Below are 91616 nucleotides of genomic sequence, written 5' to 3' on the forward strand. Positions count from 1 at the left end.
GGCGCGCCTTGGGCGATATCGACCTGTCAACCGCAAGCCTGTTTGGCTCCAGCCACAAGCATGAGCTGGTCGTGCGTGTGCCGATTTCCACGGCCAGCTTGTTCCTTGCCGGCAGATTGCCTGAGTTTTCACGCGCACACCCGGGTGTATCGATCAGGTTGGTTTCAAATATCTGGGCAGAATCCGCAGGCAGGGAAAACGTCGATGTCGAGCTGCGTTTGGGAAACGGGGAATGGAACGACGGGCCGTTCAGCAAGATCTCGGACGAACGTATCGTTCCGGTTGCAGCCGGATCACGAGATCGGAAATGGCCTTCGACGGAACAACTGCTGGTCAAACCCCAGATACAGATTTTGGGATTTCAGGACATGTGGCACCGGTATTTTTCCGCTTTCGGCACAGAGTATTCTCCTGCGGCGTCTTGCTTCACCGTGGACACGACAATTGCCGCCGTGGACATCGTGGCGGAAGGTGGAGGATACGCGGTAATCCTTGAGCGCTTTGCCAGAACCGCAATCAAGGCCGGAAGGTCCATCGCGATAGTCGGGGACGCCATTCCAATCGAACAGAGCCATTTCCTTGTCGATGGTCAGAGATCAAACGCGAACTCTGCTGCCAAACAGATGTTTGAAACCTGGCTCAAACAGATTTTCGCTTGAGATGTGCCTGCGGGCAGTGAGTTCGATCTTGTGTTTTTGCCAGTTACGCGCGTGCCCGCGTCTGCTTGCTGATCCAGTTTGCAAAAACTTGAACGGCGTCGTTCTTCTGACCTGTTGGCGTTGCGATATAATAGGCGCTGTTCGACGTGTTGGCGATCTGGCCGATTTCGGTCAGAACGCCGGACGCCAGCTCTTCTTCAATCAAATACGAGGGCAGAATGGCGGCACCCAAACCGACGACGGCGGCCTCGATCAGCATCGAGAACTGGTCAAACCGCATCCCCGGAAAAACCGCCCCCGGATCCAGCCCGAGTTGAGAGTGATAGGTAGACCACAGCTCGGGGCGCGAGGTCAGATGCAAAAGCGGCAGTTCAAAGGTTTGCGCACGGGTGTCCAGCCTGTGACGTCTCAGCAGCGCAGGTGCTGCCGTGACCACCAGATGCTCGGGGAACAACCTGCGCAATTGCGCGCCCGGCCAATCCTCCTGCCCGAAATGGATGGCCAGATCCATACGTCGTTCTTCAAGGCTGAAAGGCGTCGTGTAAGAGTGCAGATCCAGTTCGATTCCGGGATGGCGCGTTTTGAAATCCGGCAGGCGCGGCACCAGCCACCGTGTCGCAAAGGTGGGCAGGACGGCCAGGGTCAAAAGCGACGCACCGTCTCCGGCTGCAATCGCACGGTTGATCGTGCCGCTGAGACGTTCAAGATCACCTGCCAGCTCGTCCCGCAAGGCCCGCCCCGCATTGGAAAGGCGCACTGCGCGTCCAACCCGCCGAAACAACGTAACGCCAATCGCGGCCTCAAGCTCTCGGACCTGACGGCTGATCGCGCTTTGCGTCACGCCAAGCTCTTCGGCCGCCATGGTATAGCTTTCATGGCGCGCGGCGGCTTCGAAACTGCGCATTAGGGCCAGAGATGGCAGTGAGTTGATCCGGGGCATGGAACTCATGAGTTTTAGTCACTGAAAAGATACTCATTGGCGTATTTTTCTCAAGTAACTTTGTGGCTAAAACCGAACTTGATTGCAGAGGAAGGTTCATGGTGTTCCAGCGCGCTGACCGGTTGAACGGTATCGAATTGTCGGAAATCGTCCAGATCTCAGAGGCCGCCGCCCGCCTGCGCGCCCAAGGGCGTAATATTCTGGCGCTGTCAACCGGCGAACCGGACCTGCCGACGCCGCCCCGTGTGGTCGAAGCTGCGCATTCAGCGGCACTGGAGGGCAAAACCAAGTACCCGCCCACTGCCGGTGTGCCTGAACTACGCGCGGAAATTGCCCGACAAGCAGGTGCCGAGATGACCCAGGTCATCGTATCAACAGGCGCGAAACAGGTGATCGCAAATGCGATGCTGGCCAGCCTGAACCCCGGCGACGAGGTCATCATGCCCGCCCCCTATTGGACCAGCTATTCCGATATTGTCCGGATGGCAGGTGGGGTGCCGGTTGTTCTGCCCTGCCCGATGGAACAGGGCTTCAAACTGCTGCCTGAACAATTGCAGGCCGCCATCACACCGCGCACGCGCTGGCTGATGCTGAATTCACCCTCGAACCCGTCGGGCGCGATTTACGCTAAGGCAGAACTTGCGGGGCTGGCAGAAGTGCTGGAGCGCCACCCGCAGGTCTGGGTTCTGGCCGATGAGATTTATCGCCATCTCAGCTTTGCACCTTTCACGTCCGCGGCCGAGGCCGCCCCGGCATTGACCAACCGCATGCTGATCGTCAACGGTGTGGCCAAGGCTTGGTCGATGACCGGATGGCGCATCGGCTGGGGGATCGGGCCGTCCGATCTGATAAGCGCCATGGTCGCTGTTCAGGGTCAGGTCACATCGGGGGCATGCTCGATCTCGCAATGGGCGTCGCTGGCCGCGATCACTTGCGACCCCGAGTTGCTGGAGGAGCGTCGCGCCCTCTTTGCCGCGCGCCGCGATCTGGTCGTCCACGGGTTGAACGCGGTACTCGGGCTGCACTGTTCCACCCCGGACGGGGCGTTTTATGCCTTTCCGTCCTGCACTGGCCTGCTGAAAGAACAAGGCGGGCCATTTGACAGTGACGCGGAATTCTGCACGTGGTTGCTGGAAGATGCCGGCGTTGCCCTGGTGCCCGGCCGTGCCTTTGGGATGCCGGGCCATCTTCGCCTGTCGTTCGCTTATGCTGAAGATACAATTGCAGCGGGCCTTGCGCGTCTCAAAACCGCTGTGGAAAGGAAACTTGCATGAAACCTCAATCCGCCCCGCACCTTGGCCCCTTCACCTGGGACGATCCGTTCCTGCTGGAAGACCAGCTGGCCGAAGACGAACGCATGGTTCGTGATGCCGCACATGCCTACGCGCAGGACAAACTGCTGTCTCGGGTAACTGCCGCGTTTGCCAATGAAGAAACCGACCCGGCCATCTTTCGCGAGATGGGTGAGATGGGTTTGCTGGGAACAACCATTCCCGAGGAATACGGCGGTATTGGGTCCAGCTATGTGACCTATGGTCTGGTCGCGCGCGAGGTCGAGCGTGTGGACAGCGGCTATCGTTCGATGATGTCGGTGCAGTCCAGCCTGGTGATGTATCCGATCTACGCATACGGCACCGAAGAGCAGCGCCAGAAATACCTGCCCAAACTGGCAACCGGCGAATTTATCGGCTGCTTCGGGCTGACGGAACCCGATGCCGGTTCGGACCCCGGCTCGATGAAGACTGTCGCGAAGAAAACCGAGGGCGGCTATGTGCTGAACGGGTCGAAAATGTGGATCTCGAACGCCCCGATCGCCGATGTGTTCGTCGTTTGGGCCAAATCCGAAGCGCATGGCGGCAAGATCAAGGGCTTTGTCCTGGACAAGGGAACGGCTGGACTGTCGGCCCCCAAGATCGAAGGCAAGCTGTCTCTGCGCGCCTCGATCACCGGTGAGATCGTGATGAACAATGTCGAGGTCGGCGAGGACGCCCTGCTGCCCAATGTCGAAGGTTTGAAAGGCCCGTTCGGCTGTCTGAACCGTGCGCGTTACGGCATTGCCTGGGGATCGATGGGCGCCGCCGAGGCGTGCTGGCACGCGGCCCGGCAATATGGGCTGGACCGCAAACAGTTTGGTCGTCCGCTGGCGCAGACACAACTGTTCCAGCTGAAGCTTGCCAACATGCAGACCGAAATCACGCTGGGCCTGCAAGCCGCGCTGCGCGTGGGTCGCCTGATGGACGAAGCCCGCGCCGCGCCCGAGATGGTCAGCCTGATCAAACGGAACAATTGCGGCAAGGCGCTTGAGATCGCCCGCCATGCCCGCGACATGCATGGTGGCAACGGGATCAGTCAGGACTTCCACGTGATCCGGCACATGGTGAACCTTGAAACCGTCAACACCTATGAAGGCACCCATGATGTGCATGCCCTGATCCTGGGCCGTGCGCAGACAGGCCTGCAAGCCTTCGCCTAAGGACATCTGACATGGATCGCGCCGCAATCGTGCATGACAATTTCCTGCGCCGTGTTGCGGCGCGGGACTTTCCCGAAGGGCCCGCACCGGCCGGACCGCTGAGCGGTCATGAAGCCGTCGCACTTTACAGGGCGCAATGCCTGAGCCGGGCGCTGGACCGGCAAAGCCGCGCGATGCAGAAGGCGGGTCAGGGGTTCTATACGATCGGGTCATCCGGGCATGAGGGCATGGCGGCCGTTGCCGCGGCCCTGCGCCCGACCGATCCGGCGTTTCTGCACTACCGCGATGCGGCCTTTCAGATTGCCCGCGCGGATCAGGTGCCGGGCCAAAGCCCGACATGGGATATTCTGCTGTCCTTTGCCTCGTCTTCCGAGGACCCGATCAGTGGCGGGCGTCACAAGGTTCTGGGATCGAAAGCGCTGTGCATTCCGCCGCAGACCTCGACCATCGCCAGCCATCTGCCGAAGGCGGTCGGCGCGGCATATGCCGTCGCCGCTGCACGGCGTCATCGCCCTGAACATGCAGACATGCCCGAGGATGCCATCGTCTATTGCTCGTTCGGGGATGCCTCGGCCAACCATTCCACCGCACAGGGCGCGTTCAACACGGCGCAGTGGACGTCCTTTCAATCTGTGCCTCTGCCCCTTCTGTTCTGCTGCGAAGACAACGGGATCGGTATCTCGACCAAAACGCCGAAAGGCTGGATCGCGGCCACTTTCGCCAACCGTCCGGGCCTGAAGTATTTCTCGTGCGACGGGTTGGATCTGTTCGACACCTATCGCGTTGCGCAACAGGCGGCCGACTATGTGCGCAGCCGCAGGAAACCTGCTTTCCTACATGTTCGGACTGTTCGCCTGTACGGTCACGCCGGGGCCGATATGCCAACCACCTATATGCCAAAAGCCGAGGTTGAGGCCGAAGAAGCCAACGACCCGCTGCTGCATTCCGTGCGCCTGTTGGATCAGTGCGGCGCGATGAGCCCGGAACAGGCGCTGAGCGTCTACAATGATACCTGCGCCCGGGTCGCCCGCGTGGCCGATCAGGCCATCACACGCCCTCGCCTGCAAAACGCAACAGAGGTGATGGCCAGCCTGATCCCGCCGACACGCCCCTGCGCGCCGACCAATGGCCCAACACCCGAGCGTCGGGCCGAGATTTTCGACGGCGATCTCAAGGCCCATTCCGAACCGCAGATCATGTCGCGATTGATCAACTGGGCACTGACCGATCTGATGCTGGAACATGGCGAGATCGTCATGATGGGCGAAGATGTCGGGCGCAAGGGCGGCGTTTACGGCGTGACCCAAAAGCTGCAAACACGGTTTGGCCCTGACCGGATGATCGACACGTTGCTGGACGAACAGTCGATCCTTGGCCTGGCGATCGGCATGGCCCAGAACGGGTTCACGCCAATGCCGGAAATCCAGTTTCTGGCCTATCTTCACAATGCCGAGGACCAGCTGCGAGGTGAGGCCGCCACCCTGCCCTTTTTTTCGAACGGTCAATACACCAACCCGATGGTCGTGCGCATTGCCGGACTGGGGTATCAAAAAGGGTTTGGCGGACACTTCCACAATGACAACTCGGTTGCTGTATTGCGCGACATTCCGGGCCTAATCCTGGCCTGCCCGTCGAACGGTGCCGACGCCGCGCGGATGCTGCGTGAATGCGTGCGCCTCGCGCGTGAAGAACAGCGGCTGGTCGTTTTCCTCGAACCCATCGCCCTCTACCCGATGCGGGACCTGCACAAGGCCGGAGACGGCGGCTGGATGCAAACCTATCCCGACCCTTCTGAAAAGATCGGCTTCGGCGAGGTGGGCGTGGACGGTGACGGCGACGATCTGGCCATCGTCACCTTTGGAAATGGCGTCTATCTCAGCCATCAGGCGCGCACGGCCTTGCAGGCCGACGGGATCAAGACACGGATCATCGATATGCGCTGGTTGTCCCCTTTGCCCAAAGCGGCACTGACACAGGCCGTGACCGGGGCCAAACGCATCCTGATCGTCGACGAAACCCGCCACCATGGCGGCGTGGCCGAAGCTCTGATGGCGCATTTTCATGAAACATGCGATGTGCCGCTGGCCCGTATCACCGCAGAAGACAGCTTTATCGCCACGGGCCCGGCCTATGCTGCGACCATGCCATCGAAGGACAGTATCGAAGCCGCCGCGCGATCCTTGATGGAGGCCGGCACATGAGTTCCGCCAAACAGACTGCCGTCGTCATCTGCCCTGGCCGCGGTACTTACAACAAACCCGAACTGGGTGTCCTGGGCCGGCAATTCAGCGACAAGGCCGTGTTGCGACGCTTTGATGACATGCGGCGCGCGCAGGGGCAAGAAACGCTCAGCGAACTGGACGGTGCGGCCCGATATTCCATTGCCAAGCACACCCGCGGCGACAATGCATCTGCTTTGATCTATGCAGCGACTTTGGGTGATTTCCGCGCCATCAATCCTGACAAAATCGAAGTGGTTGCGGTGACGGGAAATTCGATGGGCTGGTATTCGGCGCTGGCCTGCGGCGGTGCGCTGTCCGCCGAAGGAGGGTTCGAGGTGGTCAACACCATGGGCACTCTGATGCAGGAAAACATGATCGGTGGACAACTGATCTATCCTTTCATGGATTCCGACTGGCATCCTGACCAGACCCGCAAGGCAGAGCTGCTTGCCTTGGTGGATGACATTGACCGAACCGATGCAACGTTGACCCTGTCGATTGATCTGGGTGGCATGTTGGTGCTTGCAGGCGACGACGCCGGTTTGGCCGCGTTCGAAAAGGCAGTACCGGTGGTTCAGGAACGTTTTCCCATGCGATTGGCCAACCATGCCGGGTTCCATTCGCATCTTCAGGCTCCGGTCTCGGCGCAGGGCCGCACGAAACTGAGCGCTGGCCTGTTTCGACAACCGGACCTGCCCCTGATCGACGGGCGTGGCCGGATATGGTGGCCCGGAGCTTGCGACCCGAATGCACTTTGGGATTACACTCTGGGCCATCAAGTGACCGAAACTTATGATTTCACCCATGCCATCGCACAGGCCGCGCATGAGTTCGCACCGGATCTTTTCATTGTTACGGGTCCTGGCACCACGCTGGGCGGTGCCGTCGCGCAAAGCCTGATTCTGACCAATTGGTCCGGGCTGTCGGACAAGTCGACATTTCAGTCTCGCCAAGGAAACAGCCCGATTCTGTGTTCGATGGGAATGGTTGATCAAAGGAAACAGGTGACATGAACCTGTGGGCCCACCGGTCAGCCTCAGAGCCGGCGCGCCGAGGTTGCCAAGCCGTTTCAGAAAACCGGTGCAGGTAGTCCGGTTTGTCGTGTCCGGCGCTATTCAATGCGATAGAAACGTTCTGACGTGCCGCGAAAGACGTCGTCCAGCATCGACCCCGGGATGAGCGACGCATGCCGGGAAACGGTTTCCTTGTAGGTCGAGGTAAGGCTGTCGACCGGGAAATTCGATCCGAACATGCAGCGATCGGCACCAAATTGGGACAGGCAGGTTGAAACGATCGGCGAGACGCTTTCAGCATTCCAATCGTGGTCGAACATTCCCAGGCCGGAGAGTTTGCAAAAGACATGTGGCAGGTTTGACAAGGCCGTCAATTCATCTGCCCACCGTCGCAACCCTTGCGGGGTCCGGTCGTATGGCGAACCTGCGTGGCAAAGAGCGATCCGGGTCTCCGGCGCCTGTGCAAGGACATTCGCTGCTTGCCCCATCAGCTCTGGCAGCAGCTGAAGATCAAAGGAAAGACCACGCGCGCCCAGTTGCTTCAGACCAGCCAAGAACTTTGGGTCTTCAAGTAACGCGTTCGTGCCAGTTGAGGCGTCTTCACCCGGAGCGCGGCCAATAATCTGACGAACGCCGCGAACCGAAGGCAGGGTTTGAAGACGGTCGAGCTGTGCATCCAGATCATCCGAGGTCAGATCGCAGAATGCCACCTGCACCAACGGCCAGTCAGGGAACTGGTCGGCAACGGAGTGTACCCACCGCGCCTCGGCCCAGGGGTCAGCGGCGCCGACCTGAATGTGAACCGAAGCGCCGAACCCCATGGCTTCGGCGTCCGCGCGAAACTCCGGGAGCAAATAGTCCCGCTGGATGGAAGACGGATCGCCGAAAAACCGAACGATACCTTTCTCTGTAAGCCAGGGGTAGTGCACGGCCGAAAGGTCCCACAGGTGGTGATGCGCATCTATCCTCATGATGCTTCAATCCCGGTGGTGCGCGCCAGAATATCCACACCCTGTCCTTTCCAGAAATGCAGCAAGTCGATGAAGATCCAGTTTTCGGCCAGCTTGTCTTCGACGCGGCGATAGATATCGATCACCCTGAATTCGCCGGGTTTTCCGGTGGCTGGCATCCCCATGAAACCCCCTGTGGGCGTGGCAGTAAAGTTGGGCCATCCAAAGAAGCCACCGTAATGCCCCTCGGCCAGACGGCAGACATGATTGGTCTTTGACCGGTCCGTGAAGGCAGCGCGAAACGGTCCGGAGTGTTGCCTGGCATACCGTTCGATCGTGTAGGTCGCGCCAATTCCTTCGGGGCCCCACCAGATCATGTCCTGGTGCCACGTGCGCGCCAATTCTTCTTCCAGCGACAGCCCGCTGTCCCAACGGCCCAGATCCGCGATCATCGCGTTGATGACCGCCAGCGTTTTTTCGCCTTCGTGTGCGGGCTGCTCATCATGCAGCAATCCATCATGAGACCTTGGTCCGGGCTGCACCAGATGTGCCGCAGTCTGCGGGGGGAACGGATTCTGGCCAGCCTGAACCATCAGGTGCGGGATGTCGAAATACATCGCCGTTTCGACAATTCTGTCACCGGCCACCTTGTAGAACGCGCAATATCGCAGGAACGCCATCTTGCCGGTCGGGCGAATACCCAACCACGGTCGGTCGAACAGCCCCATAAGATGACCCATGGCAACAACCCAAACGTCGGTTTCTTTCCGCAACGCGTTTTGCCCCGCAAACAGAATATCCACTCGGTTCTGCAAATGCGCAAGGCTGCCCTTCAGCGGCTGCCAGAATTGCCGGGCAACCTGTTCGACGCCGTTGATTTCGTTGAACGGGTGAAAGCCGCGCCACCTCGAATCCGAAGCGCAGAATTGGCTCATCACCTTCGGAGTTTCCGTCACTGCGGCGGAGTCCAATGCGGTGTGAAACGCATAGACCAGTTTTTTTTCTGTCTGAAAGTTCACGGTATTTACCATTGTAGTCAAAGTTTTGCGAGCGGCGCGAAGCCAGGTTGAGTCGGACTTCTACGCTATTTTTGCATACGTATGCAAAAAAGTCTTGCCTGATTTGATACATGCGAATTACAGTTTTGCAAACGTATGCAAAACGATTCCTTGCAGGGGGCACCATGGCGGAAATTCAATTGCGGAACGTCGGCAAGCGATGGGGCTCATTCGTTGGGGTTCACAATTTTGACCTGACGATTGCAGATCGTGAGTTTCTGGTGCTGCTCGGCCCATCAGGCTGCGGCAAGACAACCACCATGCGCATGATCGCCGGCCTCGAAGACGTGACGGAAGGCGAAATCCTTGTCGACGGCAAAGTGGTCAATGATCTGGAACCCAAGGACCGCGACGTGGCGATGGTGTTCCAGAGCTACGCTCTGTATCCCAACATGAACGTTTACGAGAACATCCGCTTTCCGCTGAAAGTGCGTGGTATCGACCCGGCGACGCACGACGAAAAGGTGCGCCGCGCCAGCGCCATGGTGGAACTGGACGATTTCCTGCATCGCAAGCCAGCCGAGTTGTCGGGTGGTCAGAGACAGCGTGTGGCACTGGCACGTGCCATCGTGCGCGAACCCAACGTGTTCCTGATGGACGAGCCGTTGTCCAATCTTGACGCCAAGCTGCGGGTTTCCACCCGGGCCCAGATCAAGAACCTAAGCCATGAGCTGGCCGTCACCACCATTTACGTCACACACGACCAGATCGAGGCCATGACCCTTGCCGACCGCGTTGTCGTGATGAAACAGGGCGTGGTTCAGCAGGTCGGAAGCCCGACCGAAATTTATGACCGTCCCGCGAATACTTTTGTCGCCAGTTTCATCGGTTCACCTGCCATGAATTTGATGGACGGCGACGTGGCGAGCGGAATATTCCGCGCCGAACATGTCGAAATTGCGGTGGATGCACCGGATGGCCCAATGACACTGGGTTTCAGGGCCGAAGATGCCAGCCTTGCCGATGGCAAAGGTCAGATCACCGCTCCGATCTATACGCTGGAACTACTGGGCGACGCGACCATGATCTCGGTTCGGGTCGGCGGAGCTCTGGTGTCGGTGAAAGCAGACAAAGCATTCCGCGCCGAGATTGGCGAAATGGTCTCGTTCTCGGTGCCGACGGAAATCTGTCACCTCTTCGAAGCTGGAAGCGGTGCGCGGATCGGGGGCTAACCCCACAAACGGCCCGCAAGGGCATAACACCGGTCCGGACGTCGACGACGGACCGATCCTGACAGGGAGAAACCTATGAAACTCAAGACGATCCTCATGGCCGGTGCCATGTCCATCGCCGCCACCGGCGCGTGGGCAGATTGCGCCTTTGAAAACGAAGTGCCGCTAAAATCGCTGTCCGCCGGTTTTGAAGCCTGGAAGGCGGTCACCGATGCGATGGCAGAATGCGGCAATTTCAGCGCATCGCTGGATCAGGAATTCCGCGAAAAGCAGCCCGAAGCATTTGCTGCGGATCCCGCGCTTTATCAGATCGGCGGTGTTTCAAACGCGACCCTGGTGCCGTTGCTGAACGCAGGCACGATCCGTCCGCTGGATGATCTGGTCGAAAAATACGGCCAGGACCTGCTGCCCAACCAGTTGATCAAGGTTGATGGCAAGACCATGGCCATTGCGATGATGGTGAATGCGCAGCACCTGATGTATCGCGATGATGTTCTGGCTGAACTGGGCATCGAAGAACCAAAAACCTATGATGACGTCCTGGCCGCAGCTGCCAAGATCAAAGAAGCCGGTGTCATGGATTATCCGATCGGGGGAACGTTCAAGACCGGTTGGAACCTCGGCCAGGAATTCGTCAACATGTACCTTGGCGAAGGCGGCTCGTTCTTTGGCGACGGCAACGTTCCAACGATCAACAACGAGCAGGGCGTCGCTGCGCTGGAAACACTGAAAGCCATGACCGATTACATGGATCCGGAATATCTGGTTTCCGACTCGACATACGTTCAGCAACAATTCCAGCAGGGCAAGATCGCCATGGCAAACCTTTGGGCCAGCCGTGCCGCCGCGATGAATGATGAGGCCGAAAGCCAGGTCGTAGGCAAAGTCACCATGGCAGCCGCTCCTATGGGTTCGGCAGCGCCGGCAACCACCATCTGGTGGGATGGCATCGTTCTCGCTTCGAACATGAGCGACGAAGAGGCCGACGCCGCATTCCGCGTCGCGCTTGAGGGCATGGACGGCGAAATGGTCAGCGCAAACAACGACGTCGCTGTTTGGCTGAGCCCTGCCTATTCAGCGGGTGCTTTGGCGGCAGGAGCAGCCGCTTCGGCTGAAGCGGGCGCAAAGGCGTACCCGGCATCTGGTCCGATGGGCATCATGCACACCGCCCTGGGCAACGGTCTGGCCGACTACCTGACCGGCGCCAAGGATGCTCAGACGACGCTGGCGGATATCGAGGCAGATTACATCACTGCCGCGAAAGAAGCCGGTCTGATCAGCAACTGATCCTCCCGTGGGAGGGCTACGGCCCTCCCGCCCCTTCCCTTCGAGAGTCATGAGAAAGGCAGAGCCATGAATTTCCGGACATTTGCCGCATTTGTCGGCCCCTCTGTCTTTATGATGCTTCTCTTTATCGCGTTTCCTCTGGTCAGCGTGTTTAAGCAGAGTTTTTACGTGACACAGCCGATCTATGAGACGGTCGAAAAGGAAACCTGCACGCCCGGTTTCCTGACGCAGACCTGCGTGACCGAGATGGTTTCGCAGCCAAAGCTCGACGAACATGGCGAGGTCATTACCCAAACCCAATATGTCGGCTTGCAAAGCTATCGCAACGTATTGGAGCCTGAACGCGCATGGCGCGCCATAAGCGACGGCAGTTGGCATGTGCTGTCTACGATCAACTTCTGGAAGGCGCTTCGGTTCACCCTGACCTTCACATTGATCACTCTGCCGCTTGTGGTCGGGTGCGGGCTTGGGATCGCAATACTGATCAACAACGCGGCGCGGTCCATCCGCGGCCCGGTGATCTTTGTGTCCCTGCTGCCCTTCATCATCACGCCGGTGATCGGAGTACTGTCGATCAACTGGCTGTTCCGGGGCGACGGCATCCTGACCGCAATGATGGAATGGTGGCTGAACCGGGACATCGCCCTGTTCGCCCAAGCCTGGACCATCGAAATACTGATGATGCTCTACCGCGTCTGGCACGTGGCACCCTTTGCCGCAATCGTCTTCTACGCCGGGCTGCAAACGGTCAATCAGGACAGTCTTGAAAGTGCCGTGATTGACGGTGCGACCCGTTGGCAGCGCCTGAAATACATCGTCATTCCACACCTGATGCCGCTGATCATTTTCGTGTCGATGATCCACCTGATGGACAGCTACCGCGTGTTCGAAGAGATCGTCGGTTTTTCGAGCCAGGGCTACGTCATCTCGCTACAGTGGCTGACCTTCGATTATCTGACGCCTGATCAGGCCGGCAACCGGTCGATCAGCCGGGCGTCCGCCAACTCGATGCTGACCATGATCGGTGTCGTCATCCTGCTTATCCTGCCGCTGCGCCGTACGTGGCGCGACCATAAAGGAGGTCACTGACATGTCCTCGCGTGCGCTTCGCCAGCCCTTCAGCCTGCGGTTGACCTCGAACATCTTCCTTGCGCTCTGGTGCCTGATCGCGGCCTTTCCGATCTTCTGGATCGTGGTCATGAGCTTCAAGTCACCCGTCGATGCGTTCGACAGCAACGCGCTGAACGTGATCTTCGGGCCGGCCACGCTGAGCGTCGGAAAGGGCTTGTCGCTGCTGGATATCATTCTGGGCATCGCGGTTATCTGGGGCACGATCTTCGCTGCCACCAAAACACTGCCTTCGATGATAAAGTCCTACACCAAGCCCGGTCAGGAATGGTTCGGCTGGCTGATCGGTGTTCTGGTCTTGCTGGTGGGTTTCCTGCTGGTGTTCTTCGTGGTCCTGCCTGCAATCCTGAACGTGTTGAACCCGCTGTTTGGCCCACTGGGACGGGATGTGCTTGGTCTGACGACCGAGCATTACAAAACCGTCTGGATCGACCGGGGCTTTTCAAACAACTTCAAGAACTCGCTGATCGTAACGACGGGCGTGGTGACGGTGTCGCTGACCGTGGGCACATTGGCGGGCTACGGTCTGGCGCGGTCAGGATCAACTTTGGCCTTCTGGATCCTGATCGTCGCACTGGTGTTCCGGGCATTGCCCCATTCGGTTCTGGTAGCAGGCTATCTGCCGGTGTTCATCAACTCGGCCGAATGGCTCAGCCCGATCTTGGGTGAAAACGCACCAACCTTGTACGGCAAGCCTTTTGCGGTGATCGCTGTTCTGGTTGCGATCAATCAACCCTTCACGATCTGGATGTTGCGCTCGTTCTTCCAGAACATCCCGGCCGAGCTGGATGAGGCCGCCCGCGTGGATGGGTGTAGCCACTTTCAGGCCTTCCGCCGTGTCATCATGCCGGTGATGTGGCCAGGTGTGATCACTACGGGGCTGTTCAGCTTCTTGCTGGCGTACAACGATTTTCTGGTCACCGCGCTGCTGCTTGATGCGCAGAACCAGACCATGGTTCCCGCCATCGTCGGCATGTTCAATCGCGAGACGACGACAACCGATCAGGTCGTTGCGGTTGCCGCTGCCGTGTCGATCACCGCGCCTCTGATCTTCCTTGTGCTGATTTTCCAGCGCCAGATTGTCAGCGGTCTGACAGCCGGGGCAGTGAAAGGCTGATGAGCAAGAACGCCCGACATAACGCCATGTCGCGCCACCCGGCGCTGAACAGGATGCCGAGGGACTTTCTGAGCATTGGGGCCGCACGTCCCAATCCCTCCCTTCGGCAACCTCAAAGGATAGAAAAATGAAAGGTTCCCGTCCCGAACAAGCGGTTCTGACCCGCGAAACGGACATGAGCAAGACGGAAGACACGCGCCGCGTGATCGAAACGATGGTTGATGGTCTGAATGATCACCGCATTGATGACATCGGTGAATTCTTCGCCGAAGGTTTTCGCTGGATGGGCAATCAGGGCTGCGGCACCAAGACCGGCCTGCAGGAATTTCAGGATAACTGGCAGCGCCCGTTTCAAGCCGCGTTTTCGGATAAGGTCTGCGTTGACGAAGCGCGCCTTTACATGGGTGAATGGGCCGCCGCCTTCGGCCGCCAGGAAGCCACGCATTCCGGCGAATTTCTGGGCATTGCCCCCACAGGCAAGCGTGTCGAAATCAGGTACATGGACTTCTGGAAAGTGGTCGACGGCAAAATTGTCGACAACTGGGTGAATGTCGACTTTGCCCACGTTGCGGCTCAGCTGGGCGTGGACCTGTTCAACGGCGAAGGCTGGGAAGCATTTGACCGCGGCGAGAAGACTCCGCCACGGCCGGAAAACTGAGGATTGGAAAGATGGCAATCGAGTATCTTAAACGCGGCAAATCCGATGCGGATCGGGCGGAAGATGATGCCAAGACCCGCGCCGTGGTTGAAGCGACGCTGAAAGACATCGAAACCCGTGGGGATGCCGCGGTGCGAGAGTTGAGTGAGAAGTTCGACAACTACTCACCTGCCTCGTTCCGCCTGAGCCAGCAGGAAATTGATGACCTGATCGGGCAATTGTCCGATCGTGAGCTGGCCGATATCAAATTCGCGCAGGAACAGGTGCGCAACTTTGCGCAGGCGCAGCGGGATTCAATGCTGGACATCGAGGTCGAAACCCTGCCCGGTGTCATCCTGGGGCATAAGAACATCCCGGTGCAATCCGTGGGTTGCTATGTTCCGGGCGGCAAATTCCCGATGGTCGCCTCGGCGCATATGTCGGTGGCGACCGCTTCGGTCGCCGGTGTTCCGCGCATCATCGCCTGCACGCCCCCGTTTCAGGGCAAACCCAATGCAGCGGTAATTGCCGCCATGCACTTGGGTGGCGCGCATGAGATCTATGTCATGGGCGGCATTCAGGCCATCGGGGCCATGGCATTGGGCACCGAAACAATCGATCCGGTTCACATGCTTGTTGGCCCCGGAAACGCCTTTGTCGCGGAAGCCAAACGTCAGTTGTTCGGTCGTGTCGGGATCGATCTTTTTGCAGGGCCGACCGAAACGATGGTCATTGCCGACGAGACCGCCGCAGATGCGGAGCTGTGCGCAACCGATCTGCTGGGGCAGGCCGAGCATGGATACAACAGCCCCTGCGTTCTGCTGACCAACTCACGCAATCTGGCCAATGACACCTTGGCCGAGGTCGACCGGCTGCTGGGCATCCTTCCAACCGCGGATACCGCGAAGGTGTCGTGGGACGAATATGGTGAGGTGATCGTTTGCGACACCTATGACGAGATGTTGCAGGTTGCCGATAACATTGCCTCGGAACATGTGCAGGTGATGACTGACCGCGACGACTGGTTCCTTGAGAACATGACCTGCTATGGGGCGTTGTTCCTTGGGCCGCGCACCAATGTTTCGAACGGGGACAAGGTGATTGGCACAAACCACACGCTGCCCACCAAGAAGGCCGGGCGTTACACGGGTGGTCTTTGGGTTGGTAAATACCTGAAGACGCACAGCTATCAAAAAGTTCTGACGGATGAGGCCGCGACGCTGATCGGCGAGTATGGCTCGCGCCTGTGCATGCTCGAAGGGTTCGTTGGCCACGCGGAACAGTGCAACGTTCGCGTGCGCCGATATGGCGGAATCAATGTGCCCTACGGTGCGCCCGCCCCTTACCGGGACGCTGCTGAATGAGTGACAAACACACACATCACAAGGCCCTGATCGAACCGCTCAGGGCTGCGATGTACGATTTCGATGAGACCGGCGTACGCCGGGCTTTGGCGGAGGTCACGTCACCGGATGCCGTGTTCCGTCTGTGTCATCCCTTTGGGGACAGCGTCGGCAGTGATGATTTCTATGACACTGGCTACAAAGACTTGCTGGCGGCCTGGCCCGATCTTGAACGGCGGGACTATATCGTCATGGCCGGCCCGGACGAGTTTGGCGCAGATTGGGTCGGGTGTGGCGGCTATTACACCGGTGTTTTCACCGGCCCCTGGCTGGACATCCCGCCGACGGGTCATCAGGTCACGATGCGGTTTCATGAATTCTACCGCTTCGAATACGGCAAGATCGTCGAGATGCAGGCCCTGTGGGACATCCCCGAAGTCATGATGCAGGCGAATGCCTGGCCGATGGCGCCAAGTCTGGGCCGAGAATGGCACGTCCCCGGCCCTGCCACCCAGGACGGGTTTGTCCCCGGCCCTTATGATGAAGCCAAAGGCAAACAGACCTGCCAGCATATCATCGACATGCTTGATCATCTCAAGAAACACCCGTCTCAAGGCGGCCCCGAAGTGATGGAGATGGAACGGTTCTGGCACCAGCGCATGAACTGGTACGGTCCTTCGGGCATCGGCACCGGGCGCGGGTTTGCGGGGTTCCGCAACTGGCATCAGATCCCGTTCCTGAACGGTATGCCGGATCGCGGGCAGTTCGTGGACGACATCACCTATCACTTCTTCGGTGACGGGGAATATGCAGCTGTGACGGGCTGGCCCAACATGATCCAGACCGTCACAGACGATGGTTGGATGGGCATCGCTCCGTCAGGCAAGAAGATCACCATGCGCAGCCTCGATTTCTGGCGTTTGGAAAACGGCAGGATCCGGGAAAACTGGGTGCTCGTTGATTTGCTGGATGCGTACCGGCAGCTTGGCGTTGACGTCTTTGCCCGTCTGCGTGAATTCAATAAAGCCCGAAATATGGGTCGTATTGAAATACCGGATGGAATGAGCTGATGACTAAACTGCCGCGCACCCCTTCATTTTCTCTGAATGGAAAAACCGCCCTTGTGACCGGAGCCTCCTCTGGTATCGGGCAAGGATGCGCGGTAGCGCTGGCCGAGGCGGGTGCACATGTAGTTTGCGCGGCCAGAGGAGCGGATCGGTTGAATGAGACAGTTTCCGCTCTGAAAGAGAAGGGATGGTCAGCCGAAGCGCTTGTGATGGATCAGGGTGATTTGGACGCCCTGAAACAGCTTTTCGATCACCGCGCCTTCGATATCGTGGTGAATTCGGCGGGCGTGGCGCGCCACAGCCCGGCTATCGAGACAACACCCGATGACTTTGATGTTGTCACCAACGTCAATTTGCGTTCGGCCTACTTCTTGTCGGCCTACGCCGCCCGCGCTTTGATCAAGGCAGGAAAGCCGGGTTCGATCATCCATATATCCAGCCAGATGGGGCATGTTGGCGGGGTTGATCGGGCGCTTTATTGCGCGACCAAGCATGGGTTGGAAGGCATGGTCAAATCCATGGCCATCGAATGGGGCAAACAGGGCATTCGGATCAATACGGTCTGTCCGACTTTCATCCGAACGCCGTTGACCCAGTCCACATTCGACAATCCTGAACGTGCCGCGTGGATCATGGAGAAGATCAAACTGGATCGCGTGGGCGAAGTCGAAGACATCATGGGCGCGGTACGCTATCTCGCCTCGGACGCCTCGGCACTGGTTACCGGCACCTCAATGTTGATTGACGGAGGTTGGACGGCAGACTGATGGCTGAGAAAGTAACATCCCTCCAGGTTGCCCAATTGGCCGGCGTTAGCCAGTCTGCCGTTAGCCGCGTCTTCACGCCCGGTGCCTCGGTCAGCAAAAAGACCGAAGAAAAAGTGCGCAAGGCTGCGTCTGAACTGGGCTATCGCCCCAACGTGCTGGCACGCGCGATGGTGTCCGGCAAAAGCAGGATCATCGGTTTGGTGGTCGCCTATCTGGACAATTACTTCTACCCCGAGGCGCTCGAGAAACTGTCCAATGCCTTGCAGGAACAGGGCTATCACGTTCTGATTTTCATGGCCTCCAGAACCGCTGGAAACATAGACGACGTGATGGAGGAAATCCTTGATTATCAAGTCGATGGCGTCGTTCTGGCATCCGTTGCGATGTCTTCAGACATTGCCACCCGGTGCCAGCAGGCGGGTGTGCCGGTGGTTTTGTTCAACCGCAGCCAGGACCTCGACGGGATCACATCTGTTACTTCTGACAACTATGCCGGTGGTCGCAAAGTTGCGGAATTTCTGATCACCGCCGGGCACAGTCGTATCGCCTACATTGCCGGTTGGCCGGGTGCCTCAACCCAGCGGGACCGCGAGGCCGGATTCCGCGCCGCGCTCAACGATGCGGGCCAGGAATTGTATGCGCACGACATCGGAGATTTTCACACCGAGAAAGCGCGTTTAGCTGCCCGCCGGATGTTTGATGTCGAACCGCAGAAACGACCTGACGCCGTGTTTGTCGCCAATGATCACATGGCGCTTGCGGTCATGGACGTCATTCGGTTCGAGTTGGGATTGCGCGTGCCCGAAGACGTGTCTGTCGTTGGTTACGATGACGTCCCTCAGGCCGGATGGCTTGCCTACAACCTTACGACCATTCGCCAGCGGGCAAATTTGATGGTTGCTGAGACCGTTGATGCCCTGCTGGATCATATCGAAAACCCGACAGCTGCTTCGGCACGCAAAGTCGCCATTGATGGGCCGCTGATCGTGCGCACATCGGCACGTCTGCCCAAAGGCTGGACACCTCAAAGGATGAATTCATGAAAGGTTTCGATCCCAAGTTCCGGGATTTCCCCGACTATATCATCGGCATCACCAAAGAGATCTGGGAAGATCGGGGTATCGCCACGCTGCATGAGTATTACAGCGAAGACATTGTGGTACGCTCACCCGGTTCGGTGGTGTTGGGCAATCAGAATGTGATCGGCGCTACCATGGCAACGCTGGCCGAGTTTCCGGACCGGCAGCTGCTAGGCGAAGACGTGATCTGGTCCGGCACACCGGAAGAGGGCATGTTGAGCTCTCATCGGATCATTTCAACGGCCACGCATTTGGCCGAGGGTGTCTATGGCAAGCCCACCGGCACCAAGCTGCGTTACCGGATTCTTGCGGATTGTCACGCCATCGACAATCAGATCAACGATGAATGGCTGATCCGCGATCAGGGCGCGATTGTGCGCCAGATGGGCTGGGACCCTAAGGAATACGCCGCTGATCTGATTGCCCGGGAAGGCGGCAAAGAGAACTGCGTCAAACCTCTGACACCCGAAATTGATCAGCCTGGACCATACAAAGGCCATGGGAATGACAATGAATGGGGGCAGCGCTACGCCGACATTCTGACGCGGATCATGAACGCAGATATGGGCGTGATCGGTTCAGAATATGACCGCGCTGTTCAGTCAGAATATGTGGGTGGTGTAACCGGGCATGGCTGGCAGGCCATCGACCGCTTCTGGATGGGACTGCGGGCGAGTTTTCCGAATGCGGAATTCAAGATCGAGCATCAGATCGGGCGAGATGACCCTGATATGCCTCCGCGTGCGGCAATTCGCTGGAGCCTTTGGGGCAAGCATGACGGCTGGGGCGTGTTTGGCGCGCCGACTGGTGCGCAGGTTTATGTCCTCGGGATCAGCCACGCTGAATTCGGCGCACTTGTTGCGGGGCAGCCGCAGTTGCGCCGTGAATACACCCTGTTCGATGAAACCTCGGTCTGGAAGCAGATCCTGTTGCAGAACGGCGAGGTCTGAGTGGGCCGCCCGGTCTCATATCGCATCCTGTCGGGCGGTCTGACCGAGCCCCGGACCGTTCGGCTTTTCCATATGTACCGTCAAAGCCTGAGGGCGCGGCGACTGAACCTGCGCCCGCCCGGAAAGTAAGGGCCTGTCCTACTTGGGCACACGAGCTTTCTTTCCAAAAACGCTGAATCGGATCGTACGTCATGACAAAATCATCCATCCCTTCCCGCATCGTCCGCTATGGCGAGCTTCAACCCTGTAAAACCGCTTTTATCGATGCCCATACTCCCGGCAGCGATCAGAAAGAGAACTTCACGATAATCGGCGGCGGCGTCTCGGAATCTCCGGACCAGCATGTCCACATCACGGACAAGATCGGCTTCAACATCGGAGCGGCAGGGCAGCCGCCGAAATGCCGCAACTCACTGCACAGCCACACCACCGCCGAGGTCTTTTTCGTTGCCAAGGGTCGTTGGCGGTTTTTCTGGGGCCGCTATGGTACGGCCGGGGAATTCATCGCCGAGGAAGGAGACATCTTCAACATTCCAACGGGTATTTTCCGGGGCTTTGAGAATGTCGGCCAGGATTACGGAATGATCATGTCGATCCTGGGCGGAGACGATGCGGGTGGCGGCGTCACCTGGGCGCCTCAAGTGATCGAAGATGCGCAGGCACACGGTCTGATGCTGGGCGACAATGGCGTTCTGTACGACTCCAAACTGGGCCAGGAACTGCCCCACAATGTCCGCCCGATGCCTGTGCTGACCGAAGAACAGCTGAAAAGCTATCCCGAAGTTCCAATCGAGGATGTGGTGGGCAGATACGTTGCGCGGTATTGGGATCTGATGGCGTTGTCGGCCAATAAGCCCGCAAAGGTGATTGGCGAAAACGCGTTGATCAAGGACAAACCCGGATTCGAGGTCGATTTTCTGGGGCGCGGATCCGCAGTGACCCAACCGATCGCTGCCGAGAAACCAGTGGTTCTGATGCCGGCCAGCGGTCACTGGCGTGTTTCGATTGACGGGTACGAGACCACGATCTCGGTAGGCGACACGGCCTTGGTTCTTCCCCGCGAAACCTATGGTATTCAGCCATCCATGACCGGACAGGCGGGCCTGTACCGCATCACCGCAACCGATGACCCGGCAGGAGCGACCTGGACAGGATGAACGCGGACCCGAATGACACCCACGCCGTTTATGAACGGCAGGCAACCGAGTATGACAGGCGCCGTTCCAAGGCCCTGTTCGAAGCGCGCTGGTTGGCGCGCTTCACGGCCAGCCTGAAGCCGGGTGACCGCGTATTGGACCTGGGCTGTGGCTCGGGCGACCCCATCGCACGTTGGTTCATGGCCGAAGGGTTTGACGTCACGGGTATCGATTTTTCCGACGCCATGCTTGCCATAGCCCGCGACCGTTGGCCCGATGGCGACTGGCGCAACGCGGATATGCGGAATTTTGAACTGGATCAGCAGTTCGACGGCATCATTGCCTGGAACAGCTTTTTCCACCTGACGGCGGACGAGCAGAAAGACTGTATCGCCCGGATGGCGCGCCATTTGCGACCCAAGGGAATGCTCATGCTGACCGTCGGACCTCGTGCCGGAGAGGTCAGCGGCACAGTGGGATCAGAGCTTGTCTACCACGCGTCGCTGTCCCCGGCCGGTTACGCCGGGTGTCTTGAGAAAAACGGGCTGCAAATGACCGGATACCTGGCCGAAGACCCAGAAGCCCAAAGCCACACGATCCTGATGGCACGAAAAATTTAAGGAGGTCCCCATGACCGTAAAAACAACACATGTTGGCTCTCTGCCCCGAACGCAGGACGTCGTGGATTTTATTTTTGCCCGCGAAAACGGCGAACCTTATGACACAGGCGCCTTTGATACCTGCATGGCCAACGCCGTGGCCGAAACGGTGCGCAAACAGGTCGAAGCCGGTGTTGATATCGTCAGCGACGGCGAAACTTCGAAAATCTCCTATGCGACCTATGTCAAAGATCGCTACACTGGGTTTTCGGGCGACAGCCCTCGTAACGCGCCGGCAGACTTGAAGATGTTCCCCGGCTTTCTGCAAAGACTGGCCGATGACGGCGGTACGCCACAATACGCAAGGCCGATGTGCACGGGTGAGGTGCGATCAAAAGGGCAAGGCGAGTTGCAAAAGGACATCACCAATCTCAAGGCGGCCATGGCTCGACACGGGGCCGAGCGCGGCTTCATGAATGCCGCGTCTCCCGGAGTGATCTCGTTGTTTTTGCAGAATGATTTCTACCCTACGCGTGAGGCTTATCTGGCAGCGTTGGCCGACGCGATGAAGGACGAATACGAAACCATCGTCGCCGCCGGGTTGGACCTGCAGCTGGATTGCCCCGATCTTGCCTTGTCGCGCCACATGCTGTTCACCGACCTGTCGGATGAGGCGTTCATCAAGATTGCCGACATGCATGTCGAGGCCCTGAACCACGCGCTTCAGAACGTCCCGCAGGATCGGGTACGGGTACATATTTGCTGGGGCAACTACGAAGGCCCTCATTGCTGCGACATCGCCATGGACAAGGTCTTCAGCACCCTGATGGCGACCAAGTCGCGCTATGTCCTGTTCGAAACGTCCAATCCGCGGCATGCCCATGAATGGACTGTCTTCCGGGACCGCAAGGCCGAGATTCCCGATGACAAGGTTCTGGTGCCCGGCGTGGTCGATACCACGACCAATTTCGTCGAACATCCCGAACTTGTGGCCCAACGGATTGACCGGTTCACGGAAATCGTGGGACCGGACCGGGTGATCGCGGGCAGCGATTGCGGCTTTGGCACTTTTGCGGGTTTCGGCGCCGTCGATCCCCAGATCGCCTATGCCAAGCTGGCGGCGTTGTCCGAAGGGGCAAAGCTGGCTTCGGCATGAAACCTCTGATTTTGTTGCCGGGCATGATGTGTGATGCCCGGCTTTTTGGCCCCCAGATCAATGCTCTGTCGGGCAGAATGCCCGTGATGACCTTTCCGTTGTCTCATCACGACAGCATAGAGGCCATGGCCCAGGATATCCTTGGAAATGCGCCGCCGGTTTTCGCGCTGGCCGGGCTGTCCATGGGGGGTATCGTGGCGATGGAGGTCACGCGCCAAGCCCCCGAACGTGTTTCGCGTCTGGCCTTGCTTGACACCAATCCACTGGCGGAAAAGCCAGAGGTAAAAGCGCGTCGTACGCCGCAGATGTCCGCCGTTCGCAAGGGTCAGCTGAGGACCGTGATGCGTGACGAGATGAAGCCCGGGTATCTGGCTGACGGACCGAACCGGGGGGCGATCCTGGATCTGTGCATGGCAATGGCCACCGACCTGGGCCCAGACGTTTTCATACGTCAGTCCAAGGCACTTATGAACCGACCGGACCAAAGCGAGACACTGACGGCCTATGCCGGACGGGCTCTGGTTTTGTGCGGGCATGAAGACCGGCTTTGCCCAGTTGAACGCCACCGTCTTATGCATGACCTGTTGCCACGAAGCGCGCTTGAGATCATCGGCGACGCGGGCCATCTCCCGACATTGGAACAACCTGAAAAAACAACAGCGGCGCTGTCCCGCTGGCTGGAGGACACATGACACCGTCCCTTTTGTCTTTGCTTCGCAAAGTCGATACGCCAACTGTCTGCAATGCCATCGAGGTGGCACAGGGCAGGCGCGGGTTCGACAGGTTCACACGTGGCACCATGCTAAGCTCGGCCCCCGAAGGGCGTGCCATCGTCGGCTATGCGCGCACCGCCAAAATTGCTGCGGTCAATCCCCCGACCGAGCCGCCCGAAGTCATCAAAGCCCGACGTATGGCCTATTACAGGTACATGGCCGAGGCACCCGGCCCTTCAATCGCCGTGATCGAGGATCTGGATTATCCCGATTGCATCGGCGCATATTGGGGTGAGATCAATACGACGGTTCACAAGGGTTTCGGCATGTCTGGCGCTCTGACCAACGGTGTCATGCGGGATCTCGGGGATTTGCCTTCAGGGTTCCCGGTTGTCGCTGGTTCCATCGGCCCGAGCCATGGTTTCGTCCACGTCCGCGAGATTGACACTCAGGTTTCGATTTTTGGTCTGACAGTTGACCCCGGTGATCTGGTTCACGCCGATCGTCATGGTGCATTGCTCATACCGAATGATGTCGTTGATCAATTGGAAGGTGCCATCCAAAAACTTTTGGCGACAGAACGTATTGTTCTGGACGCAGCCCGCGAGCCCGCGTTTGATTTCGAAGCATTCGAAACCGCCTGGGCCGCCTTTGAAAAAGCAAGGGTCTGATCGCAGGGGTCGGAAACAATGAAAGCCGGCTGGGTGAAAAGCACTTACAAGTCCCTTGCTCGTCAACCCAGAGCAAGACGGCCTCTGCCAACGCAATGCCCGTGACGAAGTGTTACCCACATCCGTCTGTCCGGTGGCCGCGTCGCGCCGCTGCTGGTGACGCCCGAACGCAAACCGGACCGTTTCAGACAGAAGTCCATTACACCGGAGTGTAAGGGGGTTCAGATCCGTTCAGCCCCGTGTACAATCCGCGTTTCCAGACAGGTTCCGGAAAGAACAATCAAACCTTGTGAAAAGCGGCGCCCTGCGCATCCCTTCGCTGTTCTCCGATCACGTTCAGCATGGCATCTACATCTGCACGTACGGTTTGTGTTGCCGCTTCGCGCACCGGGCCAAAACCGCGGATATCCAGCGGGGCTGACAGGATTTTCAGGCAGGTTTCCGCCTCCAGCTCGGGGCTGACTTCTTCGATGCGAATTAAGACAGCCAGAAACCAGGCCAGGGTTTCGTTTTCAAGCTTGCGGTCCCTTGAAAACCGGAATGGATCAAGCCAGCCGCCGCGAAGCCTGCGTGCACGCGAAAGGAGCCTTAGAACGGGGGTCATCCAACCACCATAGCTTCGCTTGCGCGGTCGCCCGCGTGCATCCTTGCGACCGCTCAGAACCGGTGGCGCGAGGTGGTATTTGATCCGAAAATCCCCTTCGAACTCGGACCGCAGTTGTTTCTCGAATTGTTGCGATGTCAGCAACCGAGCAACCTCGTATTCGTCCTTGATTGCCATGAGGCGAAACAGGGATTTTGCCGCAAGCGAAAGCGCTTCCTCGCGTATCTGGTCAGGCAGTGCTGCGGACAGACGGGCCAGGCGATCCCGGTACTTTTGCGCATAACCGTCATCGTGATAGGTCGCCAATTCATCGGACCGGTAATCGATTATCTGCTGCGATGTTTCTTGCGAAAAGCTCTTTTCCCTCGCATTCAGCATCTGCGGGTTTGCAGCGATCACCCGCCCCAGATCAAAGGCCATTATGTTGGCCTCGATCGCGGTTCCATTGAGCTTGATCGCCTGTTTGATTGCAACCTCACTGATTGGAATGTTCCCCAACTGCCACGCGACACCAAACAGCAAGGTATTGGCAAAGACCGAATCCCCCAGCAAATCCACAGCCAACTGGTTTGCATCCAACGCGAAGACATTTTCTGCGCCGACGGTCCGGCGTATCAACGCTTCTCTTTCGTCGACCTTGAGCTGGGCATCGCGGTGCAAAACAAGGTCGCCTGTTGGTATTTCCGCACGGTTCAGTACGACCTTTGTGCCCTTGCGATAGTGAACCGAGGCTTTGGGCGCCGAAGACACGACCACGTCACACCCGATGACGGCGTCGGCGCTATTGGCCTCAATTCGGACCTGATTGATTTCTTCGGGCGTGCGGGCAATGCGAACATAGCCGACAACCGTACCGAATTTCTGGGCGAACCCGGTGAAATCCAGCACGCTGGCGCCTTTGCCTTCCAAATGCGCCGCCATCGTCAGAACGGCGCCCACCGTTACGACACCGGTGCCGCCGACCCCGCCGACCAAAAGATCGTACGGCGCGTGCAGGTCAGGAAGCTGCGGGTCGGGAACCTTGGCAAGAAGCGACGGGATATCCAGTTTCTGCCTGGGTTCCTTTCGCCGCACCGCCCCTTCCACCGTAATGAAACTGGGGCAAAACCCGTTCAGGCAGGAAAAGTCCTTGTTGCACGAGTTCAGGTTGACCTTTCGCTTGCGGCCCAATGGGGTTTCCAATGGTTCAATACTCAGACAGTTGCTTTCGACCGAGCAATCGCCGCAGCCTTCGCACACCGCGGGGTTGATGAAAGCAAACCGCTTGGGGTCTTCTGTTTTGCCACGCTTGCGGCGACGACGTTTCTCGGTGGCGCAGGTCTGCTCGTAGATTAAAACCGTCACACCTTGGATGTCACGCAACTCACGCTGCACCGCATCCATCTCTTCCCGGGGGTGAAAGCTCGTTCGTGCCGGAAAATCGCTGGAATCGAATTTCGTAATGTCGTCTGAAACCAACGCGATCCGGTCCACACCTTCTGCGCGACAGGTCTGGGCGATCCCGGAAACGCTGATAGGGCCATCAACAGGCTGCCCCCCCGTCATTGCCACTGCGTCATTGTAAAGGATCTTGTAGGTGATGTTCGTACCCGCCGCCACGGCCTGGCGAATGGCAAGCGACCCGGAATGATACCAAGTGCCCTCGCCAAGGTTTTGAAAGATATGTTTGTTGCCATTGAATTTCGAGGCAACAACATGCGGCACACCTTCCCCACCCATCTGCGCATAACCGACCGTGTTGCGGTTCATCCAACTTGCCATCACGTGACAGCCGATGCCTGACGCAGCCATGCTTCCATCGGGGACTTTGGTGGATGTGTTGTGGGGACAACCCGAGCAAAAATACGGAGCCCTGACCGCACCCGGAACATTCAGAACGGATGGCGGTTCGTCCGTCAGCGCCTTCGCCTTTTCCAAGAAACCCTCTTCCGGGAAAAAACGGTCGAGTCGCTCTGCAACGACTGGGATCAGGTTCAACGGGCTCAACTCTCCGGTCCAGGGAATCAACGGATCACCCGCTGCGCGGTGTTTTCCGACCATCTTTTCGGGTTTGTCCCCCGGCCAGTCATAGAAATATTCCTTGAACTGGCTTTCGATGATCCCGCGTTTTTCCTCGACGACCAGCACCTCTTTTTTACCACGGACGAAAGACAGCGCATCGCGCCGCGCCAAAGGCCAAACCATCCCGACCTTGTAGATGTCGATGCCCAAACGGCGGCATCCGCTTTCGTCGAGCCCCAGAAGGCGCAGCACTTCCATCAGGTCCAGATGGCTTTTGCCCGTTGTGACAATCCCGAATGGGGCATCCTTGATGTCATAGATGCGCCGGTCGATCGGGTTCGCCTCGACAAAAGCCTCGACTGCCAGCAACTTGTGTTCGATCCGCGTCTCGATGGCCGGGCTTGGCAAATCGGCGCTGCGCACGTGCAAGCCGCCCGGCGGCAGATCTATTTCCGGCAAGGTAAACGTACGGTCCGGCTTCAACCGCACGGATTGCCCGCTTTCCACGGTTTCCGAAATCGCCTTGAACCCGACCCAGGTGCCCGAGTATCGGCTCAGCGCGATCCCGTATTCACCGAACTCCAGGTATTCAGCCACGTTGGCCGGGTTCAGCGTTGGCATGAACCAGGTCATGAAGGCGACGTCGGACTGATGCGTCATTGAAGAAGACACGCAGCCATGATCGTCACCCGCGACAACCAGTACCCCGCCCTTCGGCGACGAGCCATATGCATTGCCATGGCGCAACGCGTCCCCTGAACGGTCAACTCCGGGGCCCTTCCCGTACCACATCGAAAACACGCCCTCGACCTCACAATCGGGATCAAGCGAGGCCTGCTGGGCACCAAGAACCGCTGTTGCGCCGAGGTCTTCGTTTACGGCCGGCATGAATGTGATCCTGGCCGCCTCGGTTTCCTCTTTCGCTCGCCACAGCTCCAGATCCAACCCACCAAGAGGAGACCCCCGATATCCGGAAATGAACCCGGCCGTGTTGTTTCCTGCTGCTGCGTCCCTGCGGGCCTGGTCTAACATGATGCGCACCAGAGCTTGCGTTCCCGTCAGGAAAACACGACCCTTTGAGGCTTTGTATCGGTCCGACAGGGCGTAAGTATCGAATTTCAGGGACTGGTCAGTCATGGACACCTCGCCTTTTCTGGATATTTTACCGGAAATTTTTGAAGGATCTGTTCTATCTTCCCGACGTTTCCTAGCATTCTTGAAAAATCATCTCTTCTTTTGTCGCAATTTGGGGTATTTTTCTCGGATGCTTCTCGACTCACGTGACTGCCAACTTCTCGCGCTGCTTCAAAAGGACTGTCGCATCTCAAATGCTGACCTTGCACAACGGGTGGGCATGTCATCCTCTGCTTGCTGGCGTCGTGTCCGTGTGTTTGAAGAGGCCGGCCTGATTTCGCAGTACCGTGCCGAATTGTCGCCTGAACACGCCGGGCTTTCGTTTCAGGCCCTGGTGCATGTTCATCTGACCCGGCACAATCCGGAACATCTTGAACGCTTCATTGCCGCGATCGAGAAGCGCCCTGAAGTCATGGAATGCTACGCAACGACCGGGCAGGCAGATTACCACATGCGGGTGATCTGCAAGGATATCGGGGCTTACAACGTTTTTCTTGAAGAATTCCTGTTTCGCCTGCCGGCGGTGGAAAGCGCGCAAACAAATGTCGTTCTGCGCGAAATCAAACGCAGCAACGCCCTGCCCATTCCTTCCTGTTGAGATCGGTTCCCGGGTGGGGCTTTCCGGCTGGTATCGGCTTTGTTGCAAAGCTTTGAACGCACCAAGCGAAAGATCCACTCGAACCCGTTCCCAAGCTACGATTTGGCCCGCCAAACTCCACGGAATTGATGTTCATAGAATTTTTCACGCATCAGGTCTGGGAGCGCCCCCAAAAACCGTCGCGCAATTCAGCTTCAAGGCAGGTAAAACGTGGTTGCCTTTTCGACCGCAACCTTTTGGATTCCGCCTTCTGCGCCGCCCTCTGGGCGGAAGCTTCCATCGACGCCGAACAGCCGCAAAACCGAATTTCGAAACTGAAGCCATTTTTTTGCTTCGCGTTTCGATTTTCCTGTTTTCTTTTCCCGTGCTTGCATCGAGTCCGGCTCCTGTTCGCTGCCGTCATCCCGAGTGTAGCATCGTTCCTTTGCTTTTTCAGATTTTTATCAGAGAACCTTACGACTATTTCGCAATTTCGTCGATCAGCCGCGTCTCGAGGAGCTGGCCATTCTGGTACAGCACCGGGTAAGCAATAGATGCGATATGGCTGTTGAACTCCCGGAACGCCCGCAACGTCTCAAGATGAATATCACTGGTTTCGAAGCTTTCCCGTGACCCGTGCTGCAATCGGCGCAGATGTCGTTTTCGGCTTTCACGTTCCACCCGTTTGATTTCGGTCTTCTCAAGGCTCAGCAGGCGCGCGCTTTCCAGATCGTCTGAAATAAGCACGTTTGATGCCAGCTTCATGTTGGCCAGAATGCCCTCGTGCATCTGAACAAGTTCCGACCAGCCTTCCTGTGAGAAACTCGAGCCTTTGGCCCGCATTTCACCCGCCAACACGGTCAAACGCTTGGCCACGACATCACCGGCCGTCTCCAGCCGGATAGCGAACTCCATCAGGTCGCGTGCGGATTTTTCATCTTTTTTTTCATATACATCCGGTGGAATCGCCGAAACGAATGCCCTGATCCCGGACAGGCAATTGTTCACGTCCTCGTCGATGGCCTGTACCGCTCGAATCTGTTGTTTGTCGCCACTGCGATACAATTCCAGGCAAGGCCGGAACATGGTTTCGACAAGGTCGCTCATCCGCAGCAGCTCACGTTTGAGGCTTGGTAGGGCCTGGCTGGGATTTGCCACATTGCCTATGTCCAATGCGCTGGCCGGTCGTGCCGGTTGCGGAACCAGTTCCTTCTTCTGATCCGGCAAAAACCTTTCGAACAGAACTTTCAATCTCCCGCAAAATGGCAAGGCCAGAAGCAGCAGTGACAGGTTGAACAAAACATGCACATTGACCAGCATCTGCCCGCCTTGCGGGTCTCCTAACAACCCGGTCCGCAAAGCCATGTTGGCGGCAAATAAACTCACCAAAGCCCAACTGCCACGCAATGCCAGGTTGGCATATGGAATGCGCCGGGACTGGACTGGCATGGCGCGGGTGAGCCAGACCGGAATGAAGGCAGAGCCGAAATTCGCGCCAAACACCAAAGACATCCCGGCGGCGAACGGGATCGCTCCGATCTGCACAAGGGTGACACACATGAGGATGGCCGCCACCGAAGAATGCATGATGAAAGCCAAGGCGCCCCCGACCAGAAACGCGGTGATATAATCGCGCGCCAGATAATCCGCCACCGCGGGCAGAAACGCGCTGTCCCGAATGGGATCCATTGCCTCGCGAAGGAACCGAAGCGAGATCAGGATAAAGGCCACGCCCATCAGGATGCGCCCCATTTGCCGGGTTTTTTTGGCGTCGGTCTTTACGAACAGATACCCCCCAACCGCCAACAGCATCGGAACAAGCCAGTCCAGCCGGAACGAAAGAATCTGGATGATCAGCGCCGACCCCAGATCGCCGCCAAGTACAATCGCAAGGCCGGCAGGAAAACTGAGCATTCCACTGGCCGCAAACCCCGAGGTCAACAGAGCAACAGCCGCCGAACTTTGCAGCACGACCGCCATCGTCAGCCCAACCACCGAGGCCTGAAGGTAGCTGCGTTGTTGGGTCATTACCCGCTGGAAAGACGCCCCATAGCTGCGCTCGATCCCGGTTCGCACCATACGAACCGCGTAAAGCAGCAGCATCGTCGCCCCGGCAAGGCTGATAAGGAAGCTGACAATTGCCATACTCTACCCCGTTATTCTTTTTGGCCCAGCTTGTCGCGGCGCATTGAATTATTCATGTTACCGGCCGCGATCGGGAAGGGATACATCCCATTTTGGCATACAAGGCGTAAACTCCTGTGAGCTTCACCGCAAGCACTTGACCGCGCTTTGACGGAACATCCGTCACTTATGAACTTGGCCAAGGGCCCCCGGAAGGGCGCGGCCCCTGATCCTATTGTGACACGAGATCGGTAAGGGGCGTCAACTCTCGGCCTTGATTGCAGCAATTACGATATCGATTGCGCGGTCCAGTTCCAAACGCGAGATCGTCAGCGGCGGTGACAGTGTCAGAACGCACCCCTGGCTGATCTTATAGCTCAGACCGGCCTCGAGACAGGCATAATAGATCCGTTCGGCGCACGCGTTCCCCGGTGTTTTGTCGGCGCGATCATCGACGATTTCGATCCCGAACATCAGGCCCCTTCCCCGGATGTCTCCGACAATCGGAACGTTCTGAAGTTCATCCATCAAGCGACCAATGGCATGTTCACCCAGTTCGGCTGACCGGCGAACCAGGCCTTCGTCTTCGATGATCTGAATTGTCGTCAAAGCGGCACGGGCGGTGACCGGGTTTTTTTCGTGCGTGTAATGCCCGATGGCAAAATCTCCGCAGACATCTAGTTGCTTACGGGCGACACAGGCGGCAATAGGCAGGATGCCGCCGCCAAGCGCCTTCCCAAGTGTCACGATGTCCGGGATGATCTCGTCATGTTCAAAGGCGAACATCCTGCCCGTCTTGCCAAGACCCGTCGGGATTTCATCCATGATCAACAGCGCCCCGTGACGGTTGCATGCCTCGCGCACCGTCTTCCAGAACCCCGGCGGCGGGACATAGGGCACGGCGCGCATCGGTTCCGCAATGACCGCCGCCACATCTCCTTCGCGCTCGAGGACATATTCCACCATTTTCGCACAAGCCAGCCCGCAGGTTTCGGGGCCCGCATGATTGTACGGGCATCGATAGCAGGCAAAAGGGGCGACATGTTCGGTACCGGACAAAAGGGGCCCCGCAATGTGACTGCGAAAGGTCGCCTCTCCGCCGACACTTGCGGCGCCGAAACCCGCGCCATGGAAGGCATCCCAGAAGCTGATTGTTTTGAAACGACCGGTGGCGGCACGCGCGATCCTGAGGGCAACCTCGTTGGCGTCGGATCCGCCAGTGGTAAAGAGCATTTTGCCCAGATCACCAGGCACGATCTCTGCCAGTTTTTCAGCCAGCTCCACCGCCGGATCATTGGTAAAGCGGCGGGGCGCAAAGGGCAGATCGTCAAGCTGTGCCTTTATGGCGGCTACCAAGCGGGGATGGCCATACCCGATGTGGTGTACCGAGTTGCCGTGGAAATCCATATACCGGCGGCCCTCGATATCTTCGATCCAGAGCCCTTCGGCCTTTGCAATGGTGCTGACGCAGGGTGAGGACAGAGATTGATGCAGGAAAACGTTCGCATCGCGTTTGAGCAATGGCGATGATTTCGGCCCCATCGATTTTTGCAGCCACGCCTTGCGCGCCTCGGACGTGTTTGATTCCCCTTCAGTGTGGACAATTTGTGGCATCGCCGCTCCTCTTTGCCGTCATCAAAAGATGCGGACCCCGCAAGGCCCGCCAGTACCAGGGAGGAACTGTGTTGCCCTTTCCGCAAAAGGAGTAAGGGCAACAGACTCAGTTAGGCCACGGCAGCGAATAGGTTTTGACGTTGGTGAAAAACTTCATCGCTTCGATGACGCCTTCCTTCACCCCGTTTCCACTGTCCTTGATGCCGCCAAAGGGCGACATTTCAATGCGGTAACCCGGCTGTTCCCAGATGTTGCAGGTGCCGACGTTCAACCCGTTGATGAAGGCAATCGCCCGGTTCAGATCATTGGTGCAGACACCCGAAGACAGGCCGAACTCGGTTCCGTTTGAAATTGCCATCACCTCTTCGTCGTTGTCCGGCACACGAACGATCGGCACGATGGGACCAAAGGTTTCCTCCATCACCAGCTCGCTGTCATGGGGAACCTTGTCGACGACGATTGGCGGCAGCAGCGCCCCCTGACGACCGGGGTGGTACAGAATTTCAGCACCCTCTTTTTCCGCCTGAAAAACGCGGTTTTCAAAAATTTCGGCGGCCTTGTCATGGATCACGCATCCCAATTCGGTTTCCGGGTCTTGCGGATCGCCGAACTTGATCTTCTTGGCCTTTTCAAGAACCAGCGGCACGAATGTATCGGCCACACTTTCCTGCACGAGAATGCGCTTGACCGCCGTGCAACGCTGGCCGGAATTTCCGGTAGCCCCCGCCACCGCAATGGCTGCCGCCTTGTCCAGATCGGCCTCACTGAGGTCATTCAGAACGATCAGAGGGTCGTTGCCGCCAAGTTCCAGCGCCTGACGCTTGTAGACGCCCTTTTCGGCGATCATCTTGCCGACGGGCACACCGCCGGTGAAGGTGATGATATCAATGTGCTCATTGGTGATCATTTCGTCGCCAATGTCGGCGGGCCAACCTGTCACGACCTGGAACATCTCGGGCGGCAAGCCGGCCTCGTAGAGAATGTCCGCCAGTGTCAATGCGGTCAGCGGCGTCAGCTCGGTCGGTTTGCAAACCATGCAATTGTTGGTGGCAATCGACGGCGCGATCTTGTGGCTGACCATGTTCAGCGGGTGGTTGAACGGCGTGATCGCGCTGATTGCTTTCACCGGTTCTCGGGTGGTGAAAATCTTGCGGGCCTTGCCATTGTGGGTCAGGTCGCAGGAGAAGATCTCACCATCATCCTTCAGTGCCTCGGCCGCCGCGAATTGATACACGTCCTGCGCGCGCTTGGTTTCGTAGATCGCATGCTGGTGACAGATCCCCAACTCCAGCGTCAGCCATTTCGCAAGATAATCGCGCTTTTCGCCGATCAACTCGCCTGCCCGTTGCAGGATCTGGCTGCGCTCGTATCGGGTCAGCTTGGGTTTGTAATTCGCCGCAATCTCAAACGCCCGGCGCGCATGTTCGGCTGTACCGGCTGGTACGTGACCCACAACCTCGTTTGTGTACGGGTAGAGAACGGGAACGGTGTCATCGGTAAAGACTATTTCGCCGCCGATCCGCATTCCCTCGTTGCGTACTTCGATTTTCGACATGGTCAGATCTTTCATAGCTTACTGTGCCGCCGCTGTTGTTGCGTAGAAGAAGGCATCGAAATTGCGCAGCACGGGTTGGTTTGGCAGGTCGATGACACGGTTCACGATGAAGGGAACTTCCTGCTCGGTCAAACCACCATGGCTGCGCAACGGCTCTTTGAGTGCTGCCAGATCGTGGCGATGCTCGGACGTGCCGATGCAGATGTTTTCACCGGAAACCATCACGATGTCGCCAATGCGGTCGCCCGGCAATTCGAATTGCTCGATCGCCTCGGCCTTGGTCAGCACATGAGTGATGCCGCTGGTCGCCTTGAGCTTGCTGATGATGTCGTCCTGGTCTGCTCCGTCAGGCAAATAAGCGGTTGCAAAAGACCCCAACGCGCCATGATGCACGACGTATGGATCGGTAATCGGAAGAATGACCCGCGCCGCATCCTTGCCCAGCCATTCGTCCATCAGGTCTTGCACGTACACCACCGAGGGGGATCCATCCGCCAAATGCTTTGGCTTCATGCCGTGATCCGCGGTCACCACGATGGCCGCACCCAATTCATCCAACTCGCCAAGATACCGGTCGAACATGGCATAGAAATCGAGTGCGCCTTTTTGATCGGGTGCAAACTTGTGCTGGATATAGTCGGTCGTCGACAAATACATCACGTCGGGCTTGAACTCTTTCAGCAGCTTGACGCCAGCGGCAAAGACAAATTCGGAAAGCTCTGCCGAGTAGACCTCGGGAACGTCCATGCCCAGCCATTCGCTGGCGTTGTCGATGCCATGTTCCGCCAGCGTCGTTTCACCCGACCGTTCGGAAGAAAACGCAACCGCCCTGCCCTCGTCAAATTTCAGCCCGGCCCCCAACAGCGCGCGCAGCTTGTCCTTGGCGGTTACCATCGCCACGCGGAAACCTGCGTCGTAGAATTGGGAAAAAATGGTCGGCGCACGCAGGAAGCGGACATCATTCATCATCACTTCCTCACCGCTGTCGGGGTCGATGAGGTAGTTGCCGCAGATGCCATGCACGATCGGAGGGCGCCCGGTGGCAATCGAAAGATTGTTGGGGTTGGTGAAGGACGGGATAACGGAATGGGCCAGTCGGTCCGTGCCCTCTTTGCGTATCCGCTTGAGATTGGGCATCAGCCCTTTCGCAATCGCGACATCAAGATATTCGGGCTCGCATCCATCAAGGCAGATGGCAATGGCAGGCACCTTCGGCGTCGGATAGACGCGCTCATTTGCTTCGACAGGGGTTTGAATGGTCATCTGTATTTTCCTTGATGTTTAAGCGGCCAGCTTGGCGCGTTCTTCCAGTGCCCGAAGAGGAGGAGCGGCGTTTGTCACGCCCATTTCTTCCAGGGATTCCTTTGCTGCGCGCACGACATTGCGCATGACGTCTTCGTCCATCTGACCGATGCATCCGACGCGGAAACTGTCGACGACGGTCAGCTTGCCCGGGTAGATAATGAACCCTTTGTCCTTCATCAGGTTGTAGAACTGATCGAATACGAATTTCTCATCGGCGGGGCAGAAGAACGTGACGATGATCGGGCTGAGCCAACGATTGTCCAGCAGCGTTTCGAAACCCAGTTCACGCATGCCCGCAACCATGACGTCCCGGTTGCGGGTGTAACGTGCGCCGCGGCCGGCAACACCGCCTTCAGCTGCATGCGCCCGAAGCGCTTCGATGAAGGCGGCGACCACGTGCGTCGGCGGGGTAAAGCGCCACTGACCGGTCTTGTTCATGTGCGCCCATTGGGCGTGCACATCCAGAGACAGGGAATGACTGTTACCCTTTGCGGCTTCCAGCTCGTTCTTGCGCGCCACAATGAAGCCAAAGCCAGGAACGCCCTCGATGCACTTGTTGGCCGAAGACACCATGGCTTCATAGCGAATATCCGAGGGCCTGAGCTCGATCGCGCCAAAGGCAGACATCGAGTCGATCAAAAGCTTGCGACCGGCTGCATATGTGGCCTCGGATATTTCCTCGACGGGGTTCAAGATACCCGAACTGGTTTCGCAGTGAATGGCAACAACATGCGTGATGGCCGGGTCATCCGCGAGAATGCGCGCAACCTCGTCGCCCCGTGGCGGCAGGTAATCGCCCTTGTCCAGCACGATATGGTCCCGGCCCAGATACTGTAGCGTCTGCGCAGAACGTTGCCCATAGGCGCCATTGGCCAGTACCAGCGCCTTTCCTTCCGGCGGAATAAAAGACGCCAGCATTGCTTCGACCGAGAAGGAGCCGCTGCCTTGCATTGGCACACAATCGAAGGCGTCGGCTCCTTCACCAAGCAGGTCCAGCAGGCTTGACCGCAGCTCTTTTGTCATGGCGCGAAAGTCGTCGTCCCAGCTGCCCCAGTCCTTCAGCATGGCCTCTTTCACGGCATAGGACGTTGTCAAAGGACCGGGTGTCAAAAGGTATGGTTCGCCAAGGCGCGGTTGCTCGATTTTTGGATAGGATGGCGTCATTACCGGGCTCCAGAACAGCGTTTTCACAAACACCATTGCAGCAACGGTTGCTATATGTGAAATTGCAAATATCAATCTAATTATAAGTGCAGCCTATGCACAAATCATTGGGGACCGGTGATGCGGCACAGCCAGCTCAAAGCCTTTCATTACGTGGCCAAACATGGCGGGTTTTCCCGCGCGGCCGAGGCACTTTTTCTGACGCAGCCGGCGATTTCCGAACAGGTTCGAAAGCTGGAACAGGATCACGATCTGTTGTTGTTTCAGCGCGAACGAAAACGCGTGAACCTCACCCCCGAAGGCGAACAGCTTTACCGGTTCACAAAGCAGTATTTTGAGATCGAAGATCAGATCGAGGACTACCTTTCGGAAACCAAGGCCGCAATCGACGGGGAATTGCGGATCATCGCCGATTCAGCGCATCACATGACGTCTTTCCTGGGGTCGTTTCAAAAGAAGTACCCCAAAATCACCATCACCGTGCGGTCCGGAAACACCGAAGAAATTCTGGAAGAACTTCGGTCGTACAATGCCGAGATTGGTGTTGTCGGCAGCCTGTCCCCCGGCAAGGACATGGATGTGTTGAACCTAGGGTCCACTGAAATCGTGGCCTTTGCCGCCCAAGGCGTTCTTTTGGCATCCAAACCTTCGCTTTCTTTGGAAGAACTGGCCGATCTGCCGCTGGTTTTCAGAGAGCACGGGTCAAAAACACGTCAGAAATTGGAAGAAGAAGCCGAAAGGCGCGGTATCACGTTGAATCCTGCAATCGTTGCGGAAGGACGCGAGGCCGTGCGCGAGCTTGTGGCCTCGGGGGCAGGCATCGGGTTTGTCTCTCAGGCAGAGTATGGGCATGATGATCGGTTGCGACAAATCAAGCTCAAGGACGTGAAGTTGCAAATGGGTGAAAGCATGATTTCGCTGTCGCAACGGCGCAACGTAAAGATCATCCGGGCCTTCATGGACTTTGCCCAGCGCGCGCTGGAAGAAAAAAGCCCCCCCGCCGATACCTGACCGGCGGGGGCACGGTTCCTTTGGCTACCGGCTTCGCCAAGCCTGAGTGCGCTTCAGGATGCCTTTTGAAGCAATCAGGTGAACGATCCGGGCAGCGGCGTTGGTGTAAAAGATCATCATGCCCATCGCCGCCGCAGGCGCGATATCCCCGGCATCATCCATGTTCAGCACCGCGATGGACGCAAGCGTCGTTTTGGGAGAATAGAGGAATACCACTGCCGACACGGTCGTCATCGCATTGACGAACAGATAGATTGAGATGTCCAACACCGCTGGCAGACAAACCGGAACCGTTACCCGTGCAAACAGCTTCATTGTCGGCTGTTTGAGCGAGGCAGACACTGACTCAAATTCTCTGTCCATTTGCTTGAGCGCGGTGACGGCCGTCAGGTGCGATACGGTGTAGAAATGCGTCACAGTGCAAATCACCAAAATCGCCATCGTGCCGTAAATCCCGTTCAGCGGATTGGACGGGTTGTTGAAGAAGAAGATGTAGGACAGCCCCAATACCATTCCCGGGATCGCCATGGGTAGCATCGCGAACATCTGGAAAATCGACCGGCCGGTTCTGAACCCGTTTGATTTTTCAACCAGATAGGCCCCGAAGAACACAACCGTCGTGCCGATGACTGCCGTCAGCAACGCCAGTTTGATCGAGTTGAAATACGACCCCCAGCCGCCGCCGTCCATTCTGTTGAACTGATAGTTCTTGAGGCTCAGACTCAGGTCGTAGGGCCAGAACTTGATCAGCGCCGCAAACTGACACACAGCCAGAAGACCAACGATGAACAGGCCGATCAGGCTGCAATAGATCAGGAATATGCGGTCAGCTTTCGGGTTTGGCGTCGCCTGATATGGCACGGAACGCGCCGAAAGCAGCGCAACCTGCTTGGACTGAACCATCCGGTCAATGGCAAAAGCCAGAATGGCCGGAATGACCAGAACCACAGAGACCACGGCGCCCATTTCAAAGTTCTGCTGGCCGATCACCTGTTTGTAGATATCCACAGCAAGCACGTTGAATTGACCACCGATGACCTTTGGCAATCCGAAATCAGTGATCACCAGGTTGAACACGACAAAGGCCGCCGAGATCAGGCCATAGCGGGCCCCGGGGATGGTTACGGTCCAGAAGGTCCGCCATGGCGTCGACCGCAAGCTGGCCGCAGCTTCATACAGGCGCGCGTCAGATATCGCGAGCGCGGTCGATATGATCAGAAACGCGTGCGGAAAGGTAAAGAAAACCGATCCGATCACGATGCCTATGGGGCCGTAAATGCTGGCACCGAACAGCAACTCCTTGATCATGCCCTGATTGCCGAACAGATAGACCAACGCGATGCCCGGCAAGAGCGACGGAACCAGGATCGGTGCCATCGCGATAAGGCGAAAAACACCCTTGAACCGCATGCAGCTTCGGTTCAGCGCATAGGCGAACCAAAACGCCAGTGTCACCGTCACAATGGTGCTGACGACCGAGATCCAAAGCGAGTTCTTGATCGAATTGAACAGTGCCGGTGTCGAGAAGTAGTTTATGAAATTGTCCAACCCTCGCGACTGGACCGGCCGCATTTGCACCCGGCGGAACGTGTTGGAATCAAGCTCGACCCAATCGGCGCCTTCATTCAATGTCGATCCGACCAGAAAGCGCCCGGTATCCGTCGTGTTGCGGATCTTGTACATCACCGGGCTGCGAAAGCTGAAATCAGGAAAAAATCCGGTCACCGACAAGCGCCCGTCCGAACCCGTCACCAGGTCAGAGTCGGAATAGACCCCCAATTGCCTGTTCAACTCGTCTGCCGACAGGATCGTTCCGTCGAAGACGCCTGCGTCGTCACTTACCTGAAACTCGTACTGGGACAGCTCGACCCGATAGGTCGAAAACGACTTGGACAGCATCGTGTAAAGCGGCAACGCCAATGTCACGACCAGATACAGCGCGATCACCATCATGCTGCCGCGCATCAGGATATCATCACGGCTGAGCTTGGGCTTGATGTCCGGCCCGACAGGCAGGCTGTCCTGATTGATAGAAACCGAGCTCATGCCTTGGCCTCCGGCGCTTCAAACGCCATAAGGCGGTTCTCGGGAAGCTCAATCACCACGCTGCGCCCCTCTTCCAGTTCCAGACGACGCACGGCATTGATCGAGAAATCCGCGATCAGTTCCGATGATCCGAACTTCTCGTTGTTCAAGCGGCAGCGCCAGAACGAACCCAGGAACTCCATCTCATCCAGCGTCACCTCTATGCAGTTCCGATTGCCGCCCGTGTCGAGATAACCAGCTTCATGAGGGATGATGTCTTCGGGTCGAATGGCCGCGATGATCGGAGTTCCATCGTTGAACTTGTGGCTGAGGCAGGCAAAGGTCTTTTCACCGACGCTCAAACGTCCGCCTTTGGTGACCTGCGACCGGATCTGGTTCATTTCACCGATAAAGTCGGCAACGAACAGATTGGCCGGATCCCGGTAGATTTCGGTAGGGGGCCCCACCTGTTCGATCACACCATGATTCATGACCACGATGCGGTCTGCCATCGCCAGCGCTTCTTCCTGATCGTGAGTCACCATCACGGTGGTCACACCCAGCTTGCGCTGCAACTCCTTGATCTCGTGCCGCAGATGAACACGCACTTTGGCGTCCAGCGCCGACAGGGGTTCGTCCAGCAGCAAAAGTCCGGGGTTGGTCGCAATGGCACGCGCCAGCGCAATTCGTTGCTGCTGACCACCTGACAATTGCGCCGGATATTTCTTGCCCTGATCCGGCAGACCAACCAGGGTCAAGAGTTCGTTTACGCGAATAGCGATATCCGATTTGCTGCGGCCGGTGTTTTCAAGGCCAAAAGCGATGTTCTTTTCAATCGTCAGATTTGGGAACAACGCGTAGGACTGAAACACGATCCCGAAATCACGCTCGGACGGGGGCAGATTGGACACGTCCTTGCCATCCTGCATGACCGTACCCTTGGTCTGCAAATCCAATCCGGCGATTGCCCGCAAAAGAGTGGTCTTGCCGCACCCGGACGGGCCGAGGAAACAGACAAACTCGCCCTCGTTGATTTCCAAAGAGATGTCCTTGAGCGCCAGAAAGCTTCCGAACGCTTTCCACAAATTCTGGATGCTGAGATACAGTTCACCGGGTGGTGTTTTCTGAAGCACGGGAGAAGTCCTCACATCTGCACCTCGGGCGCGGCCGGTCCTGGCCGGTTGAAACCGGGTGAGTAAGTTGTTTTTCGGGGAACAAGAGACTGGTGTGCAGGAGAGGCACGAAAACCTCTCCTGCCAATGGGGTTACTTCGCTTCCGACTTTCCGTCATAGCGAGACTGCCATTCCTTCAGGATTGCCGCGCGATTGTTGGCGGCAAACTCAAAATCATTTTCGATCATTGCATCCAGAAGACCCTCTGGGAAGTGCTCAACCGGTTTTGCAACGCCCGGATAGGCGACAACTGCATAGCCGGTGTTGTACATCTCGTTGGCTTCTTTGGTGACGGTGAAATCCACCAGCTTTTGCGCGGCCTCCAAATTGGCGGTGCCAGCAACAATTGCGGTGGCTTCCATGTCCCATCCGACGCCCTCGGAAGGCACGATGATCTCAAGCGGCGCGCCGTCGGCTTTGGACTTTGCCCCGCGGAACGCAAAGGAAATGCCAATCGGGATTTCGCCTGCTGCGGCCAGTTTGCAGGGTTTTGAACCTGAATGGGTGTACCGCGCGATATTCTCGTGCAGCGCATCCATGTATTCCCAACCACCTTCTTCACCGAACATCTGCAACCAGCTGGACACGTCAAGGAAACCGGTGCCCGATGAGTTCGGATTGGGCATGATCACCTGATCTTTGTACATCGGATCGGTGAGATCCTTCCAGGATGTCGGCGGGGTCAACCCGGCCTTTTCGGCCTCGACGGTGTTGTAGCAGACGGATGCAACCCAGGCGTCCATGCCGACCCAGGCAGGGGGGTTGTCGCCATCAACAAATTTTTTGTCCAGCTTTTCCACACCGGCCGGCGCATAAGGCTCCAACATACCTTCTGATTTCAGCAGCAGCAGCGACGTGGCGGCCAGGCCCCAAACAACGTCTGCCTGCGGATTATCACGTTCTGCCAGCAATTTCGCCGTAATGATCCCGGTCGAGTCGCGAACCCAATTGATCTTGATATCAGGGTGGCTTTGATTGAACGTCTCGGCATACCGGGCCAAGTCTTCCGCCTCGACTGCGGTATAAACTGTAAGTTCCGTTTCCGATGCCGCCGCCGTCGCCGTCAGCGCACCGATAGTCAGAGCTGCGAGAAGTGATGCTTTGTGTTTCATTGTGATCCTCTGTTGGTAATTATGTTGTTTTCGCCATTCTTGCGCGGCGTTAGAACTCGATTATTGTGCACCGATTGTTTGACAGCAGTTTGACAGATAAAAACGCCAATAAAAATCGATTATATCTTCGATGTCATAAGCATCTCCTATAGATGAAATCCGCTCGCCCCGGAAGATCAGCGCGGAACTGGCCATGACGATCAACAGATCATCAAGGCATGTCAAAGGAGCTTAATTCTCAAAACTTTCCCGCGGCGGCGCAAGAACGCTCAACGTGTCATCGCAAGGAGTCCGATCCCGATCGCGACAATAGTCGCTGCAAGAAGCCTGTTGGATTTCGGCCCTTCGCCGAACCACATCACACCAATAAGCGATGCAAAGATAACCGAACTTTCCCTAAGCGCGGATACAACGCCCAAGGGCGCGACCGTCTTCGCATACAGCACCAGCCCATACGCCACGCCAGAGATGACGCCGCCTGTCAGACCCGCCCACACATAACGCCTGGGCAGTGCGACGAAACGCTGCCATCTGGTTGCGAAGATAAATCCGGCGACAAAAATTTCCGCAACGAACAATGCCGCAATGTATCCCAGTATATTCCCGGACAGCCGGATACCAATGCCGTCCACAATCGAATAGGACGCTATCATCAGGCCCGTGCCAAACGACGCCGCCACGGCGACCCAGCTTGTGTTTCGGCCCAGCCCGACCAGGGACAGGCACCCAATCCCAGCCGAGATGCAGACAATGCCGACCCACGCGATCGGCGGCAGAAACTCACCCGCGAAAAGAATGGCACCCACCGTGACCAGGATTGGCGTCATCCCGCGTGAGATCGGGTACACCACCGACAGATCCCCATGTTTGTACGCGGTGTTGAGAAACCAATAGTACCCCCAGTGGATCAGGGTCGAACCGATGATGAAGGGGAACGCCGCCCAAACCGGCAAGCCGATAAAAGGCAACGCAATCAGCGCAGGCACGGCGTGGCCAAGCGCCACCAACCCCAAAACAACCGCTTTGTCGGGCGCGCCTTTGACAACCGCATTCCAGAGCGCGTGCAACACGGCTGCGGTCAATACGATGAGAACTGCCTGTAGTGTCATTGTGGCCCGACGATATGAGCTGAATATTTGTCTTGCGTCAGATTTCGACTTTCAGCGCGCTTGTTTGCGCGCGCATGCAGTGACTTGACCAAATCTTGATCTGTATCGCGGCAGCAACGGTTTAGGGGGCTCAATCCCGCTGGGCAATGCGACCCCGGCGAGGGGCGGATCAGGTTGGTCATCGCGGGTTGGTTGCACAACGGACCAACCAGACCAGCCACATGCCATGTGGTGCCACGGCTTGGTTGCCCCTGCTCAATAAGCACCACTTCACGTTGCCACTTTCCGGTCAGATGATACGCAACCGTGCAGCCAATGATGATGCCTCCGACAATAACATGCTGCGCTGTGCGAAAGTTTGGTGTCAGCCATCGGGTCGCTCCGTACTCAGGGATTCGGATTTCCCTTCACCCTATTTGTACTTTGCAAAATTTTGCAATTGCTTTCCTGTCTTTGCGTTATGCTTTCACAATATCCACGGGTTGGCTTTGCAGCGCGCCAGCTATGCTGTTTGGCAACTCCTCATCCACAACCAGAGTCGCTTTCACCGGCAGAGGTTTCATCACGATCGGACCAACCAAGTCGAACTTGCTGCTATCAGCCAGGATCAGCGGCCGCTGCGCCCGTTGCATCATCATATGACGCAGGTTGGCGCCTTCCAGTGAGAAATCCGTAAACAATGCCCGAGAGCTCACACCGCCGACCCCGATCAACGCATATTCCGTATTGTATCGCGACAGGTGGTCGAGCGTGTCCAAACCCAATGTGACATTCTCTGAAAAATCCAGCCGTCCGCCCAGCAGCGTGACTTCGGCGGCCGCCGACGCCAGCACAGATGCAATCGTCAAATCATTGGTATATATTGTAAGGTTTTGTCGCACAGCAGCCAGAGCCTGCGCCGCCGCCACTGTCGTTGACCCGCTGTCGATTATCACGCTGGCCCCGTCCGGAATCACGCTTGCCACATAGACTCCAATCCGTTCCTTGCCTTGCGGGTTGGTTTGAGCCCGGTCGGCCATCGGAGGTTCCCGCCTGCGAACACTGGTCGCACCGCCCCGCACCTGATGAAGCTTGTTCTCCAGTGCCAACTGTTCAATATCCTTGCGCACGGTTTCCCGTGACACACCAAGCCGTTCCGTCAGCGAACGGATCGAGACCGCTGGCTGGCGCGAGACTTCTTCCAGTATGATGGCGTGGCGTTCAGGTGCGAGCATTGGCCGGCCCTTTGGTTTTGAACTGCACGAATATGCCAAAATTTGCAAACATGGTACAGCCCAAACACCCAATCAGGCATGCGTTGCCATGGCGCAGCGGTGACGCGCTCACACCAATGGTCAAGAGCGGTCAATGGACCCTGCCACCGGGCACGCAGTGACTACGCTGGATAGATGGGGAACGATTTGCACAACGTTGCGACCGAGGCTTTGCAGCGCGGAATTGTCGCGTCGGTATCACCCGTGGCCTCAGCTTCGATCAAATCCGCAATCACGTTTGCCAACTGGTCGAACGCGGTCTCTTTCATGCCGCGGGTCGTTGCCGCGCTCACGCCCAGGCGCAATCCAACCCATTCTGACGGTCGCGTGCTGTCATTGGGGATCGCGTTTTTGTTGGTCGTGATATTGGCCTTTTCCAGAACGGCCTCGGCGCGTTTGCCTGTGATACCCTTGGGGCTGAGATCCACGAGCACCAGATGCGTGTCAGTACCACCGGACACGATACGCAACCCCCGGGACTGCAAGGTTTCTGCAAGTTTGGCGGCGTTGGCTTTGACCTGCGCTCCGTAGTCCTTGAACTCATCCGTAAGCGCTTCGGCAAGGCAAACCGCTTTGGCCGCCAGAACCTGGCTGTGGATCGAACCCTGAACGCCTGGGAAAACCGCAGATTGCAGCCTCTTGAACCAGTCCTCGTTGTTGGTGAGGATCAGCCCGCCACGAGGACCACGCAGTGTTTTTGTCGTGGTGCACGTCACAATGTCCGCATGCGGAAAAGGCGAAGGATGCACGCCCGCGGCGACCAGTCCGGCAATATGGGCCATGTCCACATGAAAATGCGCACCAACCTTCCTGGCGATTTGCCCCATGCGCCCGAAGTCGATTTCCCGTGGATAGGCAGACCCACCCGCGATCAGCAGCTTTGGCCGGATTTCCTCGGCCAGTTTTTCCAGCGCATCGCAGTCAATGACCTCGGATTCGGCATCGACACCATAATGATGCGGTTCGAACCAGCGACCCGACAGGTTGGCCTTCAGGCCGTGACTCAGATGACCGCCGGCAGCCAGATCCAGCGACAAAACCCTGTCGCCAGGCTTAAGCAGCAGAAAGAAAACAGCAAGGTTCGCCTGGCTGCCGGAATGGGGCTGAACATTGGCATAGTCGCATCCGAACAGTTCCCTGGCGCGGTCGATTGCCGCCTGCTCGACGACGTCGACAAACTGACCGCCCCCATGGAACCGGTTTCCCGGATACCCTTCAAGCGTCTTGTTGGTCATCTCATGCCCGAGAGCATCCAGCACCGCGCGGCTGACGATATTTTCGGACGCGATCAGCTCAATTTGGTCCTGCTGGCGCTTTTTCTCGTTTGCAAGAGCTTCTGCGACGACGGGGTCGGTCATCCCAACTGGGTTTTCAAAGTGCCGCGACATCCGGGCTCCTCCGATGCGATTGCGTTTTCTCCAAAATTCCAGAGTTCCACTGGCCGAAGCAAATCAATATTGCTATTTATTTGCCGCAGAAAAACTAAGGCTTAAATGGATGTCACTTTCCCCTCGTCGCCCGAAAGGCCCACATCTCAATGCTTTACGAGCATTCGAAGCGGCGGCTCGGCTTGGAAGTTTTGCCGCTGCGGCAGACGAGCTATCTGTTACACCGGGCGCGATAACTCAGCACGTCAAGGCCCTTGAAGCCTGGGCCGGCACCCAACTTTTTGTCCGAAATGCCCGCGGGGTCGAGATGACGGCGCTTGCCGAAGAGCTTTTGCCCGGGTTCACCCAGGCGTTTGATCAATTGGGAATGGCCGTGCAGGAACTTCGAACCAAGGCCCTGCCGCGCAAGGTCAAGGTCGCCGCGCTGCCGTCGATCGCGCAATTGTGGCTGGCGCCCAGACTTGGAACGCTCAGACAAATTGCCCCGGATTTGTCCGTGTCTGTTGTGGCCCTTGAAACGCCGCCAAACCTTACGCGTGAACCATTTGACATGACTTTGTTCTTTTCCGGTGAACCGATCGGAATCAACGAAATCAAAATAGCCGAAGATGTGATTTTCCCGGTTTGCGCCCCCTCGGTCGCGGATCGATTGAAATCTGTTTCAGATCTTTCGCAGGAAACCCTTCTCCATGACGGGGCATGGGCAAATGATTGGGACAATTGGCTGAACAGCCAACCAGATGGCGCACGTGTACCGAAGACGGGAACCGTGCACTCGTTGTATTCTGTCGCGCTGGAAGAGGCGCGTCATGGCGGTGGCGTGTTGATGGCGCACGAAGTTCTGGTTCAGAACTTGCTGGACAATGGCGATCTGGTTCGCCCGTTTTCGGCCTCGTTGAAGCTTCCTCGCGCAATGGTGGCCAAATTCACACCCTCTTTCAGCAGATCGCCCGTACTCAAAGAGTTCAGATCGTTTTTGCTGAACGCAAACTGAAAAGCGGTGCCCGCAAAACGGGGTGTTCGCGCCGATCAGGCCCGCCTTCCCCTGACAGTCTCGGCTGGCCAAATTTGGCGACGAATCCTTCGGGCGATACCATCAAATCCGTGAAGCTTCACATACTTAAGTCGTGGTCCGGCCTCGGACTGGAAGGTTGAGAAACGCGCCCCGACGATGCAAGCTGCTGTCAAGAACCATGGTTCGGGACGGAGGAAGAATGTCAGACGCGCGCCCCTCGGCGGAAACCGATCCTGGTCTCGCCGTACGCGACCTGAGCTTTCATTATGGCGCCAAGGCGGCTTTGGATGCTGTCTCTTTTGACGTGTCGGCGGGGATGTTCTGCGGTCTGCTCGGTCCGAATGGGGCCGGAAAATCTACACTGGTGTCGCTGCTCACGCGATTGCTTGTGGCGCCGGACGGTGAAATCACGGTCGCGGGCCATGATCTGCGCCAATCCCCACGCAGGGCGCTGACAAAGCTTGGCGTGGTCTTTCAGCAACCGACACTGGATCTGGGTTTGACGGTGCGCCAGAACATGGCCTATTTCGCAGCTCTGCATGGGTTGTCGCGATCCGAAGTCCCCGGCCGTATCGACGCGGCGCTGGATCGGCTGAACATGCGCGACCGCGCCGGGGAACGAGTGCGCGATCTCAATGGCGGTCATCGCCGCCGTATGGAACTGGCGCGTGCCCTGTTGCACGAACCTTCGGTGTTGCTGTTGGACGAACCGACCGTTGGGCTTGATGCCGCGGCTCGGCACGCGATAACCGACCATGTGCACGACCTGGCGGAACAGGGGCTGTGCGTCTTGTGGGCCACGCATCTGACAGATGAAATGCGCGACGACGACCAGCTTCTGGTTCTGCATCGCGGTCAGATTCTTGCCAGTGGGCAGGTGGGCCGCCTGCGGGGGGATCAAACACTGTCCGATTGGTTCCTGTCCCGAACCGAGGTCCCGACATGAACGGATTCCTGGGAGTCGCCCGCGCCATCATCGGACGCGAGTTTCTGCGCTTCATCCATCAACGCGAACGATTTCTGGCAGCCCTGGTCCGGCCAATGGTTTGGCTTTTGATCTTCGCAGCAGGGTTTCGCGCGGCCCTCGGCCTGTCGATCATTCCACCCTACCAGACCTATATCACTTACGAGACCTATATCGTCCCCGGACTGTGTGCGATGGTTCTGTTGTTCAATGGGATGCAAAGCTCGCTCAGCCTTGTCTACGACCGCGAGATGGGCTCGATGCGCCTTCTGCTGACCAGCTCGTTCCCGCGCTGGTGGCTTTTGTTCTGCCGTCTGCTGGGATCAACGGCGATATCCATCCTGCAAGTCTATACGTTTCTCGCATTGGCCGCTGTGTTCGGCATTGTCCTGCCCCTACCCGGATATGTCGCGGTTTTGCCGGGGCTGGTTCTGGGTGGTCTGATGCTGGGCGCGCTGGGGCTGGTGCTGTCCAGTTTCGTCAAGCAGCTGGAGAATTTTGCCGGGGTGATGAACTTTGTCATCTTCCCGATGTTCTTCCTGTCCTCCGCCCTTTATCCGCTGTGGAAAATGGCTGAAAGCTCGCCATTGCTGCGTGATATCTGTGCGCTCAATCCTTTCACGCATGTGGTCGAGTTGATCCGGTTTCTGCTTTACTTGCAGATCAACTGGGGGGCCCTGCTGTGGGTTCTGGCGTCAACCGCGATACTGAGCGCGATCGCCGTTTGGGGGTACGACCCGGCCCGGGGCCTGATGAGGCGGAAATCATGACGGCCGCGCCACAAACCGCAAAGCGGAGTCTGCTTCTGAAAACACGCTTGGGCCTTGGGGCCGTCGTGCTTGGATCAGGCACCCTGCTGGCGGCCGCAATCCTTTACTTCGGGATGCAGACCGTCGCCAGCCGCCTGGAAACGGCACTGGCATCGGAGACCCGCATGGCACGATATGCTGCTCTGTCGACCCAGGCGGCCACATTTCTTGTAATCGCAACCGAGTCGATACAGACCGGCCAAACGGTCGATTCTCGACTCGATCGCCTTTCGCCGATCCAAGACCAAATTGGGGCAACGTTTCTGAACCTTCGTTCCGATGTGGAAGATGCCGTTGCCGCGGTTCAATCCCTGGGGCTGGACGAACAATCGCGATACGGAACCCAATCCCTGGGTCTGGCCAGAATGGAGGCGCTGCTGGCCAGCACGCTGGAAGGGCTAGCCGACGCAGACGCCGATCAGGCCCAGCTCCGCGCCTATGTCGACTCGTTTGCGTCGGCGTTTGATCCCCTTCTCAGCCAGGCGGTGAATACCGAGGTACTGTTTCGAAACTCCGTCATGGCGGGAATCGAAAGGACCCGCTGGGTTCTGACCTGGGCGGCACTGGCACTGGCACTGTTCGCCTTGCTCAGCACGGCGTGGTTCTATTTTGGCCTGGTGCGACCGCAGTTCTCTCGTCTGGATCGGCTGCGCAACGCGGCGGTTCAGGTCGGCCGATCCGAATTCGCAATTTCGCTGCCTCAAACCCGCAATGATGAGATCGGCCAGTTATATGGCGAGACCAACCGCATGGCCGCTGCATTGAGAAAACGCCAGGCCGAGGTTGACGCAGAATGGGCCCGGTTGAACGAGACCATTGCCCAGCGAACCCGCGAACTGAGCGCTGCAAATGAGTCCCTGTCCAAGATCGACGAAAACCGGCGCCGCTTTTTTGCTGATGTCAGTCACGAACTGCGCACACCGCTGACGGTCATCATGATGGAAGCTCAGATAGGCCAGAGGGATAACCAGACCGCGCCAGAGGCGTTGGCAACAATCGAATGCAGCGCCGCAAAACTGAACCAGAGAATCGATGATTTGCTGCGCGTCGCCCGTTCCGAAACCGGTGAGCTGGCTCTGGAACCAACCAACGTTGCACTATGCGATCTGATGCAAACAGTTGTGAGCGACATTCAACCTGAAATCGACGGCGCCGACATGCAGCTTGAAACGGGCGACTTCCCGGATTGTTCGTTGCACTGTGACCTGAACTGGATTCGTCAGGTCCTGCTCAGTCTGATACGCAATGCGATCCGACATGCGCGGGACGGGAAGGCGTTGTTGCTGTCCGGTCAATCGGTTGATGGTGGCGTTCAAATACAGCTGACCGATAACGGCCCCGGAATTCCCGACGGCGCCCAAACCCGGATCTTCGAGCGGTTTGTACAAGGAGGAGCAGCAAACAGTCAGGGTTTCGGTGTCGGGCTGGCACTGGCCAGGTGGGTTATAGAGGCCCATGAAGGAACCATTTCGGTGGCAAGCCCGGTTCCGCGTGAAGACGCCTTGGGATCAAATGCCGGTACAAATGTCTGCATTCGACTACCACTGGCGGAGGCATAGAAAAATGGTCTCCAGACTGCTGATCATAGATGACGACCCCAGAATCACGTCGGCCCTTGTCCGGGGCCTGTCGCTGCACGGCTACTCAGCCGAGGCTGAAAACCGCGCCGACCAAGGGTTGGAGCGGTTGAAAAGCGGTGTATTCTCGGGCGCGATTGTCGATGTCATGCTGGGAACCGACAGTGGTATCGAACTGGTCCGGGCCGCGCGTCTTGCCGGGGTCGGAATCCCGATATTGATGTTGTCTGCCCTTTCCGATGTCGATCATCGTGCCGCCGGGCTTGAAGCCGGGGCCGATGATTACGTCATTAAGCCGTTCAGCTTTGATGAGCTTGTCGCCCGGTTGCAGGTACAGGAACAACGCGTGCTGTCTCAGCGCCCGGACCCCGCGCGCCTGTCGTCGCGGGACAGAACACTTTCGATCCGCGAGACACGCATTGCGCTCACCGAACGTGAATTCGAACTGCTCACACTGCTCAACAGCAAGGCCGGATCGCCAATATCCCGAGGAGAACTGTTTGACACGCTCTGGTCACAGGACGGGTCCAGTAACGAAAACGTGGTGGACGTCTACATCGGATATCTGAGAAAGAAATTGGGGTCGGATGATTTTGGATTTGAAATCAAAACCATACGCAATCAAGGCTTCTGCCTTCAGGGAACTGCTCCACTGTCAGATGACGCCTGAGTACCGACCAAAGTCTAAATCCTTCTTATGAATTAAGAGTCGCACGGGCGCATGAGACCTGCCACATTGCTCGCAAGCACATTCTAGGAGGAGGACCCTGATATGGCTTGGAACAGACCTGTTATTCGCGAAATCGAATGCGGCATGGAAATCAACATGTACGGCCCCGATCACGACGATGAGCGCGGTGGCGGCCTGATTTGATCAGCTGCAAGCGCCAACATTAAATGACGTTGCGCGCAATAATACTTGGGGCCGCTGCTGGCGGCGGCCTTCCGCAATGGAATTGCGGATGTGAAAACTGCAATCTGGCCCGAAGCGGACATATCCCGGCGCAGACGCAATCATCACTCGCGGTCTCACCCGATGGCCAGAACTGGGCCATCCTGAACGCGTCTCCGGATATTCGAACGCAGATCGGCAATACGCCTGTCCTGTATCCGTCCGGGTTGCGAGAGGTGCCGATTCAATCGGTGCTGGTGACAAATGGTGACATCGACCATGTGGCCGGCTTGCTGACGCTGCGCGAGATGCAGTCATTCACGCTGTTTGCAACCCAGAGCATTCAGGACGTCATCGCGCAGAACCCGATTTTCGACGCCTTGAACGCCTCGGTCGTGACTCGCGCGCCTATCTCGTTGAATCAGACGTTCGATCTGGTTCCCGGCTTGCAGGCAACATTGTTTTCGGTGCCCGGCAAAGTGCCTCTGTATCTGGAAGGGGAACATGTCGAAACCGAATTGGTTGGCGAACAAACCGTCGGAGTGGCGCTGAGCGCGCAGGGGAAGACGGCATATTACATACCGGGCTGTGCCGCATTGACGCCCGAGCTGCGCGCCCGACTTGACGAGGCCGATCTTTTGTTTTTCGACGGCACGCTTTGGCACGACACGGAAATGGTGCAGGCCGGGTTGGGTCAGAAAACGGGCAAGCGCATGGGCCATATGTCGATGGACGGCCCCGATGGATCGATCGCTGGTTTCGCCGATATGAAAATCGGCCGGAAAGTGTTCATCCACATGAACAACACCAATCCGGTTCTGCGCCCCGACAGCGCCGAGAACGCCCGGGCAAGGGCGAAAGGCTGGACGATAGGCCAGGATGGCATGGAGATAACGCTATGACCCAAAGCCACAAAGAGTTCGAGGCCCGACTTCGTCAGATCGGAGCCGAGCGTTACCACGACCTTCATCCGTTTCATCATCGCCTGCACGGTGGTCAATGCACGCCTGACGAAGTGCGGGCTTGGGTGATCAACCGCTACTATTATCAGCATTCCATCCCGATGAAGGACGCCGCCTTCATGTCGCGTGTAGAAGATCCTGCGCTGCGCCGAGCCTGGCGGTCGCGGATCGAAGATCATGACGGCACGGAAGACAACGAAGGTGGTATCCGGCGCTGGTTGCGACTGGCCGAAGCCGTCGGTCTGGATCCGGACTATGTCGCCTCATGCGACGGCGTATTGCCTGCCACCAGATTTGCGGTGGACGCTTACGTGCGATACGTCCGCGAAAAGTCGTTGCTGGAAGCGGTTGCGGCCTCACTCACTGAATTGTTTGCTCCCAAGATTCATGCCAACAGGATCGAAGGCCTGCTTCGGCATTACGATTTTGCGGATGACAGCTCGCTTGCCTATTTCCGCAACCGCCTGAAAGAAGCCCCGAAGGATGTGGCCTTTGGTCTGGCATGGGTATTGGATCATGCCGACACCGCTGAAAAACAGGACGCGGCAGCCAAGGCACTGATTTTCAAGACCGATGTCCTCTGGTCGCAGCTGGATGCCCTGTGGGGCGCCTATGTCGAACCTGCACGAATTCCTCCGGGGGCATGGAAGCCGGACACCGGTTTACGGATGCGGCAGGCGTCGTAATGTTGGCGCAGGAGGTCCCCTTGCTACCGCGTGGTGTCCGCATCCATTTCGATTCCGTGCGAGAACAATGGGTTCTGCTGGCACCTGAACGGGCCGTGACGTTGGATCAGATCGGACATGCGATTCTGAGCGAAGTTGACGGCCAACGCAGCTTTGGTCAGATCACCGCGAGACTGTCCAGGCAATACAACGCCCCGGAAGAACAGATTGTCGAAGACAGCTCGGGGTTTCTGGATGCCCTTCGGGCCCGTCGCTTTCTGGATGTCATCTGATGCAGGTAAAACCCCCTCCCCCCATTGCCATGCTGGCCGAGCTGACGCACAGATGTCCGTTGTCCTGCCCCTATTGCTCCAACCCAGTCGAAATGGCCAAACTCGACAATGAAATGGATACCGAAAGCTGGGCACGTGTTTTCAGAGAAGCGGCGGCACTTGGTGTCTTGCAATTGCATCTTTCCGGTGGCGAACCCGCATCCCGCCGCGATCTGGTTGCGCTGGTCAATGCCGCGCGTGAGGCCGGGTTGTACACCAACCTGATCACGTCGGCGATCGGCCTGTCCGAGCGACGCCTGTATGAGCTGGACGAAGTCGGCCTGGACCATATCCAGCTTTCTCTTCAGGGCACCGACGCCGCGATGGCGGATAAGGTAGGCGGCTATCGCGGCGGGTTTGACCGCAAGATGAAAACGGTCGAATGGATCAAGAAGATCGGGTTTCCGCTGACCCTGAACTTCGTGCTGCACCGTCACAATGCCTACCAACTGCCGCGGGCGCTGGAACTGGCACAGGAGATGGGTGCCCGGCGGATCGAAGTTGCAACAGTGCAGTTCCACGGCTGGGCCTTGCGGAACAGGGATGCGTTGATGCCGACGCGGGAACAGGCGCAACAGGTGACGCGACAGGTGGCCGAGGCCAGGAAAGACCTCAAGGGGCAACTGGTCATCGATTATGTTCCAGCAGACTATCACGACGACTACCCCAAGCGATGCATGGGCGGTTGGGGGACAACCGGGCTGAACGTGGCGCCAGACGGTCAGGTTCTGCCCTGCCATGCGGCACAGTCCATCCCGCATCTGACATTTGACCGGGTACAGGACAAACCGCTTGCGGATATCTGGTTCCATGGCAGCGCGTTCAATGCCTATCGCGGAACGGATTGGATGTCGGACCCGTGCAAAACCTGCGAACGCAAAACCATTGATTTTGGTGGCTGCCGCTGTCAGGCCATGGCCGTTATCGGAGACGCAAGCGCCACTGATCCGGTTTGCATCAAATCACCCCACCATCAGACCCTGCAAAACCAGGCAAACGAACATGCCGCCAAATCGGATGCACCCTTCACATATCGTACCGCACCCGGTGCGGCGAGAGAGCCTGCGGAATGACCCTAACCAAGAACCGCACCGCTGGGCCCGGGTACCAGGGTCAGGATCCGGTCGGAAAGCCGCCGTGCTTCGGGTTTGGAATGCGTCACGAACAGGGTCGCCGGGCGATGCCGCGTGATGAGGTCCTCGGTCAGAGTCAGCATCGTCTCGGCCGTTTCGGTATCCAGTGACACAAAAGGCTCGTCCATAATCAGAAATTCAGGCTGCCCGGCAAAGGCGCGCGCCAGAGAAAGCCGGCGCTGCTGACCCAATGACAATTGACCGGGAAACAAATCCCCCTTTCCGTCCAGGCCGACGTCTGACAGCGCGGCGTCAATGTCAGCCTTCGACAGGTCACCATGGATCAGGGCGAGATTATCGAAAGCCGAACGCCATGGCAGCAAAGTGGGTTCCTGAAACACAATGGCAAGCCGATCCGGCCGCACGATTTGGCCTTCGAAATCCGGGTCAATGCCTGCCACCAATCGCAGCAGCGTCGTCTTTCCGATGCCCGATGGTCCGGTCAGCGCGACCGTTTCCCCAGCGGCGATGTCAAATGCAATGGGGCCCAGAACGGCGTGGTGTTCAAAGCGCTTCCTTTGGATGTCAATTCGGATCATGCAGTTCTCCACCGTCGAGCATTGCGCTCCAAAGGTTGAAGAACCAGCCATTCGACAACCAGCATGACAGCAATGAACGAAAACGCGTAGACCAGCACCATTGCCACATCGAACAGCTGAAAATACAAATGGATCTGAAACCCGACACCGGATGAGCGCCCAAGAAACTCGACCACGAGGACGATTTTCCAGATCAGAGAAAGCCCGGACCGTGCGGCAGCTGCGATAAACGGGGCAAGCTGCGGCAGGATCACATGGCGCTGTCGCCTTTGCCACGGCATCCGGTAGACCCGTGCCAACGCATCCAGATCCGGGCTCAGCGCCCTGCCGCCCTCTCGGAGGATCGTTGCGACATTGGGAATTTTGTTCAGCGTAACCGCCGTGATCGCCGCAGCCTCGGTTAGCCCGATCCAGAGATAGCACAGCACGATCAGAACCAACGCGGGCAGGTTCAGGAAGACAACCAGCCATGGATCAAGCCAGCGGTTCAGCGCATCCGATCGCCCCATGGCCAGGCCAATGATCGTTCCCAATGTCATCGCCAGCACGAAGGCCCAGATCACGCGTGAAAGGGTCGCACCAAGGCTGCGCAGCAATTCGCCTGACGCAAGTTCTTGCTGAAACCGGGGGATCAGGTCCCAGGGTTGCGGCAGAATCTGAGGGTCTGCGGTCAGCGACGCCGCAACAATCCACAACGCCACAAGGCCTGCGATGGACAAAAGCGGCGTGAGGCGCGCGTTTTGCATCTGATCCTATTCCACGTCAGCAAAAAGACCCTGTGGCACTGTCGTCGCAGCGCCCACCAGCTCAGCCCCGCCCAATTCGGCCATAAGTTCCAGCATCTTGTTGGCCGCGACCGCATCGACCGGGCGACGATCGGGAATACCGGCGATCCAATCGAGCCTGAGTTGTTCAAACTGTGCATCAGACTTGACGTTCATCCGCGGTCTGATCGCCTCCCATGCCTCGGGCGAATTGGCCAGCAGGTCCTTGGCGTCGCGGCTGGCGGCAAACAGGCTTTGCGCAAGGTCGGGGTGTTCGTTCAGAAAACTCTGTTTCAGGTAATAGCCCAGCAAGGGCGTATTGGTGTCGAGCCCCAAAGCCTGCCCGGCTTCCTCAACCGAGATCAGCTCTTTCATGCCGGACGCTTTCATCTTGGCCAGGAAATGCCAGAAATTGATTGCCCCGGCATAGTCGCCGTTCAAAGCAGATTTGAAGATCAGCGGGGGCGCACCAAACACCTGTTCGGTTTCGGCTTTCAAGTCCATCCCGTATTCTTTTGCTGCATAGGCGCGCAAAATCAGCCAGGATTTATCCAGCGGACCACCCGCGATGCCGATCTTGCCGCCCGACAGGTCCTTCAAACTGGTTGCCGGGCTGTCAGCGGGCACAACCACCCCGCCCACGGCTTTGGAATAAGGGATGAACACATAGTCCTTGCCGGCAGCCCTTTGACGCGCAACCCAAATCCAGTCGGCAACCGCCAAATCAGCCTCATCCCCCTCGACCGCGATACGCGTTGCGCCATTGTCGGCAAACGGTTGAACATCAAGGACAAAGCCATGTTTCCGATCCAGACCGTTCCGGCGAATGGTCTCAAGCTCCCAATTCACCGTTCCGATCTTGAGTACGGCCGCGCGAATGGTCGGCAGGGTCTCGGCGGCCAAAGCCCCCGAACTGAGTGCAAATGCAAGGCACGCGGCAAGAAGTTTGAACATGACCCGATCCCGTTTAATCGCTATTCCGCCTTTCGGCTGATTTCATTCAAGTCTTTGTCCAGTTTGATGTCGAACTGGTTGCCGCCCTTGCAGATGACATCGTCCAGATCGTAACCATCATCTTCAACCTCGATGTCATCCGGGTCCATCTGACACTCGACAGAGACAAGATAGGCCTCGATCTTTGCCACCGTTTCGGCGTCAATGTCGTCGGCGAAAACCGGGGCCGCCAGAAGCCCGACGGTTATCAACATTCCAAATCTTTTCATGACGTTATCTCTCCGTTACTGAATACTCACCGTAATGCGTTGCGTGTCACCGGTGGAACCGGGGATGCGAATTTCATGACTGCCGGGTTTGATCGCGATAAACGACAATTCGGCGACGCCGGCCTTGTCAAACTCGATGCTGTCCACCGCCATAGGACGGATCTCGATCTTGTTGATCACGATCTCATTCATCCAGATCGCGCGAAAGAAAGACGGCCCCTCGATGGCCAATTCCGCCGAACCGTCAGCGGTGATCTCAAGCTTGTAATACGCGCCGGATTGCAGAACCACGTCCTCACCCAACGGTTGCCCCGAAGCAAGCGTCAGCTTGATGGTTTCCCCGCGATTGCATTTCGCCAGAAGCCCGGCAAATCCCAGATCATCGCAAAGAGGTGCCGCCGATATCGGCCCACCGAGCGCCGCGACCATGGCCGCGATCATAAGTTTCTTCATTCCTGTCCCTCCCAGAACTTCAGTCAATGGTCACCACACCCCAGGGCTGTTGCCCGACCTGCACCGATTTGATCGCCTTTTCAGAGGCGACATCGATGATGGTGATGTCGTTTGAATTGCCATTCGTGGTCAGCAGATATTTTTCGTCCGGTGTGAAGTCCAACTGCCAGACCCGCTGCCCCACCAAGATATAGTCCAGCACTTCAAGACTTTGCGCGTCAACGACGGCAACCCGGTTTGCGGGCCCCAAAGCGACGAACAGGCGTTTGCCATCCGATGTCACCTTGGCACCGACAGGCTGCAACCATTCCGGCTGCACGCCCGCTACTTCGAAGCTGATCTTGCCGACAACCGTCGGCGTTCCGTCTTCTGCAATATCCATGACCGTGACGGTTCCGCCGATTTCCGATGTCACGAACAGGCGCTTTCCATCCGCTGTATACTGGGCATAGCGCGGGCGCTGGTCGACCAGGACATTATGCTTGATGGAATAATCCTCGGTGGAAATGAAATGCGCCATGTTGGTGGTCTCGGACGTATTGACCACGAACTTGGCGTCGGGGCTGATCCCCATGCCCTCGGGCTCGACGCCGACCGGAACCTCGGCCAGAATGGTGCGGGTTTCAGTGTCCGTGACCGTCACCAGATTGTCGTCCTCATTGGCGATATAGAGCCGCTTGCCCGAGGGTTCGAGAATGAAAAGCTCGGGGTCCGGACCAGAGGGCAAACTGGGAAGTTCTTCATAGGTCTCTGTATCAAATACCCGGATGATATTGTCATCCGAGGCACAGACATACAGCGTGCCGCCATCCGGACTGACGGTGATCCCGCGCGGTCGGTTGCCGCCTGGAAATTCGGTGATCACCTCCCAGGTTTCGGTATCAACCACGGTAATCGTATTGCCCCGCTCGTTCGAGACAAAAGCCTTGCCCGCAAACACGGGACCCGCGGTCAGCGCAGCACAGGCAACAGTCAACAAAAGTCGTTTCATCAATACCTCCGGTTACTCAAATGCGCGGCAGCTGGATTCCGCCCGATCCAATCCCATCGTATCGAGCGGTGAGACCTGGTGCAGAAACCCCTCTTGCGGACTGACGCTGACAGTGATCGACCCGTCATACAGAAGGATCGGCTGACGCAACTGCCCGTTCCATTCGCGGAATGTCACTTTCTGTCCTTTGAATGCGGCAAGCTCAAACTCGTCCGACAGAGCATAATCCCGAACACCTTCGGGCTCTGCCGTACTGGCACGGGTAACGGCCTCGCCGATCACGCGCAGTGCAAGCCAGGTGTTGTAGTCTTCGGGGCGGACATAACGGCCTGTCAGATCCTCGAAACGGGTCTGGAACTGGGTCGCGCCCCATGCCTCATGCGCGCCGTGAAACGTCGTCGGACGCAAGCCGCCTGACCCCATCACCGGGCGCGGAGTCCAAAGGTGATAGGACAGATAGCGCGCGAAATAATCAGTTTCGTCTGCGGCAATCACAACGTCATGGTCTCGCGCATCTTGCGTGTCCAATGGCAATTGGCGCTGAACAAGGACGTGACCTGAATCCGTTCTACGAGACCCACCGGTATCCGCAAAGGTTCGATCTTCTGCAATCTTCGCGCCGAACTTTTTGGCTGCGCGGCGATACGCGTCTGCAAGCTGGACATCCTCGGGGTTGGATCCCGCCAACAGGAACCAGTCGCCCCATTTCTTCCAGACGGCAAACTGTGCAACCGCATCGGCCTTCATGGCGCGGGACGGGGCGATATGAAGCAGGTTGCCCCGGCAGTTTGCGTTGCGAAGATCGACATCAGGTGCAGACACGTTGAAAACAAGCGCCCCGGACTCTGCCGCCTTGTCCGTCAGGCGCAACATGTCAGGCGCTTTGGCCAAAAGGACGATCAGGCGCACGCCTCCGGCAAGGATCTGGTCCATTGCGGCATCAGCTTCTTCCGGCGGAACGGCCATCGTGATGGTCTCGTAGGTATGTCCCAGAAATCCGCCCGTGGTTCCGTTATCCTCATCCCCAAGCGCGGCACCGGCAAACCCCAGGTCGTCCGGTTTCAGATCATATCGCGAGATCGGCAGAAGCGACGGATAGTCGATCCGCAGCACCGCAGCCTTCACATCCAGCGCCGCGGCGGTCATCGCGGATGCACACCAAAGAAGCGCCGCAAGCAGCGGCAGCAGGCGAATATTCAAGATGTCCTCCCGTTGCCTGAAAGTCAGAGTTCAGATTGAAACACCCGGAGCATAGCGCCCCGAAAAACGGAACCGATACTTTTGGCCGTGTTGTAAAACAAAGCCTATCAGCTTCATCATTGAGCTCGATTCTTATTTTATAAGAATGCGCGTATATGGTTGATCTTGCTGCGGTTTCCCGCGACACCCGCCGATTTTTCAGGGGATGTGACGGGTGACTGGCGAGGTGCGCCCGGCCGTCAGGTCTGACAGAAGAAACGCCGCGAGCGCGCAGCGTCTGCCAACGCTCTGCGCATTCAGGGAGGACATGGAATGCATCGACGATTTCTTCTTGCCGCAACCGCCGCTCTGCTGGTTCCGGGTCTGGTTTGGGCCCACGGGCCGACCCGGCAGAAAGTCACGCTGACTGCCGAGGTCGCAGCCTCACCAGAGGAAGTCTGGGCCGTTGTCGGGAACTTTGATGACATGTCGTGGCATCCGGCTGTGTTTGCGACCGAAGGAAACGGCGGCAACGAGGTCGATGCGACCCGATTGCTGACACTTGGCCAGGAAGGCGGTCCGACGATCAATGAAATTCTGTACAAGTACAGCGCGGAAAAAATGAGCTACTCCTACCGGATCACCGAGGTCGCGGTAGAGGTGCTGCCTGTCACCAACTATTCGTCGCATCTGACGGTAAAACCGCGCGACGGAGGTGGTTCGATCATCGAATGGCGCGGTGCCTTCTATCGCGGGTATCCAAACAACGATCCTCCGGCCGAGTTGAATGACGAAGCCGCCATTGCCGCCGTGACCGGCGTCTATCAGGCGGGTCTCGACGCGTTGATCGAGCGGTTCGGTGCGGCAAGTTAGCCAACTGCTGATGTTGTTTTTGGCGCTCTCTGGCAGCCCGACACTGGCACAGACAGCATTCATCACCTGTCAGAACGGTGAGGAACTAAGCCGGATGGACCTTGCGCGGATGCAGGAAACGGCCCGCTGGCCCCTTCCTGGCAAGCCTGCGGGTGTGGCGGTTGGTCTGGATGAGACGCTGTTCACCGTGTCCCCGGACAGCAAGATGGTCAGGCGTTTGTCTGCCGAGACCGGTGAAACGATCGCACAAGTTACGCTTGAAGGGGGGCCGATTGGAATCGCACTGGATCAGGATCGCGGGCGGGTTTTCGTCTCGGACTGGTACAACGCCCGACTGTGGGTGCTGGACAGTGAAACTCTGAAAGTTCAATCCGAGTTGCCCACCGGAGCCGCCCCGGCGGGTATTGCGATGTCGAAAGACGGGCGTTTTCTGGCGTCGGCCGACAAGGACGCGGACCAGGTGTCAGTTTTCGATGCCGACACTCTTCAGCCTCTGCACCGCAGCCCGGTTGGATCACGCCCCTTCGGGCTGCGTTTTGACCCGGATGGGCGTCTGTTCGTTGGCAATGTCGGCAACAATGATGTCAGCGTGGTCGATGCGGAAACCGGCGCCGTTCTCGCAACGGTCCCGGTCGGGGAACGCCCGTACGGTATCGCTTTCGCCCACGGCCGGGCGTTCGTCACGAACCAATATGCCAATACGCTCAGCGTCATATCTCTGGAGACGCTCGAACATGAGGGCGTGATTGATGTTGGAGAATACCCCGAAGGCATTGATGCGACGGCGGGCGAAGATCTTCTGGTCATCGCAAACTGGTTCGACAACACCGTCAGCATCGTGGACCCGCAGGCACTGTCGGTGGTAGAAACTATGGAAACCTGTGATGGGCCCCGTGCCTTTGGCAGGTTCCTGCAAGGAGGACGACCATGAAAGTTTCTCATCTGATTGCAGTCCTGTTCTGTGTGCTGGCGGCTCCGGTTTGGGCATCCAACGAGGCATGGGAAAATGTCCGAGCGATGTTGTATGGCGACCGACTGATGCAAAACGGAGATGCGTTCATCGCGATTGATGCCCCCTATCGCACGCCCGATGATGCGCGGGCTCAACTGGCGGCTCAGGTTGCGGCCCCTCGGGGAACGAAAGTGGCCAAGGTGACGTTGGTGCTGGACGAAAACCCGATGCCGGTTTCTGCCGTGTTCGAGTTGGAAGTACCATTGCCGGGTTTCTACTTCGACGTGACCATGCGCGTGAACGGCCCGACCCCGATGCATGTCATCGCCGAAACCACGGATGGCCGCCTTTGGGTATCGGAAACTTTCGTCAAAACCTCGGGCCTTGGCGCTTGCGCGGCACCTCCCGGAACTGATCCGGAACTGGCGTTGGCAAACCTTGGAACGATGGAGGCCGAACTGGTGGGCCGCGTCCCTGCGTTGAACACACGGGCACGATTGTCCAGCCTGGGGGCGAACCGGGCCAACAAGATGGATCTGAACATTGATCACCCGTCGCATTCCGGAATGCAGATGGATCAGATTTCCCTGCTGTTCATCCCGATGCGATATGTAGAGACCGTGGATATCGATCTTGATGGCGCGGGGTATGTCCAGATGACGGGGTCGATTTCACTGTCCGAAAACCCAAGGGTCGGCATTTCCGTTCCAAGCAGGGCGCAAGCGGTTGACGTGACCATGACGGATACGGACGGCACGGTCAGTCACTTACACAAAAAACTGGCGGGTTTTTAGATCAGCCGCCTCCGGCAACGGGCTGGCCCGGGGCTGGCTTTACCCGTTCCAGCGGATAGCCCCACAAGGCCCAGCCGTCGGTACCTTCCGGGAACCAATAGACTTTGGTGTATCCCCATTCGATTGCGCGTCGGGCGGCATTCCAGCTCATCCAGCAATCTTCTAGACAAAAGAACACGAGACCGTGGTTGATATCGCCATCGGTGCTGGCCTCTAGACCGGTACGAAAATAGTCTGTCGTAACATCGGCAATTGCGCCGTAGCCGACATTGGGCAACCACAGTGATCCCGGAATGCTGTCGCGCGGCTTGTCGCGCCAGATCGTGCCTTCAGGCAGATTGGCCGGTTTGGGCGGCTGCGGCAAAACGTCGATGAACGCGACGCTTTGTTCCTGCCATAGGGCGTACGCCTCTTCCGGGCCGATGACCGTCCCGCCGGTTATCTGATCCGGCACCGGCGCGCGGTAGTGGTCCATGCGATAATCACCTGGTTCGGGAACTGTCTGCGCTATTGCGGCAGTCGAGATCAACGCAATTGCCACCGATGCGCGCATCATTGCGACAGGTCCAGAACCTCGGTCCCCAGATCATTCACCAAGGGAACACCGGCCTCGGCCAATAACGAATTGATCTCGCCCTGGTTACGCCGGATCAGGGAATTCAGCTGTCTTTGCCATACCTTCTCACCCTGCCGCACGCCCATGGTGATGCGATAGAACAGGCGCGGTGGCAGCTCTTCCTTGACCAGCGGGATCACCTTGAAATCAGGATAGTCTGCCTTGACCAGTGGTCCGCCCAGCGGACCCCAAAGAATGGCCGCATCAATCTCACCTGTTTGCAGGTCATCCAGCATGTCGATGGCCGGGCTTTCCACACGTCGGTCAACGAAGAGGTTATAAGGCTTGGCTTGCCCGATCAGCCCGTTCCGCGCCATATGAGCCGCGGGTGGTGTACCCGCCACGATCCCGATCCGTTTCCCTTTGAGCAGGGGAGCGTTCAGCCTGTTCACCTGGGCCAGATCACTGTCCATCGGCACGATCAGCGCATAGGCGGACGTGTAGTAGTGGTTGGTGTTCTGCACCAGCTCATGACCTTGCGCATAACCGATCACCACATCGCAACGTTTGGCGGCCAGCGTGTTCCGTATGAAGCCCGTCGCCTGCGGAAACCAGACATATTGCACGGGCAATTCCAGCTTTGCGGCAATCAATTCGGCCAGTTTGTTTTCAAATCCCGATCCATCCTCGGATGACATGGGATAGTTGGCTGGATCCGCACAGACGCGAAAAGCCGTTCTTGAAACCAGGTCAGACGTCTGCGCCGACACGGGCACTGCCTGACAAAGCCAGACGCAAAGTCCGAAAATCGGCAGGCAGGCCTTAGCCCATACACGCATCTTCATCCTCGCGGATCACGTCGGATTTCGCCTCTTTCTTCGGCGGGCGGCCACGCGGGATCGCGCCCGATCCATGAGCCTTCAAGTATACATAGATGTCATCCAGAAAGCACATCACATTCGGGTTGTCGCCAAATCCCGGCATTACCGAGTTTTCAGCGGCGTTCACCACTTGGCGGCCATTGGTGACGACATCAACGAAGTCGTAATAATCCATTTCCAACGCAGACTCTTTCAGAGCCGGCGCATAGGTCGAGCCCTCGCCATCCGGGCCGTGACAGACATGGCATTCCGCGTGATAGCGCCGGAAGCCCGAAAATGTCATCCAGTCCACGGTTCCATCCTCGGCCACGTTGAATGTCGGGATATCGTCTTCGGTGTAATACCGTCCATCTTCGGAATACGCGACTGCCAGATTGTCAGCGATCGCGGCAACAGGAAGGCACAATGCAAGAATTGAAGCCAGAAGACGTACAGAATGGTTCATGGAACGCTCGTTTCTTTTCAAGTGAATACCGGCGCGGCCCGATTGAACCGCGCCGGCCAGATCTTTGGCTTAGTTCGGCAATGCGAACACGGTCAGCTGACCGCCCAGCGCGGTATAGTCGCTGAGTGCGGCATAGCCACCCACGGCGCCCAGACCGTCATTCGGGTTGGTCAAACCAGCCGCCAGACCGATACCGGCCCAGCCACCGACACCGGACAGGATGCCGATATACTGCTTGCCACCTTGCTCGTACGTCATCACGTTGCCGATGATGCCAGAGGGCGTTTTGAACTTGTACAGTTCTTCACCTGTTTCTGCATGAACAGCCTTCAGATACCCTTCGAGCGTTCCATAGAAGACAACGTCACCCGCTGTCGCCAGCGCACCCGACCAGACCGAGAACTGCTCTGGCAGTGACCACTTGATGCTTCCATCAGTGTTGTCCCAGGCAATGAAGTTGCCCATGCCACCATGGCTGTCTGGTGCCGGATACATTGCCAGAGTTGCACCCACATAGGGCTGACCAGCGGTATAGGACACGCGGAACGGCTCATAATCCATGCAGACATGGTTGGTTGGCACATACATCAACTGAGTCTTCGGCGAATAGGCCGCAGGCTGTTGGTCCTTGGTGCCCAAAGCCGCCGGGCAGATACCGGTCGAGTTCACGTCCTCGCCGTTCTGTTCCGTCGAATACTGCGCAACCACGGCCGGGCGGCCATAGGTTTCGCTGTTGGGATCCATGTCGACGCCAGTTGTCCAGTTCACAACCGGGTCGAATTTTTCGGCCACCAGCAGCTCGCCCGTCACGCGGTCCATGGTGTAACCAAGACCGTTGCGGTCGAAATGGGTCAGCAACTTGCGCTGCTCGCCATCAATTTCCTGTTCCGTAAGGATCATTTCATTGATGCCGTCATAGTCCCATTCATCATGCGGCGTCATCTGGTAGAACCATCTTGCCACGCCGGTGTCGATGTCACGCGCCATGATGGTCATCGACCAGCGGTTGTCGCCCGGACGCTGCGCCGGGTTCCAAGTCGACGGGTTCCCGGTGCCATAGTACATCAGGTTCTCGTCCAGATCCGCGGAATACCAGCCCCATGTGGTGCCGCCGCCGATCTTCCACTGATCGCCTTCCCAGGTGTTTGTACCCGAGTCCGCGCCAACCGGCTTACCCAGATGGGTGGTCTTTTCCGGATCAACAAGAATGTCCGAATCCGGCCCCATGGAATAGGCCCGCCAGACCTGCTCGCCCGAGTTCATATCATAGGCCGTAACAGACCCGCGCACACCGAATTCGCCACCCGAGATACCGACGATGACCTTGTCCTTGATTGGCAACACCGTGGCCGTGTTGGTTTCACCAATCGCCGGGTCGCCATTCTGGACTTCCCAGACGACATCGCCGGACTTGGCATCAAGCGCCACAACCTTGGTGTCGGCCTGATGCAGGAAGATCTTGCCATCCGCATAAGCCACACCGCGGTTCACCGTGTCACAGCACATGACCGGAATCACGTCCGGATCCTGCTTGGGCTCATACTTCCAGACGATTTTGCCCTCATTTGCCAGATCCAGAGCATAGACAATGTTCGGGAACGGCGTGTGGACATACATCATGTCACCAATCACCAGCGGTGAACCCTCGTGCCCGCGCAGAACACCGGTCGAGAAGGTCCACGCCACTTGCAGATCACCTACATTGTCTGCGTTGATCTGATCCAGTTCGGAATAGCGCTGATTTTTGTAGTCACCCGTCTGGATCGCCCATTGTTTTGCGTTCTCCATCTGGGCAACCAGGTCGTCATTTGCATAGGCCGTGGTGGCCAGTGCAATGGCAATCCCGGAGGTCCAAAGCGATAGATTTTTCATTCAATCTCCTCCCTTTCGTGCAGCGATCTCTCTCTGCATTGCAACACCTCACCCAGGTCGGATTACGGTGTCTGTTGATGCTCGCCCCGACCGACGGTTTTCCGGTCGCTTAGGTGGGAGAGCAATGCGATCTCCTACGACCCGCTGTCCTCAAAGGTCGCAAGATATGCTATGATGTTGGCCCGATCGTCCTCTTTTCGCAGCCCGGCGAAGGTCATCTTGATCCCCTTCGCGTAGTCGCGCGGTTTCGTCAGAAACGCGTCCAGTTCTTCGGGTGTCCAAACCAGCCCTTCTTCGGACAGCGAAATCAACACCGGTGAATAGCCAAATCCTTCTACGGTTGCGGCCTGACGTCCAACAATGCCGTTCAGCATCGGCCCCACCTTGTTTTCAGCCCCCTCGCCCACCGCATGGCAGGCCTTGCACTTGCGAAAGACTTTCTCACCCGCTTCGGGGTCGCCTTCGGCACTTGCGAAGGCGGTGGAAAGCATGAGGCAGGTTGCTGCGAATACCGTTCTGATCACTATCAATCTTTCCTTGCTATTTTCATTGGCTGAGACGTTCCGCGTGCCATTCGACATGGTCGCGCGCAAAACTGTTCACGAAGAAATACGAATGGTCATACCCTTCCTGAATTCTGATCTGTCCGGGCTGGCGGCGCTTTGCCATCATGTTGGCCAACGCTTCGGGTTTGAGCAGATCAAGGAACTGATCATCCGCGCCCTGATCAATCAGCAGGTCACCTTTCCAGCCGTGCTCTTCCAGCAGCAGGGTGGCGTCATGCGCGACCCAGGTGTTTTCGTCGTCACCCAGATAGCTGCTGAGCTGTTTACGGCCCCAATCCGACCGCGTCGGGTGCGCAATCGGCGCAAATGCCGAAAGAGACCCGAATTTATCGGAGTTGCGTATCGCGATCGTAATCGCACCGTGCCCACCCATGGAATGGCCCGTGATCCCGTGACGATCCTGCACAGGGAAATTCTTTAGTACGATGTCGCGCAGTTCGTCGACGATGTAGTCATACATCCTGAAATGGGCCCGCCACGGGTCCCGGGTGGCGTTCACGTAAAACCCGGCCCCCTGCCCCAGATCATAGGCGTCATCATCGGCAACATTGTCACCACGCGGGGACGTATCGGGAAACACAACCGCAACACCGTAATCCGCGGCCGCCTCCTGAAATCCGCCTTTGGTCATCGCGTTTTCATGGGTGCAGGTCAGGCCGGACAAGTACCACAACACCGGCACCGGGCCGGATTTGGCCTGAGGCGGCAGGTAGACGGCAAAGGTCATCTCGCAATCACAGGTCTCGGACGCGTGGGAGTACACGGTCTGCTCCCCTCCGAAACTGCGGTTTTGCGAGATGGTTTTCAAACCCATGTCAGTACTCCACGACCGCGCGGATCGATTTACCCTGGTGCATCAGGTCAAAGCCGTGGTTGATTTCATCAAGCGTCAGCTTGTGCGTGATCATGGGGTCGATCTCGATCTTCCCGGCCATGTACCAATCCACGATCTTCGGAACATCCGTCCGGCCCTTGGCACCGCCGAACGCGGTTCCGCGCCATGACCGGCCGGTGACCAGCTGGAACGGACGCGTTGAAATCTCGGCGCCAGCGGGTGCCACACCGATGATGATGCTTTCACCCCAACCTTTGTGTGCGCATTCCAAAGCGGTCCGCATCACGCCGACATTGCCGGTCGCATCAAAGCTATAATCCGCACCGCCGCCGGTCAGTTCGACCAGATGCGCCACGATATCACCGCTGACGTTCGAGGGGTTCACGAAATCGGTCATACCGAAATGAGTCGCCATTTCGGCCTTGCCGTCATTCAGGTCGACACCAACGATCTGATCACAGCCCGCCATGCGACAGCCCTGAATGACGTTCAGGCCGATCCCGCCCAGACCAAAGACCACGCAACGCGAACCAATTTCGACCTTGGCGGTGTTGATAACGGCCCCGATGCCGGTGGTCACGCCGCAGCCGATGTAACAAATCTTGTCAAACGGCGCATCCTTGCGCACCTTGGCCAGCGCAATCTCGGGCACCACGGTGTGATTGGCAAAAGTCGAACAGCCCATGTAGTGGTGGATCGGTGTGCCATCCAACATGCTGAACCGGGTCGTTCCATCCGGCAACAGACCGGCACCCTGAGTCGCCCGCACTTTCTGACACAGGTTTGTCTTGGGGTTCAGGCAATATTCGCATTCGCGGCACTCGGGTGTGTACAGCGGTATCACGTGATCGCCGACGGTTAGGCTGGTAACGCCTTCCCCGATCTCCAGAACAACCCCGGCACCCTCATGGCCCAAAATTGCAGGGAAAATCCCTTCGGGGTCATCTCCGGAACGGGTAAACTCATCCGTATGACATAGACCGGTCGCCTTGACCTCGATCAGGACTTCACCTGCTTTCGGGCCGTCCAGCTCAACCTCCATGATTTCCAGAGGTTGGCCTGCCGCCACAGCAACCGCCGCGCGTGTTCTCATCTCCGTCTGTCCTCCCATGGCACCGGAATCAACCGCAGTCCGGCAGCTTGGGTCGAGTATGGGGGCGAGCACCACGTGCAAACAATTAAGACAATGGTGTGTATTGGGTTGAATGGACTTCGCGCGCACATTTCATGCATGATGTCCGCGTGGAGGAAAGCTGTGATGTCAAACGGCAAGCTGATTGTTTTGGCGCTGGCCTGTCTGGGTGCGGCTGGCCCTGGCTTGGCTGCGGATTTCTCCGATCCAACATGGCCGTGCATTCAGCGCAAGGTCGAGGACCTTTCGCTGGGCCTCATGTGGCCGTATCAGGTTGTTGACGGCGAAACCGCTAAAAACACTGCCGACATCGACGAAATCGCCGGGCTGTTGGCCCTGAGGCGGATCGAACTGGAAGACCTTCGGCCCCAGGTTGCAGAGTTCGCCGCGCGGTACAATGGGGATCCGGATATTCTGGGTCAGGTGTTCCAGCGCGTCTTTGACACCTTGTCCAAAAGGCGCAAGCACATCATCGCGGGGATCGGAGAGTTTTCGCTCAAGCAGATCGATCTGGCCGAAAAGATTGATCTGGCCAGGGTGGAAATGGACCAAGCCCTGTCTTCCGACCCGCCCGACCATGACCGCGTTGACGCCCTGGAAGAGCAGCTGGATTGGGATCAGCTTATCTATTCCGACCGTCAACGCTCGATCACCTATCTGTGTGAAACGCCGCAAATCATCGAGCGGCGCCTGTTCGCGATTTCGCAAATGCTGCAACAATTGACCTCAGACCAGGGTTGACGCAGCGCCCTCGGGGGCAAGGAGGGACACATGAAACACGTATTGATCATCTTTCTGACGCTGTCGCCCCTCTCGGCCCTGGGCCAGTCCCCACTCAGCGGCGTTGACATGACTCTGCCCAAAATGACCCAAGCGCAAATGACCCGCGCTGATGTCGTGGCCCGGCTTGCGGCTGCAACGGCCGACGCCCCTGCCGATTTCACCCGGGTCTGGCTGAACAATCTCGACTTGTCCGGGTTGGATTTCAGCAACGCGATCCTGCGGGCGACGTCATTGAACGGCACCAATTTGTCGGGATCCACTCTGGACGGCGCGATTCTCAGCCAATCCTGGATGATCGGCGCCAACCTTTCAGGCGCATCGCTTGTCGGGGCCGAGCTGTTCCAGACCCAGCTCAGCCGGGCGGATCTGAGCGATACGGATTTCACAAATGCCAGAACAGCCGCCGATTTTACCAAGGCCAATCTGAACCGGGCAGTATTCAAAGGGGCGGATTTTTCGGCCGACATGCGCAACCAATCCATGGGGCTTATGCGCGGTGTTCTGTCCTCGGCTCGTGGATCGGACGTGGATTTCACTGATGCGCAAATGTCCCGCGCCGATCTGGAATTTGCCAAATTGCCTAACGCCAATTTCACCAATGCCGATTTGTCGATGGCCACATTGGGCGGGGCTGACCTGACAGGGGCCACTTTGTCCGGTGCCGATTTTACGAACGCCGATTTGACGGCAACGCGGCTGACTGATGTTCGAGGCGCAGATCAGGCCAATCTGAACGAAGCGAAAAACGTGGATCGGGCCATTCGCTGACCGGGCTATTCCCATTCGAGTTCGGTGAATGCGACCGTTGCATTGCGCGGGTTGTAGGTGTCAAACAAGTCCCAGTGCACTGCTTCTTCCTGAGCGATCGTTTCAACCGCATCCCCCAACCGCTGGCCACTGTCGATTGCTTTGCGTGTGTCGCTTTCCAGCACGTTCAAATAGCGCATCATATCCTCGGCCCCTTCAGGCCACGCCAGGATCGGCCCACCATGGCCCGGTACGATTTGGGTGACCTCAAGCCCGGTCATCTGTTTCAAGACGCGTTGCCAGCCTATCAGTTGACCATCCAATGCCGGGGTGTGCCGGTGAAATACAAGATCGCCGGTGAACATGACGCCGGTGTTTGCATCCATCACGGTCAAGTCATTCCCGGTATGTGCCCGGGGCCAGGCCCGCAGGATCAGTTTGCGCCCACCCAGATCAATCTCGTGCGTGGTTTCGACGGCGATGTCGACGGAAATCGGCCCGATGCCCACATAGGCGCTTTCGCCGATCGCGGCGCTCAGGCTTTCGACATAGTTGCCCAACCGGTCCAGCAACGCTCTCTCCAGCCCCACATGGCCAACAACTTGCGCACCTGAAAGGGCCAAAGACTCTGTACCCAATGTGTGATCGGGATGCATGTGAGTCAAAATTACGTGACTGACTGGCTTGTCCGTCTCGGCCCGAATGGCCCGCCAGACAGCCTCGCCTATCCATGGTGCCGTTCCCGTGTCAATCACTGCGACACTCTCCTGGCCAATGACAAACCCGATATTGGACACGTCGCCCAGATTGTCCGCGTCGGGTTCCGCTATCAAGCCGCGATGCACGAACAGACCCGGCGCAGCTTCTTCAAATTCCAGAGCCTGGCCAATGGGTTGGCAATAAGGCTCGCCGCTGCGCCGATCGGACAGCGGCGGAGGAGTTGATTTCAGCTTCTGCTCGCATTCAGCCTGGGATCGGGCTTCGTAACCCGGCAAAAGTTGTTCTCTGCAAGGCTCTGCCGCGACCTGCGCGCATAGCAAAATTACGGCTTCAAACATGGCAGCCCTCCGACCGGAACATTGGCACAGATCTCTGCCCGAACCACCGCGCCTTTCGTCGGCATGTATTTTCCCCGCATTTTGTGGCACATTCTTGGCCACCGGTTGCCGGAGGAGACACCATGGCCAGAGCACTAGCACCCGCAGCGATCCTTTCTCTTGCGCTGTCCCTGCCTGCATGGGCACAGCAGCCGATCAAAAATCCGCTGGTCGACAGCGAAACCTGGAAGGACCTGCAATACGATGTCGTGGGCGACGCCCAGATCGGGAACGCGGACACGCTGCTTTCGCTGGACGCCCCATACCGGGCGCATGATGCCGCAACGGTGCCGATCGTTTTGAAACAGCTTGATCCCGATGCCCAGATTTCTGCTGCCACCGTCGTGATCGACGAAAACCCGGCCCCGATCGCCGGCGTCTTCAGCTTTTCACCGGCCATGGGTCAGTTGGATTTCGAGATGCGCGTTCGCGTGAACCAATATTCGAATGTTCGCGTGATCGCTGAAACGCCGGACGGGCTTCATATGACAGGCCGGTTTGTCAAAGCATCGGGCGGCTGTTCGGCACCGGCCAGCAAAGACCCAGAGGTCGCATTGGCGTCCATGGGCAAGATGAAGCTGCGCAGCTTTGGGGAAGAGGCGCAGATTTCCACTTCACGCCGAGAAGCTCAGATCATGATCCGCCATCCGAACTATTCCGGCCTGCAACGCGATCAGGTCACGCAACTGTTCATCCCCGCGCATTTCATCGACCATATCGAAGTCTGGCAGGGCGATGAGTTGCTGTTCACGATGGATGGCGGCATCTCGATCTCGGAAAACCCGGCTTTCCGTTTTGCCTACAATGACAACGGCTCGACCATGTTGACGGTCAAGGCAACGGATACCGAGGGCAACACGTTCGAAAAAGACCTGCCCAAAGCAGCGGCCAGCTGACGGACGGGCCTGCGTTTATCGGAAACAGACAACCTCGGCTTCTGCCTGCGCCCGGCGCAGGTCAGCCACCATGTTTTCGGCCAGTACCGCGCTTTTGAAAAACGCCATACGCTCTCCCCCGACCCGACGCATAGACAGAACAGTTTCCGCCTGTTCATAATGCTCATACGGCAGGATCGAAGCGATCAAATCGATCGAGCATGAACACCTGTCCAGCATCTCGCGGGTTTGACCGTTGGTGACCATACATGCAAACACGTAATCCGCGCGCGCCGCGGTCGGGTAGTCATTGAGCCGATCCGCAACGATTTGTGCTGACGCTGCAATGGGCGCGGCCAGAATGCCCGCGACCAGGGCCGTAAAGGTCATGCGGCTGCGTTCCCGAATTTGGCCTGACGTTTTCATTCGCGACCCTCCTGCATTCCTTCAAACCGCATTTCCGATCGATAAACGGCCGTGCCGTCACGTTCGGAAACAGCTTCCGCCACAAGGCTCAGATACCAGCCCGGAACCTCTTCTGACACCGTGACGCGAAGAACCAGGTCTCCGAACCCTTGCATCCGGTCGCGGTTCGGATCCTCGGCGAAAGGACGCATGAAAATGGTCCGAACGGGGATGGTTCTGCCACCAATCGCCGCCTCGCCTTCGACGATCTCGGCAGGTTGAACCAGCGCATCCTTGATACGGTTTCGGATGTAAAACGGGCTGCCTCCGGCAGACTCGGCCATATCCCGGATGGCGCTTTCATAGAAAACCATGATCATCGGATTGCCGACGCTGGCCGGAAAAACACCCATGGCGCGGTGTTTGTCATCTTGGCGAAATTCCAGATGGGCCATCTCGTTCCCGTCATCCAAAAAACTGAGAGAGATAAGACCGGTATCGCGTTCCGCCGCATCGGGTCTTAGCCGGTTTGTGACGGTACGCTGATAGATCAATTCCTTGTCACGTTCGATTGTGTCCAGAACGCCATTTTGGAACAGCAAATCATAGGCTTGCTCGGCATCAACCGATGCCGCGGAAACGGCTTTCAAACTCAGAAACAAAACGGCGATGCCGCAAAGAAGCCTTCTCATAACCTGGCCCTCCCAAGGATGAGAGTATGGGCAAATCGCCCCATGTCATCGCCGACTTTTGTCGGTGTTGAGCGTTTGCGCGTGCAGGGCATTCTGTATCTTCCAAAAGATCAAGGACCGCAGCCGAGGCAGCTTGACCGGTTTCGCCATAACCGAAATTTCATGCCGCAATCCGTCTTTGCGCAACGCTTCGCTGCGATCAGCCGTGATCAGAATCGCCGGAACTTGAGTCTGCGTCATCTCTCGGATCCGGTGAATGGCCATCACGCCAGTTTCCCCATCATCCAATTGATAGTCGGCCAGAATGATATCCGGGGGCATTCCTATGTCTTTTATGAATTGCAGCGCTTCCTTCGGCGACCGAGCCGGCAGAACACTGGCGCCGTTCTGTTCCAGCCACTGGGTTGTTCCAAAAAGAACATCGCGGTCGTTTTCAATCACCAGAATGATGAAATCCAACGGCACGTCGCCCGTATTGGCCAGAAGATCCAAGGGTTCGATGGTGCTTGGCCCACTTTCGACCCTGTCCATTTCTATGCTGAACACTGAACCAATGCCAGGTTTGGACCGCAGCGACAGCTTGTGACCCAACAGCCGGCAGGCGCGGTCCACGACGGACAAACCCAGCCCCATGCCGGACCCCAATGGCACGTTTTCGGCCCGAGTGAATTCCTCGAACACGCGTTCCTGGTCTTTGCGTGCGATACCGATACCCGTATCCCAGACCTGCAAAATGACCTTGTCGCCGCGCCTGCGGCACCCCACCAGAACCCGACCACCTGGTTCGGTATACTGGATGGCATTCACGACCAAATTCTGGATCGAGCGCAACAGATAGACCGGGTCGGATTTCACGATTTCCGAACACGGAACCACATCAAGCGTCACATTCTTGCTCTCGGCCACCAGCGTTTGGTCGCCCTGTATCCCTGCAATCATCGTAGCAAGGCTAACTTCTGTGGGTGAGACCGTGTCCGGGTCAGCGGTTTCAAGCCGCGATATATCCAGCAATGAGTGCAACAGTTGTTCAGCAGATCCAAACGCACCGTCCAACCGCTCCATCATCTCATGAAGCTCTGTCTCACGCGTGATCTCCAGCAGGGTCGAGATCATGAGTTTTGCGGCATTGATCGGTTGAAGCAGGTCGTGGCTGGCGGCCGCAAGAAATCGTGTCTTGGAAGAAACCGCAGCTTCGGCGCGTTCCTTTGCGATCCGCAGCGCCTCTTCCACCCGCGCTTTTTCTTCGTATTCCTGAACCAGCTTGGCGTTGGCATGGGTCAACTCTGCCGTGCGTTCCATAACCCGGTTTTCCAGGGTTTCGGTCGCGCGTGCTTCGAACGTTACGTCTTTCAGCTCGACCAGAAAACCACCATCCGGCAGCTGGTTGACCTGAATGTCCAATACGCGGTCTGATCCGTCGCGCACACGTTTGCGCAACCAGCCACGGCTTTTCAGCTCGTGTTGCCACTTGCCGATCCTGAGTTCATCATCGGCCTTGATCAGCCCACGCGCCCGCATCAGATCCAAAAGCGTTTGCACTGGCATATTTGCCTGCAAGACGGATAGCGGCAGGTTCAGTATTTCCCGGAACCGCGCATTGTGCATCATGATCTTCGTATCTGACGAAAACGTGCAAACGCCTGAGCTCATGTTTTGGAAAACCGCCTTAAGGTAGTCCTCCTGACGGTCAATAAGGGTTTCTTTCTCATCACGGTTTCTGCGAACAACGGATGTGATATCGGTCAACAGAATGACCACATTCTGAGGCGACGTGTATTGTGCGCTGAGTTGATACCAACGATCCCCACGCAGTTCGATCACGTCGCTGGACACCATCCCGGTATGGCAATTGCGCTCAAGCGCATCCAGCATTTTCGATATGCCATTATCGGACGATACGAATTCAGGACTGTTCTGCACCAACAAAAAAAACCGACCCAGGCTGAGGCCGGGCCCGACAACATCAGACATATCCGGGAAGATCGCCTGAAACAGCTCGTTGCACAGATTCAAATCACCATCCGTGAACAGCGCAAACCCTTCTTCCATGGAAGACAGGGCCTTGACGAGGCTCTTGCGGGTTTGTTCGCGTTCGTATCTGGCGCTTTCAAGTTCGGTGGTCGCGCGTTCCAGATCGCGACTCTGCTTCATCACCTGCTGCTGCAACTCTATCGCCGATTGAAACGCCAGAAAGGCGGACGGGCCTACATCTTTCTGACGGTTGGCGCGCCGCATCAGCGCATCAATGATCTTGGCCTGTTTGGATATCTGGATCTCTGGCGGGTCGTCAGGATTAAGCATGATCAGCTCAGTTCCCGCTTTTCGGGTTCAAAGAAAGCGACCCCTACAAAGGTCTGGTTCATGTGAACGCCGGATTGCTGTTCGCCGTAGGTGTTGAAGCCAACCACCCGGTGGGATTGCAAAACATCCGAAACCTGTTTGCTCAACTGCTTCTGTTCGATTTCGAGTTTCCGCAGAATACAGTCGAATCCAAGAATGAAATCCGGGGCCGTCCCGGTGTTGTCGCGCACATTCAACCCAGCTTCGAGCGTTTCAATAATCTCCTTCCCGCGCCCCAGTGTCATGATAAGGCCGTCATCGATCGCCGCTAGAAAAGACAGGGATCCCCCCTCCATCGGTTCACGAATGGCACGTACATAGTAATTGAGGTTCTGTCTGAGAAGCAGCGGGTTTTCTGCGAATACCAGTGGCGAAAGATCTTCGGCCGCGCACCCGACCAGTCGTGCATATTCCTGCGCTGCCGGCGCCCCGTTGATCTCATACACCACCCGTTCTTCCGGGTTGGCGTCGGTGATGATGATCTCTGACCCGATGGGCAGGAAATGATCAAAACCGATACCCTGAAAACCAAGGTTGGTTTCAATCAACAACAGGACGGCAGCATTGTTGTGCGCGCTGCCACCGTGAAAAACGAACGTCTCTTCATATTGAAGGCCATCCCCGGCAGAGCCGCCAAATATCGGCAATCCATCCAGAACGGTTTCCAGCGTTGAAACCAGCAAGTCTTCCTGCTTGGACAATCCATCCGTAAACACCAGAGCCAGCCTGTTCCACCCCGCCGTGTGGCGGAATCTTTCGGCCAACCGCTGCGCTGCGGCAGCGATCTCCATTGAATTGAGCGGCCTGAGCGACTCGAACAAAATGGACGAACACCGAAAGTTGGACTTTGGAAAGGCCAACAGCAAAAGCGCATGGGATTCATAACCCGATCGCGTGATTTGACCTGCGGTAGTGCAGCCAAATACTGGAACACCCGCAAGTCTTCTGTTCAGGCAACGTGACACCTCTGCCGGGTCAAGAGTGCTGGGAATAAAGGCCAGGACAAAGCAGGACGACAGACTGTCGATTTCCGCGCAGGCTTCTTCAACGGCGGTCGTCGGGTCCAAATCATCGGAACGGCCAATCGCAATGAAATTTGGTTCATGCTCCAGATCCCGCATGTGTCCCCCCTAGTGTTGAAGAAAGGATTTGACCTCCGGTTCGTGTCGCGACTGTCTGGCGACAACCGAGTCGACCAGAACAGCGGCCTGGGTCCGGTTGCGCACCCCAAGGCGGCGCAGCAAAGCGGTGATATGTGCCTTGACCGTCGCCTCGGCCAACGACAGCTCATATGCAATCTGTTTGTTGGATTGGCCCACGCAGATAAGCTTGAGAATTTTAACCTGCTGCGGCGTCAGTGATGAAAGCTCGGGGCTGGATTGGTAGACGGTGCTTTCGGAGGGCTTCAGCTCTTCGACGCGGTTGTATTCGGTGGGTACGTATCTCCGCCCAGAGCTGATCTCCTGAATGGCGTGTTTCAGGGTTTGCGCCGGCGTATCTTTCGGCAGAAATCCCATCGCACCGTGGTCCAGCAAAGATCTTACCAACTCTCCGGATGCCAGTGACGATATCACCAGAACCGGCGCATTCGGACAGCGCTGCCGTAGCTGCTGAAAACCCGAGATACCCGTTACGTCCGGCAATTTCAGATCGAACATGATCAGATCGGGCTTGAAGCCTGCGCCAAGTATTTCAAGTGTCTGCTTCAGCGTGTTGGCTTTTTCAATTCGGCAGTTTTCGAAGCTCAGCTGCAACGCCGCGGCCAACGCATCGCTGAACAGCGGATGATCATCCACGATAAGCACGCTGGACACCTGGTCCACCGGTTTAGGGCATCCCGCAATGTGCATTGCTTCTCCTCCGACAGGAAAGGTACAGCATTTCCCGATCAGTTCAACTGTTTCATTTTGAGACACGCGAAAGATACCATAGATAACAAATGCTTGATGACTCAGCCGGTCTGGTTCCCGAGGAAGACCCTGGCAAACGCCTTCAAATCGGGCGCCGCAGCATTGGGATCAAAATACTGCCTGTCAAAGTCTTGCATGTGTTTGAGTCGACTGGATGAAGGGCCGTCGCGGCGCAGGACGGCAGAAGCCGCTTGCCGCAGCCTGTCTGCGCGACCAGCCCTGGCACTGCGTCGCAATTCCCGGGCCAACGGATCAAAAACCCCAAAGCGACGCAGTGCCCTTGAAACGGCCAGTTTGTGACCGGACATTCCAAACCCCAAACCGGCCAAAAAAACTACAATGGCGGTTGCGGCCATTGGCCAACCCAACAGCGTTGCTGCTGGCGCATCTGCCTCTGCGCCGCCAAGGTTTACGTCTTCGATGGCCGTGCCATAGGCAATGCGTTGTGGTGAGATGACGACCTCTCGGGTTTCACGGGCCACGGTATCAAAGTAACTGAATTGTAAGGGTTCAACGATGCCGGATGTGTCGTTTGAAGGGCGTATGGTCCAGCGCCAGAACGCATGGGTGACCGGCCCTTCCGGGGTCAGTTCGACAAGCCGTTTCTCAGGATGCGGGAAGATCAGGGCCGAAGGCGAAGTCAACTCGGGCATGGGCGGGATCATCTCGGGCGTCGCGCCCAGAGCTTCCAGTCGAATGACGCGCAAGACCCCCTCACCCGGCGCAAGTTGATCCGGCGCATTCGACCACTGATCCGAAATCTGCAATTTGCGAACCGGAAACCACCACTCCTTGGTGGCCGGGGCTTGCGCCACCTGAATGGTCAGCGGCTCTGATTGAATCTCGTGTTCGAACCAGTCGTCATTTTCGTCTGTCAGGGTCAACCTGTGCACAAACGGACCAATTGTAAGCTTGCCTGCCTCGACAGGATAGATCGCCATTCGTCGGGTGAACACTTTGTATTTCCGGCCATTGATCCTTTGCTCCGACCAGCTGTCCGGGCCCAGTTGCGCCCAGCTGAACCCATCCAGGCGGGGTTGGATCAGCTCTTCGCGCGTGATGTGCCGACGATAGACACCCCGGATCGTCAACAGCACCATCTCTTGGGTGAACGGAACCGGGGCATTGTCTTCGATGGCAACTTCGATCAACGCCTCGGAGGGCAGCACTGTTTTCGACTGCGCCAAAACCTGCATCGGAAGTGCAATAAGAAGCAGAAACAGCCACTTCATTCCGGGTTCTCCGCTTCCGGAGGCGAAAGACCAAGCTTTTCCCGGCGCTTGTGTTCGTGTGCGATCCGTGCCGCCATGAACTCACCCGGAACATCGGAAAGCTGATTGAGCCAGCGCAGATCGGCAACCATGAACTTGTCATCAAAGATGCGGCGCACGCCCAGTTGCCCGCGACTGTCCAATTCCGCCAGTCCCAGCATCGTGTTCGCGTTCGTGACCTCACTGCCGGTTCCCGCCGCCCGCGCATTCCCGCGCGCGACAAAACTGTCGGCCTTGGGGCCGGATTTCCGTTCGGGGAAAAGGCTCAACGCCTCTGGGGTGATCTGCTGCCCTGCGTAATAGGCGGCCAGCACATCGAAATTCGCCTGGGCATCCAGGTTTCCCCTGGCCATGGCCTGATCATAGGCTTCCAGCGCAGCGGCCAATTGGCCGGTCCGGGCGTAAGCATTGCCGAGGTTGTACTGGTTCCCGGCGTGCTCGAAAGCACTGGCTGCTTTGTCAAAAACGCCCGCACGGTAGAAGGCAACACCTTGCCAGTCAGGGTCGGAAAACAGTTTTGCAGCCATTGGATACAGACCGATTGCCAATGCGACGCGGCCGAAAGGGGCAGCGCCGCCCAGCGCAAAGGCAACGGCAATACAAGTGGCACCTGCAATCGCGAACCACCTCATGCCCCTTCCCTCCAGAACAAAAACAGCAGGGGGAGCAATGCGAAATACAGCAAATACCGCCCCAGATCATGCCAGAACAGCACCGGATAGTCCGCCCGTATCAAGCGGGTTGCGGCATCATCTGCCAGCCAATTGGCCAGATCATCTGACTGGTCCAAAGTGAAGACAGCGCCACCGCCGAGCGCGGCGTGGGTTTGGATTTGCGCAGTCGTGCGGTGAGCCGACACCAAGGACACGCGCACCCCTCGTGCAGCAAGCAATGCGACCCGCTGCAATGAGGGTGATCCCAGCCCGTCCCCGTCAGTGAACAGGACGACGTCCCCGGCCAGGATGCCCGCCCCTTCCATCCGCTGCAAAGCCAAAGCCAGCGCGCGTTCGGGTCGCGATCCCTTGTCCGGAACGGTCTGTCCATCGATGAGCGACAGCGTTTGACCCAATTGGCGGTGATCGGTGGTCATATCCGTGGCGACATAGGCATCGCCCGCGTAAACGATGATGCCGCCGGGGCGGGACCCAAGCGCACTGACACCCAAACGCCCCATGCTCAGCAGTTGCGGCCAGCGGTCGCCTTCCGCCACGCTGTCAGATGCATCCACAAGGAACAATACGCCATCCAGATTGCGATAGGTCTGCGCGTCGCGCCGTTCGATTGCCGGGCCGGTCAGGGCAATCGCGACGATCCCGGCGGTCAGAAGCAAGGCAGCGGGTTTGAGCGGGAAGGAGCCGCCTTCGATCCGGCCGATCGCGGCCATCGCCTGGACAAGCTGCGGGTCGGTGATCTTGTCCCAGGCTCCGAACCCTCCGGCACGGGAAAGCAACCACCACCCTGCCCCGCAGATGACAGGCAGCAAAAGCCCCCAGACCGGTCTGAGTAAAGTGACATCCAGCTCAATCATCACGCTTGCCTCCACGCCGCCAACAGGGCAAGTGCGGCCGCCATTGCTGCGGGCCAGGTCCAGAATGATCGGTAGACCTCGGCCGTAAGGCCCGCACTGTCCGTCGCTTCCAGCCGATCCAAGGCCTGAGTCACGTCGACAAGATCATCGGTGGTTTTGACGCGAAACGCTTCGCCGCCTGAAATTTGGGCAATGGCGCGCAGGGTTGTCGCATCGACGACGCCGCGCTCACCAGGTTCGGCGCTTTGCAGGTCTTTCGGGCCCAGAGCAATCGTATGGACCCGCACCCCCATCTCGGCCGCCAGTTCGGCCACGCCACCGGGGTTCGTGGCGCCCGCGTTGTTCACTCCATCCGACAACAGAATGACGACCCGCGACACCGCCTGGCTGTTGGCCAGGCGCTTCAAAGCAAGGCCCAGACCATCGGATATGTTTGTCGCACGGCCCGAGATACCGATCGTGGCCTCTTGGATCCGTCGCGCGACAGCCTCGGTATCGAAAGTGAAAGGCGTGGCGAAATAGGCTTCGGACCCGAAAACAATCAAGGCCACCCGGTCGCCGGCGCGGCGTCGGGCGAACTCGGATCCAACGCGTGTCACCGCCTGCAAACGGGTGATCTGGCGCCCATCGAAATAAAAATCCTCCCGCACCATCGATCCCGAAAGATCCAGAACAATCGCAAGGTCCCGTCCGGACACTTTCAGGGCGCTGACGGGTTGCAGTTGGCGCGGACCGGACAGTGCAAAAATCATGAGCCCCCAAATGATCCACAAAATCAGGAGGTCCGCCAAAGTCCGGGTCCTGGCCTGAGCCTGTGGGCTGGCCGCCATAAGCATTCCGCCTATGCGGTCCGGAACTGGGAACCCCCGCTCGAAAACCGGCCGCGGCTTGACCAAACGTGTGATGACAAGAGGCAATGGCAGCGCTAACAAGATCCAGGGGTCAGCAAGCTCAAACACGACTAGCGACCTCCTTTTGCAGGGTCGCCAGATCCGGTTCACCACCGGGTTGATAAAGATCACCCGTCAACTCTGCATAACGCGTCGGATTCTGAGCGCGCAGTTTGTGCAATAGAGCCACCCTGCGGCGATCCACGGACCACCCCGGTTGTTCAACAGATCGATCCGGTGGATCCGGCCGCCTGTTTGCTGCGGTCTTGACACTCAGCAACCGCAAGATGGCGACACAGCCGACCGAAGCCAGCGCCGCGATACCAAGAACAGCCGCAAATTCCGCAACCGCCCCACCTGCGGCCTCGGCGGGCAAATGGATATCCCGCAGGCTGGCCAGCATCGTGGCTTCAGAGAGTGCTTTCTCACTCATGCCACACATCTTGCCGCGAAAACCGACGAAATGCGACGAGAGGTTTGTTCGACCGGGTCACTGGCATTCAGGACAAGCGCAGGATGTCTTGCCACCTTCTGAAACGCAAGTTCGCCGGCAGGCTCTGCCCGGGCCAGATAGACCCGCTTTTGCCGCCCATCTGAAAGGCGGATCGGATACCAGCCTCTTGGCATCTCATGCGCTTTGCTTTCAGTCACAAGCAGCAGTCTGGGGGTGCGGCGATGATTGAGCCGGTCCAGCACGTCCGAAAAGCCCTCTCCCTGCTGATCAAAGCCAGACGCGATGATAATCTCGGCGCCCGTCGGCGTCAGGCGCTCAACGCCGGCAAGTGCCTGTTCCAGCGTCCAGCTTTCATCCTCACCTTTTTGCAGCGCGGTCAGACTGCGCGCATGAGCCTGAACCAGGCCACCGATCACATCCAGCATTCCGCGCGTTTTCCCTCGCAACGGGACGATGACGGGTGCGCCGGGGGTAAGCGCCAAAAGACCGACACGCCCGCCGCTTTCAACCATGAACCATCCGATCAGGGTCAAGGCTTCGGCGGCAGCGACTGACAGAAACGCCCGCTGGATGCCCCAGAACATCGGTGCACGAAAATCCGCAACCAACAGGGCGACGCGGTCCTGTTCCTCCTGAAACTGCCGGATATGCATACGCCCCGTGCGGGCGGTCGTTCCGCGATCCAAATGACGAATGTCATCCCCGTCCACATATTCGCGTACATCAGCAACCTCGACGCCCTGCCCGCGCTTTCGGGTCAGAAATCCTCCGGGCAGGGCCGCCATTGTCGGGTTGCCGCGGTCGGTCAATGCGATATGCCGCAATGCAATCAAGGCCTCGGTCGTCAGGCGAACCCCCGCATGTGCCAGCACGCCCGTCACAGCGGCTCGACCGCATTCAGAATGTCGGCCACCAACTCGCGCGGCTTTTTCCCATCTGCAACGGCTCTCCAGGTCAGCACCATGCGGTGGGCCAGCGCATCGGGCGCAACAGCGGCGACATCTTCAGGCAGGGCGAAATCCCGGCCCCGCAGATAGGCGCGCGCGCGCGATGCCGAGGCCAGGGCCAATGACCCGCGCGGCGAGACTGCGTGTTCAATATATTCGGAAAACGGACCTTCACGGGTGGCAAGCACAAGCCGTACGATATAGTCCCGCAATTCTGGCGCGACGTGAACCGACTGCGCTTCGGTGCGGGCAATCTTCAGCTCTTCAAGCGTCATCCGCTGCGCGTCCGGAGGCCCATTCCGGGTTTCGGCGATGACCAGATCAAGAATCTCACGTTCCGTTTCCAGATCCGGCAATGTCAGTACGACATGCAGCAGAAACCTGTCCAATTGCGCCTCGGGCAAGGGAAAGGTCCCGTCATGTTCAATGGGGTTCTGGGTCGCCACGACCAGAAAGGGATCCGGCAGGGCGTATGTTTCATTGCCAACCGTAACCTGGTGTTCTGCCATGGCCTCCAACAAGGCAGATTGCACCTTTGGCGGCGCGCGGTTGATCTCGTCAACCAGCACCAGAGTGTGAAACACCGGCCCCGGAACAAACTCAAAGCGGCCTTCCTGAGGCTGGTAAACCGGTGTTCCGGTCAGATCAGAGGGCATCAGGTCAGGTGTGCATTGAATACGGGCAAAGCCGCCCTCGACAGCGTTTGACAGCCATTTAACCGCCCGTGTCTTCGCCAGCCCGGGCGGACCTTCTACAAGAAGATGACCACCTTCCAGCAGCGCGATCAAAAGAGAGTCCACCAGATGCGCGTGACCGATAAGCCCCTGCGACAGATACGCGGACAATCCCGCAATGGCGCGTGGCGGGTTTTCAGGCCTCGTATCCATATGTCCTCCCATAGCCTCTGAGGGCGCATTGCCTGCGCTCAGGCTACCCGGAGTCACCCGCCCGATAAAACACGTCAGATGGTATTACCTGGGCACACGAACCGAATTGGTGCAGCCTTCATCAAAAAGGGCTGCAAATCTGGGATTGGCCAGGGTTTCGTCCGCCTGCGCCCATAGCCGGTCATATTGGGCATCAATGTATTCGATAAAGCCGGGGTCTATGGTTTGATCCACCGGGGATTGCGCGACAGCATGCATCATGAAGATGTCAAACGCACAAAGACCGCTTGGGTTCGAATCCAGCAATGCGCGCATGAAGTCGTGCGAACTCCAAGGCAGGCGCTGCAAGTTTACCGGCGTTTCCTGCAATTTCGACAAGAACCCTGACGATTTGTCATATAGCAGGATGTCCATGCCAAAGGTGAAGGACTGAAACAGCTCTTCCAGCAGGATCGATTTGTGAAAATCCCTTTCCAGCTTGCTGGTTTGATCATGCGCCGGTTGTTTGACCACAATATGGGTCCCCTGCCCCCGATAACCAAAAAAGGTCTGTGCCATCGCCGGTGATGTCACCACATAGTTTCGACCCGCAGGCAAACCAAGCTGGTGGAGTTCACTGAGCCAGTCGATATCTGACGAAAGGTCCCGATTGGGAGGGTACCCGGAATACAATCGCAAAACAACGGTTCGACCGGTTCCACAATCGCGCGCAGATGGGCCTGCGTAGCGCATGGGTGTCGGGTGGCCGAAGCTGTGTTTCAGCAACGCCCGAAAAGTATCAAGAACGACAAGCGTTTGCGGATGCGGTTTTTCGCCAACCAGGCACAGGGCTGCACCGGCCTGATCGCGGCCATTGATGTGAACAGGGATCGCCATGTCGCGTCCCAGCATCGTGGACCGCAGCTCATACCCCCATCCTCTCTGTGCAAGTTCGATATAATCGCTCTTTTCTGCACAAAGCGCGCCTGCAAAAGCGACAATCGCCAATACTTGCAACAACAGATACCGCATTCAGCCCCTCTCAAAGTGACGCGCATTCTATCCGGGATACGGGACTCTCGCAAAATTCTTTTAAATCCGCCTGGATGGGAATAACGATCCGTTAAGCCCACCAGCTGAGCAACCTGCTGAACCGGGCAGGTTCCGGGCGTGAATTGATCCTTGCGGATCATGTTAACCAGTTCGATGCCGGCTAGGGCAGATGCAGCTGAAGAGAAAGACCTGAAACCCAACATGGGCCTGATGCGACGTTTGATGACTCGATGGTCTTGTTCCAAGATGTTATTCAAACACTTCCGCCTGATCATCTCGATTGGGATCGGGCAGCCAAAACCTTTTCAGCATTTTGTTGATTGCTTTGAGACCGGCAGTGTTGGCCCGCTTTTGTCGATGACAATCTTCCGTGGCAAACCGTTCACCTCAAGCGCCCAAGAGAAAAACTCTGTCGCAGCGGTCTTATTGCGGCGCTTAGATAGCATGAGGTCCAGGGTCTTGCCGTGTTTGTTGATGGCCCGATAGAGATAAACCCACTCACCCTTCACTTTCACATAGGTTTCATCCATGCGCCATGAACGATCAGCGGCGCTTTTTGTACCGCGACGCATCCGCTACAAGACCGGCATATTGGTTCACCCATCGGTTCAGAGGTGCGTGATCCAGTTCAACGCCGCGTTCCGCCATGATTTCTTCCAGATCCCGGTATGAACACCGTATCAGAGATAGAAGAAAACAGCATACAAAATCCCCTCTTTCGGAAAATGCGCGCCCTTGAATGAGATCGTCATGGTTTGCTGCTGTCATTTTGAGCACGCGCTACCAAGACGACGCTTGATCTGACAGGTGGGAACAGTGTTTGCGAAAGAGCCGAGCTGGACTGCAAATGTCCAGGACGGTTGACTAAACCCTTTTAATTGCAGTTTCGATTTGACCACAAAACTTATCAATATCGCGCTCCAGCATATCGCTTTCTCGGGTCTCATCTCTGACTGCGGATAGTTCATCTACAACAGCCCGCGCTTTCTTTTCTGGAGCCGCTTCAGCAATGCGCACCAAAGCTCGAATAAGGGCGGCCGTCACGAGGCCATTGCCCCGAGCGGCGCGTCTTAGAGCTGGCATCGAGTCGTTAAACAACGACTCTGCCGTGATGGATGGGTAAACCACCCGCACGGCTCCGTCGTCATCTCGATACACACCCGTGCAGAGCTTGGACGACCACGCACGGGCCAGAGAGGCCGACAGACGGTCGATGCAGACTATTGCGGTGAACGTGTCGTTGACACCCGGCGACAATGCCCGAAGTGCGATTTCAACGAGAAGATGGACAGAAAAACGGATATCTCCGTTAGGGTCTCGCGCGGGGATCAACGGAGCTGCCGCCGGCACCAGATCATTGAGATTCTCATCAATATCACCATAAACATTGGCCAAAATGTCCGATGGAACCATAAAGTCACCAGGCTGCACATCAAAAACGACGACTGCTCCTGCTTGTTTGGCCGCATGCACCAGTTCTTCGGTGTTGATCGAGTTCACATATCCGGTGCCCGAAGCCGGGACCGGGCGCTTGTCTCCCTCCTCAGGAATTGCCTCTGAGGATGGAATATCTGCACTGTTTTCGATCGCGGTGCTCACTTGGCGATCCAAGGCTTCAGAAATCCGCGCCGCCTCCTGATCAATGGTTACGCGCGTCGATACTGTATGGACGAAGAGCAGCAGCAATAGAACTGAGACGATCGAATAGATTATGCCAACCACCACGGCTAGGTTCACTGATGTGTCATCGCGTACCAACCACAAGATCATCAAGCTGTATAAAAACGTTGCTCCAAGTGAACCAACTGCAATCTGGTTTACCCTGTCTTCGCCAAAACGCTGCAAGAGCCTGGGGCCAATAGATCCTGCTGCCAAAGTGTAGACCAGCAGAACAATGGAATAGACCATGACCAACGCGGACATGGATGCTGCCGAGATTGCGCTCAGTACATCGCTCGCAGTGCGATTGGAAACGCTGAGCCAATCGGAAGCGGACCAACCCCAACGTACGAGCGCTTGCTCGGTCTTGAAGACAATCCCAGCCACCAAAAGCCCTGAAAGACTTATGGCAGCAGGGATGGTTAGGAACCCGCGAAAGTATCTCACTAATTCTCTGGGTGTTTGCATTCCAGTCCCCATTCACAACACGCGCTTTCTTGACGAACCCTGCTTTACGCGAACCGGTCGGCCGCTTTTTTCAAAGCACTCTGCATGTCATTCCATGCAGCCTCGTAGCCCTCTTTGACGTCTTCCCAGGCCTCGTCGCTGGTCGACTTCAACTCTTTCAGCTGAGCTTCTGCGTCAGACCTTACCTTGTAGAGCATGCTGAGTTGTTCCTCGAGCTCGATCTTGGCATCCGCTTCCGCCACTTTCAGCTTGGCTTCAAGAACATCAATCTGGGCATTCCAACTATCCATTTGCAGCTGTGCCTTTTTCTCGTACCCAACGCGTGTCATCGTTTTTCCTTTCTTCGCAAACTGTGGTTCAGATCGACGGGAGCCGCCCACTAGGCCGCAACAATCGCCTTGAGCATCCAGACTGCTTCTTCATGCTTCGCCATCCTGGCGTTCATCAGATCCTCTGTAGCCCCATCGCCATAACGGGCGGCGGTCGCGGCAGTCTCACGCAGGTTCCGGGCAATCGCTTCGTGGTCTGCAACCAATTGTTTGATCATGCCCTCCGCATCTTTGACCATCTCTTCTTCGGTCAACTTTGCCTGACTAACCATGTCAGTGAACGAAATCGGTGCCACCTGACCCAACGCGCGCACACGCTCGGCCAATTCATCAGCGGCCTCGAACAGGTCACGATACTGACGCTCTGTCAGCTCATGGATCGGCAGGAATAGTGGGCCCACAACGTTCCAATGTGTGCCTTGGGTTTTCACCATCAGGATCATTGTATCGGCCAGTATTTCCGTCACCGCGTTGGCGATCCACGCATTTTTGTCGATGCCTGTATCGTTCGTTTCTTCCTGAACTTCAGACTTCAATACTTGCTGTATCATATTCACTCCGTTTCGTTGCTTATGGAGTAAAAACTAAGGGGGACACAAAAAATTACAAATAAAAACATATACTTATTATGGGTATCCGACGCATCATGGGGTGCTTCATGATCCTGGGTATCCTGCCCCACATGCCAATATTGATGTAGACACGCAGGCCCAATGCCATACATGCTTGGAGTAACTGACGTAAGCTACTGAGGTCATGCCAGTGTCTGATCAAAATCGACCACCAAAGCGCACCGAAAAACTGCAACTGATGCTCGACCTCGAAGAGCTTAAAGTCATCGATGATTGGCGGTTCGAGAACAGACTGCCCTCCAGAGCGGCCGCCATTCGAGAACTCATCCGTCGCGGTCTGATTTCCAATGAGTTTGAAGAACCACCGACTGATGCGCCTTCCGGCGAGTTTCGTGTTGTGGATGAATGACAGGAACATTCACAGAGCCCCGCGCGAAAACCATTTTTGATTAAGGTGATGTTCAATTCTCACCTTCGCGCCGGTAGTTGACCAGCCTAGCGCGCCGCGAACACATTGGGGACGACTAGGAAGGGCTGTCTTCAGAATTAGTTCTTGGCGCCAGACTATCCTTCACATCGGGGCTGGCGCCCAGCCCGCTCTCGGCGTCAGCAAGCGAAATTGCCTCATCTTCACCGACAGCAAGGACGGCAGTTTCAGGCGTAACCACCCTTGCCGGAGCGCTGACGCGAAATGCGGTTTTGTCACTTTCAGGTACGGCTGACTTGGCCATAATCCGCCAGAACGTAAATACAATCATCAGGCAATGCGCTGCCACAGTTGTCATGAACAGGCCCTGTGGCCCTAATCCAGTCATTGCTACACCTGCTATCAGCGGCCCGACAATCGATCCCAGCCCGTAGACCATCAGCAACCCACCTGAAACCTGAATCGAGGTGCCCGGCGTAGCATGGTCGTTCGCGTGCGCAACGATGATTGGATACATCGCAAAAATTGCAGCGCCGAACATCCCGACCAAAGCAAGGTTCATGACGCGCGACTCCGGCGCAAGAAGGACGAAAGCCAGGTCCGAAGCGAGAGCCACACCCGCTGTAAACAGCAAGACTTTACGCCGGTCCATTCGATCACTTGCAAAACCAATCGGGACTTGCGCAAAGGCTCCTGCTAAAACCGGAATACTCGCGAACAAAGCAATTGCAGTAAGTGATAGCCCGACGCGATCCGCATACACCGCAGCAAGCGTCCCAAATGCTGCATTTGAAATGCCAACAAGAAAGACCGCGGCAACCGCAACTGGTGAGTTTCGCCACAACGCCGGCAGGTCGAGACGCACAGATGTCAGGGGTGCGGGCGACTCAGAGGTTGACAGGGCTGTTGGTATAAGCGCCAAACAATAGACCATCGCACCAATGGCAAAGAAGATGAAACCTGTTGCATCTCCCAGTGAGATAGCCATCTGACCGGCTGTCACCGCACCCAGGTTAACCATCGTGTAGACGCCAAAGACTGTACCACGCGTATTGGGTTCAACCTTATCGTTGAGCCAGGACTCGACGATCATTGCCGCGCCAGCAAAACAAAATCCTGAAACTGCGCGCGACGGTATCCAAGCCCACGATTCTACTACCACAGCCTGGAAAAGGATCGTTACGGCGGCAAGAGCACACATTACGCCGAAGGTTCGAATATGTCCTACTGCTCCAACAAGCCTTGGTGCAACAAGGCATCCTGCGACATAGCCAACTGCCCACCCCGTTCCCAAAAGGCCCAGAGAGCTGGCGGAAAAACCCTCGAAAGAGCCACGAACGGGAAGTATCAGACCATGGACACCACCTGCGAACAGAAGAAGCCCCGAACCAAGAAGTAACGCTGATATCGGTAAGAGCTGTCGGAACATCGGGTCCAGCCTAATGTCAAACTGAGAAATGAGAAGCTATTTTGCTCGCAATAGCGATTTGGCGAAGGTGATCAAGGCTTTCTGTACAGCAGTTTGGTCAACCTTTGGCAATCTACTTTCGCTACAACCACTTCGAGAGTTTGAATACGACGTAAAGTGCAATTCCGATGGCAACCGACGCCAGTGTCAGCGCCCAAAACGCAAAGGGCGCACTCAAGCCGGGCATGCCAGCAACATTCACGCCAAATAGACCAGTCAGAAATCCAAGTGGCAGAAAGATCGCGGCCACGACAGACAAGAGATAGCCGTTTCGAGCAAGCGCATTCGCGTGTTCGGCGTCCATTTGCTCCTGAAGGGCAGTCAAGCGATCCCGACTTGCGTCCAGTTCCTCAAGTGTACGGCGAGTGCGGTTCGCGGTTTCATTGACCAATACGGATGCGTCGCTGTGAATTACGCTACTTTTCAATGAGGACAAAGCGTCGAGCGCATCGCGTTGCGGGCTGATATAGCGCCGAAGTTTGATCACCGTTTGCCGCAATCGCGCAATGCTCTCTGGTTTGATTTCATTTCCTGAAAGTCCAACCTCTTCGAGAGAGTCTGTCTCGTCTTCAAGTTCAAGGGAAACAGCCTCAATCCGCTTTGTGAGCCCCGCAGCAAGTTCTGCCAAAAATGCACCGACACTTTCCGGCCCCGAACCGCTTTCGGCTCTTAGACGAAAATTGTCTGCTGCCCAGACTTTGCGCACACGGGCAGATACGATAGTTCTTTCTGTGGCCCAGAGCCTTAGTGAAACCATATCCTCCGGAGACGCGTCAGGGTTCAAGTTAACGCCGCGTAGGTTCAGGATGATGCCATCCTCGTGCAGATCACATCGTGGTCGCGTTTCGGATTGAAGCAATGCTTGCGCGGCTATGTTTGGCAGTTGTTCGGATGCCCATTGCCTCAAGCCGCTGTCGGCGAGGTCGAAATGAATCCAGCGGTAGCCGTTTTGCTGCCTTGCGAAGGGTTCTGGCCAATCTGAAGAGACAGGGACTGCTTGGCCCGCTACTATATCAAACGCACAGATGGGAGTGACTGTTTGTGTGTTCATTGGCGATCCTATTTTGCGTCGATTGGGAAGCCAATGCATGCCAAAGACTGCGCGCGGACAATTCCCTTAACTGGACGGACCATAAATGGTTTAGCGACCTATGCCACTATTGGTTACGGGCAGAACAAGGCGCATTGAACACTGAGAATTCCAAAACGCGTTCATCTTATGAAAGGTATCAGGTGAGCGATCAATCCGATGTGTGATGGGTCATTTCCCTCTGCGCTTCCAGTTCAGATTTATCATCGTCGTGAATACGCGCGAGGATTTGCACCGAGTGCACATTGGAAAAGGCCAGAACAAGTTTGATGTGTGTCCCAAGCCCTCTTCAAAAACTCTAAAGCTGAGAACCGATGGGCAGAATACCTAGAAAGCCGGCGACTATGTGATCCCAGGCAGAACCCGTCGGTTCTGAGCTATATTCGAGGACTTTGCCATTTGCGTCCCGTGTGCTCCATTTTAGCTGCCCTGCCTCCTCCAGCGTCACGCGATAGGTATATGCCGACAGTGCTTCGTCCAAAGCGCCTAAGGTTTGAATGGTCAGAGCCGGCGAGTCGATCAAAATGCCCATTTCTGTATTGATGTTGACCGAGCGAGGGTCCCAATTGAACGAACCGATGAACAGATACCGGTCGTCCACAGCAAACGCTTTAGAATGCAGGCCAGACCGAGACTGAGCCCAGTTAATACCACGACGTTGGACCTGATAGGCGTCCGGCCGCAATTCATAAAGCTCAACCCCGCTACGCAGCAATGCTCGGCGTTTCTTTGCGTAGTGCGCGTAGACTGGTGCGACATCGTTTGAAGCCAGTGAGTTGGTTACGACTTTGACGTCGACACCGCGGTTTTCTAGTTCGTTCAACCACCTCACGCCATTGTTGCGTGGCACGAAGTAAGCAGAAACGATATTCACCTCACTTTCAGCGCTTTCGAAATACGGCAACAGTTGCGACGCAAGAATTGGACCTGAGTTCTCAAGCCCCGCGGCCTTGGAAGGTGGATCGACGTAGAGTTTTGCGGGCACCCAATCTAGTGACAGCGCGCCGTCTGCAAAGTTTTCCCTCGCCGATTTTCTCAGGGCCGCGCCGTACCGGGTTTGTTTTGCTTCCTCTACCAATTCACTCAACCTGTTTCTCGCTTCGCTAAGTGTGAAGTCTTCGGGTTCCCCGACAACCACGCGGGCCGGAACAGCGAATTCACTGTTCCAGTATGCGTCAAAGCTCTGCGATACTTCATTCACGACGGGACCGACGGCCAATACGTCCAAATCTGCATAGTTCATTTCTTCCCGTGCCAGAAAGTACTCGGCCCCGATATTTCGACCGCCTACAATCGTGAACACGTTGTCTGCAGTCATCGACTTGTTATGCATTCTGCGATTGATGCGTTTGAAATCCGTTAGTCCGGCAACGACTAGGCCTTGGTCACGCCAGAAAGGATTGAACAGGCGGATTTCAATATTCTCATGGTGATCCAACGCGGCTGTCATCGCGTCATAACCGGATGTATCTATGTCATCCAACAGCAGCCGCACCCGCACGCCTCGATCCGCAGCCTGCAAAAGGCTAGCCGCAAAAAGGTGACCTGTCGGGTCGTTGTGCAAAAGGTAGTATTGAGCGTCAATCGTTCGCTCAGCCGCAGCAGCCAACAAAAGTCGTGACACCAGAGCTTGCTCACCGTCACTGATTAGTTTGACGCCTGAACGGCCGTCTTTGGGATCTCCCAGCCGATTGGCTGCTAGAGCCAATTCAGTGGTTGTGGCAGCGGGTAACGAAGTCGTTACCGTTTTTTCATAAATGCGAACTTTAGGAGCGCAAGCGACGAGAACAAGCGTGCAGCAGGCACAAAGAACTATAGTCCATGACTTCATCGGTTTCCTCCAGCAGTCACTCTTAAGTGACTACGCTTGAGGTCACGATTGCAAGTTTGTTCTATAAAACTTCAGGAGGTTTCATCGCATAGTGAGGATTTAACGAAACCTTGGTCGTCATCCTGTCAATTAGGGTCAGGACCCATTGATTTCAGCGGGGTTGCGTGTTTCACGGTTCGAAAAACGGGCGGTGAACATGTCTGATCTGTTTTGGCTGACCGACG

General features: G+C 57.3%; 89 protein-coding genes and 1 pseudogene (1 of these 90 cut by a window edge). 39 read left to right on the forward strand and 51 right to left on the reverse strand.

The genetic code is table 11. The features are described 5' to 3' along the window. Positions 1-659 carry the 3' portion of a LysR family transcriptional regulator gene (locus GS605_RS10060; RefSeq protein WP_171723884.1) on the forward strand. 217 nt of this gene lie to the left of the window's left edge, so 659 of the gene's 876 nt are visible here — the last part of the coding sequence; the start codon falls outside the window, past its left edge; it ends in the stop codon at positions 657-659. Positions 660-702: 43 nt separating this feature from the next. Here the strand turns inward: GS605_RS10060 and GS605_RS10065 are convergent, their stop codons facing one another. After that, positions 703-1608 carry a LysR family transcriptional regulator gene (locus GS605_RS10065; RefSeq protein WP_245218210.1) on the reverse strand — a complete coding sequence of 302 codons (906 nt, stop codon included), beginning with the start codon at positions 1606-1608 and terminating at the stop codon, positions 703-705. A gap of 89 nt (positions 1609-1697) precedes the next feature. Here GS605_RS10065 and GS605_RS10070 point away from each other — a divergent pair, with 89 nt between their 5' ends. From GS605_RS10070 to GS605_RS10085, 4 genes are read left to right on the forward strand one after another with little or no spacing between them, the layout of a single operon-like run. After that, a complete protein-coding gene (locus GS605_RS10070) occupies positions 1698-2873 on the forward strand; it encodes a pyridoxal phosphate-dependent aminotransferase (RefSeq protein WP_171723885.1) in 1176 nt (391 codons plus the stop codon). Next, a complete protein-coding gene (locus GS605_RS10075; protein ID WP_171170247.1) occupies positions 2870-4072 on the forward strand; it encodes an acyl-CoA dehydrogenase in 1203 nt (400 codons plus the stop codon). Before GS605_RS10070 ends, GS605_RS10075 begins: the two co-directional genes overlap by 4 nt. A gap of 11 nt (positions 4073-4083) precedes the next feature. Continuing rightward, positions 4084-6273: a thiamine pyrophosphate-dependent enzyme gene (locus tag GS605_RS10080; RefSeq protein ID WP_171723886.1), complete on the forward strand. Its 2190-nt coding sequence runs from the start codon at positions 4084-4086 to the stop codon at positions 6271-6273. Then, positions 6270-7307, forward strand: a complete 1038-nt coding sequence (locus GS605_RS10085) for an ACP S-malonyltransferase (RefSeq protein WP_171723887.1) — start codon at positions 6270-6272, stop codon at positions 7305-7307. The genes GS605_RS10080 and GS605_RS10085 overlap by 4 nt, the downstream gene beginning before the upstream one ends. Before the next feature lie 98 nt (positions 7308-7405). Here GS605_RS10085 and GS605_RS10090 read toward each other — a convergent pair whose 3' ends face one another. Both GS605_RS10090 and GS605_RS10095 read right to left on the reverse strand, forming a co-directional pair. Continuing rightward, complete coding sequence (locus tag GS605_RS10090; RefSeq protein ID WP_171723888.1) at positions 7406-8278, reverse strand: amidohydrolase; 873 nt, start codon at positions 8276-8278, stop codon at positions 7406-7408. Then, entirely contained in the window at positions 8275-9276 is a 1002-nt protein-coding gene (locus GS605_RS10095; protein WP_348539546.1) for a nuclear transport factor 2 family protein, read from the reverse strand. The genes GS605_RS10090 and GS605_RS10095 overlap by 4 nt, the downstream gene beginning before the upstream one ends. A gap of 164 nt (positions 9277-9440) precedes the next feature. Between GS605_RS10095 and GS605_RS10100 the strand changes: the two genes are divergently transcribed. The 15 genes from GS605_RS10100 to GS605_RS10170 all read left to right on the forward strand — a co-directional run bounded on the left by GS605_RS10100 (position 9441) and on the right by GS605_RS10170 (position 24137). Then, the gene (locus tag GS605_RS10100) at positions 9441-10487 is read left to right on the forward strand and encodes an ABC transporter ATP-binding protein (RefSeq protein ID WP_171723890.1); all 1047 of its coding nucleotides are present in this window, start codon (positions 9441-9443) and stop codon (positions 10485-10487) included. A 75-nt stretch (positions 10488-10562) separates the two neighbouring features. Beyond that, a complete protein-coding gene (locus GS605_RS10105; protein WP_171637111.1) occupies positions 10563-11774 on the forward strand; it encodes an ABC transporter substrate-binding protein in 1212 nt (403 codons plus the stop codon). Positions 11775-11840: 66 nt separating this feature from the next. Beyond that, complete coding sequence (locus GS605_RS10110; protein WP_152460108.1) at positions 11841-12863, forward strand: carbohydrate ABC transporter permease; 1023 nt, start codon at positions 11841-11843, stop codon at positions 12861-12863. Between the two features lies 1 nt (position 12864). Next, on the forward strand, positions 12865-14019 hold the full coding sequence (locus GS605_RS10115) for a carbohydrate ABC transporter permease (RefSeq protein WP_171637115.1): 1155 nt from the start codon (positions 12865-12867) through the stop codon (positions 14017-14019). Positions 14020-14146: 127 nt separating this feature from the next. Next, complete coding sequence (locus GS605_RS10120) at positions 14147-14677, forward strand: ester cyclase (RefSeq protein ID WP_171637117.1); 531 nt, start codon at positions 14147-14149, stop codon at positions 14675-14677. Positions 14678-14688: 11 nt separating this feature from the next. Beyond that, positions 14689-16020 (forward strand): histidinol dehydrogenase, encoded by a 1332-nt coding sequence (hisD, locus tag GS605_RS10125; protein ID WP_171723891.1) that lies wholly within the window; start codon positions 14689-14691, stop codon positions 16018-16020. Continuing rightward, positions 16017-17069 carry an ester cyclase gene (locus tag GS605_RS10130; RefSeq protein ID WP_171723892.1) on the forward strand — a complete coding sequence of 351 codons (1053 nt, stop codon included), beginning with the start codon at positions 16017-16019 and terminating at the stop codon, positions 17067-17069. Before hisD ends, GS605_RS10130 begins: the two co-directional genes overlap by 4 nt. After that, positions 17069-17833 (forward strand): SDR family NAD(P)-dependent oxidoreductase, encoded by a 765-nt coding sequence (locus GS605_RS10135; RefSeq protein WP_171723893.1) that lies wholly within the window; start codon positions 17069-17071, stop codon positions 17831-17833. Before GS605_RS10130 ends, GS605_RS10135 begins: the two co-directional genes overlap by 1 nt. Then, complete coding sequence (locus GS605_RS10140) at positions 17833-18876, forward strand: LacI family DNA-binding transcriptional regulator (protein WP_209835380.1); 1044 nt, start codon at positions 17833-17835, stop codon at positions 18874-18876. The genes GS605_RS10135 and GS605_RS10140 overlap by 1 nt, the downstream gene beginning before the upstream one ends. Continuing rightward, positions 18873-19862: an ester cyclase gene (locus GS605_RS10145; RefSeq protein WP_171723894.1), complete on the forward strand. Its 990-nt coding sequence runs from the start codon at positions 18873-18875 to the stop codon at positions 19860-19862. The genes GS605_RS10140 and GS605_RS10145 overlap by 4 nt, the downstream gene beginning before the upstream one ends. A gap of 191 nt (positions 19863-20053) precedes the next feature. After that, on the forward strand, positions 20054-21019 hold the full coding sequence (locus tag GS605_RS10150) for a cupin (RefSeq protein WP_171723895.1): 966 nt from the start codon (positions 20054-20056) through the stop codon (positions 21017-21019). Further along, positions 21016-21618 carry a trans-aconitate 2-methyltransferase gene (locus GS605_RS10155; protein ID WP_171723896.1) on the forward strand — a complete coding sequence of 201 codons (603 nt, stop codon included), beginning with the start codon at positions 21016-21018 and terminating at the stop codon, positions 21616-21618. Before GS605_RS10150 ends, GS605_RS10155 begins: the two co-directional genes overlap by 4 nt. A 10-nt stretch (positions 21619-21628) precedes the next feature. After that, positions 21629-22753 carry a cobalamin-independent methionine synthase II family protein gene (locus GS605_RS10160; protein ID WP_171723897.1) on the forward strand — a complete coding sequence of 375 codons (1125 nt, stop codon included), beginning with the start codon at positions 21629-21631 and terminating at the stop codon, positions 22751-22753. Continuing rightward, positions 22750-23445 carry an alpha/beta fold hydrolase gene (locus tag GS605_RS10165; protein WP_171637129.1) on the forward strand — a complete coding sequence of 232 codons (696 nt, stop codon included), beginning with the start codon at positions 22750-22752 and terminating at the stop codon, positions 23443-23445. Before GS605_RS10160 ends, GS605_RS10165 begins: the two co-directional genes overlap by 4 nt. Beyond that, positions 23442-24137, forward strand: a complete 696-nt coding sequence (locus GS605_RS10170; protein ID WP_171723898.1) for an RraA family protein — start codon at positions 23442-23444, stop codon at positions 24135-24137. Before GS605_RS10165 ends, GS605_RS10170 begins: the two co-directional genes overlap by 4 nt. Before the next feature lie 280 nt (positions 24138-24417). On the opposite strand, the gene GS605_RS10175 is transcribed toward GS605_RS10170, so the two are convergent. Further along, positions 24418-27879: an indolepyruvate ferredoxin oxidoreductase family protein gene (locus GS605_RS10175; protein ID WP_171723899.1), complete on the reverse strand. Its 3462-nt coding sequence runs from the start codon at positions 27877-27879 to the stop codon at positions 24418-24420. Positions 27880-28006: 127 nt separating this feature from the next. Between GS605_RS10175 and GS605_RS10180 the strand changes: the two genes are divergently transcribed. Then, positions 28007-28474, forward strand: a complete 468-nt coding sequence (locus tag GS605_RS10180) for an Lrp/AsnC family transcriptional regulator (protein WP_171637228.1) — start codon at positions 28007-28009, stop codon at positions 28472-28474. Positions 28475-28933: 459 nt separating this feature from the next. On the opposite strand, the gene GS605_RS10185 is transcribed toward GS605_RS10180, so the two are convergent. The 5 genes from GS605_RS10185 to GS605_RS10205 all read right to left on the reverse strand — a co-directional run bounded on the left by GS605_RS10185 (position 28934) and on the right by GS605_RS10205 (position 36215). After that, positions 28934-30598 carry a Na/Pi cotransporter family protein gene (locus tag GS605_RS10185; protein ID WP_171723900.1) on the reverse strand — a complete coding sequence of 555 codons (1665 nt, stop codon included), beginning with the start codon at positions 30596-30598 and terminating at the stop codon, positions 28934-28936. 240 nt (positions 30599-30838) lie between these two features. After that, positions 30839-32191 (reverse strand): aspartate aminotransferase family protein, encoded by a 1353-nt coding sequence (locus GS605_RS10190; RefSeq protein WP_171637139.1) that lies wholly within the window; start codon positions 32189-32191, stop codon positions 30839-30841. 106 nt (positions 32192-32297) lie between these two features. Further along, positions 32298-33761, reverse strand: a complete 1464-nt coding sequence (gene phnY / locus GS605_RS10195; RefSeq protein WP_253283277.1) for a phosphonoacetaldehyde dehydrogenase — start codon at positions 33759-33761, stop codon at positions 32298-32300. A gap of 3 nt (positions 33762-33764) precedes the next feature. Continuing rightward, a complete protein-coding gene (gene phnA, locus GS605_RS10200) occupies positions 33765-35009 on the reverse strand; it encodes a phosphonoacetate hydrolase (RefSeq protein WP_171723901.1) in 1245 nt (414 codons plus the stop codon). Positions 35010-35027: 18 nt separating this feature from the next. Continuing rightward, a complete protein-coding gene (locus GS605_RS10205; protein WP_171723902.1) occupies positions 35028-36215 on the reverse strand; it encodes a 2-aminoethylphosphonate--pyruvate transaminase in 1188 nt (395 codons plus the stop codon). Positions 36216-36335: 120 nt separating this feature from the next. Here GS605_RS10205 and GS605_RS10210 point away from each other — a divergent pair, with 120 nt between their 5' ends. Continuing rightward, complete coding sequence (locus GS605_RS10210) at positions 36336-37226, forward strand: LysR substrate-binding domain-containing protein (RefSeq protein ID WP_171118368.1); 891 nt, start codon at positions 36336-36338, stop codon at positions 37224-37226. A gap of 24 nt (positions 37227-37250) precedes the next feature. On the opposite strand, the gene GS605_RS10215 is transcribed toward GS605_RS10210, so the two are convergent. From GS605_RS10215 to glyA, 7 genes are all read right to left on the reverse strand, one after another. After that, complete coding sequence (locus tag GS605_RS10215) at positions 37251-39272, reverse strand: putative 2-aminoethylphosphonate ABC transporter permease subunit (RefSeq protein ID WP_171723903.1); 2022 nt, start codon at positions 39270-39272, stop codon at positions 37251-37253. Continuing rightward, entirely contained in the window at positions 39269-40384 is a 1116-nt protein-coding gene (locus GS605_RS10220; protein WP_209835388.1) for a putative 2-aminoethylphosphonate ABC transporter ATP-binding protein, read from the reverse strand. The genes GS605_RS10215 and GS605_RS10220 overlap by 4 nt, the downstream gene beginning before the upstream one ends. Positions 40385-40516: 132 nt before the next feature. Further along, positions 40517-41536, reverse strand: coding sequence for a putative 2-aminoethylphosphonate ABC transporter substrate-binding protein (locus GS605_RS10225; protein ID WP_171118362.1), 1020 nt, complete (start codon positions 41534-41536; stop codon positions 40517-40519). Positions 41537-41805: 269 nt separating this feature from the next. Then, on the reverse strand, positions 41806-42645 hold the full coding sequence (locus tag GS605_RS10230; protein WP_171637153.1) for a hypothetical protein: 840 nt from the start codon (positions 42643-42645) through the stop codon (positions 41806-41808). After that, complete coding sequence (locus GS605_RS21255) at positions 42642-43046, reverse strand: FAD-dependent oxidoreductase (protein ID WP_371807751.1); 405 nt, start codon at positions 43044-43046, stop codon at positions 42642-42644. Before GS605_RS21255 ends, GS605_RS10230 begins: the two co-directional genes overlap by 4 nt. Positions 43047-43103: 57 nt before the next feature. Beyond that, positions 43104-43859 carry a DeoR/GlpR family DNA-binding transcription regulator gene (locus tag GS605_RS10240; RefSeq protein ID WP_171723905.1) on the reverse strand — a complete coding sequence of 252 codons (756 nt, stop codon included), beginning with the start codon at positions 43857-43859 and terminating at the stop codon, positions 43104-43106. Positions 43860-44020: 161 nt separating this feature from the next. After that, positions 44021-45286 (reverse strand): serine hydroxymethyltransferase, encoded by a 1266-nt coding sequence (gene glyA, locus GS605_RS10245; RefSeq protein ID WP_171723906.1) that lies wholly within the window; start codon positions 45284-45286, stop codon positions 44021-44023. Between the two features lie 109 nt (positions 45287-45395). Between glyA and GS605_RS10250 the strand changes: the two genes are divergently transcribed. The 10 genes from GS605_RS10250 to pqqE all read left to right on the forward strand — a co-directional run bounded on the left by GS605_RS10250 (position 45396) and on the right by pqqE (position 53575). Continuing rightward, on the forward strand, positions 45396-46280 hold the full coding sequence (locus tag GS605_RS10250) for a LysR family transcriptional regulator (protein ID WP_171723907.1): 885 nt from the start codon (positions 45396-45398) through the stop codon (positions 46278-46280). A gap of 220 nt (positions 46281-46500) precedes the next feature. Beyond that, on the forward strand, positions 46501-47247 hold the full coding sequence (locus GS605_RS10255) for an ABC transporter ATP-binding protein (RefSeq protein ID WP_171723908.1): 747 nt from the start codon (positions 46501-46503) through the stop codon (positions 47245-47247). Then, entirely contained in the window at positions 47244-48035 is a 792-nt protein-coding gene (locus GS605_RS10260) for an ABC transporter permease (protein ID WP_171723909.1), read from the forward strand. Before GS605_RS10255 ends, GS605_RS10260 begins: the two co-directional genes overlap by 4 nt. After that, the gene (locus tag GS605_RS10265) at positions 48032-49633 is read left to right on the forward strand and encodes a HAMP domain-containing sensor histidine kinase (protein WP_171723910.1); all 1602 of its coding nucleotides are present in this window, start codon (positions 48032-48034) and stop codon (positions 49631-49633) included. The genes GS605_RS10260 and GS605_RS10265 overlap by 4 nt, the downstream gene beginning before the upstream one ends. Positions 49634-49637: 4 nt before the next feature. Next, entirely contained in the window at positions 49638-50321 is a 684-nt protein-coding gene (locus GS605_RS10270; RefSeq protein ID WP_171637164.1) for a response regulator transcription factor, read from the forward strand. Between the two features lie 102 nt (positions 50322-50423). Then, a complete protein-coding gene (gene pqqA, locus GS605_RS10275) occupies positions 50424-50525 on the forward strand; it encodes a pyrroloquinoline quinone precursor peptide PqqA (protein ID WP_117873022.1) in 102 nt (33 codons plus the stop codon). A gap of 23 nt (positions 50526-50548) precedes the next feature. Next, entirely contained in the window at positions 50549-51445 is an 897-nt protein-coding gene (gene pqqB, locus GS605_RS10280) for a pyrroloquinoline quinone biosynthesis protein PqqB (protein WP_171723911.1), read from the forward strand. Then, on the forward strand, positions 51442-52191 hold the full coding sequence (gene pqqC / locus GS605_RS10285; protein WP_171723912.1) for a pyrroloquinoline-quinone synthase PqqC: 750 nt from the start codon (positions 51442-51444) through the stop codon (positions 52189-52191). Before pqqB ends, pqqC begins: the two co-directional genes overlap by 4 nt. After that, positions 52191-52463: a pyrroloquinoline quinone biosynthesis peptide chaperone PqqD gene (gene pqqD, locus GS605_RS10290; RefSeq protein WP_171723951.1), complete on the forward strand. Its 273-nt coding sequence runs from the start codon at positions 52191-52193 to the stop codon at positions 52461-52463. Before pqqC ends, pqqD begins: the two co-directional genes overlap by 1 nt. Next, positions 52463-53575 (forward strand): pyrroloquinoline quinone biosynthesis protein PqqE, encoded by a 1113-nt coding sequence (gene pqqE / locus GS605_RS10295; RefSeq protein ID WP_171723913.1) that lies wholly within the window; start codon positions 52463-52465, stop codon positions 53573-53575. The genes pqqD and pqqE overlap by 1 nt, the downstream gene beginning before the upstream one ends. Before the next feature lie 2 nt (positions 53576-53577). Here pqqE and GS605_RS10300 read toward each other — a convergent pair whose 3' ends face one another. Genes GS605_RS10300 through GS605_RS10330 form a run of 7 tightly spaced genes read right to left on the reverse strand, consistent with a single transcriptional unit; the run spans position 53578 to position 58751 of the window. Continuing rightward, positions 53578-54174 carry an ABC transporter ATP-binding protein gene (locus tag GS605_RS10300; protein WP_171637170.1) on the reverse strand — a complete coding sequence of 199 codons (597 nt, stop codon included), beginning with the start codon at positions 54172-54174 and terminating at the stop codon, positions 53578-53580. Next, positions 54171-54920, reverse strand: coding sequence for an ABC transporter permease (locus GS605_RS10305; RefSeq protein WP_171723914.1), 750 nt, complete (start codon positions 54918-54920; stop codon positions 54171-54173). Before GS605_RS10305 ends, GS605_RS10300 begins: the two co-directional genes overlap by 4 nt. Positions 54921-54926: 6 nt before the next feature. After that, complete coding sequence (locus GS605_RS10310; protein WP_171723915.1) at positions 54927-55892, reverse strand: ABC transporter substrate-binding protein; 966 nt, start codon at positions 55890-55892, stop codon at positions 54927-54929. Between the two features lie 20 nt (positions 55893-55912). Beyond that, positions 55913-56161, reverse strand: coding sequence for a PepSY domain-containing protein (locus GS605_RS10315; protein ID WP_171723916.1), 249 nt, complete (start codon positions 56159-56161; stop codon positions 55913-55915). Between the two features lie 15 nt (positions 56162-56176). Then, positions 56177-56614, reverse strand: a complete 438-nt coding sequence (locus GS605_RS10320; protein ID WP_171170174.1) for a hypothetical protein — start codon at positions 56612-56614, stop codon at positions 56177-56179. A gap of 19 nt (positions 56615-56633) precedes the next feature. Continuing rightward, positions 56634-57605 carry a YVTN family beta-propeller repeat protein gene (locus GS605_RS10325; protein ID WP_171205913.1) on the reverse strand — a complete coding sequence of 324 codons (972 nt, stop codon included), beginning with the start codon at positions 57603-57605 and terminating at the stop codon, positions 56634-56636. A gap of 12 nt (positions 57606-57617) precedes the next feature. Next, the gene (locus tag GS605_RS10330; protein ID WP_171723952.1) at positions 57618-58751 is read right to left on the reverse strand and encodes an ABC transporter substrate-binding protein; all 1134 of its coding nucleotides are present in this window, start codon (positions 58749-58751) and stop codon (positions 57618-57620) included. Positions 58752-59117: 366 nt separating this feature from the next. On the opposite strand from GS605_RS10330, the gene GS605_RS10335 reads away from it, so the two are divergent. From GS605_RS10335 to GS605_RS10345, 3 genes are read left to right on the forward strand one after another with little or no spacing between them, the layout of a single operon-like run. Beyond that, positions 59118-59657, forward strand: coding sequence for an SRPBCC family protein (locus GS605_RS10335; RefSeq protein ID WP_171637179.1), 540 nt, complete (start codon positions 59118-59120; stop codon positions 59655-59657). Continuing rightward, positions 59644-60588, forward strand: a complete 945-nt coding sequence (locus GS605_RS10340; RefSeq protein ID WP_371807746.1) for a YncE family protein — start codon at positions 59644-59646, stop codon at positions 60586-60588. Before GS605_RS10335 ends, GS605_RS10340 begins: the two co-directional genes overlap by 14 nt. Continuing rightward, positions 60585-61403: a quinoprotein dehydrogenase-associated SoxYZ-like carrier gene (locus tag GS605_RS10345; protein ID WP_171723917.1), complete on the forward strand. Its 819-nt coding sequence runs from the start codon at positions 60585-60587 to the stop codon at positions 61401-61403. The genes GS605_RS10340 and GS605_RS10345 overlap by 4 nt, the downstream gene beginning before the upstream one ends. A gap of 1 nt (position 61404) precedes the next feature. Here GS605_RS10345 and GS605_RS10350 read toward each other — a convergent pair whose 3' ends face one another. The 7 genes from GS605_RS10350 to GS605_RS10380 form a co-directional block, all read right to left on the reverse strand. Further along, on the reverse strand, positions 61405-61959 hold the full coding sequence (locus GS605_RS10350; protein ID WP_171723918.1) for a PQQ-dependent catabolism-associated CXXCW motif protein: 555 nt from the start codon (positions 61957-61959) through the stop codon (positions 61405-61407). Then, complete coding sequence (locus tag GS605_RS10355; RefSeq protein ID WP_371807747.1) at positions 61956-62798, reverse strand: substrate-binding domain-containing protein; 843 nt, start codon at positions 62796-62798, stop codon at positions 61956-61958. Before GS605_RS10355 ends, GS605_RS10350 begins: the two co-directional genes overlap by 4 nt. Beyond that, the gene (locus GS605_RS10360) at positions 62782-63285 is read right to left on the reverse strand and encodes a c-type cytochrome, methanol metabolism-related (RefSeq protein ID WP_171637183.1); all 504 of its coding nucleotides are present in this window, start codon (positions 63283-63285) and stop codon (positions 62782-62784) included. The genes GS605_RS10355 and GS605_RS10360 overlap by 17 nt, the downstream gene beginning before the upstream one ends. 69 nt (positions 63286-63354) lie before the next feature. Beyond that, complete coding sequence (gene xoxF5, locus GS605_RS10365; protein ID WP_171637184.1) at positions 63355-65157, reverse strand: lanthanide-dependent methanol dehydrogenase XoxF5; 1803 nt, start codon at positions 65155-65157, stop codon at positions 63355-63357. 134 nt (positions 65158-65291) lie between these two features. Further along, positions 65292-65681 (reverse strand): c-type cytochrome, encoded by a 390-nt coding sequence (locus GS605_RS10370; protein ID WP_371807748.1) that lies wholly within the window; start codon positions 65679-65681, stop codon positions 65292-65294. A gap of 22 nt (positions 65682-65703) precedes the next feature. Further along, complete coding sequence (fghA, locus tag GS605_RS10375; protein WP_216598307.1) at positions 65704-66537, reverse strand: S-formylglutathione hydrolase; 834 nt, start codon at positions 66535-66537, stop codon at positions 65704-65706. A 1-nt stretch (position 66538) separates the two neighbouring features. After that, complete coding sequence (locus tag GS605_RS10380) at positions 66539-67651, reverse strand: S-(hydroxymethyl)glutathione dehydrogenase/class III alcohol dehydrogenase (protein ID WP_171637187.1); 1113 nt, start codon at positions 67649-67651, stop codon at positions 66539-66541. A gap of 165 nt (positions 67652-67816) precedes the next feature. Between GS605_RS10380 and GS605_RS10385 the strand changes: the two genes are divergently transcribed. After that, on the forward strand, positions 67817-68431 hold the full coding sequence (locus tag GS605_RS10385) for a hypothetical protein (protein ID WP_171637189.1): 615 nt from the start codon (positions 67817-67819) through the stop codon (positions 68429-68431). A 30-nt stretch (positions 68432-68461) separates the two neighbouring features. Further along, complete coding sequence (locus GS605_RS10390) at positions 68462-69241, forward strand: pentapeptide repeat-containing protein (protein WP_171723920.1); 780 nt, start codon at positions 68462-68464, stop codon at positions 69239-69241. Between the two features lie 5 nt (positions 69242-69246). On the opposite strand, the gene GS605_RS10395 is transcribed toward GS605_RS10390, so the two are convergent. Next, the gene (locus GS605_RS10395; protein ID WP_171723921.1) at positions 69247-70278 is read right to left on the reverse strand and encodes a quinoprotein relay system zinc metallohydrolase 2; all 1032 of its coding nucleotides are present in this window, start codon (positions 70276-70278) and stop codon (positions 69247-69249) included. 122 nt (positions 70279-70400) lie between these two features. Here GS605_RS10395 and GS605_RS10400 point away from each other — a divergent pair, with 122 nt between their 5' ends. After that, positions 70401-71213: a quinoprotein dehydrogenase-associated SoxYZ-like carrier gene (locus GS605_RS10400; RefSeq protein ID WP_171637193.1), complete on the forward strand. Its 813-nt coding sequence runs from the start codon at positions 70401-70403 to the stop codon at positions 71211-71213. A 15-nt stretch (positions 71214-71228) separates the two neighbouring features. Here GS605_RS10400 and GS605_RS10405 read toward each other — a convergent pair whose 3' ends face one another. From GS605_RS10405 to GS605_RS10485, 17 genes and pseudogenes are all read right to left on the reverse strand, one after another. Next, positions 71229-71582: a hypothetical protein gene (locus tag GS605_RS10405; protein WP_171723955.1), complete on the reverse strand. Its 354-nt coding sequence runs from the start codon at positions 71580-71582 to the stop codon at positions 71229-71231. A gap of 32 nt (positions 71583-71614) precedes the next feature. After that, on the reverse strand, positions 71615-72289 hold the full coding sequence (locus GS605_RS10410; RefSeq protein WP_171637194.1) for a hypothetical protein: 675 nt from the start codon (positions 72287-72289) through the stop codon (positions 71615-71617). A gap of 45 nt (positions 72290-72334) precedes the next feature. Next, complete coding sequence (locus tag GS605_RS10415) at positions 72335-74590, reverse strand: PAS-domain containing protein (RefSeq protein WP_171723922.1); 2256 nt, start codon at positions 74588-74590, stop codon at positions 72335-72337. Between the two features lie 2 nt (positions 74591-74592). Then, complete coding sequence (locus tag GS605_RS10420) at positions 74593-75750, reverse strand: FIST N-terminal domain-containing protein (RefSeq protein ID WP_171723923.1); 1158 nt, start codon at positions 75748-75750, stop codon at positions 74593-74595. Between the two features lie 9 nt (positions 75751-75759). After that, positions 75760-76479, reverse strand: coding sequence for a response regulator transcription factor (locus GS605_RS10425; protein ID WP_171637197.1), 720 nt, complete (start codon positions 76477-76479; stop codon positions 75760-75762). Between the two features lie 101 nt (positions 76480-76580). Continuing rightward, positions 76581-77771 (reverse strand): BatD family protein, encoded by a 1191-nt coding sequence (locus GS605_RS10430; RefSeq protein WP_171723924.1) that lies wholly within the window; start codon positions 77769-77771, stop codon positions 76581-76583. Then, the gene (locus GS605_RS10435) at positions 77768-78442 is read right to left on the reverse strand and encodes a tetratricopeptide repeat protein (protein ID WP_171637199.1); all 675 of its coding nucleotides are present in this window, start codon (positions 78440-78442) and stop codon (positions 77768-77770) included. The genes GS605_RS10430 and GS605_RS10435 overlap by 4 nt, the downstream gene beginning before the upstream one ends. Next, positions 78439-79338 carry a VWA domain-containing protein gene (locus GS605_RS10440; RefSeq protein ID WP_171723925.1) on the reverse strand — a complete coding sequence of 300 codons (900 nt, stop codon included), beginning with the start codon at positions 79336-79338 and terminating at the stop codon, positions 78439-78441. The genes GS605_RS10435 and GS605_RS10440 overlap by 4 nt, the downstream gene beginning before the upstream one ends. Then, positions 79338-80090 (reverse strand): VWA domain-containing protein, encoded by a 753-nt coding sequence (locus GS605_RS10445; RefSeq protein ID WP_253283278.1) that lies wholly within the window; start codon positions 80088-80090, stop codon positions 79338-79340. The genes GS605_RS10440 and GS605_RS10445 overlap by 1 nt, the downstream gene beginning before the upstream one ends. 199 nt (positions 80091-80289) lie before the next feature. After that, on the reverse strand, positions 80290-80661 hold the full coding sequence (locus GS605_RS10450; RefSeq protein ID WP_171723927.1) for a hypothetical protein: 372 nt from the start codon (positions 80659-80661) through the stop codon (positions 80290-80292). Beyond that, positions 80658-81554 (reverse strand): DUF58 domain-containing protein, encoded by an 897-nt coding sequence (locus tag GS605_RS10455; protein ID WP_371807749.1) that lies wholly within the window; start codon positions 81552-81554, stop codon positions 80658-80660. Before GS605_RS10455 ends, GS605_RS10450 begins: the two co-directional genes overlap by 4 nt. 5 nt (positions 81555-81559) lie before the next feature. Continuing rightward, positions 81560-82516, reverse strand: coding sequence for a MoxR family ATPase (locus GS605_RS10460; protein WP_171205901.1), 957 nt, complete (start codon positions 82514-82516; stop codon positions 81560-81562). Between the two features lie 84 nt (positions 82517-82600). Further along, positions 82601-83527, reverse strand: coding sequence for a hypothetical protein (locus GS605_RS10465; RefSeq protein ID WP_171723928.1), 927 nt, complete (start codon positions 83525-83527; stop codon positions 82601-82603). Positions 83528-83685: 158 nt separating this feature from the next. Further along, a pseudogene (locus GS605_RS10470) lies at positions 83686-84120 on the reverse strand (IS6 family transposase); the annotation flags it as partial. Between the two features lie 292 nt (positions 84121-84412). Next, a complete protein-coding gene (locus GS605_RS10475) occupies positions 84413-85675 on the reverse strand; it encodes a DUF2254 domain-containing protein (RefSeq protein ID WP_171723929.1) in 1263 nt (420 codons plus the stop codon). Positions 85676-85719: 44 nt separating this feature from the next. Beyond that, positions 85720-86004, reverse strand: coding sequence for a coiled coil domain-containing protein (locus GS605_RS10480; RefSeq protein ID WP_171723930.1), 285 nt, complete (start codon positions 86002-86004; stop codon positions 85720-85722). Positions 86005-86054: 50 nt separating this feature from the next. Continuing rightward, a complete protein-coding gene (locus GS605_RS10485) occupies positions 86055-86555 on the reverse strand; it encodes a Dps family protein (protein ID WP_171723931.1) in 501 nt (166 codons plus the stop codon). A 211-nt stretch (positions 86556-86766) separates the two neighbouring features. Here GS605_RS10485 and GS605_RS10490 point away from each other — a divergent pair, with 211 nt between their 5' ends. Beyond that, positions 86767-86985, forward strand: coding sequence for a hypothetical protein (locus tag GS605_RS10490; protein ID WP_171636968.1), 219 nt, complete (start codon positions 86767-86769; stop codon positions 86983-86985). Positions 86986-87100: 115 nt separating this feature from the next. On the opposite strand, the gene GS605_RS10495 is transcribed toward GS605_RS10490, so the two are convergent. The 3 genes from GS605_RS10495 to GS605_RS10505 form a co-directional block, all read right to left on the reverse strand. Then, the gene (locus tag GS605_RS10495; RefSeq protein ID WP_171637216.1) at positions 87101-88432 is read right to left on the reverse strand and encodes an MFS transporter; all 1332 of its coding nucleotides are present in this window, start codon (positions 88430-88432) and stop codon (positions 87101-87103) included. A 121-nt stretch (positions 88433-88553) separates the two neighbouring features. Continuing rightward, positions 88554-89522, reverse strand: coding sequence for a zinc transporter ZntB (locus tag GS605_RS10500; protein WP_171637219.1), 969 nt, complete (start codon positions 89520-89522; stop codon positions 88554-88556). Positions 89523-89859: 337 nt separating this feature from the next. Next, positions 89860-91392: a phospholipase D family protein gene (locus GS605_RS10505; RefSeq protein WP_171723932.1), complete on the reverse strand. Its 1533-nt coding sequence runs from the start codon at positions 91390-91392 to the stop codon at positions 89860-89862. Positions 91393-91616: the final 224 nt, after the last annotated feature.

The organism is Ruegeria sp. HKCCD7559, from assembly GCF_013110575.1.
Lineage (GTDB): Bacteria > Pseudomonadota > Alphaproteobacteria > Rhodobacterales > Rhodobacteraceae > Ruegeria.

What these genes read in the sequence shown, in the direction of transcription:
- GS605_RS10065 (WP_245218210.1), bottom strand. Translation starts at nt 1,608, where the DNA reads ATGAGTTCCATGCCCCGGATCAACTCACTGCCATCTCTGGCCCTAATG.
- GS605_RS10070 (WP_171723885.1), top strand. Translation starts at nt 1,698, where the DNA reads ATGGTGTTCCAGCGCGCTGACCGGTTGAACGGTATCGAATTGTCGGAA.
- GS605_RS10075 (WP_171170247.1), top strand. Translation starts at nt 2,870, where the DNA reads ATGAAACCTCAATCCGCCCCGCACCTTGGCCCCTTCACCTGGGACGAT.
- GS605_RS10080 (WP_171723886.1), top strand. Translation starts at nt 4,084, where the DNA reads ATGGATCGCGCCGCAATCGTGCATGACAATTTCCTGCGCCGTGTTGCG.
- GS605_RS10085 (WP_171723887.1), top strand. Translation starts at nt 6,270, where the DNA reads ATGAGTTCCGCCAAACAGACTGCCGTCGTCATCTGCCCTGGCCGCGGT.
- GS605_RS10090 (WP_171723888.1), bottom strand. Translation starts at nt 8,278, where the DNA reads ATGAGGATAGATGCGCATCACCACCTGTGGGACCTTTCGGCCGTGCAC.
- GS605_RS10100 (WP_171723890.1), top strand. Translation starts at nt 9,441, where the DNA reads ATGGCGGAAATTCAATTGCGGAACGTCGGCAAGCGATGGGGCTCATTC.
- GS605_RS10105 (WP_171637111.1), top strand. Translation starts at nt 10,563, where the DNA reads ATGAAACTCAAGACGATCCTCATGGCCGGTGCCATGTCCATCGCCGCC.
- GS605_RS10110 (WP_152460108.1), top strand. Translation starts at nt 11,841, where the DNA reads ATGAATTTCCGGACATTTGCCGCATTTGTCGGCCCCTCTGTCTTTATG.
- GS605_RS10115 (WP_171637115.1), top strand. Translation starts at nt 12,865, where the DNA reads ATGTCCTCGCGTGCGCTTCGCCAGCCCTTCAGCCTGCGGTTGACCTCG.
- GS605_RS10120 (WP_171637117.1), top strand. Translation starts at nt 14,147, where the DNA reads ATGAAAGGTTCCCGTCCCGAACAAGCGGTTCTGACCCGCGAAACGGAC.
- hisD (WP_171723891.1), top strand. Translation starts at nt 14,689, where the DNA reads ATGGCAATCGAGTATCTTAAACGCGGCAAATCCGATGCGGATCGGGCG.
- GS605_RS10130 (WP_171723892.1), top strand. Translation starts at nt 16,017, where the DNA reads ATGAGTGACAAACACACACATCACAAGGCCCTGATCGAACCGCTCAGG.
- GS605_RS10135 (WP_171723893.1), top strand. Translation starts at nt 17,069, where the DNA reads ATGACTAAACTGCCGCGCACCCCTTCATTTTCTCTGAATGGAAAAACC.
- GS605_RS10140 (WP_209835380.1), top strand. Translation starts at nt 17,833, where the DNA reads ATGGCTGAGAAAGTAACATCCCTCCAGGTTGCCCAATTGGCCGGCGTT.
- GS605_RS10145 (WP_171723894.1), top strand. Translation starts at nt 18,873, where the DNA reads ATGAAAGGTTTCGATCCCAAGTTCCGGGATTTCCCCGACTATATCATC.
- GS605_RS10150 (WP_171723895.1), top strand. Translation starts at nt 20,054, where the DNA reads ATGACAAAATCATCCATCCCTTCCCGCATCGTCCGCTATGGCGAGCTT.
- GS605_RS10155 (WP_171723896.1), top strand. Translation starts at nt 21,016, where the DNA reads ATGAACGCGGACCCGAATGACACCCACGCCGTTTATGAACGGCAGGCA.
- GS605_RS10160 (WP_171723897.1), top strand. Translation starts at nt 21,629, where the DNA reads ATGACCGTAAAAACAACACATGTTGGCTCTCTGCCCCGAACGCAGGAC.
- GS605_RS10165 (WP_171637129.1), top strand. Translation starts at nt 22,750, where the DNA reads ATGAAACCTCTGATTTTGTTGCCGGGCATGATGTGTGATGCCCGGCTT.
- GS605_RS10170 (WP_171723898.1), top strand. Translation starts at nt 23,442, where the DNA reads ATGACACCGTCCCTTTTGTCTTTGCTTCGCAAAGTCGATACGCCAACT.
- GS605_RS10175 (WP_171723899.1), bottom strand. Translation starts at nt 27,879, where the DNA reads ATGACTGACCAGTCCCTGAAATTCGATACTTACGCCCTGTCGGACCGA.
- GS605_RS10180 (WP_171637228.1), top strand. Translation starts at nt 28,007, where the DNA reads ATGCTTCTCGACTCACGTGACTGCCAACTTCTCGCGCTGCTTCAAAAG.
- GS605_RS10185 (WP_171723900.1), bottom strand. Translation starts at nt 30,598, where the DNA reads ATGGCAATTGTCAGCTTCCTTATCAGCCTTGCCGGGGCGACGATGCTG.
- GS605_RS10190 (WP_171637139.1), bottom strand. Translation starts at nt 32,191, where the DNA reads ATGCCACAAATTGTCCACACTGAAGGGGAATCAAACACGTCCGAGGCG.
- phnY (WP_253283277.1), bottom strand. Translation starts at nt 33,761, where the DNA reads ATGAAAGATCTGACCATGTCGAAAATCGAAGTACGCAACGAGGGAATG.
- phnA (WP_171723901.1), bottom strand. Translation starts at nt 35,009, where the DNA reads ATGACCATTCAAACCCCTGTCGAAGCAAATGAGCGCGTCTATCCGACG.
- GS605_RS10205 (WP_171723902.1), bottom strand. Translation starts at nt 36,215, where the DNA reads ATGACGCCATCCTATCCAAAAATCGAGCAACCGCGCCTTGGCGAACCA.
- GS605_RS10210 (WP_171118368.1), top strand. Translation starts at nt 36,336, where the DNA reads ATGCGGCACAGCCAGCTCAAAGCCTTTCATTACGTGGCCAAACATGGC.
- GS605_RS10215 (WP_171723903.1), bottom strand. Translation starts at nt 39,272, where the DNA reads ATGAGCTCGGTTTCTATCAATCAGGACAGCCTGCCTGTCGGGCCGGAC.
- GS605_RS10225 (WP_171118362.1), bottom strand. Translation starts at nt 41,536, where the DNA reads ATGAAACACAAAGCATCACTTCTCGCAGCTCTGACTATCGGTGCGCTG.
- GS605_RS10230 (WP_171637153.1), bottom strand. Translation starts at nt 42,645, where the DNA reads ATGACACTACAGGCAGTTCTCATCGTATTGACCGCAGCCGTGTTGCAC.
- GS605_RS10240 (WP_171723905.1), bottom strand. Translation starts at nt 43,859, where the DNA reads ATGCTCGCACCTGAACGCCACGCCATCATACTGGAAGAAGTCTCGCGC.
- glyA (WP_171723906.1), bottom strand. Translation starts at nt 45,286, where the DNA reads ATGTCGCGGCACTTTGAAAACCCAGTTGGGATGACCGACCCCGTCGTC.
- GS605_RS10250 (WP_171723907.1), top strand. Translation starts at nt 45,396, where the DNA reads ATGTCACTTTCCCCTCGTCGCCCGAAAGGCCCACATCTCAATGCTTTA.
- GS605_RS10255 (WP_171723908.1), top strand. Translation starts at nt 46,501, where the DNA reads ATGTCAGACGCGCGCCCCTCGGCGGAAACCGATCCTGGTCTCGCCGTA.
- GS605_RS10260 (WP_171723909.1), top strand. Translation starts at nt 47,244, where the DNA reads ATGAACGGATTCCTGGGAGTCGCCCGCGCCATCATCGGACGCGAGTTT.
- GS605_RS10265 (WP_171723910.1), top strand. Translation starts at nt 48,032, where the DNA reads ATGACGGCCGCGCCACAAACCGCAAAGCGGAGTCTGCTTCTGAAAACA.
- GS605_RS10270 (WP_171637164.1), top strand. Translation starts at nt 49,638, where the DNA reads ATGGTCTCCAGACTGCTGATCATAGATGACGACCCCAGAATCACGTCG.
- pqqA (WP_117873022.1), top strand. Translation starts at nt 50,424, where the DNA reads ATGGCTTGGAACAGACCTGTTATTCGCGAAATCGAATGCGGCATGGAA.
- pqqB (WP_171723911.1), top strand. Translation starts at nt 50,549, where the DNA reads ATGACGTTGCGCGCAATAATACTTGGGGCCGCTGCTGGCGGCGGCCTT.
- pqqC (WP_171723912.1), top strand. Translation starts at nt 51,442, where the DNA reads ATGACCCAAAGCCACAAAGAGTTCGAGGCCCGACTTCGTCAGATCGGA.
- pqqD (WP_171723951.1), top strand. Translation starts at nt 52,191, where the DNA reads ATGTTGGCGCAGGAGGTCCCCTTGCTACCGCGTGGTGTCCGCATCCAT.
- pqqE (WP_171723913.1), top strand. Translation starts at nt 52,463, where the DNA reads ATGCAGGTAAAACCCCCTCCCCCCATTGCCATGCTGGCCGAGCTGACG.
- GS605_RS10300 (WP_171637170.1), bottom strand. Translation starts at nt 54,174, where the DNA reads ATGATCCGAATTGACATCCAAAGGAAGCGCTTTGAACACCACGCCGTT.
- GS605_RS10305 (WP_171723914.1), bottom strand. Translation starts at nt 54,920, where the DNA reads ATGCAAAACGCGCGCCTCACGCCGCTTTTGTCCATCGCAGGCCTTGTG.
- GS605_RS10310 (WP_171723915.1), bottom strand. Translation starts at nt 55,892, where the DNA reads ATGTTCAAACTTCTTGCCGCGTGCCTTGCATTTGCACTCAGTTCGGGG.
- GS605_RS10315 (WP_171723916.1), bottom strand. Translation starts at nt 56,161, where the DNA reads ATGAAAAGATTTGGAATGTTGATAACCGTCGGGCTTCTGGCGGCCCCG.
- GS605_RS10320 (WP_171170174.1), bottom strand. Translation starts at nt 56,614, where the DNA reads ATGAAGAAACTTATGATCGCGGCCATGGTCGCGGCGCTCGGTGGGCCG.
- GS605_RS10325 (WP_171205913.1), bottom strand. Translation starts at nt 57,605, where the DNA reads ATGAAACGACTTTTGTTGACTGTTGCCTGTGCTGCGCTGACCGCGGGT.
- GS605_RS10330 (WP_171723952.1), bottom strand. Translation starts at nt 58,751, where the DNA reads ATGACCGCCGCGGCGCTGGATGTGAAGGCTGCGGTGCTGCGGATCGAC.
- GS605_RS10335 (WP_171637179.1), top strand. Translation starts at nt 59,118, where the DNA reads ATGCATCGACGATTTCTTCTTGCCGCAACCGCCGCTCTGCTGGTTCCG.
- GS605_RS10345 (WP_171723917.1), top strand. Translation starts at nt 60,585, where the DNA reads ATGAAAGTTTCTCATCTGATTGCAGTCCTGTTCTGTGTGCTGGCGGCT.
- GS605_RS10350 (WP_171723918.1), bottom strand. Translation starts at nt 61,959, where the DNA reads ATGATGCGCGCATCGGTGGCAATTGCGTTGATCTCGACTGCCGCAATA.
- GS605_RS10355 (WP_371807747.1), bottom strand. Translation starts at nt 62,798, where the DNA reads ATGCGTGTATGGGCTAAGGCCTGCCTGCCGATTTTCGGACTTTGCGTC.
- GS605_RS10360 (WP_171637183.1), bottom strand. Translation starts at nt 63,285, where the DNA reads ATGAACCATTCTGTACGTCTTCTGGCTTCAATTCTTGCATTGTGCCTT.
- xoxF5 (WP_171637184.1), bottom strand. Translation starts at nt 65,157, where the DNA reads ATGAAAAATCTATCGCTTTGGACCTCCGGGATTGCCATTGCACTGGCC.
- fghA (WP_216598307.1), bottom strand. Translation starts at nt 66,537, where the DNA reads ATGGGTTTGAAAACCATCTCGCAAAACCGCAGTTTCGGAGGGGAGCAG.
- GS605_RS10380 (WP_171637187.1), bottom strand. Translation starts at nt 67,651, where the DNA reads ATGAGAACACGCGCGGCGGTTGCTGTGGCGGCAGGCCAACCTCTGGAA.
- GS605_RS10385 (WP_171637189.1), top strand. Translation starts at nt 67,817, where the DNA reads ATGTCAAACGGCAAGCTGATTGTTTTGGCGCTGGCCTGTCTGGGTGCG.
- GS605_RS10390 (WP_171723920.1), top strand. Translation starts at nt 68,462, where the DNA reads ATGAAACACGTATTGATCATCTTTCTGACGCTGTCGCCCCTCTCGGCC.
- GS605_RS10395 (WP_171723921.1), bottom strand. Translation starts at nt 70,278, where the DNA reads ATGTTTGAAGCCGTAATTTTGCTATGCGCGCAGGTCGCGGCAGAGCCT.
- GS605_RS10400 (WP_171637193.1), top strand. Translation starts at nt 70,401, where the DNA reads ATGGCCAGAGCACTAGCACCCGCAGCGATCCTTTCTCTTGCGCTGTCC.
- GS605_RS10405 (WP_171723955.1), bottom strand. Translation starts at nt 71,582, where the DNA reads ATGACCTTTACGGCCCTGGTCGCGGGCATTCTGGCCGCGCCCATTGCA.
- GS605_RS10410 (WP_171637194.1), bottom strand. Translation starts at nt 72,289, where the DNA reads ATGAGAAGGCTTCTTTGCGGCATCGCCGTTTTGTTTCTGAGTTTGAAA.
- GS605_RS10415 (WP_171723922.1), bottom strand. Translation starts at nt 74,590, where the DNA reads ATGCTTAATCCTGACGACCCGCCAGAGATCCAGATATCCAAACAGGCC.
- GS605_RS10420 (WP_171723923.1), bottom strand. Translation starts at nt 75,750, where the DNA reads ATGCGGGATCTGGAGCATGAACCAAATTTCATTGCGATTGGCCGTTCC.
- GS605_RS10425 (WP_171637197.1), bottom strand. Translation starts at nt 76,479, where the DNA reads ATGCACATTGCGGGATGCCCTAAACCGGTGGACCAGGTGTCCAGCGTG.
- GS605_RS10430 (WP_171723924.1), bottom strand. Translation starts at nt 77,771, where the DNA reads ATGAAGTGGCTGTTTCTGCTTCTTATTGCACTTCCGATGCAGGTTTTG.
- GS605_RS10435 (WP_171637199.1), bottom strand. Translation starts at nt 78,442, where the DNA reads ATGAGGTGGTTCGCGATTGCAGGTGCCACTTGTATTGCCGTTGCCTTT.
- GS605_RS10440 (WP_171723925.1), bottom strand. Translation starts at nt 79,338, where the DNA reads ATGATTGAGCTGGATGTCACTTTACTCAGACCGGTCTGGGGGCTTTTG.
- GS605_RS10445 (WP_253283278.1), bottom strand. Translation starts at nt 80,090, where the DNA reads ATGATTTTTGCACTGTCCGGTCCGCGCCAACTGCAACCCGTCAGCGCC.
- GS605_RS10450 (WP_171723927.1), bottom strand. Translation starts at nt 80,661, where the DNA reads ATGAGTGAGAAAGCACTCTCTGAAGCCACGATGCTGGCCAGCCTGCGG.
- GS605_RS10460 (WP_171205901.1), bottom strand. Translation starts at nt 82,516, where the DNA reads ATGGATACGAGGCCTGAAAACCCGCCACGCGCCATTGCGGGATTGTCC.
- GS605_RS10465 (WP_171723928.1), bottom strand. Translation starts at nt 83,527, where the DNA reads ATGCGGTATCTGTTGTTGCAAGTATTGGCGATTGTCGCTTTTGCAGGC.
- GS605_RS10475 (WP_171723929.1), bottom strand. Translation starts at nt 85,675, where the DNA reads ATGCAAACACCCAGAGAATTAGTGAGATACTTTCGCGGGTTCCTAACC.
- GS605_RS10480 (WP_171723930.1), bottom strand. Translation starts at nt 86,004, where the DNA reads ATGACACGCGTTGGGTACGAGAAAAAGGCACAGCTGCAAATGGATAGT.
- GS605_RS10485 (WP_171723931.1), bottom strand. Translation starts at nt 86,555, where the DNA reads ATGATACAGCAAGTATTGAAGTCTGAAGTTCAGGAAGAAACGAACGAT.
- GS605_RS10495 (WP_171637216.1), bottom strand. Translation starts at nt 88,432, where the DNA reads ATGTTCCGACAGCTCTTACCGATATCAGCGTTACTTCTTGGTTCGGGG.
- GS605_RS10500 (WP_171637219.1), bottom strand. Translation starts at nt 89,522, where the DNA reads ATGAACACACAAACAGTCACTCCCATCTGTGCGTTTGATATAGTAGCG.
- GS605_RS10505 (WP_171723932.1), bottom strand. Translation starts at nt 91,392, where the DNA reads ATGAAGTCATGGACTATAGTTCTTTGTGCCTGCTGCACGCTTGTTCTC.